The sequence below is a fragment of the Aeromonas sp. 603079 genome, assembly GCF_049172135.1.
Lineage (GTDB): Bacteria > Pseudomonadota > Gammaproteobacteria > Enterobacterales > Aeromonadaceae > Aeromonas > Aeromonas veronii.
The window spans coordinates 115,104-227,910 of the sequence record NZ_JAAKPX010000001.1 but is presented as its reverse complement, the minus strand read 5'-3'; the positions used below and the strand labels follow the sequence as shown (position 1 = coordinate 227,910).

The following is a 112,807-nucleotide window of genomic DNA, read 5'->3' as shown; positions in this document are numbered from 1 at the left end:
GTGCGTACCGGTCAGCTCGATGACGAGGATTGGGCGCGCCTCTCCTCCACCATGGGATTGCTGCTGGAGAAGGGCAAGATGTATATCGATGACGCCTCCGGCCTCACTCCGACCGATGTACGTTCCCGTGCCCGTCGGGTGGCACGCGAGCACGGTGGCCTATCCATGATCATGGTGGACTACCTGCAGCTGATGCGGGTGCCGGCGCTCTCTGACAACCGTACCCTGGAGATCGGCGAGATCTCCCGCTCCCTCAAGGCCTTGGCGAAAGAGCTGCAGTGCCCGGTGGTGGCGCTCTCCCAGTTGAACCGAAGCCTGGAACAGCGGGCCGACAAGCGCCCGGTCAACTCGGACCTTCGTGAATCGGGTTCCATCGAGCAGGATGCGGATTTGATCATGTTTATCTATCGTGATGAGGTTTATCACGATGACAGCCCGGACAAGGGGATTGCCGAGATCATTATCGGCAAGCAGCGTAACGGCCCCATCGGCCGGGTGCGCCTCACCTTCCAGGGTCAGTTCTCCCGGTTCGACAACTACGCCGGTCCGGCGTTTGACGACGATTATTGATAAGTAACAATCATGGCAATCCTGTGGTCAGGATTGCCACCACCGCTCTGACCCGCTTGCCATTCACTGCAAGGCAGCCCGTCAGAGCCTGTTTTCCCGGTTCGACAATTATGCCGGTCCGGCCTTCGACGACGATAAGTGAGTGGCGGTCTTCTGCCCGATGAGGGGGAGACCATTTGTGCCCTCGTAAGGGAAAACCATGAAAGCGGCTACTGCCCAAATCAACACTGCGGCCTTGCGCCACAACCTCGCCGTGGTCAAGCGCCACGCTCCCGCTTGCAAGATCATCGCTGTGGTCAAGGCCAACGCCTATGGCCACGGACTGCTGCCGGTCGCTCGCACCCTGGTGGATGCGGATGCCTATGCGGTGGCCCGTATCGAAGAGGCGCTGATGCTGCGCTCCTGCGCCGTGGTCAAACCCATCGTGCTGTTGGAGGGATTCTTCTCCGCCGACGATCTGCCGGTGCTGGCGGCCAACAACCTGCAGACGGCGGTTCACACCTGGGAGCAGCTCGAAGCGCTGGAGCAGGTTGAGCTGCCAGCGCCCGTGGTGGCCTGGCTCAAGCTCGACACCGGCATGCATCGCCTCGGGGTACGTGCCGACGAGATGCGCGCCTTTATCGAACGACTCGGCAAGTGCAAGAACGTGGTGCAGCCGTTCAACATCATGACCCACTTCAGCCGCTCCGATGAGCTGGAGCAGCCTACTACCCGCGAGCAGATCGACTTGTTCAGCAAGTTGACCGCACCGCTGGCGGGCGAGCGGGCCATGGCCAACTCGGCGGGCATTCTGGCCTGGCCAGACTCCCACTGCGACTGGGTTCGCCCCGGCGTCATCCTCTATGGCGTGTCGCCTTTCCCCAACACGGTGGCGGCCGATTACGACCTGCAGCCGGTGATGACCTTGAAGACCCAGCTGATTGCGGTGCGGGATCACAAGGCGGGCGAGCCGGTGGGCTATGGCGCCAACTGGGTGTCGGATCGCGATACCCGGCTCGGGGTGATCGCCATCGGCTACGGTGACGGTTATCCGCGCATGGCGCCCAATGGCACTTCCGTGCTGATCAACGGCCGCATCGTGCCGCTGGTGGGGCGTGTCTCCATGGATATGAGCACGGTAGATCTTGGGCCCGGCGCAACCGACAAGGCCGGTGACGAGGCGGTGCTGTGGGGCGAGGGGTTGCCGGTGGAGCGGGTGGCCGACGAGATTGGCACCATCCCCTACGAACTCATCACCAAACTCACCTCCCGCGTCTTTATGGAGTATGTCTGATGTGGCAGCAGTGCCTGCTGACGTTGAAGCCCCGTTCGCGGGGCTTTCATCTGGTGACTGACGAGCTGGTGGCCAAACTGCCGATGCTGGCGGATTACCGGCTCGGCATGGCCCACCTGCTACTGCAACACACCTCCGCCTCGCTCACCCTCAACGAGAATTGCGACCCCAGCGTGCGCAGCGATATGGAGGCTCATCTGCACCGGCTGGCGCCGGAGGATGCCCCCTACTATCGCCACACCTATGAGGGGGCGGATGACATGCCCGCTCACATCAAATCCTCCCTGCTCGGGGTGAGCCTGCTGCTGCCAGTTCGCGATGGTCAGTTGGCGCTCGGCACCTGGCAGGGGATCTGGCTTGGCGAACATCGCGTCGATGGTGGTGCCCGCAAGGTGCTGGTGACCCTGCAGGGTGAGTAATCAGGCTGCAACCAGCTGAAAGATGACGATAAAAAAGAGGGATGGCATTGAGCCATCCCTCTTTTTTCGTTTTTGCGGTTTCGCGAGCTATCCGCCTGCCAGTGGTGAAGCGCTCTTAGTAGCTCAGCCGACCTTGAAGGGGGTCAGCTCGGCCAGCGGGGCGGCATCCATAAAGGCTTGCGGCTCCTGGCCATGTTTGAAGATCTTGAAGTCCTGCTCGCGGGCGCTCCAGTACTCCAGACGCTCGCTGCCGTTTTCTCCGGTGATTTGCAGCAGACTCGCTTCGCGCAGGGCCACCACGTGCTCGCTCGGGTTGATGGCGCAGAACTCGGCCAGACGCTCGTCGCGGGTCTCGCCCATGTGGCCGCTGATACTGGCGTCCAGATAGTGCGGGTTGATCTGCAGCGGGAACAGGCCCAGTGCGGGCAGCACGGCGGCGCTGCAGACCGGCATGTCGTTGGTGGTACGGATGCTCGGGGTCGCCACGTTGCAACCGGCGCTCCAGCCCACATAGGGCACGCCCCGCTCGCGCACGGCACGCTGGATCGGCACGATCAGGCCGTTTTCGTGCAGCATCTGGTTGAGGCGCCAGGTGTTGCCGCCACTGATAAAGATGGCCTCGGCCTGATTGACGGCCGCGACCGGATCATCGAAGTGGTGAATGCTGATGGTCTCGATCCCGAGGCTCTCGGTAAGTTCGTTGGCGCGGGCATCCCAGTCGTTGCGGATCACCGCGTAGGGGATGAGCAGGATGCGCTTGACCTGTTTGCGCACGAGCAGGCTTTGAACCCGATCGCGGGCCCAGCCGAGCAGACCCGGAAATTCGTTGGCTTTACCATTGCTAAGCAGAAGCAGTTCCATCAAATCGTTCCTCAAAAAGTGAAAGCGGAGGAGGGAGGGCCACCGGATCCGCCGTGCGGCCGGATGGCAAGAGGAGGCATGCTACCACCATTGGCGAGGTGGTTCTGTGATCGCGAGGCCCATTCAACGGCTATGGAGGAGTTATGGATGGATAACTCAATGCCAACTGGTGGATTAATAAGCAGAGCTCAGTTCGCTGACCATCGCCAATAAAAGACCCCGCCGCAGCGGGGTCATGGCAGGGTTAGTCGAGTTTGAGATCGACCCAGACCATGCGGTGATCCGAACTGACTCCCTTGGCGATGCCGAGTTTCGCATCATAGACCAGGTGATAACCGGCCTCGAAGCTGGCAGGCCAGAAGACGCCGCTCTTGACCGCGTTGAGGTTGGCGGAGGGGATGACGTGATCCAGCTGTAGCACGCTGGAGTTGGTGATGCGTTCCGGGTTGGGGCGATTGAGGTTGCGTTTGCAGTCGGTCCCCTTGCTGACACACTCCGGACCCCCTTCGCTGACCGGGATCAGGGTGCCATTGGTGATGGCCTGATTCATCAGCGGGTTGTTTAGCAGATCCTGAATGGCGGTCAGGTCGCCGTCACCGGTGAGTGGATCGGCGTTGAGATCACCCGCGATAACAAACTTGGCGTTTTTGGCCAGCCCACCCTTGGTGCCCTTGTCATCGGTCATGTAGTTGAGCCCCTTGACGTAGTCGTTCCAGAAGGCGATCTCGGCGCGGTTGTGTTTGACGGTGTGGCGCGCCGCATTGGCAAAGATTGGCGGGGTCGGGTGGGAGATCAGGAAGTGGATCACCTCATCCCCCTTTTCGGTCTTGATCCGTACCGGCACATCGGCGTGGTTCTTGGAGGAGAGCGGGTACTGCTGCCAGGCTGCGTCTGAATACCAGGCATCACCACACTGGCGGCTGGCCGGGATCTTGACCTTGGGATTGTTGCAGTCATCGATGATGGGGTTCTGCTCGCCCGGCATATCCTTCCACTTGAAGTTCTGGAAGGTGCGGATCTGCTTGGTGTCGATGGGGTATTTGGACATCACCGCAAAGGCGTACTGGCCGTGGTAGTTGCCAAAGCCCCAGGCATCGTCGGGGCCGCTGTTAACCTTGCCATCCAGATTGAGGTCATAACCGCTCATCAGGCCGGTGTTGGTGGCGAAGTTCTGCATCACCGGATAGCTGATAGCCGTCACTTCGGCGTGCTGGGCGTGGGCCAGATAGTTGTCGTTGAAGGCTTTCAGATCGGCGGTGCTCTCGCCTTTGCCGTCGTTGTCGAACTCGTTGAGCAGGAACACATCCGGGCGGGTGCGCTGGATGATCTCCGCCACGTTGCGGATCTGCTGCACGTTCTTGGCTTTGGTTTCAGTGGCGCCGCTCAGGCTCCCTTCGGCGAGGCGGGCCAGCAGGGCATCCTGCTCGGTGCGGGTCAAGGCCAGCTCACCGGTCAGCATACCGGCGGCAGTGCGGTCAAAAGAGAGGTTGAAGGTGGCAAAACGAACCATGGGATCAGCTGCCTTTGAGTCGTTGTCGCTGTTGCAGCCAGCCAGCATCCCGAGGGAAATTGCGGCAGCCAGTAGGGTCTTGTTGATATTTTTCATTGTAATTATTCCGTAGCATCAATGAGTTATGCCTTCTGTGAGGCGGCGTCATTATAAGTAGACGGTGATGCTGCGGGGGTTTTGCCTGAGCAAAGTGTGAGGATATTCACACCACATATCTGGCGATGATGAATGTTAGCAGGGCGATATGGGGTGTGAAAAACCGGTTTATACGCTGCAGTTTCCGGGATGAATAACGCGCTTCCTGCCGTTACCGCACTCTGAATTTGTCACACTACCATCGGCAGGCCGCTCTCGGGGTGGTGGATCACCTGTGCCGGATAATCATAGAGACGGGCGATCAGCTCAGGGGTGAGCACTTCGGCAGGCGTGCCATCGGCCATCAGCTTGCCCCGCTCCAGCATCACCAGCCGATCGGCATAGCGCGCCGCCAGATTGAGGTCGTGCAGCACCACCAGCACAGCTGTATTGCGGCTGGCGAGGGCGCGCGCCATGGTGAGCAGCTGATGCTGGTATTTCAGATCCAGCGCCGAGGTGGGTTCGTCGAGCAGCAGCAAGCGGGGTTGCTCGGCCTGCTCGGTCGGGGAGGGGGCCTGCCAAATCTGCGCCAGCACCCGGGCAAACTGCACCCGCTGCCGCTCGCCGCCGGAGAGTCCGGGATAGAGCCGTTTGGCTAGATGCTCGACCCCGGCATGGGTCATGGCCGCCGCCACAATCTCGTCACGCCGCGCCGCCGGTTCACTGTGGGGCAAACGCCCCATGGCGACCACTTCTTCACAGAGAAAGGGGAAGTTGAGTGAGGAGCTTTGCGGCAATACCCCGAGTCGGTGGGCCAGCTGGCTGCTGTCCCACTGCTGGCGATCCGCGCCAAACAGGGTGATGGAACCCTCATATTCCAGCTCGCCGGTCAGGCACTTGAGCAGCGAGCTCTTGCCCGCCCCGTTGGGGCCGAGCAGCGCGGTGAGGGTGCCGCTCTCGAGGTCGAGATTGAGCCCATCCAGGATCTGGCGCTGGCCACGGCGCAGGCTGAGTCGGCTGCAGCTCAACAGGGGGGCGGAGAGTGAGGATGAGAGTGGTTGCATAACAGTCCGTATCACAGGGCGCGGCGGCCTTTTACCAGCAGCCAGATGAAGAAGGGGGCTCCGAGCAGGGCGGTGATGATGCCCACCGGCAGCTCGGCCGGGGCCAGCAGGGTGCGTGCCAGCATATCGGCCGCCAGCAGCAGGGCGGCGCCAAGCAGGGCCGAGAGCGGCAGCAACCTGACATGGTTGGGGCCCGCCAGCAGGCGCACCAGATGGGGCACCATCAGCCCGACGAAGCCGATCATCCCCGATACCGCCACCGCCACCCCGACGCCCGCTGCGGTGAGCAGGATCAGGCGACGTTTGAGGGATTGCACATTGACCCCAAGATGACGGGCCTCTCCTTCACCCAGCAGCAGGGCATTGAGGGGATTGGCATCGCGCATAAAGAGCCACAGCAGGGCCGCCAGGGTGAGCAGGGCCAGCGCCACATCGGCCGGTTTGCCTGCCGCCAGCGTTCCCATCTGCCACAGGCTCAGGTTGCGCAGCATCTGATCGTCCGCCAGATAGGTGAGCAGGCCGATCACCGCGCCGGAGAGCGCCGTGATGGCGACCCCGGCCAGCAGCATGACGGTGACCGAGGTGCCCCCTTCACGGGTGCCGAGCAGATAGACCAGGGTGGTGGTGAGCGCGCCGCCGAGAAAGGCGAGCAGCGGCAGCAGACCAACCCCGATGGTGGCTTGCAGCTGCTGGCCGAGGGGGGCAAGCAGCACGATAGCGAGTGCAGCCCCAAGCGCCGCACCGCCGGAGACACCTATGATGCCAGGGTCAGCCAGGGGGTTGCGAAACAGCCCCTGCATCACGGCGCCACATAGCCCGAGGATCCCCCCCACTGCGATGCAGAGCAGGGTACGAGGCAGGCGAATTTCCTGCACGATCAGCAGCTTGTGCGACTCTATCCCGCTCTCCTGCCCAGCAAACAGCGCCCGCAGACTCTCACCTAGGGTGAGGGTCATGGGGCCGGTTGCCAGCGAACCGAGCAGCAACAGCGCCAGTGCGGCCGTGGTGAAGGCCAGCAGCCAGGAGAGGGGCAAGCGCATCATGACCCCTGCTTGATCCACTGGGCGATCTGGTTCGCTTGTTGCAGGGAGTTGAGGCTCAGGCCCCCTTGCAGGGCGTGGCCGTCGATGGCGTGAATGGCGTTACGCTTGCCAGCCGGGGTGGCGGCCAGGGCGGGCACTTCTGCCAGCACCTTGGCCGGATCGGCATATTGCTGCCAGTCACGACCGCTGACCAGCACCAGATCGGGCTGCATCTCGATGAGGGATTCGGCGGATACCGGCTTGTAGTTGCGCAACTCGGCGACCGGATTGATACCGCCTGCCAGAGAAATCAGCGCGCTGGCGGTGGTGTCACCCCCGGCGATGCTGGTGGGTTGCCCCTTGTGCAGCAGCAGGAAGGCGACCTTGAGCGGTTTGTTCTGTTTGGCTTGCGCCGCCAGCTGATCGGTCTGAGCCTGGATCTCTGCCTTCAGGCGATCGCCAGCGGCTTTGTCGCCCAGCAGGCTGGCGAGGGTGTCGATACGCTGGTTGAGGTTGGCGAGGGTCGGCGCGGTATCCAGCACCTCCACCTTGACCCCGGCACGGCGCAGCTGATCCAGGGTCGGGGCCGGCCCCATCTCGTCACTGCCCACCAGTCGGGTGGGGGAGAGGCTCAGGATCCCTTCGGCGGCCAGCGCCCGGTGATAACCCACCTTGGGCAACCCTTTTGGCAAGGGGCTGCTGACATCGGTGGCGATCAGGCTCGATTCACCGCCAAGGGCCAGAATGAGTTCTGTGGTGGCCGGGCCGATACTGACGATACGCTCTTTCTGTCCGTCGGCGGCAACGGCAGAGAAGGGAGAGAGTGAACTGCAGAGCAGGGTGATGGCGAGGGCAAGACGACGGCCCATGCTAACCTCCGAAGGGGTGAATGAAACGGGTGTGCCGCCGAGAATATCAAGGCTTTGGAAAAAAAGCACTGATAATGATAGCAATTATCAATTGCATTGATTTCGGTGCTTTATTAGAGTAGCCGCCATGATAAACAGCGGGACAATATGGTCCCGCAGAGGGAGAAAACATGAGCATTGCACAACGCATTCACGCGCTGCTGGAGCAGGATCCCGGCGCTCATCCGTCCACCCTGGCGGCCCATCTTGCCATCAGCGAATGGGAGGTGGTTCGCCATCTGCCCGCCGAGCTGGTGACCCTGTTGCCCGCCGATCGCGCGCAAGGTCTGCTGGAAGATCTGGCCGACTGGGGCCCGGTGACCACCATCGTCGAATCAGAAGGATCCATCTTCGAGGTAAAAGCCCCCTTCCCGAAAGGCAAGGACGCACGCGGCTACTACAACCTGATGGGCCGCGACGGTGAGCTGCATGGTCACCTCAAGCTCGACAACGTGGCGGGGATTGCGCTGGTCAGCAAGCTGTTCATGGGCAAGGAGGGGCACTCCTTCCAGTTCTTCGGTCACTCTGGCCGCTGCATTTTCAAGGTCTATCTGGGTCGCGACGAGAAACGCCAGCTGCTGGCCGATCAGGTCACCCGTTTCATGGCGCTGCGCCACAACTCTCAAGAGGAAGTCAAAGCATGAGTGAACGTCAGGAGCGTCTGCAGAACCGCCTGCAACCGGAGATCCGCGAGTTTCGCGACAGCTGCCGCACCCTGCAGCTCGCCACCGTCGATGGCGAAGGTAATCCCAACGCCAGCTATGCCCCGTTCGTGCTGCAGGAAGATGGCTACTATGTGCTGATCTCCGAGATCGCCCGCCACGCCCGCAACCTGCAACAGGTGCCCCGGGTATCCCTGATGCTGATCGAGGATGAGAGCGGTGCCCGCGAGCTGTTTGCCCGCAAGCGCTTGACCTTCGATGCGGTGGCTGAAGTGGTGGCCCGAGACGACGCTCGCTGGAGCAAGGCGGTGGCGGCACTGGAAGGTCGTTTTGGCGAGATAATCAAGGGTCTCTCCAACCTCAAGGATTTCAAACTGTTCCGCCTCAAGCCGGAACAGGGGCTGTTCGTCAAGGGCTTCGGACAGGCGTTCGCGGTTTCCGGTGACGAGCTGGTGGATTTCGTCCATCTGGTGGAAGGGCACAAGCGCATCGACAACGGTGCCGAGCTCACCAGCCCGGCCGATGCGCCGGTCTGATAATCCCTGTCGACCACGACAGCCGTCATAACAAAACGGGCAGCCAATTGGCTGCCCGTTTTTATTGCGTTATCTCATCCGGCCTGTTCAATCCTGCCAGCTGGCCTTGTTGGGAAAAGCGCGACGATCGGCGTCGGTGGCCGTTTCGTTGCACTCTCCCCGCACCTTCCAGGAGGTCTGGCTCAGCACTATGTAGCCCTGGCGGCAATACTGCTTGGTCGCCAGGGTTTCGGTCAGCAGATTCTCCTGTAACGCCTCCCGCTGTTCCAGCAGCCGCTGGCTCTGGGCCGCCGAGAGGCCGCGCGGCAAGGTGTCGTTGGGCGCGGCTTCAAAGGTGAACCGCTTGCTCCCCTCCTCGTTGATGTGGGTCAGAAACAGGGGCTCCGGCCCGTCATACTTCTGCCCGGGCAAGCTGGAGCAGGCCGACAGTAGGGGAACAATCAACAACAGGGTGGCAGACAACAGGCGCACGACAGACTCCAGTGAGAAACGAGGCGAGGCTCGCAGATTAGCACGGCTGCAGGGCGGGTGTTACTGCCAGCAGCTCGTCGGTGGTGAGCAGGGTCACACTGCGCCCCTCCGGCAGGCTGAGGTGGCGCCACATCCAGTGATGGTGCTCGGTGATCTGGGCTGCGCTCAGATGGGGGCGATCGGCGGTGGTGTGACCATCGCTCAACACCAGCACCTCGTACCCATGGGAGGCGGCACTGCGCACCGTGGTGTCGACGCAAAAATCGGTGGCGCAGCCACAGAGAATGAGTCGATCGACCGGCTGCTCGGCCAGCAGGAAGGCAAGCTCGGTGTCGAGAAAGCTGTCACAGGCCGTTTTGCGCACCCGGCTCTCTCCCTTGGCCGGTTGCAGCGCACTGTGCAACTGCCAACCCGGGGTGCCGGGTTCCAGTTCGGTACCGGGGAGCGAGTCATGCTGGATATAGATGACCCGTCCCTGTTGCTGCCTGACATGGGCCGCAGCCCGATTGATATTGGCCAGCACTTGCTCCTGGCGGTAACGGGGCTCGTTGAACAAGCCTTGCTGCACATCGATGATCAGTAACACATCCATTTTCTTACCCGCCGTTTCCTTGAAGATTAGGGTTGCAGCCACTGGCTGCAGTCACGACTGCGGGATTGATGCAGCGCGCCCATATCTTGCTTCATCTCGTCACTGTTTTGCCAGCGCTTAGGCAGCGGCATGATGGTTACCTGCACATCGGCTGCGGGATCTGCAACAGAGGTCTCATCTGTGCGGGGCACCACCAGCGCCACCTTGAGGGCAGGATTGCGGCTGGCGATGCGACTGGCGAGTCCAAGCCCCCCCTCGACGTGGAAATTGCCGGCGATATGCATGATCTGCTGGCCCGGGTGCTTGGCGAGATAATCCACCATGCTCTCGGCCATGGTGTCATCCCAACTGGTCTGGGCGGCGAAGCGGCGGGCGTTGCTGTCGGCATCGCCGTGGTGCATGGAGGCCATAAATTTCTGGCGATAGGGGTCATCCCCCAGCGTCAGCTGGCGGGCCAGCTGGCTGCGACGTGTGGCTGGCAGTTTGTCGAGCCACTCAGCCCCCTCCTGACCGACACAGCTCACCAGGGGCTTGGGGGCGTTGGCGGCGATCACCGGCATCTGGTGAGCCTTGGCAAACTCCACCAGCGGGCGGTAGTCGCTAGGATAGTTGGGCCAGGCGTTGCCTTCGCGGATCAAGGCCGCTTCACCAATCTGGTTCGCCAGATAGGCATCCAGCGTCTTCTGATCGGCGCGGCTGAACTGCTCCATGGAGAGGGCCAATGGCCGCCCGTGCTGCTGACCTGCGGTGTAGAGCCCGCTCAACAGGCGCGATTGCAACAGATGCACGGCGGGATGGCTGTGCAGCTCACCCACCAGAATGATGTCGGCGTCGGCAATGCGCGCGATCGCCTGCTCCAGCGTCAGGTCTGCATCTCCCTCGCTGCTTAGCCGGTAGTCATAGAGCGTCTGCAACTGTGATGACACGGTTGGCTGGGTTGGGGTGGCACAGGCTGCCAGTAGCAGCGGCAGGGCGAGCAGGGGAAGTCGTCTAATCATGGGATCTCACGGCTGATATGCCCGGATGCCGGTGCATCTCGGGGGGCTAATAGAGAATAAGGGCAACACAGGGCGACAGTGTAAAACCAATTTGGTTCAAAACAAATGAGAATGATTTCGTTTCTTGTTGATCTTTGTCGAGAGCCGGGTAATATGCGGCCTGTTTGATAACAGTTCTCAATAAGGATTCGCTGTGACCCATCATAACGCACTCTCTCTGGTTGCCCTCGCCGTGGCGGCCGGTCTCTCCTCCCAGGTCTTTGCTGCCACCCAGAAGGCGGATGAAGTCGTGGTCGTCAGCGGCTCACGGATGGAGCAAAAACTGGAAGATGTCTCCGGCCCCATCTCGGTGATCACCGCCAAGCAGATTGAAGAGCAGGTCGTCACCAACGTCGCCGACCTGTTCCGCTACGAACCCGGTGTGACCGTGCTGGGCGGTCAGGGGGATGCGCAGACCTTCATCATCCGCGGCATGGGGGAAAACCGGGTCAAGGTGGTGCGCGACGGTGTGCGCCAGAACGATGCCTACAGCAAGGGCGGGGTTGGCCAGAGCTACTTCGATACCGACATGATCAAGCAGGTAGAAGTGGCCAAGGGGCCGGCGTCTGCCGCCTACGGCTCCGATGCGCTGGGTGGCGTGATTGCCATCACCACCAAGGATGCCAGCGACTTCCTCAAGGGCAAGGATAGTTATCTGGATGTGACCAGCGGTTACGCCTCCAGCAGCCACCAGAAGATGGCGGGCTTTACCGGCGCCCTGCGCACTGGTGAAGTGGAGAACCTGCTGCGCTACACCTGGCGCGATGGCGGTGTGACCCAGAATTTCGACTCCACCAAGAACGACTTCGATATCGGTACCCACGCCCTGCTGCTCAAGAGCAAGTGGAACCTCTCCGATGAGCAGTTCCTCAAGCTGACCGTTGACTACCTGACCGATGGCGAGGAGCCGGATGCGGTCAAGCTCAACAAGGTCGGTACCGGCACTGCCCGTGTCTTTGATCAGCCCATCACCGACAAGCAGACCGACAACCTCTCAGTGGTGCTGGATCACGGCATCGCGCTGAATCAAGGCTGGGCCGATCGGATGGATAGCAAGGTCTATTTCGCCCGCACCAAGCAGACGCTGGATCAGTACGCCTCATCCAAGTATCCAGTCAGCCCCGGCAACCCCTATGTGACCAAAAACTCGCTGGATCACAACGTGTTCGATCAGAAGAACATCGGCGCCCAGCTGCAGTTCCACAAGGCAGTCGCCAACCACCGCCTGGCTTGGGGGGCTGAATACGAGCACACCGACAACGAACGTACCCGTTACAAGGGGCCGACGACTCCCGGTGATTTTGTCGGCTACAACGAGCTGAGCTTCCCGGCTACCACCAGCGAGCGCAGCGCCCTGTGGGCCTTTGACGAGATCAAGTTTGGCGAGCGCTGGGTGCTGACCCCGGGTGCCCGTTATGACTACTACCGGATGACCCCGGACAACGATCCGGCCTATACCGGCGACAAGCTGCACAAGTTCTCCGAAGGGGAGTTGTCACCCAAGCTGGGCCTGGTGTTCAAGGCCCACGAGGCGGCCAACCTGTTCGCCCAGTACAGCCACGGTTTCAAGGCCCCCATGTATGACAGCGCCTTCTCCACTCTGAACCATCAGGCGTACGGCTATCGCATCGAGCCCAACCCGAACCTCAATCCGGAGAGCAGCGACGGCATCGATCTCGGCGTGCGTGGCAGCAGCAACGGCTTCAGCTATGAAGTAGCCAGCTTCTACAACAAGTTTGAAGACTTCATCGAGATGGTGGAAGTGGGCAAAGAGGGGCGCACCGCCGTCTACCAGTACCAGAACCTGAGCAAGGCGACCACCAAAGGGGTCGAAGCCAAGGCGGATTACTGGCTCAACGACATCGTCAATGTCTGGGGCAACCTCGCCTACATCGAAGGCAAGGATGGGGATGGCAACTACATCAACAGCCTGAGCCCGCTCAACGGCTCGGTCGGTGTGCGTCTGGAACAGGCCCAATGGAACTTCAACACCGCGCTGCGCTTTGCTGACGACATGGACAAAGTCCGTAAAGACAGCAAAGGCAACGATTACGTGAAGAGCGCAGGTTGGGGTGTGGTGGATATGTACGCTCAGTTCAACCCGATGAGCGATCTGCAGCTCAACGTCGGGGTCTTCAACCTGTTTGACAAGGAGTACACCAGCTACGAGCGCATCGCCGGTCGTGCCGAGGGCTCCGATAACAGCATGATGACCGAACCGGGCCGCAACCTGAGTGCACGGGTCAAATACGTATTCTAAAGAGCAAACAACAGACGCAGATGATCAAAGGGGCTTCGGCCCCTTTTTTGTCGCCGCCATGTTGTGACGATGGCGCAGAGCAGATGTTTGCCTAAAAAAAGAAACCCGCCGTGGGCGGGTGGAAGGATTGCAACACTAACCAGGAGGAGGTGTTATCAAGTAGACCCCGCCTATTCGGTAATAGTTCAATTTTATTGAAGTTTTTCGTTTTCTGCGCGGGGTTTCCATCGGGATCTGCGGGGGAGGATGGGTTATCATTCTGCTCCCGTCATCCGGTTGCAGAGGATCTATGCCCGCGTTTTCCTGGTTAGCGCTCTTTTTCGGCGCCTTCTATTTTGTCTACGGTGCTTACTTGCCGTTCTGGTCGCTCTGGCTGGAGGGGGTGGGCGTCAGCGCCGAGATGATTGGTCTCCTGCTGGGGGCTGGGATGGCGATCCGCTTTGCCGGCAACCTGATGGTGATGGGGCAGATCAAGGGGGCGGGCCATCTGCTGCCGGTTACCCGGTTGCTCTCCCTGCTCAGTCTGCTGGCGTTTCTCGGCTTCTATCTCAGCCATCACCTCTGGTGGTTGGTGGGTTTGACCCTGCTGGCGAACTTTATCTATCCGACCCTGATGCCGGTGGGGGAGGCGCTGGCAACCCGCATGGTGGTGCAGGCGCACCTCGATTACGGCAAGGTGCGGCTGTGCGGTTCGTTTGCCTTTATTGTCGCCTCGACGCTGGTGGGGGCACTGGTGGGCAACTTCGGCAGCGACTGGATTTTGCACACCATGGTGGCGGGGCTGGTGCTGATGCTGCTGCTCAGTTGGCTGCCGCTCTATCCGGCGCCACAGGATAGTCAGGGCGAGCGGGCCAAGGCGTCCTTGCTGGCAACCCTGCGCAGCGCACCGGTACGTCGTTTCTTGCTGCTGACCGCTCTGCTGCAGGGGAGCCACGCCGCCTATTACGGTTTCAGCGCCATCTACTGGAAGGCGCAAGGGTATAGCGGCACCATCATCGGCTATCTCTGGGCGCTCGGGGTGGTAGCCGAGATCTGCATGTTCGCCGCTGACAAGCGGTTCTTGCAGCGCTTTGGCGCCCAGAGCCTCTTTATCGCTGGTGCCATCGGTTGCGTGGTGCGCTGGGTATTGCTGGGGGCCTCGACCGAGTTGTGGGTGCTGGTGCTGGGGCAACTGCTCCACTCGGTCACCTTTGGCATGAGTCATCTCGGGGCTGTGCGTTTCATGACTCGCCAGCTGCCCGCCGAGCAGTTGATCCCGACTCAGGCGCTCTATGCGGCCCTTGGCCTCGGCATGACGGTGGCGGCCCTGATGGCGCTCTGCGGCGTGCTGTTCGAGCCTCTCGGCGGTGGCATCTTCTTCCTGATGGTGCTGGTGGTCTTGCCGGTCTTCTTCCTGCGGCTGCGCCCCTTTGCGCCGTCTGCGCAGGAGAGGGCTCCAGCCTGATATTTGTCTATTTCACCTAACAAAAGGGAGAGCCACGGCTCTCCCTTTTTCGTTAGTGCGGTTTGTGGCGCTACTGCTGCTCGCCAAGATAGAGGCGGCTGAGACGGCGCCAGGTATCCGAGCCGATGGTGCCGGCAAGCAGCTCATTGGATGCAGCATCAAAGCGGCCATCCGGCAGCCAGCCCAGTTGGGGCAGCAGTTGCGCCAGCGTCACGTCATTGTGCTGCAACTCCCGCTCCAGCGCTTCCCAGAAGGCGCTCCCCTTGACGTAAAAGAGCGGGTAGTAGGAGCGATCGCCCGCCAGCACCTCGCGAGCTGCCCGATAGAGGCCGCTCTCGCTATGGGGTAGCAGTTTGCCCCGCTCGGCCAGCTCGTTGACCGCCGTGACTTGATGCAGCCGAAAGCGGCGCAGCGCTTTGATGGCAAGGTATTCGGCGAGGCTCTCGTTGATCCAGGTGGGCTGTGGAGTTGCGCGGCGAGCGCTGAGGATATGTACCGCCTCGTGGGCCGAGGTGCGCAGCAGGCGCAAGGGGGCCTGTGGCGTCGGTTTGCCAGCCTCGGTGGGGTAGTTGGCGACAAACACCTGAACCCCGGCTGCGCCGCCAAGGGAGCGGGTCGCCACATCTCGCCCCAGCCACACCAGTTGCCACGGGTGAGTGGGCGGGGCCACGTCGAGCTGAAAGGCCAGATAGTCGATGATCTCATTCAGTTGTTGCTGCAAGGCCGGCAGATCGAGCTGGTTGGCGGTCTCGTCATGGCTCAGCACCAGCCGCGGATCCGGCTTGGTGACGGGCACAGTTTGCAGACCAAATGGCAGGATCAGCGGTGGCTGGTTGACATCCGGCAACGGTTGGCAGCTGCCATCCGGCAGACACACCTTCCCTTGGCGACTCCCCTGCTGGCGCACAAAGTTACCCCATTCGGTCAATAGCCACTGGTTGGGAGCGAACAGAAGCGACTGTTGGGCCGAGGCATCCGCACCCACTGTCGGAGCCGGTGTGAGCGTGATCTGCCAGCCAACCTCTTTGCAGGAGAAGGGCTGGTTGAGGGCAACCGGCTGGTTGTCTGCAAGGCAGACCAGCGCGGGGGAAACCGGCGTGGCACTGCCCGGCAACTGACGAGCGGGGAGCAGGGTAAAAGGGGGCTTGCCCTGCATGGTGAGGCGCACTTGCAGCACATTGGCGCTGGCGCCCCGCTCGATAAGATAGCGGGGGCCGCTCGCGTCATTGCCAGCGCAGGCCCACAGCGGCAGCAGCCACAGGGCAAACAGGATGATATGACGACTCATAAGGGGTTAGTGCTCCTGCTCGTAGCCCAGCAGATCGCCGGGCTGGCAATTGAGTTCACGGCAGATGGCCTCCAGAGTGGAGAAGCGCACCGCCTTGGCGTGGCCATTCTTGAGGATCGAGAGATTGGCCTCGGTGATGTCGATGCGCTGGGCCAGCTCGCGGGCGGTCATTTTGCGCTCGGCCAGCAGGGCATCGAGGCGGATGATAATGGGCATATGTTCCTCACACCGTCAGTTGCTGTTCATCGGCCAGCAGTTTGGCCTCGCGCATGACCAGTGCCAGCGCCGAGACGATCAATCCGGCCAGCAGCAACTGAAAGTTTGAGGAGCTGATATTGATGGTGCCGTGCAGTTCAGGGCCTTGCAGAGTGAGCGCTATATCCAGCAGTGGCGTGGTGATGATCTCGGCGATGAAACTGGCACACAGCAGCAGTCCGATCATTTTGTAACGACGGATCTGGTCGAAGGTGAACAGCATGGCGCATCGATAGCCACGAAACAGCTGGAGCAGTTGCCACAGGATGAGCATGAAAACTACATCAGGCAGCAGCATGACCAAGGTCGCCAGAAGGCGGGTACCCACATTGAGGGGGTAGTCGGCAATCGAGGGGGCCGTAGTGGTCACTACTGGTGAGGGCATGTTCAGTGGGACATTACTGAGTGTGGAACCGTCATTCACTGCCAGGGCATCGACCAGCTCCTGATGCAGATAGTCGTTGCCACCCAACAGGTGTGACCAGGCTCCCATGACGGTCATAAGTGGGGTGGCCACCAGTGCAAATAGCAGAACCCACTCGATCAGGCTGCTCATTCGTTCGAGCTTGTTGTGTTTCATCGTTTATCTCCAGATGGAATGTGACAGAAAGATTAGGGCCATGAACGGTGCTGTCAGCAGGGTCAGCAGCAGGCACCATTCGATCAGGTCGCTGATGTGTCCGAGCGTATGGTGTTTCATCGTTTCACCTCTTGCTTGAAAGAGAAAAAAGATGGAGCGTGCGCGCATGAAATTATTGTTTATCAATAAACAGATGCTAGTGTTTATCGTTTTGCGATATAGAGTCAAGGCTAAACTTATTGAAAAACGATAATTTCAATCTGTCCGAAGGGGATGACTTTTGGCTGCAGCCTCTCTAGACTGGCGAGGCTGTATACAAAAACTCAACATGGACAAGGAGTTATCGATGCACCAGGGATGGCTGCTGATCGGATTGTCGCTCACCTATCTGGGGCTGCTGTTTCTGATCGCCTTCGTGGCAGACAAGCACAAACGGCACCGTCTCAAGGGACAACCGCTGCTCTACAGCCTGTCGCTGGCAGTCTACTGCACCTCCTGGACCTTCTTCGGCACCGTGGGTCAGGCGAGTGAATCCCCCTGGTCGCCAGTGCCCATCTACCTCGGCCCCATGCTGGTCTTTCTGTTTGGCTGGCGGCTGCTGGCTCGCCTTATTCTGGTGGCCAAGCGCGAGCACATCACCTCCATCGCCGACTTTATTGCCGCCCGTTACGGCAAATCCCAGCGGCTCGCCATGGTGATCGCCCTCATCGCCATCATGGGGATCCTCCCCTATCTGGTGTTGCAGCTCAAAGCCATCGTCACCGGGCTGGATCTGCTGATGGTCAACAGCGGCGGCATCAGCCCGACCAGCAATACCAGCGAGCTGGCGCTCGGGGTCACTCTGCTGCTGGCGCTGTTCAGCATCCTGTTCGGTACCCGCCATCTCGATGCCACCGAGCACCACAGGGGGATGGTGGTGGCCATCGCTTTCGAGTCAGTCGTCAAATTGCTGGCCTTTATCGCGGTGGGGGGCTTCGCCCTCTGGCTGATCCTGAGCAAACCGGGCGAGGCTCACGAGCAGGTGACCCGCGACTTCTTTGCGCAGGTGGTGGCGGTGAGCCCCGGCAACCTGCTGGAGCTTGCCATCTATACGGTGCTGGCGATGTGCGCCGTCATCTGCCTGCCGCGCCAGTTTCATGTGACTGTGGTGGAGAACAATCAGGGGCAGGATCTGCACTGGGCGCGCTGGATCTTCCCGCTCTACCTGTTTGTGATGGGGCTCTTTATCTGGCCGCTGGCGCTGGCGGGCAAGCAGTGGGTGGGGGCCGACATGGCCTCCGACACCTATGTGATCAGTTTGCCGATGGCCCTCGGGTTCGATGGCATGGCGATGCTGGCGTTTCTCGGCGGCACCTCGGCGGCCACCGGTATGGTGATCGTCTGCACCATCGCACTGGCGATCATGGTGAGCAATGATCTGGTGCTGCCGGTGCTGCTGCGCCGCTTCTGGCGGCAGGGGCGCGATGAGCGGCTGGTACGGCTGCTGTTGCAGGTGCGCCGTGGCGCCATCCTGCTGATCTTGCTGGCGGCCTGGGGGCTCTACCTCTGGCTCGGCGATCTCACCAGCTTGTCGCGCATCGGCTATCTCTCCTTTGGCGCGGTGGCCCAGTTTGCGCCAGCCCTGCTGCTCGGTCTTTACTGGCGTCACGGCAATCGCAAGGGGGTCTATCTTGGGTTGAGCCTCGGGGTGAGCCTCTGGTTCGTCACCCTGCTGGTGGAGAGTGGCTTGCTGGCCGGTTCACCACTGGCCGAGCTGCTGGCGCCGCCGGACTGGCCTGCGTTTCGCGAGCTGAGTCTCGGGGCTTGGTGCATCTTCCTGAGCCTGCTCTTCAACCTGCTCGGCTATGTGGCAGGCTCGCTTCTGTCGCGCCCTGCGGTGAGCGAGCGGCTGCAGGCGGCCAACTTTGTCGGCAAGCCGAGCCGCGATACCGCCGCCCTCTATCAGGCGCGGGTCTCGGTCAAGGAGCTGGAGATGCTGGCGGCCCGCTTCGTCGGTTCGAGCCGGGTCAAGCGCGCCTTTGGTCGTTTCGCCGGTGAGCGGGGCGGCACCCTGGCGCCCCAGATGCAAGCATCGGCCGAGCTGATTGCACATACCGAGCGGCTGCTGGCGGGGGTGTTTGGTACCTCGTCGGCGCGGTTGGTGCTCGCCTCGGCCCTGCAGGGGCGCAACATGCAGCTCGAGGAGATCGCCACCATCGTCGATGAGGCCTCCGACGTGTTTCGCTTCAACCGCGGCCTGCTGCAGGGGGCGATTGAACATATCGGGCAGGGGATCTCGGTGGTGGACAGGGAGCTTCGGCTGGTGGCCTGGAACCGCCGCTACATCGAGCTGTTCCACTATCCGCCGGGGCTTATTCAGGCAGGGCGTCCTATTGAGGAGATCATCCGCTACAACGCCCAGCAGGGGCTCTGTGGCCCCGGTGATATCGAGGATCACGTGGCACGGCGGGTCGCTTTTATGAAGCGCGGCAGCGCCCATATCTCGGCGCGGGAGCGTCCGGACGGGCGGGTGATCGAGATGCAGGGCAACCCCATGCCCGCCGGTGGTTTTGTCATGACCTTTACCGACATCACGCCGTTTCGCGATGCGGAGCGGGTGCTGCGCGAAGCGAACGAACATCTGGAGGCACGGGTGGCCGAGCGCACCCGTGAGCTCTCCGAACTCAACCGCCAGCTGCTGTTGGTGAACCAGCAGGTGGAGCGGGCCAATCAATCCAAGAGCCGTTTTCTGGCGGCGGTCAGCCACGATCTGACCCAGCCCCTCAATGCCGCCAAGCTGTTTACCTCCTCCCTGCTGGAGATGTTGCCCGATGCTGGCGAGCAGGCCCGCATCGCCCGCCATATCGACGATGCGCTGGGGGCGACCGAGGATCTCATCACCGATCTGCTCGATATCTCGCGGCTCGAAGCGGGCAAGTTCAAGGCCAAGAAGCTCGACTTTGCCCTGCGCGATCTGCTCGACAACCTCAAGGCGGAGTTTGGCGTGCTGGCGCAGGCGGGGGGAATCCACTTCTCGGTGGTGGAGAGCAAGCATGCGGTGCATAGCGATGTGCGGCTGCTGCGCCGGGTGCTGCAGAACTTCCTGACCAATGCGTTTCGATACAACCCGGGCGGCCGGGTGCTGCTTGGTTGCCGCCGGATGGGGGAGAAGATCCGCATCGAGGTGTGGGATAACGGCCCCGGCATTCCGCAGGACAAGCAGGAGGCTATTTTTGACGAGTTCTCCCGTCTCGATCACTCCCGTACCGCCAAGGAGCAGGGGCTGGGTCTGGGGCTTGCCATCGCCCGCGGCATCTCGCAGGTGCTCGGTCATCAGCTCACATTGCAGAGCTGGCCGGGCAAGGGATCGGTCTTTGCGGTGACCCTCAATCTGGCGACCCGGCCGGTCACGGCCCATCATCTGGTGGCGCCGGTGGTGCGTGACAGCCAGCTGGAAGGTGTAACCGTGCTCTGTATCGACAACGAGCGGGACATTCTGACCGCCATGAGCACCCTGCTCGGCCGTTGGGGCTGTGAGGTGCGCTGCGCCGTCGATCTGGCCGAAGCCGAGGCGCTGGTGGCAGACGGGTTTGTGCCGAGACTGGTGCTCTCTGACTACCACCTCGACGACGGCAAGACCGGGTTGGAGGCGCTCGCTGCCCTGCAGCGGGTGTGTGGCGACGAGCTGGGAGGCATCATCATCAGCGCCGATCGCAAGAGCGAGTTGCAGGCGCAGATCCGCGAGCGGGGGTATGGCTACATCAGCAAACCGGTCAAACCACTCAAACTGCGGGCCCTGATGAACAGCCTGCTGCTGAGTTAAACAGGGGGAGATGTTTCTTATGGCTCCATAAGGGGCTCAATAAAACCGGCTACCTTGTCGCGGATCTTGGGCTGGGCCGCAGGGGTGGGATGAATACCATCGTTCATCATAAGTTCAGGGCGCAGCGCAATATCATCCATGAAGAAGGGCAGCAGGGGCAGATCGTTAGCCTGGGCCAACTCGGGAAAGATCTGTTCGAACTGGCGCAGATAGCGGGCACCGTAGTTGCGGGGCAGCTGGATTTGGGTCAACACCACACGGGTCTGCTGCTCCTTGGCGAGCGCGATCATGCTGGCCAGATTTTGGCGGGTAATGGTCGGTGCGAAGCCGCGCAGGCCATCGTTGCCCCCCAGTTCGATCAGCAGCCAGTCCGGCTTGTGCTCCTTCAGCAGAGCGGGCAGACGGGCCAGCGCCCCCTGGGTCGTTTCACCGCTGATGCTGGCATTGAGCAGGGTGTGTTTGCCCCCCTCCTCCTGCCATTTCTGGTTGAGCAGGGCAGGCCAGCTCTGCTCAGCCTGCATTTGATAGCCGGCGCTCAGACTGTCACCCAGCACCAGCAGGGTCTGGGCCTGAGCCGACGAGAGCAGGCTGCCGAGGCCAACAAACAAGGCAAATAGAATACGCACCATCAATTCAACTCCCGCTATGGATTGTCATCAAGGGATTGGAACAAAGGATACAGAGCATGAGTTCAACCCCCATTATTGTCGTCAAGGGCCTCGGCAAATCGGTTCGCCTCGGCCAGGAAAGCCTCACCATCCTTGAAGGGATCGATCTGCAAGTCAATAGTGGCGAGACGGTGGCTCTGGTCGGTGCCTCCGGCTCCGGCAAGTCCACCCTGCTGGGGCTGCTGGCCGGGCTCGATCTGCCGAGTCAGGGGGATATCGAAATCCTCGGCAAATCCCTGGGCGAGCTGGATGAGGAGGGGCGGGCCCGGTTGCGCGCCGAGCAGATCGGCTTTGTGTTCCAGTCGTTCCTGCTGCTCCCGACCATGACTGCGCTGGAGAATGTGATGCTGCCTGCCGAGCTGCGTGGCGAGCGCCACTGCGAGCCGAGGGCCCGCGAGCTGTTGGCGGCTGTCGGGCTTGGCGAGCGGTTGCACCATCTGCCGCCACGGCTCTCTGGCGGCGAGCAGCAGCGAGTGGCCATCGCTCGCGCCTTTATGACCCGTCCCAGCCTGCTGCTGGCAGACGAGCCGACCGGCAACCTCGACAGCAAGACCGGCGAGAAGGTGATCGAGCTGCTGTTTGAACTCAATCGCAAGCACGGCACCACGCTAGTGGTAGTGACCCATGATCATCAGCTGGCCGAGCGTTGCCAGCGGCAACTGGTCATGACGGCGGGCAGACTGGATCTCGAGGTGACCCATGATGTGGTGTAACGGGGTGAGCTGCGGATCAGGCGGGAGATGCAAGGGATGATGCAGTGGCGATTGGGATGGCGACTGCTGCGCCGGGAAGGTTTCAGCGGCGAGCTGCGCTGGTTTGTGCTGGCGCTGGCTCTGAGCGTGGCGTGTGTCTTGAGTGTGGCATTGGTGGCGGATCGGCTCGATGCCGGACTCAAGGCGTCGGGCCGCGACTTTATCGGGGCGGATCGGGTGCTGCGCACCGCCGCCGCCCTGCCGGATGGCTGGCTAGCCCGGGCTAAACAGGATGGCTTGGCGGTGCAGACCACCGTCAGCTTCAACAGCATGCTGTTTCACGGCGACGCCCTGCAGCTTGCCTCCATTCGGGCGGTGCCCGATGGTTTTCCCTTCTACGGCAAGCTCACTCTGGAACCTGCCCGCGCCCCGGTTCCCGGCGAGATCTGGCTCTCTGCCCGGGTGATGCAGCTGCTCAAGGCCAAAACGGGGGATGAACTGGAGGTGGGCAATACGGTGCTCAAGGTGGCAGGCCTGCTTGGTGAGGAGCCGGATCAGGGCTTCAGCCCCTTCCTGCTGGCGCCGCGGGCGCTGATCCACAGTGCCGATATCGAGGCGACCGGTGCCCTGCTACCCGGTAGCCGCCAGCAGTGGCGCTATCTGTTCAAGGGGCCGCGGGAATCGCTGGCCCGTTACGAGCAATGGTTGTTGCCGCAGTTGCAGGCCGGACATAAGTGGATCAAACCGGATGACAGCGAATCCCAAGTGGGCCGATCGCTGGCCAATGCCGAGCGTTTCTTCCGGCTTGCCTCGCTAAGCGGGGTGTTGCTGGGGGCGTTGGCGATGGGGATTGCGGTGCGCCACTTTGCCGAGCGCCAGACCAATATGGTGGCGCTGCTCAAAACCCTGGGGGCATCCCGTCGCTCGCTCTGGCAACTGATGGGAACCCTGCTGCTGTCGTTGACGCTGATCGGTGCGCTGCTGGGTCTGGTGGCGGGCACAGCCATGCAGTGGATCACCTTGCAGCTGCTGGGGGACCTGCTGCCGCCGGATCTGCCGCCCCCCTCCTGGCGTCCCTTTGCGCTGGGGGTGGCGGTGGCGCTCTTTATCACCCTGCTGCTCGCTTTTGTGCCCTTCTTGCGGCTGCTGAAGGTGCCGCCGCTGCGGGTATTGCGTCGGGAGCTGGAGGCGGGCATTCCCCCCTGGCTGGCCCTGCCGGTCGGCCTGTTCGGGCTGTTTGCGCTGGTCTGGGGCTTTACCGCCGATGTACGGCTGGCGCTGGGTCTGGTGGGTGGCATGGGCTTGCTGATGGGGCTGCTGGCCCTGCTGGCGGCGCTGATGTTGCGGCTGGGAGCAAGAGTGAGCGGGCCTCATGCCTTGCGGCTGGCGCTGGCCCACCTGTCGCGCGAGCGCAGCAGCGGCCTGTTTCAGCTGGCGGGCTTTGCGCTGGCGCTGATGCTGTTTGGCTTGCTCTGGGCGGCCCGGGTCGATCTGCTGGATGAGTTTTCGGCACGTCTTCCCGTCGATGCGCCCAACCGTTTTCTGGTCAATGTGGCCGAGAACGAGCGGGAGGGGATCCTGAGCGAGCTGGCGGCTGCCGGGGCCACCACTTCCGATTTCTATCCCATGGTGCGTGGCAGGCTGACCCATATCGCCGGTGAGGCGGTGGGCGAGGGGGCCAGCAGTGGCCGCGAGGGGGTCGATCGGGAGCTCAACTTCACTACCACGGCAACCCTGCCAATCGACAACAAGCTGGTGGCCGGGAAATGGCTCGCTGGGCCCGGCGAGGTGTCGGTGGATAGCGAGTTGGCCAAGCGACTCGATATCAAGCTGGGGGACATGCTCGCCTTTACCATCGAGGGGCGCAGCTTCGGCGCCAGGGTTACCAGTTTGCGCAGCATCAAGTGGGACAACATGCGGCCCAACTTCTACATGATCTTCTCCGAGGATCTGCTGGCACCCTTCTCCCGAACCTGGCTTGGCAGCTACCGGCTGCCCGAAGCGGGGCGCACTGCCGAGGTGGAGTTGATCCGCCGCCACCCCACGGTGAGTCTTATCGATGTGGATGACCTGATTGCGCGGCTCACTCAGGTATCAGAGCAGGTGAGTAGGGCGCTGGCGCTGATGCTGGGGCTGGTAACGGTGGCCGCGCTGCTGGTGCTGCTGACCCAGACTCAGGCCAGCATGGCCCAGCGTCGGCGCGAGCTGTTGCTGATGCGCACTCTGGGCGCCAGCAGCGATCTGCTCAGGAAGATGCTGCGCTGGGAGTTGGTGGCCAGTGGTGCGCTGGCGGGGCTCTGTGCCGCCATGGTGGTGGAGCTCTGCTCCTTTGGCCTGCAGTGGTGGTGGTTCGAGGGGCAGTGGCAGTTCCACTGGGCCATCTGGCTCGGCCTGCCGACGCTGGGGGCCATGCTGGTGACGCTGGCGGGGCAGGGGATGCAGCGTCAGCTGCTAGCTGGCACCCTGAGCGATCGGCTGCGGGGGCTGGGTCAGGGACTGTTGTAATCCTGCTAGCGCGAGCCGATGCGACCAAGTGCAATCGAGTATCCACAATAAACAAGCAGCCTGGCCATTGGTCGGGCTGCTTGCTATGCGAGGTGCTGACGAGCGGACGCTGTGAGCTGTTGTTAGTAGTTAGCGGGGCTCGCGCAGCAGATTGGCGAGGGCACTCGGCAGCTCGGGATAGCTGAAGTGGAAACCGGCCTGTTGTAGTCGTGCTGGTATCACCTTTTGTCCGGTCAGCAGCAGATCGGCCGCTTCACCCATCACCAGTTGCAGCAGGGGGGCGGGAACGAAGAAGAGGTGCGGTCGGTGCAGGGTCGCGGCCAGAGTCTCGCTGAACTCCCGGTTGCTGACCGGATGGGGGGCGGTTCCGTTGAAGATGCCGCTGCACTCTTCGTGCTCCAGTATGAACAGGATGGCGCGTACCAGATCCTGCACATGGATCCAGCTCATCATCTGGCTGCCCGACCCCATGGGGCCGCCGAGTCCGAGTCGGTATGGGGGGAGCATTTTGGGTAGCGCTCCCCCATCCATGCCGAGCACCAGCCCGATCCGCACGATACAGACCCGGGTCTGCTTGCTTTGTGCTTCCAGTGCCAGGGTCTCCCACTGTTGGCAGAGTTGGTGGGTGAACTCGTCGTTGGGAGAGCGGCACTGCTCGTCGAGGGTTTCGGTGCCCTGTCTGCCATACCAGCCGATGGCGGAGGCGTTGATCAGCACCTTGGGCGGCGTTGTGGAGAGCTTGATGAGATCAACCAGCTGCTCGGTCAGCAGCCAGCGGCTGTCGCAGAGCAGCTGTTTACGCGATTCGCTCCAGCGTCCGGCGGCGATGGGTTCACCCGCCAGATTGATCACTGCGTCCACGTCATTGAGGTCATCGAGCCGGTCAAGGTTATCCAATACCTTGATATCGTGACCGAGCAGGGAGTAGGCGCGGCTCCCCTGCCTGCTCAATACCACGACCTCGTGATTGACCTTGAGATGGGCAACCAGCTTGCGGCCGATAAAGCCGGTTCCTCCGGTAATCAGAATCTTCATCGTTGCACGCTCCTGCTGCCGTTTGCTCTACTCTAATGGCGTCGTCCTCCTTCAACAAGTGGACGAGTTTGACACGTTTTGTTCATTCGACTGATGTTAACTCTATCCTCTTCTTGCGACATATTGTTGAACAATAGTTTGAATTGATTGATTTTTGTCGGGTGGACATTTGTTGTTCAATCGCTATTATGGCGACCCTTTCGCCTGTCCACCGGGGCTGTCACCCACCATCCGAGCATCAAAGAGGCCGCCATGCCATTTCGTCGTTTGAAACTTCGCCAGCTTTACTCGAGGATTCTGGTGGCACTACTGATGGGGGGCGGGATCCTGCTGCTGGGGGTTGTTGCCGTTATCTGGCAGACAGTGACCGAGATAGAGCATGATTCCGATTCACGCTTGCAGCATGCCCGGATGATGTTTGATCGCTCCATCGGCCATGCCCGGCAAGCGGCCATCAATGTGGAGGGGATGCTTGGTCACCCCTGCAAGGAGGCGGCACAACTGCTGCGCGAACAGGTGGCCACTGTGCCTGATGTCCGCTCTGCCAATCTGACTATAGGAAATCGTATCTATTGCACCTCGCTCTATGGTGACTACGATGGCCCCTTCAACCCTGACAGTTATGTGGATGGCAGGCTGCAACTGCTGCCAGGCAATGAGGTCACACCGGATCGCCCCCTGATCGTGCTGCGCCACGAAACGGACAAGGGGAGTGTGCTGATCGGTGTGGATGGCTACTACCTGCGCAATACCCTGGAGATCTCCAGCAAGAACTCCCCGATGGCTCTGGTGGTGGGGCAGAGGGCACTGTTTGGCTCAGGTCAGTTCGGGGCGGCGCCCTCTCCGGCAGAAGAGGGTTATATTGCCCTCGCTTCGGCCGATTTCCCCTATCAGGTCGTCACCCGGATCACGGTGCATGATTACTTGAGCCACGCATGGCGCTACTCCAGAGATACCTTGATCCTCTCTCCACTGCTGGCGCTGCTGATTGGATTCGGCACCTTCAGGCTGATGGGGCGTAGCAGCTCACCAGCGGAGGAGCTCAAGCGGGCGTTGATCGAGGAGGAGTTTATCCCCTACCTGCAGCCGGTGGTCTCCGGTGAGGATGAGCAGTGGCGTGGCTGTGAGGTGCTGATGCGCTGGCAGCATCCCAAGCAGGGGATGATCTCGCCGGATCGCTTTATCCCGCTGGCGGAAGATAGCGGCCTGATCGTGCCCATGACCAGCCTGTTGATGGCCGAGGTGCGTGACCACTTCTCCCCTTATGCCCGCAAGCTGCCGGCAAAGTTTCATTTTTGCTTCAATATCAGCGCCAAGCACTTCCAGGATCTCGACCTGTTGGCTGACTGCAAGGCCTTTCTCGACGCGTTTAAGGACAATCCCGTTGATTTGGGGTTGGAGCTGACGGAGCGGGAGCTGCTGGTGGCTGATGAGACAACCGCCCGGATGTTTGCCGAGTTGCGCAAACTGGGCGTGTTGATCGCTATCGATGACTTTGGCACCGGTCACTCCAGTCTGACCTATCTGCAGCAGTTTCAGGTCGATGCAATCAAGATTGACCGGAGCTTTGTAGAGATGATCGGTACGGATGCACTCTCCAGCCATATCGTTGAAAACGTGATTGATCTGGCGAAGCGACTTGAATTGATCCTGATCGCGGAGGGGGTCGAGAAGCAGTCGCAGGCGGACTACCTGCGGGCTCGCCACGTTGACTATCTGCAAGGATATCGCTACGGCCGCCCCATTCCGATGAAGCAGTTTTGCAAGACCCTGTTTGGCTGAACGGGTGAATGGGGAGCATAAAAAAAACCAGCGAGCGCTCGCTGGTTTTTTGTTAATACGGTTTGGCTTGGGCGTTCAGAGCATCCGCTGGAGGGCGCGGGCCAGCCGCTTGACCCCCTCCTCGATGGTCGCCTCATCGACGCAGGAGAAGCTCAGGCGCAGGGTGTTCTTGATTTCGGGGCGTACATAGAAGGGGGCGCCGGGCACGAAGGCTACCTTCTCCTTGATCGCCTCATCAAACAGGGCCATGGCGCTGATGTGGGCTGGCAGAGTCAGCCAGAGGAACATGCCCCCTTCCGGTCGGGTGTAGCTGACGCCGGGCGGGCAGTGACGGGCCAGCGCAGCCTCCATGGCGGCACGCTGGCGGCCATAGACCTCTTTGATTTTCTCCAAGTGAGCGTCGAGGGAGTTGTCGGTCAGGAAGCGGTGCAGCACCTGCTGGCTGAAGGCGTTGCTGTGCAGATCGGTGGCCTGCTTGGCGATGGTCACCTTCTTGCGTAGCCACTCCGGCACCAGCATCCAGCCCAGACGGAAGGCGGGCACCACGGTTTTGGAAAACGAGCCGAGCAGCACGGTATTGTTTGGTGCCAGCTTGGCAATGGGGGGCAGATGCTCCCCTTCGAAGCGCAGCTCGCCGTAGGGATCATCTTCCACCATCAACAGCTCGTGGCGCACCAGTCGCTCGGCCAGTGCCTCGCGGTTGGCACGGTTGTAGGAGACACCGCTCGGGTTCTGGAAGTTGGGCACGCCGTAGAGCAGCTTGGCATTGGATCCGCTTGCCAGCAGCGCATCCAGCGCCGCCAGATCCAGACCCTCTTCTTCAAGGGTGATCGGCTTGAAGGTGGGTTGATAGACAGAGAAAGCCTGAATGGCGCCAAGGTAACCCGGCTCTTCGATGATGAGATCCTGACCCTCGTCGATCAGCACCTTGCCCAGCAGATCCAGCGCCTGCTGGGAGCCGCTGGTGATGAGGATGTTGTCCGGATTGACCTGCATGCCGTGGCGGGTCAGATAGCGGTCGGCAATATATTGGCGCAGCGGGGCGAAGCCTTCGGTCGCCGCATATTGCAGGGCGGCAGCCCCTTGCTCGCGTAGCACATCCTGACAGGCCTGATCGATCGCCTTGACCGGAAACAGGTGGGGATTGGGCAGGCCACCGGCGAAGGAGATGATCTCCGGATTGGCGGCAACTTTGAGGATTTCACGGATAAAGGAAGGTTCAACCTTCTCGAAGCGCTGGGCAAAAAACGGCTGCATAGACAATTCTCTCGGCATATGGGCGGTCGCTCCATTCGACCGCCAGGTTATCCGTTTGTATCAGATTTCAGAAATGAGGCAATGATTGTCACAAAAATCGCCAAAAAAGGGCAGGTTTGGCACCTGCCCGAATTTTACCTGCCCGTGTGGCTCCCATGAATTGAAATGAGTTAGGGCGATCTTGTTTTGTGGACAAGCAACTGACCTTACAAACCCGGTTCCTTGAGGAAGCGGATCATCAGGTCGGTGTTGGCGCCAAGTTGGCTTTCTACTCTGCCAGGGAATAGTTCCGCCATCTTGTCGAGGCGGTCGTACTGGGTGTGCCAGATTTTTCCCCACTGGGTTTCGCTGTCACGATCGCAGGCGCTCTTGGTGGTGGCGTCATAGCAGTCCCACAGCGCTGGATTGGTGCTTTGGGAGTAGCCGTCATAGCCATCAGCGCCGTTGATGGTGAAGTTGGTCGCTTCAACGTAGGCGATCGGCACCCCCAGGCAGGCAAAGGGAGCGTGATCTGACCAGCTGCCAGTCTCCCCTTCCGGATAACCGCTGTAGCTGGGATGAATGGCAAACGGGGTCGCAGTCTGTTTGGAGAGGGTAAGCAGGCGATCCCGCACCTTGGGATCGAAGCTGTAGCGGCTCGGATCTGTGCAGTTGTATTCGGCGACGTCCGAGTGGGCTGAGTGGACGTAGACGATGTCGCCCCCGGCGATGGTGTCGTAGTTCACCATCGCCAGCAGCTTGGCGACGGCGCTGCTGTCGAGGCTGGCGGCATAGGCTTTGGAGCCGTTGAGACCGTTCTCCTCCGCCCCGAAGAATGCAAAGCGAACCGTGTAGGGCAAGGTTTGTCCTTTAAGCGCCTCAGCCACTGCCAGCAGGGCTGCGACGCCAGCGCCGTTGTCGGTGGCTCCTTCAGAACCTTTCTTGTCGCCCGTACTGTCGTAGTGGGCGCCGATCAGGATCACCTTGTCACTTGTGCCCTTGAGCTCAGCGATCAGGTTTTGGGAGTTTTTACTGGCGCCGCTTTTGGTGTAGGTGAAGGGTTGGCGTTGCACATCGTAGCCCCAACCGGTCAGATGGTCCTGGATCCATGCCGCGGCACGAGTTTCTGCCTCTGTCCCCGTGGGGCGCGCGCCAATCCCTTCTGCGGTTGAGCTCAACTGCACCAGATACTCATAGGCCTGCTCGGCGGCAGCAGGGGTTTGTGAGTCATTTGTTGATGTGTCGCATCCCGCAAGCAAAGTGGTGATGGCAAACGCCAATGCTCTGTATTTCATACTGCAATCCTTTGTTGTGTATGGTTTTATTTGCGCAGGCAGCATGTACTCGACGCGTGACCGATTCTGTGAACGGGTCGGCATTTGTCAACTGTTGTCAATGAAATGGAGAGAGATGAGGGATTTGTTTCGCGAAACACTTGCGCCTTGGGCCTATCTTGGGATAATTCGCTCCCCTGTTTTCGCGGGTCGATGAAATGCCGAGCCGCGAGCGGTCCCGCTCGGGATCGAACACAAGATGTATTACCCAGATTGATGAAATAACGAGACCATTATGCCTGTGACCCAAGATGTATTTAACGAAGACGGCAAGTTCATGCGCAAGATCCGCAGCTTTGTCCGTCGCGAAGGCCGCCTGACCAAAGGGCAGGAGAAGGCCCTGGAAGAGCTCTGGCCGGTCATGGGCATCGATTTCGAGCCAAAGCAGCTCGATCTGGTCGCACTGTTTGGCCGCGAGGCACCTGTGGTGCTGGAGATCGGCTTTGGCATGGGCGCCTCTCTGGTGGAGATGGCCAAGAATGCCCCCGAGAAGAACTTCATCGGCATTGAAGTGCACTCCCCGGGCGTGGGCGCCTGTCTGGGTACCGCTCAGGAAGCGGGGGTCACCAATCTGAAGGTGATTTGCCACGATGCGGTCGAGGTGCTGGAGCACATGATCCCGAACGGTTCACTCTCCTGCCTGCAGCTCTTCTTCCCGGATCCCTGGCACAAGAGCCGTCACCACAAGCGCCGCATCGTACAGCCTGCGTTTGCCCAGGATATTCGCCAGAAGCTGGCCATCGGTGGCGTGTTCCACATGGCGACCGACTGGGAAAACTATGCCGAGCACATGCTGGAAGTGATGAGCGCCGCCGAGGGTTACGAGAATACCTCTGCCACCGGCAACTGGGTGCCTCGTCCGGACTGGCGTCCGCTGACCAAATTTGAACAACGTGGCCACCGTCTCGGCCACGGGGTTTGGGATCTGATTTTCAAGCGTGTCAGCTAAGCTGGCACGTCAACACACCTAGCGTATCAACTAACTTGAGGAGCTATCATGGCCAATCGTAGCCGCCGCCTGCGCAAGAAACTGCGCGTCGATGAATTCCAGGAAATGGGTTTCGACATCAGTTTCAACTTCCCGGTCGGCACTGCCGAAGAGACCATCGATGCGGTAGTCGATGCGATGATCGATGAGGTTGTTGAACCCCGTAAATTGGCTTTTGCCGGCTCCGGTCACCTGGCCTGGGAAGGGATGATCTGCACCCAGCAACTGGGCAAGTGTACCGAAGAAGACCGCGCTGCCGTCAAATCCTGGCTGGAAGGCAAGGGGATGGAAGCCGTGGTCGTTACCGAACTGTTCGACCTCTGGTACGGTGAACCGGCCTGATACAAGGCTGCCGCATCTGGCGCCTTGTTGTGGGTAACTGAAAAATCCCGCCGCTGGCGGGATTTTTGTCAGTGGGGATGGGATCTCCACCGCTGTTTTAGTCATGGAATCGCTTATTGCTTATGGTGTTGTCATCCGAATTACTGGCCAGCATCCTTGAAGAGGTGCGCCCGTTGCTGGGACAAGGCAAGGTGGCCGACTACATTCCGGCACTGGCTCAGGTACCGGCCGATCGGCTGGGTATCGCAGTCTGTACCGTCGAGGGGGAGCTGTTCACCGCCGGTGACGCTTTTGAACCCTTCTCCATTCAAAGTATCTCCAAGGCCCTGAGCCTGACCCTGGCACTCACTCTCTATCAGGAGGAGGAGATCTGGGCTCGGGTTGGCAAGGAGCCCTCCGGCCAGCCCTTCAACTCGCTGGTACAGCTCGAGTTCGAGCAGGGGATCCCCCGTAACCCCTTTATCAATGCCGGGGCGCTGGTGGTGAGCGATCTGCTGGAGACCCGCCTCACTGCGCCGCGTCAGCGTACCCTCGAGCTGGTGCGCCGTCTTTCCGGCAATCCGGCCATCATGGCGGATCAGGTGGTCGCCCGCTCCGAATATCAGCACTCTGCCCGCAACGCCGCCATCGCCTATCTGATGAAGGCCTATGGCAACTTCGAAAACGAAGTGGACAAGGTGCTGCAAAGCTACTTCAATGCCTGTGCCATCCGCATGAGCTGCGTCGATCTGGCGCGGGCATTCATCTATCTGGCCAACCGTGGTGTGCCACTGGGCGAGAGCGTGCCACTGCTGCCAGCTCGCACCACCAAGCAGGTCAACGCCCTGCTCGCCACCTGCGGCCTCTATGATGAGGCGGGCGATTTTGCCTATCGGGTCGGCATGCCGGGCAAATCGGGTGTCGGCGGCGGTATCATCGCCCTGATCCCGGGCGAGCTCTGCGTCTGTGTCTGGTCGCCCGAGCTCAACAAAGCCGGCAACTCGCTGGCGGGCACGGCGGCGCTGGAGCAGCTGGCCGAGCGGCTGGGTCGCTCCATTTTTTAACCTTGTTCACTATGAATCGAGAAATCACCATGAAACGACATCTTCGCTTCCTGCAGGCCGCGTTGGCGACCTTACTGCTCTGGTGTGCCCTGCCCGCCGTGGCAGGGGAGTTGCCACCGTTCTCGCTGGCCGATGCCAAGGCCAAACAGGCTGTCATCCTGGATACCCGCGCCAGCTACTTCTATCAGGGGTGGCCGATGGAAGGGGAGAAGCAGGGCGGCCATGTGGCGGGCGCCGAGAACCTCTCAGCCGAGTGGAAATACAGCGATGAAGAGTGGCCAAAGGCGCTCGAGATCAAGGGACTGAAGGCCGATCGTCCGGTTGCCCTCTACGGTGCGTCCCGCGAAGTGGCCGAGGTGGCCCGTCTGCTGCGCAAGCAGGGGATCAAGCAGCTGTTCGAGCTGCAAGGGTGGCAAGCCGCACCGCGCGAGTCGCTGGCACGCTGGCAGCAGCTGGTCTATCCGCGCTGGTTGGCGGATCTGCAAGAGGGCAAGCCAGTTGCCGCGGCGCCCAAGGGCGACTGGAAGCTGTTTGAAGTGGATTGGGGTTCACCCAAGGCCTACCTCATCAGCCACATCCCGGGGGCCGGTTATATCGATACCAACAGCCTCGAAGAGGAGCCGCTGTGGAACAAGGTCTCTGACGAAGCGCTCAAGAAGCTGCTGCTGGATAACGGCATCCGTCACGACACCACAGTGATCCTTTACGGTCGCAACACCATGGCGGCCGCCCGTGCCGCGCACCTGATGATGTATGCGGGGGTGGAAGATGTACGCCTGCTGGACGGTGGTCTGGATGCCTGGTTTATCCAGCACCTGCGCACCGAAACCGGTCTGCCCAACAAATATGAGCCGGTGAAGGAGTTTGGCGTGGCCATTCCCGCTCACCCCGAGTACTACACCACGTTAAGTCAGGCAAAAGAGCTGCTCAAGAAGCCCGATAGCGCACTGGTCAGCGTGCGTACCTGGGACGAGTTTGTCGGCAACACCTCAGGTTACAGCTACATCAAGCCGAAGGGCGATATTCCGGGGGCCAAGTGGGGTCACGGTGGGGTGGATGCCAACAGCATGAGCGACTTCCACAACCCGGACGGCACCATGAAGCCGGCCCGCGAGATCCTCGCCATGTGGGAGCAGTGGAATATCGAGCCAACTCAGCAGGCCGCATTCTACTGCGGTACCGGCTGGCGCGCCTCCGAGGCCTTCTTCTACGCCTGGCTGATGGACTGGAAACGGATCAGCGTCTACGACGGCGGTTGGTATGAGTGGAGTTCCGATCCCAAGAACCCGACCGTGACCGGTGAGCGCCAGCCCGCCAAGTCATGATTGCGCTCTTGCGCTTCAAAGAAGAGGCCGGACAGATGTCCGGCCTTTTTGTATCCGCTCGGGCCTGCGCCAGCCTGCCACTACACTTTGCTGGTGGCTATCAGGTCGATGGAAGGAGTGACTGATGAGACGGATATGGACAGGCCTGCTGGTGGCAGGCGTACTGACACAGGGGGTAATGGCTGCCGAACGGGCTCGTTATCTGGTGCAACTCAAGCCGGGGGCGGAGGCCGCTGTGCTGGCCCAAAGCAAAGGGATGGGGGGCGAGCTGGCCCTGCAACTGCCCGAGCAGCATGCGCTGGCGCTCTGGTTGCCAGCTGCTGCAGCGACAGCGCTGGCGCGCAACCCCAACGTGCTGTGGGTGGAGCCGGATGCCAAGCGTTATGCCAGTGCCGAGACCCTGCCTTATGGCATTCCCATGGTACAGGCGCCACAACTGAGCGATGGTATGGCCGGAGAGGTGCTGGTGTGTATCATTGACTCTGGCTATAGCGGCAATCACCCGGATCTGCCCCATGGGGCGCAGGTGCAGGGTAGTGACAACGCAGGTACAGGCAGCTGGAGTAGTGACGAAAACGGTCACGGCACCCACGTGGCAGGCACCATAGCCGCCATTGGGGGGAACGACATGGGCGTGGTCGGTGTCTTGCCGAATCAGAGTGTCCCGCTGCACATCATCAAGGTGTTTGGCGCCAACGGCTGGGCCTATACCTCCAACCTGGTGGGGGCTCTCAATGCCTGCAAGCAGGGGATGAGCAGTCGTGGCTTTACTCGCATGGTCATCAACATGAGCCTAGGGGGCAATGTGCCCAGCAAGACGGAAGAGCAGGCATTCAATCAGGCTTACAGCCAGAATGTGTTGAGTGTGGCGGCGGCGGGCAATGCGGGCAACACCAGCAAGTCCTATCCCGCCTCTTACAGCAGTGTGGTGAGCGTGGCTGCTATCGATGGCAGCAAGCAGTTGGCTTATTTCTCGCAACGCAACGATCAGGTGGAGCTGGCGGCCCCCGGTGTTGCTGTGCTGTCGACCGTGCCGAGTGGTTACGCCAGCTACAGCGGTACCTCGATGGCGACCCCTCATGTGGTCGGGGTCGCCACCCTGGCCTGGTCACAGCGGCTGGAGTGCAGCAATGATCAACTGCGCCAGACCCTGCGCAGCAGCGCCCAGGATCTGGGGGCTGTCGGACGGGACAACAGCTATGGCTATGGTCTGGTGCAGGCCAGAGTCGCGGCAGATCGGCTGGCACTTGGCTGTGGTTCCGGTACCGGTAGCAGTGGCAAACCGGGTGGTCGCAAGTAACTGATTTTTGATGGTGATCTCACTTTATTGTGCAAGTTTCCGACTGCCTGCCGGATTGGAGTAGGCTGGATATGACACCCTCGTGGTGAGGGTGAAAGGAGAAGAGTGCGCCTATGAAAAAACTGATGATGATCCTGGTGTGCGCCCTGGGGCTGGTAGCATGCAGCTCCCAATACATCATGAGCACCAAGGATGGCAAGATGATCACCACAGAGAGCAAGCCCAAGCTGGACGAGAGTACCGGTATGTATCGCTATTACGATCATGAAGGGCGTGAGGTGATGATTAATAAAGAAGATGTGACCCAGATCATGGAGCGTTGAGCGCTCATATGCAGTCAGGGCCGCAATATGCGGCCCTTCACATTTTTACCGGCAAATTCCTTCATTTTCTCAGGCAATCGCCCCTCTTTCGCCGCAAATGCGCGTTCGGGTACAGCTTCCGTTATGGTTCGGTCCGTATTATTGCACTCCGTTTTTTATTGGAGGTGTTATGTCCCTGATGTCTATCTGGAATTCCCGTTTTTCCGCGCGCACCCTGCTGGGTGGTGTCTTGCTGGTGGTGGCGTCAGCCAGCCATGCTGGCGATGATCAGTTCACGCTGGGGCGGACTATTTTGCTGGGGGCCGGTGATCATGGTGCGACAATTCCTTTGGTGATTTGCCGTCAGACCAAATATATCAAGGTGAAGGCGGAACGTGATTTGACCCTGGATCGGGTGGTGGTGACCTATGGTGGTGATCGTACCAAAACCATTCGCTTCGATCGGGAGATGAGCAGTGATAAAGAGACCGAGTGGAAATCACTGGGTTCGCGTCGTTGTGTGAAAAAGATCGAAGTGTACGGTAATTCAGAGCGCAGCAAAGCGGGCGTAAAAGTATTCGGCCGTAAATAATCGATGCATTTTGTCTGCACGAACAGATGAGCTAAAAATAATGGCGAGCCGTGGCTCGCCATTATTTTTTATGGTCGGCTTTGCTATTTTTTCGGCCGAAATGGCTTGATGACAGTTTCATCGCACTCGAGATACGGCCCTTCCATCAAATCGATGCAGTAGGGGATGGCGGGGAATACTGCATCCAGACACTCGCGGATCGATTTGGGCTTGCCCGGCAGATTGACGATCAGGGTGTCGTCGCGCAGTCCGGCTGTCTGGCGCGACAGAATGGCGGTCGGCACAAACTTGAGGGATTCGGCCCGCATCAGCTCGCCAAAGCCCGGCATCATGCGATCACACACCGCTTCGGTCGCTTCCGGCGTGACATCCCGCTTGGCCGGGCCGGTGCCGCCTGTGGTGACGATGAGACAACACTGCTCTTCATCCGCCAGCCGGATCAGGGTCGCTTCAATCTGATCCTGTTCATCGGGGATCACCTGATAGACAGGTTCCCACTCCGAGGTCAGATAGGCGTTCAGGGTGTCGATGATGGCCTTGCCGGAGAGGTCTTCATAGATGCCCGCGCTGGCGCGATCGCTGACGGTGACGATACCGATTTTTGCCTTGCTCATGGTCTGCTCTTGAATGTCCGATAAAAGTGGCAATTAAAATAACATAATCAGTGAGATATGTTAAATCGTCGGAAGGAGCTACTGGTCATTTTATGGATGATAAAGAGTCGAATGAAGCAAAATAAGGCCACCCGGATTTTTATTTGCAATAAAAAACAGAAAATCACAACCTAAAATGTATAAGTGTTTTATCTCGCCTGAATTAAAAACAATCGCTTGTTTCCAAACACAATTAAAATAGATAGACACCCTCGTAGTGACCATTGTCCGGTTTAGTCCCCAGTGGATGGATTGAACCCTTTTTAGCCGCGTCGTATATACAGATTTATATGGCTGGGACGTGATGGTGTGGTACCGCAGTGTGTTGCCAGCAATAGTCGCCAAGGAGGGCATATGGAGTTGCCTGATTTTGACACCCTGAAGGAGTTGGCCGCGAGAGAGCCTTCCCGGCTGGATGCGATCCTGGAGCAGCAGATCGACCAGTTGATGGCCCGAGCTCGCCCCGATCAGCAGCGCCGTCTGCGCGGGTTGCAGTTCAAGATTGATGGTCAGCGCCGTCTGGCGAAAAACAATCTTGATAGCTGTATCCGGATTACCAACATGATGCGGGAATCTTTTTATCTGATGCGCAGCGAAATGAGCCAGTTCAGAGAAGAGGGGGACCCTCCGCCTGAAAGCGATGGCAGTGGTAAAATAATCCGTCTGGCGGACTATCGACGTCGTAAATAATCTGCAATAACCCCCTTGAATGATATTTCAGCCAAATCGGTGAGGCCATAATAAAGGGGATTCCTGGCGACCTGATTGTTATGGTTTTTAATGTTAGTCGTAATGTATTTGTGATGTAATTTCTTTTCTCCTTCTTGTAATAACTAATTAGTCAGGTTGTGATAGGGGTGGATGAATAACAGTAAAAGTTAGGCTAATATGGCCGAAATTTTTATTGCTACGACTCGAAGGGATTATGAGAAGTATCACACCAAGACGGGTGCTGTCGCGGGAGCAACAGACAGAGATCACCCGCATTATCGTCAAGGTGGGTCAGATGTTGGCCCAGTTCGGGGCGGAGAGCCGGATCATCGAGCAGACCACGGTGCGGTTGGGGATGGCGCTGGGGCTGGAGAGTGTCGAGATGGCCATCTCTTCCAGTGCCATCGTGCTCACCAGCCTCTATCAGGGGGGCTGTGTTACCACTACCCGGCGGGTGCGCGAACATGGCATCAATATGCAGGTGGTGTGCGAGATCCAGCGGATCTGCATCATGGCGGAAAAAGAGCTGATCGGTGCCCGTGAAGTGCGCCAGCGCCTCGAAGCCATCGTCCCTTTCCACTATCACCCCTGGTTGGTGGTCCCCATGGTGGGGCTCTCCTGTGGTGCCTTTAGCCTGCTGTTTGGCGGAGACTGGCCCATCTTCCTGGTGACCTGCTTCTCATCTGCCGTGGCGATGCGGGTGCGCCAGCTGATGGCTCGCCATCACCACAGCCCGCTCATCAACTTTGCCGCCACCGGCTTTATTGCCACCTTGCTCTCCTCCAGCGCCACCTTCTTCAACTGGGGTGACCAGCCCTATCTCGCCATGGCGGCCAGCGTGCTGCTGCTGGTGCCGGGCTTTCCGCTGATCAATGCGGTCTCCGACATGGTGAAGGGCTACTTCAACATGGGGCTGGCCCGCTGGGGGACTGCGACCCTGCTGACCATCAGCGCCGCCATAGGTATCATTTTGGCCATGTCGGTCACCGGGATCTGGGGGTGGAAGGTATGAAGGCTGTCGACTCTGTATCGGCCAGCGGGAACGGGGTTGCCCTGCTCACCATCAGCGCACGGATCAATACCGGCATCATTCTCGCCATGTCGGTCACGGGGATCTGGGGGTGGAAAGTATGATGAATTTGCTCTGGCTACTGGCCAAGGATGCCTTCTGGTCCTCCATCCCGGCGGTGGGGTTTGCCATGCTGTTCAACGTGCCACCACGGATGCTGAAGTATTGTGCCATGGGCGGTGCGCTGGCTCACAGCCTGCGTACCCTGCTGATCCACTATGGCATGCCCATCGAGTGGGCGACGCTGGCGGCGGCGACCACGGTCGGCTTTGTCTGCGTCTACTGGTCGCGCCGTCTGCTGGCACCGCGTCCGGTGTTCAGCGTTGCCTCCATCATTCCGATGATCCCGGGCAGTTATGCGTTCAAAACCATGATTGCGGTGGTAGAGCTCAACATCAACGGCGTGACCATGGAGTTGATTCAGAGTGCGGTGGAGAACGGCCTCAAGGCGCTCTTTATCGTCGGTGCCCTCAGTTTCGGTTTGGCGATCCCCTCTCTGGTCGTGTACCGTAACCGCCCCATAATCTGACAGACGGTGAGAGGCCCCATGAAGATTTCCATGATTGCCGCCATGGCCCACGACAGGGTGATCGGCAAGGACAACCAGATGCCCTGGCATCTGCCTGCCGATCTGGCCCACTTCAAGCGTGTCACCCTCGGTAAACCGGTATTGATGGGGCGCAAAACCTTCGAATCCATCGGTCGACCGCTACCCGGACGGCGCAATCTGGTGATCAGCCGCAATCCCGACTATCAGGCTGAGGGCATTGAGGTGGTGGGCTCCGTCGAGGCGGCGCTGGCGCTGTTGGCAGGCAGCTCGGTGGAGGAGTTGATGGTGATCGGTGGTGGTCATCTCTATGCCGAGATGTTGCCGAGCGCGGATTGTCTCTACCTGACCCGCATCGATCTGGCGGTGGAGGGGGATACCCGCTTCCCCGCTTTTGACGATGGCCAGTGGCAACGGATTGAGTGCGAGAGCCATCCTGCCGATGAGAAGAACCCGCATCCCTATAGCTTCGAGACCTGGCAGCGCCGCTGACGGACGAATGCTAATGGGCAAATAACAACAAGGGCATCTTCGGATGCCCTTGTTGTTCTGTTGGGTTTTCAAGACGGAATTAGATGCCTGAGCCGTCGTTCTCGCCATTTTCCTCGTGCAAACCGCATTCGCGCTTGAGGCCGAAGAAGCGGGTCTGCTCCTCGCTCATGCCCGGCTCCCACTTGGCGGTGGTGTGGACATCGCCCACCGAGAGATAACCCTGCTCCCACAGCGGGTGGTAGGGGAGGTCGAACTCTTTGAAGTAGTAGAAGACATCCTTGTTGCTCCAGTCGATCACCGGCAGGAACTTGAAGCGGCCGCGCTGGATGCCCAGCACCGGCAGCTTGCCACGGCTGCCAGACTGCTCCCGGCGCAGGCCGGAGAACCAAGTCTGGGCCCCCAGCTCACGCAGGGCGCGGTCCATCGGCTCCACCTTGTTGAGCTGGTTGTAGCGGGTGATCCCCTCCACGCCCTGCTCCCACAAGAGGCCAAATCGCGCCTCCTGCCAGGCTGGGCTGAGCTCGGCCCGGTAGATCTTCAGGTTGAGCGCGAGGCGCTCGGTCAGCTCGTCGATGAAACGGTAGGTTTCGGGGAACAGATAACCGGTATCGGTCAGCACCACGGGCACGTCGGCCCGCTCGCGGCTTACCAGATGGAGCATCAGCGCCGCCTGAATGCCGAAACTGGATGAGAGCACATGCTCCCCCGGCAGATTGGCCAGGGCCCAGCGCACCCGCTCGGGGGCACTCATGGTATCCAGCTCCCGGTTGAGGGGCGCGAGTGCCTCGACTTGCTCCTCACGGCCGAGGGCCAGCAGCGCCTGCAGGTCAAGGCGGCCATCTTCAGTGACATTAAGCGGCTGATTAAGCGGCATAGAAGTCCCTCGCGGAGTCGATGACCGGGGCTATGATGCCGGCGCGAATGACGAAGTCACCGAAGCACTCGCCAGCGTGGCGATCTTTGGCCCAGCGGCCGATAAGCACGTCGAGTTCGGCCAAAATCTGCGGCTCGGTGATGTTCTCCTGATAGAGGCGCGGAATGCGGGTCCCCTCCAGATTGCCCCCCAGATGGAGGTTGTAGCGGCCGGGCGCCTTGCCCACCAGACCCACTTCCGCCAGCATGGCGCGGCCGCAGCCGTTGGGGCAGCCGGTGACCCGGAAGATGATGGCGTCATCCGCCAGCCCATGCTTGGTGAGCAAGCCCTCGATGTCGGTGACAAACGCTGGCAGCATGCGCTCCGCCTCGGCCATCGCCAGCGGGCAGGTGGGCAGGGCCACACAAGCCATGGACTGCTTGCGCTGCTCGCTCACGCCGTCATCCAGCAGGCCGTACTGGCGCGCCAGCCCCTCGATGCGGGCCTTCTCGCTGGCAGGTACCCCGGCGATGATCAGGTTCTGGTTGGCGGTCAGGCGAAAATCCCCCTGATGCACCTTGGCGATCTCCAGCATGCCGGTTTTGAGCGGCTTGCCCGGGAAGTCCAGCAGGCGGCCATTCTCGATAAACAGGGTGAGGTGGTGCTTGCCGTCGATCCCCTCGACCCAACCGAAGCGATCGCCCCGGCTGGTGAACTCATAGGGGCGAACCGGCCCGAACTGGATGCCGGCGCGGCTCTCCACCTCGGCCTTGAAGGCCTCGACACCGACGCGCTCGAGGGTGTACTTGGTCTTGGCGTTCTTGCGGTTGACCCGGTTGCCCCAGTCGCGCTGGGTGCTGACCACGGCGGCCGCCACCTCCAGCACGTGGGAGAGCGGAATAAAGCCAAAGTCGCTCGCCTTGCGCGGGTAGGTGCTGGTGTCGCCGTGGGTCATGGCGAGGCCCCCGCCCACCAGCACGTTGAAGCCAACCAGCTTGCCATGCTCGGCAATGGCCACGAAGTTGAGATCGTTGGCGTGGATATCCACGTCGTTGTGAGGCGGGATCACCACAGTGGTCTTGAACTTGCGCGGCAGGTAGTTGGAACCCAGGATCGGCTCTTCGTCACCCCCCAGCTTCTCGCCGTCCAGCCAGATCTCCACGTAGGCGTGGGTCTTGGGCAGCAGGTGCTCGGAGATCTTCTTGGCCCACTCGTAGGCCTCCTGATGCAGCTCGGACTCCACCGGGTTGCTGGTGCAGAGCACGTTGCGGTTTACATCGCCTGCGGTGGCGATGGAGTCGATGCCGGTGCTGTTGAGGGTCTGGTGCATCAGCTTGATGTCGCGCTTCAATACCCCGTGGAACTGGAAGGTCTGTCGGGTGGTAAGGCGGATGCTGCCGTACAGGCTGTGCTCTTCGGCGAACTTGTCGATGATTTGCCACTGGGCCGGGGTGATGATCCCACCCGGCAGGCGGGCACGCAGCATGACGTTGTGCAGCGGCTCCAGCTTCTGGGCGGCGCGCTCCGGGCGGATGTCGCGGTCATCCTGCTGGTACATGCCGTGAAAGCGGATCAGCTGGAAGTTGTCGCCGTTAAAGCCGCCGGTGAGCGGGTCCTGCAGATCTTGCTCTATGGTGCCGCGCAGGAAGTTGCTCTCGCGCTTGAGGCGCTCGTTGTCGGCCAGCGGCCCTTCGACCGGTCCCGCTTTTGGGTGAGAAAGAGGTTGTTTGCTCATCAATAGACATCCCTTTGATAACGTTTGGCACGACGCAATTCGCTCAAATACTCTTCTGCTTCCTCACGGCTCTTGTGGCCGTGTTCGGCAATCACTTCCAGCAGGGCCTCCTGCACATCCTTGGCCATCTGGTTGGCGTCACCACACACATAGAAGTGAGCACCTGCTTCCAGCCACTGATAGAGCTCAAGCCCGGCCTCGCGCAGGCGGTCCTGCACATAGATCTTGTTGGCCTGATCCCGGCTGAAGGCCAGGGAGATCTTCGACAGCAGCCCCGATTTCACATAACGCTGCCACTCCACCTGATAGAGGAAATCCTGGGTAAAGTGGGGGTTGCCGAAGAAGAGCCAGTTCTTGCCTTCCGCGCCCTGAGCTTCCCGCTCCTGCATAAAGGCGCGGAACGGGGCGATGCCGGTGCCTGGGCCCACCATGATGACGGGTGTGTCGGGATTGGCGGGCAGGCGGAAGTTGTCGTTGTGCTCCACGAATACCCGCACCTCGCCATCCTCAATCAGCCGATCCGCCAGATAGGAGGAGGCGGCGCCAGAGCGCACAGTGCCATCTTCCTGCGGGTAACGTACCACACCGACGGTCAGGTGCACCTCCTCTTCCACTTCGCTCTGGGCGGAGGCGATGGAGTAGAGGCGCGGGGTGAGGGGGCGCAGCAGGCCAACCAGCTGCTCGGCCGTGAGGGCGGTCGGGAAGCGTTTCAGCACATCCACCACCTGAGCGGAGGCCACCAGTGCATTGACCTGGGCCTTGTCACCGGCCAAGTCTTTCAGCGCCGCGTTGTCCGATATGTCAGCGAGTCCTGTGATAAAGCCGCCGTGCAGCCGGGTCAGTTCGAAGTGACTGGTCAGGGCGGCGCGCAAGGTGCCGTGGGCCGTGGCTTCATCACCAGAGAGGCCGGTCAGGGCCAGCACTTCGCCCACAAGTTCGGCGTCATTGTCGAACCAGACACCGAGGGCATCTCCCGGCTGATAGGTGAGGCCGGAGTCGGTCAGATTGATCTCGATATGGCGGATATCCTTGGTGGAATCCCGGCCGGTGATCTTCTGATTGACCGACAGGCGGGCAGGGAAGGGATTCTCCTTGCTGTACTGGCTGTGGCCAACCGCCTGCTGCACAGCGCTTGTCACGCTGCTGCTGGCCGTACCGGCGGAGAGGGTCGCGGCAATGGCATTGAGTGCCTGTTCGCTCCAGCTCTTGGCGGCATCCTGATAATCCACATCGAGGCTGGCGAGCTCATAAATGCGCTCGGCTCCAGCGCTGGCGAGGAAGTTGTCAAAATCTTTGCCGGTTTGGCAGAAAAATTCGTAGGAGCTGTCACCCAGCCCCAGCACCGCGAACTTGAGGCCGTCCAGCTTGCCGATCTTGCCTTTTTTAAGCTGCTCGAACAGGTCGACGGCGCTCTCCGGCGGTTCACCCTCCCCGTAAGTGCTCACTACCACCAGCAGGTGGCTCTCTTTCTTGAGCTGCTTGGGTTTGTAGTCGGCCATCGATGCGAGGGTGACCGGTAGACCGCGGGCCTCGGCCTGCGCTTTGATGGCACTGGCTACACCTTTGGCGTTGCCGGTCTGGGAGCCGTAGAGAATGGTCAGGCTGCCGCTGGGCGCCGCGACTTCTGCGCCGGCGGTCGCAACGGGCTGGACGCCCGCTTGGGAGAGGCCGTAGAGATATCCGCTCACCCAGGCCAGTTGCTGGGTATTGAGGGTCGAGAGTACCTGACCCAGCTGACGTTGCTGCTCGTCAGAGAGAGGGGAGAGGTTGAATGGGGAATCCTTCAATTGCATCACACGCGTCTTCCATGGTCTGATTTTTGGCCAGATTAAAGGGCGTGTTGTCTAACAACAAAGAATAAAAATATCTTCTTTATTCCATTATTGAATTTATAAAGTGATTTGGTGGTAAAGGAGATAGAAAAACGCCCCGCAGTCGCGGGGCGTTTTTATGGGCTATCACGCTCGGGATTGACCCAAGGGATTTAGCTGGCTTCTGTGGGCCTTACTTCTGCGGACGCAGGGCAGGGAACAGAATAACGTCACGGATGGTGTGGCTGTTGGTGAACAGCATGACCAGACGGTCGATACCGATACCCTGACCGGCCGTTGGCGGCAGGCCGTGTTCCAGTGCGGTGACGAAGTCTGCGTCGTAGAACATGGCTTCGTCGTCGCCAGCTTCTTTCTGATCAACCTGATCCTGGAAGCGCTTGGCCTGATCTTCTGCATCGTTCAGCTCGGAGAAGCCGTTGGCCAGCTCGCGGCCACCGATGAAGAATTCGAAGCGGTCGGTTACATCCGGGTTCACGTCGTTGCGGCGGGCCAGCGGAGATACGGCAGCCGGGTACTCGGTGATAAAGGTCGGTTGCAGCAGCATGTGCTCCACGGTCTCTTCGAAGATCGCGGTGATCACGTGGCCCAGCTCCCAACCCTTCATCAGCTCGATGTGCAGACGCTTGGCAACGGCCTTGGCGCTCTCGAGGGTAGCCAGATCGTCCAGGGTTACATCCGGGTTGAACTTCAGGATGGACTCAACCATGGTGAGGCGCTGGAACGGCTGACCGAAATCGATGGTCAGGCCCTCTTCGCCCTCTTTGGCGTAACGGATCTTGGTGTCGCCCAGAATGTCCTGCGCCAGGGTGCGCAGCAGCTCTTCGGTCAGGTCCATCAGATCGATGTAGTCGGCGTAGGCCATGTAGAACTCGATCATGGTGAACTCGGGGTTGTGACGAACCGAGATACCTTCGTTACGGAAGTTGCGGTTGATCTCGTAGACACGCTCGAAGCCACCGACCACCAGACGCTTCAGATAGAGCTCCGGAGCGATACGCAGGTACATGTCGATGTCCAGCGCATTGTGGTGAGTGACGAACGGACGCGCGGAGGCACCACCCGGGATGACTTGCATCATCGGGGTTTCCACTTCCATGAAGCGCTTTTCGTTGAAGAACTTGCGGATACCGGCAACCACCTGGGTGCGGATCATGAAGGTCTTGCGGGACTCTTCGTTGGCGATCAGATCCAGGTAGCGCTGGCGGCAGCGGGCTTCCTGGTCGGTCAGGCCTTTGTGCTTCTCGGGCAGCGGACGCAGTGCCTTGGTCAGCAGGCGGATATCGGAAACGTGAACGGAGAGCTCACCGGTCTGGGTCTTGAACAGGGTACCTTCGACACCCACGATGTCGCCCAGATCCCACTTCTTGAACTGCTCGTTGTAGAAACCTTCCGGCAGGTCGTCACGGGTGACGTAGACCTGGATCTTGCCGGCCATGTCCTGCAGGGTGGCGAAAGAAGCCTTGCCCATGATCCGGCGGGTCATGATGCGACCGGCAATCTTCACCCGTTTACCCAGGCTCGTCAGCTCCTCGGCGCTTTTGTCGTCGAACTCTGCGTGCAGATCGCCAGAGAGGCTGTCGCGACGGAAGTCGTTGGGGAAAGGATTACCCTGGGCGCGCAGGGCGGCCAGCTTGGAACGACGCTCGGTCATCTCGTTGTTGAGTTCGAGAGTTTGGTCGACTTCCGGAGTGATGGTTTGTTCAGACATGGTGATTCCTGCTTGTTTACAGACCTGATTTCAGGCTGGCTTCGATAAACTTGTCCAAGTCACCGTCGAGCACCGATTGGGTATTACGGGTTTCGACGCCGGTGCGCAGATCCTTGATACGGGAGTCATCCAGCACATAGGAACGGATCTGGCTGCCCCAACCGATATCAGACTTGGTCTCTTCCAGGGCTTGTTTCTCAGCGTTCTGCTTCTGAATTTCCAGCTCGTAGAGCTTGGCTTTCAGCTGCTTCATACACTGGTCTTTGTTTTTGTGCTGGGAACGGTCGTTCTGGCACTGTACCACGACACCGGTCGGAACGTGGGTAATACGTACCGCGGATTCGGTTCGGTTAACGTGCTGACCACCGGCACCGGAGGCACGGTAGACGTCGATCCGCAGATCCGCCGGGTTGATCTCGATATCGATATCGTCGTCGATCTCGGGGTAGACGAACACAGAACAGAAGGAGGTGTGACGGCGGCCACCGGAATCGAACGGAGACTTGCGAACCAGACGGTGTACGCCGGTTTCGGTACGCAGCCAGCCGAATGCATATTCGCCGGTGAACTTGATGGTGGCGGATTTGATACCAGCCACGTCGCCTTCGGAGCATTCAATCAGCTCGGGCTTGTAGCCGTGGGCATCGCCCCAGCGCAGGTACATGCGCAGCACCATGTTGGCCCAATCCTGCGCTTCGGTACCACCGGAGCCGGATTGAATATCGATATAGCAGTCGGAGCCGTCGTGCTGACCGGAGAACATGCGGCGGAACTCGAGGTCCACCAGCTTGGCTTCCAGTTGCTCGGATTCGGCGATGGCTTCGTTGAAGGTCTCTTCGTCTTCTCCTTCCACGGCCAGGCTCACCAGCATCTCGACGTCATCCACGCCCTGGGTCAGGGTGTCGATGGTGCCGACCACGTTTTCCAGCGCGACGCGCTCTTTGCCCAGCGCCTGTGCGCGCTCGGGTTCATTCCATACGTCCGGCTGTTCCAGCTCGGCGTTGACCTCTTCTAGACGCTCTTTCTTGGCGTCATAGTCAAAGGTACCCCCTAAGAAGCTCGGTCCGCTCAGACAGCTCCTTAAGTTTATTTAATACGGGATTAACTTCGAACATCGTGAAAACTCTCAGGGTCGATGTGATTTAAAAACGGGATATTCTAGCCAATTGTGGAAGGAATAAACAGGGTTGCCTTGGCTTGTGCGGCTCATGCCGTCAATTTCTGGTGCACTTTTCTCCACCTCGGTAGAAAATATCGCCCGCCGACCCATTTTCAGGTTCAGTTTTGGCCATTCGGGTCGCTAATGACTACGTGTAGTGTTGTGCAATTTAGGGAAAAACCCGCTCCTCACCTCAATAAGAAGAACACATGATGAAAAACCTGTCACTCAAGCAGAAGATACTGTTGTCAGTGGTGATCGCCCTTTCGCTGGTGATCTCGTTGCTCTCCTGGCAGAGCTATAGCAGCCAGAAGAGTCTGTTGCTGCAAGGCAGCCAGGAGCAGTTGCAGCGGTTGGGCACCCAGCAGGCCGAGCGTGTCAGCGACTGGCTCGCCGCCCGTCGCGACGTCATTCAGGCGCTTGGCAACAAGGCCGGTGTCGACCCCCTCAATGCCTTGCAACAGGCACAAGTTTCCGGCCGTTTCCAGCTCACCTATTTCGGTGAGAGCAGCGGCAAGATGAATGACTCCGATCCCTCCATCAACCGCGATGGCTACGACCCGCGCTCCCGTGGCTGGTATCAGGAAGCAATGGGCAAGGGCGGCCTGATTGTCACCAAGCCCTATCTCGACGTGGCTTACAACATCATGGTGGTGACCCTGGCCCAGCCGGTTTCTGGCGGGGTAGTCGGTGGTGACCTCTCCATCGCCTCGCTGGTGGAGGACGTCACCAAGATGAAGCTGCCGGCCGATGGTTTTGCCATCATGATGCACAAAGACGGCACCATCATCGCCTACAAGGATGCCGCCAAGGCGATGAAACCGGCCACCGAGATCGACAATGATCTGACCAACGCGCTGATCGAGCAGAGCAAGGCCAGCAACGGTCTGGTGGCGGCCTACTTCGACAACGAAGGACGTGACAAGCTGCTGTGGGCGGTCGATATCCCCGACACCGACTGGGAACTCGTGTTGGTGCTGGACAAGGCCGCGCTGGAAGCGCCGCTCTCCTCCCTGCTGATGACCCAGCTGGGCATGGCGCTGCTGGTGCTGGTGGGCAGTATCCTCGCTATCTCCTGGCTGGTCAGCATGCTGCTGGGCCCGCTCAGCAAGGTCTCCCAGGCACTGGCACGCATTGCCGATGGTAACGGCGATCTGACCCAGCGCATCAAGATCGATGCCAACGATGAAGTGGGTCAGCTGGCGAACAGCTTCAACCGCTTCGTCGGCAGCCAGCACCAGCTGATCGGTAATATCCGCCAGCTGGCCAACGAGCTGAACGCCGATGCCGAGCGCAGTCTGGTGACCAACCAGGCCGCGGTGGACGAGCTGCAGCGTCAGCAGCAGGAGGTGACCATGGTCGCCACTGCGGTCACCGAGATGGCGAGCGCCACCATGGAGATCGCCGGCAACGCCGAGAACACCGCCGCCGCTGCCCAGCAATCTGCCCAGAGCAGTGAGCAGGGCAAGATGCTGGTCAACAAGACCCGCCAGTCCATCAATGGTCTGGCTGAAGAGGTGGGGCAGGCGACCGAGGTGATCGGCGAGCTGAGCCGTCACGCGCAGGCGATCACCAGCATTCTCTCCACCATTCAGGGGATTGCCGAGCAGACCAACCTGCTGGCGTTGAACGCGGCCATCGAAGCGGCCCGTGCTGGTGAGCAGGGTCGTGGTTTTGCGGTGGTGGCTGACGAGGTGCGGGTGCTGTCTCGCCGTACTCAGGACTCCACCCAGCAGATCCAGTCCACCATCGAGACCCTGCAACAGACCACCGCCCGCGCGGTGAGCCTGATGCAGACCAGTCAGGGGCTGGCGGACAACAGCGTGCAGGATGCGGATCAGGCGGTGCGCGCACTGGAAGAGATCACCAGTGCCATCTCCCTCATCTCCGACATGGCGGGCCAGATCGCCACTGCCGCTGAGGAGCAGACCCAGGTGACCGGCGAGATCACCCAGAACACCACCGCCATCAAGGATGTGAGTGACGAGATCACCGCCGCCGCCATGCGCGATCTGGATCAGGCCCAGAGTCTCAAGGGACGGGCAGCTGACCTTAACCAGCAGGTGTCGACCTTTATCCTGTAAGGTGCAACTCTCGGCCTGTTCCGGCTGAGATAAAAAAGCCCCGCCCTCTGTCGAGTGCGGGGCTTTTTGTTGTTCGGGGAAGTGCGGGATATAGGGATTCCGGGTTGCTCGCGGGTCACCCTGGTGGCGGATACGAGCCCCGGCTCTGCCTGCGTCACCTGGCGAGTCGATAACAAACAAAGAGCCCACCGAAAGGTGGGCTCTGATCATATACGTCTGACGGAAAGGGAATTACAGGAATGGCATCGCCATAAACAGCTTGATCACCATGGCGTTGATGATGTCGATAAAGAAGGCGCCCACCATGGGCACCACCAGAAACGCCAGGTGGGAGGGACCGAAGCGCTGGGTGATGGCCTGCATGTTGGCGATGGCGGTCGGGGTGGCCCCGAGGCCAAAGCCGCAGTGACCTGCCGCCAGCACGGCTGCATCATAGTTGCTGCCCATGACCCGGAAGGTGACGAAGATGGCGTAGAGCGCCATTGCCACGGTCTGGGCGGCCAGCAGAATGAAGATGGGCAGGGCCAGGCTGGCCAGATCCCACAATTTCAGGCTCATCAGTGCCATGGCGAGGAACAGCGACAGGCTGACGTTGCCCAGCAGGGAGACCTCGCGATCGCTCACCTCATGCCAGTTCAGCAGGGTCAGGACGTTGCGCAGCAGCACGCCGACAAACAGCACGCAGACAAAGATCGGCAGCTCGAAGGCGCCCCCTTTGAGAGAGGCTGAGAGCAGCTCGCCACCCTTGAGGCTGATGGCTATCAATGCCAGCGTTTCGATAACGCTGAAAGTGGTGAGGGGGCGCTCCATATCTGGCATTTCGAAGCCCTGGGGGGCCTCATCCTGATTGTGCTCCTCACCGGGCACCTGCACTTTCTTCACCAGATAGCGAGCCACCGGGCCACCGATCAGGCCGCCCAGCACCAGACCGAAGGTGGCGCAGGCGATGGCGAGTTCGGCAGCGGATTGCACGCCGTATTTCTCGGAGAAGGTGGCACTCCAGGCCGCCCCGGTGCCGTGGCCGCCGGAGAGAGTGATGGAGCCGGCCAGCAGCCCCATATGGGGATCCAGACCGAGCAGGGTCGCCAGACCGACACCCAGACTGTTCTGCACCAGCAGCAGGCCGGTGACCACCATCAGGAAGGTAACCACCGCCTTGCCGCCGCGTTTCAGGCTGGCGAGATCGGCGGAGAGACCGATGGAGGCGAAGAAGGCCAGCATCAGCGGGGTTTGCAGGCTGGTATCAAATTGCAGCTCCATCTGCAGGGTGGAGCGCAGCAGCAGCAGTACCAGCGCGACCACCAGGCCGCCGGCTACCGGTTTGGGGATGTTGAAGGTACGCAGCAGCCCGACTCGGGTAACCAACACCCGGCCAAGCAGCAATACCAGAGTGGCAGCGACCAGCGTTGCGTAGGAATCAAGTTGTAACATTCAGTACTCCCATGTTGATTGGCTGTGTCTTTCATAGCAAAAGACTTACAGATTCAGCCGGGATGAAAACAGTGTGGCTCATGCGCCAACAAAGAAGGGGAAACATCTCCCCGCCCCAGGAAAGATGGGGCTTGTGCGGGCCTGAAATGCTCAGGCATCCAGATGAGATTTTAGTAAAATCCGGCGGATTGTAGCAAAAAGCATCGTTTAATTCCATCTTTGTCGTATTAATGCTCGTTTTAGTGGTTTATTGTGACATTTAGCACTATGTAGGTAGAGGGCAGAAAAGCCGAAAAGGGTGCATGGAACGGCTGTCATTTGGGGCGCCAGTCTCTATAATTCGCCGGTTTCCGCTGCACGCAGAGGCGCTGGCGGGCGTTGACATTGTGGTTCACCCCGACATGGTTCATGTTCCGGCGGTGTTCACTTCATCAAGAGGAGAGGGTGTGAAGAAGTCTATCTACATTGCCTACACAGGCGGCACCATTGGGATGCAGCGTTCCGATCACGGCTACGTGCCGATGGCGGGCTTTATGGAAGACTGTCTGGCGCGGATGCCCGAGTTCCACCGCCCCGAGATGCCGGATTACCATATCCACGAATATGCGCCCCTCATCGACTCCTCCGACATGACCCCGGCGGATTGGCAGCGCATCGCCGAGGATATTCGCGACAACTACGAGAAATACGATGGTTTCGTGATCCTGCACGGCACCGACACCATGTCGTTCACCGCCTCGGCGCTCTCCTTCATGCTGGAAGATCTGCACAAGCCGGTCATCATCACCGGCTCCCAGATCCCGTTGGCCGAGTTGCGCTCCGACGGTCAGCAGAATCTGCTCAACGCCCTCTATATCGCGGCCAACTACCCGATCCACGAGGTGACGCTGTTCTTCAACAACCAGCTCTATCGCGGCAACCGCAGCAAGAAGGTGCATGCAGACGGCTTCCACGCCTTCGACTCCCCCAACTATCCGCCGCTGCTCAATGCCGGGATCGCCATCTCGCTGGAGGCGGGCGAGCTGGGCGTGCCCTCCGAGCGGCCGCTGGTGCTGCACGACATCACCCCCCAGCCCATCGGCGTGGTGACCCTCTATCCGGGGATCTCCAGCGAGGTGATCGCCAACATCCTGCAACAGCCGGTGAAGGCGCTGATCCTGCTGTCATTCGGGGTCGGCAATGCGCCGCAAAACCCGGCCATGCTGGCGCTGCTCTCCGAGGCTTCGGCCCGCGGCGTCATCATCGTCAACCTGAGCCAGTGCCTGCACGGCAAGGTCAATATGGGGGGCTATGCCACCGGCAACGCCCTGTCGCGGGCTGGGGTGATCTCGGGCTTTGACATGACCGCTGAAGCTGCACTCACCAAGCTGCACTTCCTGCTGAGCCAAGACTTGCCATCCCACCGCATTCGCGAGCTGATGCAGCAGTCCCTGCGCGGGGAGCTGACTCCCTAAGCGATGCGGCCCTCACCCTAACCCTCTCCCGGCGGGAGAGGGGATAGCTCGAGGTGCGGTTGGCCGCAAGGCTTGCCATGAAGAGCGTTGGCAGGTGGCCCGTTCACTGTTCGCAGGTGCGAGCCTGCTCCCTTCTCCCCCTGGCGGGAGAAGGGTTGGGGATGAGGGGGATGAGGGGGATGAGTCACCCGGCATCGATAGGAAAAAAGAGGGGAGCCATCATGGCTCCCCTCTCTGTTGTGGCCGCCACGAGCGGCCTGCCGGGTCAGGCTCAGTGGTTGAGGTCGACCCGCACTATCTCTTCCTCATCGCGATACTGACGCTTGAGCTCGCTCTTGCTCTTCATCACAATCTCGCCGTCACGGCCGATGTTCATATGCTCCGGGTTGTCGAGATGCATCGCCTGCCAGGCCATCACGGCTTGCAGGGAGGTGGCCTTCTGCTCGTCGGTCAGGGGCTTGCCATCGGGCCACTTGCCCAGCTCGACTGCGGTCTTGAGCCGCTCGTACACCTCTGCGGGCATCTGCCTGATTGCTTGCAAAAACTCACCCTGTTGAAACGACATCCGGCCTCTCCTTGAACTATTGAGCCATAAACTGCGGGATATGACGGGTCATGCAGGTAGACTCTATCGGTCTATGCAGGCAGATCCTGGCGGACTACGCCAGCCATCTGCTCCATCACCCGCACTACCTGACAACTGTACCCGAACTCGTTGTCATACCATACGTAGAGCACACAGTGATCCCCCTCGGCGATGGTCGCCTGGGAGTCGACGATGCCCGCATAGCGGGAACCCACCATGTCGGAGGAGACCAGTTCGGTGCTGGCGCTGAAGTCGATCTGGCGATGGAGCTCCGAGCTTAGCGCAATCTGCTGCAGATAGGCGTTGAGGCTCTCCCGATCGGTGGCCTGCTCCAGCGACAGGTTGATGATGGCCAGCGAGACATTGGGTGTGGGCACCCGGATGGCGTTGCCGGTCAGCTTGCCCTTGAGTTCCGGCAGCGCCTTGGTCACCGCCTTGGCGGCGCCGGTGCTGGTCATCACCATATTGAGGGCCGCGCTGCGACCGCGCCGCTCCCCCTTGTGATAGTTGTCGATGAGGTTCTGATCGTTGGTGTAGGAGTGGACCGTCTCCACGTGGCCGTGGCGGATGCCGTACTGCTCCTGCATCACCTTGAGCACCGGGGTGATGGCGTTGGTGGTGCAGGAGGCGGCGGAGATGATCTTGTCATCCGGGCCTATCACCTCATGGTTGACCCCGAACACCACGTTCTTCATCTCCCCCTTGCCGGGGGCGGTCAGCAGCACCTTGCCAGCACCGCGCGCTTTCAGGTGCTCGGAGAGGCCAGCCTCATCGCGCCAGACCCCGGTGTTGTCGACGATCAGCGCATCGTGAATGCCGTAAGCTGTGTAGTCGATGTCAGCCGGGCTATTGGCGTAGATCACCTGAATGAAGGTGCCGTTGGCGATGATGGCGCTGCGCTCCACATCCACCTCGATGGAGCCATTGAAGGGACCGTGTACCGAGTCGCGGCGCAGCAGGCTGGCGCGTTTTTCCAGATCCCCGTCGCGACCACCGCGTACCACGATGGCGCGCAGGCGCAGCGGATTGGCGGCGCCGGTACGCTCGATCAGCAGGCGGGCCAGCAGGCGGCCGATACGGCCAAAGCCGTAGAGCACCACGTCGGTCGGCTGCGGCATCTGGTTGCGGCCAAGGGCCGGTGCCAGTCGCGCTTGCAGATAGTCCTCGATCCCCGCCTCATCCTGATGATCCTGCCAGTAGCCGACTGCCAGCTTGCCAAGGTCTACCTCGGCAGCGGTGGGTTTGAGGGCAACGATGGCCTGAAGCAGGGGGAAGCTTTGCTGGATGGGGAGGGGAGCGCCCTGGTGGCGGCGGACGACCCGGTGGGCCTTGAGGATATCGATGGTGGAGGCGTTTTGCAGTGGGCGGCCGTAGAGGGTGATCTCGACCCCTTGTTGTCGGTAGAGGCGACCAATCAAGGGTTGCATGGCTTCGGCGAGCTCCTGGCTCTCCTGCCACGCTTGCAAGTAGTGCTCGTGGGTCATTGACCAGATCCTTTATTTCACGTTGTTGGTGTAAATAGAAAATTCGTCGAATGCAGATCAGTGTAGGGGTCTATATTTCGTTATATTATTCTGCAATCGCGGCCTTATATGGCGCGCGCATTGTAATGGATATGTAACCGGTTTGCTAGCCGGTGGTGGCCGACAGAGGCTTCAGTTGTTACCAACCCGCGTTACCAACAAGATGTGAATCATGGCCAATTTCCCCCTGCGACAGACCTTCATCATGCTTTCAGTCGGCCTTGCCGTAGCTGGCTGCAATGACGATCGGATCCACAATATCTGCAGCAACCATGCCGAGCTCTGTCAGGATCTGGTGGACGATGGCTGGTGTCGCTACGAGCGTACCGATGTGATCCGCAGCCGCTTCTATCTCAAGGAGGAGGGAACGGATCGGCGCAAGTACGAGCTGATGCGCAACCTTGAGCGCTATCTTAAGTGTGCCGAGCGCTCTACCAACATCGAGTATAAGAATGCCCGCGAGCAGAAGAGCCCACGGGTGGAGGGGATGCTGGCGGCTGGCGAACAGTTGGCCCAGCTCGATGTGGCCACCCGCAACTCGCAGGATCCCTACTTGCTGCTCTGGCACTGGACCAACAACACCAACGAGCTGGCCCGTCAGCAGTTTATGGCGCTGGAAGGTAACAAGGTGCTCGACGAACCGGAACTTCAGCTGGCCCTTGGCGGAGCCTACGCCAAGAGCGATCCCGAGAAAGCTATTTCCATCATGCATCACGGCCTCTCCCTCTATCGGGAAGGTGACAAGATAAACAGCCGCCTGCTCACCTCCCTCAGCACCCTCTATATGGGCCAGAAGCAGTACGGGCTGGCCTATCTGTGGGGCAAGGTGAGTGAGTCTTTTCAGGATGCGCCAGAGGTCTCTGCCAGGCGTTTTGGTATTTATCACACCCTGAGCAAAACAGATCAGGATGCCTACGACGTGCGAGCGGCTGAAATAGTCGATCAACTGAAACATGGCAGCTATCGGCACTGAGGCTCTGATGATTGCACTATCCCCGGCCAGCTGCTGGCCCGCACCTTTTTCCCTCTCGTTTGTCCATGGCGAGGTGATCACCGATGGCCATACCCTGGAACGCCTTACGGTACGTGCCGTAGTACTCCGTGGCGACGAGTTGCTGCTGGTCCACTCCCGGGTCAACGGTGATCTGATGTTTCCTGGCGGCGGCGTTGAAGCGGGGGAAAACCACCATGTGGCGCTGGCCCGCGAGCTGAAGGAGGAGTGCGGTGCCGAGTTGCTGGAAGTAGGGACCCTGCTTGGCGAGACCCGGGAATACCGCGCCGCCCGCGAGCCGGGGTTCGATGCCTACTGCATCCGCTCGCTGTACTACTTGTGCCGGATTGGTGATCAACTGGTGGAGCCACAGCCACAGCCCTACGAGATCCGCCTTGGCTTCGTGCCCGGCTGGTTTGGCCTCGACGAAGCGCTGCAGACCAACAAGACCCAGCTGGCGGGGCCCTGTCCCCAGTGGACGGCGCGAGAGACCCGGGTGTTGGCCCAGTTGCAACGCTGGCATCAGCAGGGGGTCTTCGACCACGGCTGATGAGTAGATCAAGCTGCAACGGTCAGTGACACCAACAGAAAGAGCGCCAATAGGCGCTCTTTTTCATTGCGAGGGTGGCGGTTACTGGCCGCTCTATCGTGCGAGGTTACTTGACCTCTTCGCCCTTGGCTTGCAGATCCGCGTGATAGGAGGAGCGCACGAAAGGACCGCAGGCGGCGTGGGTAAAGCCCAGCTCCATGGCGACATCTTTCAGCTCGTCAAACTCTGCTGGCGGCACGTAGCGCTTGACCGGCAGGTGGTGGCGGCTTGGCTGCAGATACTGACCCAGGGTCAGCATGTTGACGCCGTGAGCGCGTAGATCCTTGAGCACCTCGACGATCTCTTCGTTGGTCTCGCCAAGGCCCATCATCAGACCGGACTTGGTCGGTACATGGGGGTGCATCTCCTTGATACGGCGCAGCAGCTCCAGCGACCACTTGTAGTCGGCACCCGGGCGAGCGACGCGATACATGCGCGGCGCAGTTTCCAGGTTGTGGTTGAATACGTCCGGCGGCGTTTCGCGGAACACCTCAAGGGCCTGCTCCATCCGGCCACGGAAGTCCGGGGTCAGGATCTCGATGCGGGTCTGCGGGCTGTGCTCGCGGATCTCGCGGATGCAGTCGGCGAAGTGCTGGGCACCGCCGTCGCGCAGATCGTCGCGGTCCACCGAGGTGATCACCACATACTTGAGGTTCATCTCCTTGATGGTGAGCGCCAGCTTCTTCGGTTCTTCCGGATCGAGTGCCAGCGGGCGGCCGTGGGCCACGTCGCAGAAGGGGCAGCGACGGGTGCAGATCGCGCCCATGATCATGAAGGTGGCCGTGCCGTGGTTGAAACACTCCGCCAGGTTGGGGCAGGAAGCCTCTTCACAGACCGAGTGCAGCTTGTTCTTGCGCAAGGTGCTCTTGATGTGTTCGATCTTCTGGCTGGAAGGGGGGAGTTTGATCCGCATCCAGTCCGGCTTGCGAAGGATTTCTTCGTTGGGATCCGGCATGAATTTCACCGGGATCAGGGCCATCTTGTCGCCATCGCGCAGCTTGACGCCCGGCTCCATACGAACGGGTTTGCTCATGATTCACTCTCGGTGTTTGTTATTGTCTGATAGCCAATCAGGCTGGCCAGTTCGGCCACCAGAATGGATTGCGCCTCGGCCACGCTCTGCGGGCCGCCCAGGGCGCTGGTCTGGGTCATGGCCATGCCCGCATAGCCGCACGGATTGATGTGCAGGAAGGGGGTCATGTCCATGTTGATGTTGAGGGCCAGCCCGTGGAACGAGCAACCCTTGCGGATGCGCAGTCCCAGCGAGGCAAGTTTGGCCTCCATGCCAAGGTCATTTTTCACATAGACCCCGGGGGCATCTGCCTTGGCATAGGCCTGGATATTGCTTTTGGCCAGGGTGTTGATGATGGCTGTTTCCAGCGCGGTCACCAGCTCGCGCACCGAGAATTTGCAGCGGCGGACATCCACCAGGACGTAGAGCACCAGCTGGCCCGGGCCGTGATAGGTCACCTGACCGCCGCGATCGCTCTGCACCACCGGGATATTGCCCGGATTGAGCAGGTGTTCGGCCTTGCCGGCCTGGCCCTGGGTGTAGACGGGGTCATGTTCGACCACCCAGAACTCGTCCGGGGTGTCGCTGGTGCGGTTGTCGGTGAAGGCTTTCATGGCGTCCCATACCGGCTGGTAGGGGCGGCGACCCAGCTGCCTGACTATCAGGCTGTGCTGAGCGGGGATCTGGGATGACATGGTGTCCTCGTGGCGTGCTGCGGCCAAAAACAGTCGCCCCGCAGAACGGGGCGAGAGAGAAATTACAGTACGTATTTCACCAGCTCGATCTTGCCAAGCGCAGTGTACATCGCTTCGATGTGCTCTTTGCTCTGGGCAGTCACGGTCACGCGAACCGAGTGATAGTTGCCCTTGGAGCTGGGCTGGACGGTCGGGCTGTAGGTGCCCGGAGCATGCTGCTGCAGCACTTCAACCACCATATCCGGCAACGCAGGATCCGCGATGCCGAGTACCTTGAACGGGAATTTGCAGGGAAACTCCAGCAGTTCATCAAACTTGGTATTCATTTACTCACCTTTTTCGTCATCAGCATGATGACTTCATCTTGGATGGCTAGTGGCCGATGGCCCTTGGAGGCCGCCATTTCAAGTCTGTATGGGTGCGGCTAAACCCTATATGGGCGCCGCACACTCCGGGATCAAGGCCGGGAGCGGTCAGACAAGGATGGAAGTGCTGCTTTTTACCACAAATCAGGGTAAGGCGGAACCTGCAGTTTACAGGGTTATTCACTGCCATTGTCCGGCGCAGACAGCAGCGGCGCCTGTTGGCGCCGCTGTTTGGTGAGGATTGTGCGTCGGATTACTTGAACCAGCTGGTGACCAGCAGTACCAGGTAGTCCCACAGACGGCTCATTAAGCCACCTTCCTGCACCTCTTCCAGAGCGACCAGCGGTACCTGCTTGATCTCTTTGTCACCCTGCTTCAGGAACACGGTACCAACGCGTTGACCCTTGGCCAACGGGGCTTTCAGCTCGCTGTCGAGCTGGAAGTCTGCCTTGAGGTTGTTGCCCTGACCGCGGGTGACCAGCACGGAGACATCCTTGTCGACGCCCAGTTTCACTTCAGATTTGTCGCCCATCCAGATCTTCTGGGTGACCAGCTCGGTGCCTGCCTTGTACGGAGTCAGGCTCTGGAAGAAGCGGAAGCCGTAGGTGAGCAGTTTCTTGCTCTCGGCGGCGCGGGAGGCTTCGCTGCTGGCGCCCAGTACCACGGCGATCAGGCGCATGCCTTCGTTGTTGGTGGCAGAGGAGACCAGGTTATAGCCGACCTGGCTGACGTGGCCGGTCTTGATGCCATCCACTTGCAGGGATTGATCCCACAGCAGGCGGTTGCGGTTGTGCTGGGTGATACCGTTGAAGACGAAGGATTTCTGGGAGTAGATCTTGTACTCCTCCGGCTGATCATGGATCAGTGCCTGACCCAGGCGGGCCATATCACGGGCTGTACTGTAGTGACCCTCTTCATCCAGACCGTGGGGGTTCTTGAACTGGGTGTCCTTCATGCCGAGCTTGGCGGCCCAGGCATTCATCAGGCTGGCGAAGGAGTCGGTACTGCCGGCCAGATGTTCGGCCATGGCGACGCAGGCATCGTTGCCGGACTGGATGATGATGCCCTTGTTCAGGTCATCGACAGAGACCTGCTTGCCCACCTCGATAAACATCTTGGAGGAGTCTGAGTAGTTCTTGGACCAGGCGTTCTGGCTGATGGTCACCATGTCGGTGCCCTTGATGTTCCCCTTGTGCAGCTCGTCGCCAACGATGTAGGAGGTCATCATCTTGGTCAGGCTGGCAGGGGGCAGACGCTCGTCGGCGTTCTGCTCGGCCAGCACCTGACCGGAGTAGTAGTCGATCAGGATATGGGCCTTGGCGGAGATCTCCGGCGCGGCGGGAACCACCACTGGGTTGGCGTTCGGCGTGGGTGTCGGCACCGGCGTATTGGCCTGAGCGGTTACGCTGATCAGTGAGGCCAGAAGAACTGAACGGGCAAATTTGGACATCTTGAAATTCCTGCGAGCCAGATGGGGATAAAATGCGGGCCTAACTATACCAGATGCGCCCGCAGGTTATAGTCCGACATGGCGATCATGACTGGTTTTTTATCCATCAATCCCTGCCATCACGCCATAAAGCGACGTGATGGCGGGGCCGGGAGATTGGTCACCGCCGCTGTCAGAGGAGGGATCAGGGCACGATAAAGGCCTGTTCCAGTCCCCCTTGCCGTACTTTTTCCAGCAGTGCGGCTTGTTTATCCGCCTCCACCGGGCCGATCAAGACCCGGAAGATGGCGCCATGGGCTTCAATCCGGTAGGGCACACCATGGCGCTGGGTCATCACCTTGCCCATCGCCTCGGCCCGATCCCGGGAGCCGCTGGCCAGTACCTGGATCATCTTGCCATCACCGCTGCTGGCAGGAGCTGCGGTCTTGGCGGGAGCTGGCTTGACAGGTGCCGCTTTGGCGGGCGTGGTCGCGGGCGCCTTGACGGGAGCGGGTTCGGCGGCGGGGGTCGCCATCGCCAGGGCGGTCGGTTCACCCAGGAAGCCATCTTGCGCCACTGTGTTGGATGCCGTTGCTGGCGGGGTGGTCGGGGTCATCTCGATGGGCTTCATCGGTTCCATGATCACCATCTGGTCCGGGGTGTCGTTGATCAGCTCCAGTCGAACGCGAGCTGTGCCGCTATCGACCATCTCCAGCTGCTTGGCCGCTGCGTAGGAGAGGTCGATCAGGCGCGGGCTGTTGAATGGACCGCGATCGTTGACCCGCACTATGGTCTCCAGCCCGTTGTCCAGATTGGTGACCCTCACATAGCTCGGGATGGGCAGGTTGCGGTGGGCGGCGCTGAACAGCTTGCTGTCCAGCACATCGCCGTTGGCGGTCTTCTGGCCGTCCAGATCCGGCGACAGCCAGCTGGCGGTGCCCTCTTCGCTGTAGTGTTTGATGTCGCGCCACACCTCGTGCTTCTGCTTGCCGATCCAGTAGTCCCGGTTGCCGCTCGCGCTCAGGGGCTCGGGGCGCGGAATGGCGCCGGTGGCTTGCGGGATCTCGATAACGGGTGGCTTGTTGACCGGTGCTTGCGGCTTTACGGGGGCGCTCTGTTCCGGCTGGCTGCTACAGGCGGCCAGCAACAAGCTCAGGCTGAGCGGGAGGAGTTTGTGACGAAGATGCATACGCTTCCTGAATGGCTTGGCTAAGTTGATACACCGCCATCGCATAGAGTGGGCTGCGATTGTAACGGGTGATCACATAAAAGTTATGCCGTGCGACCCAGTATTCCGGTCCATCGGCTTGGGCAAACTCCAGCAACTTGACCGGCGTCTGTGGGGCCAGCGGCGTGGCGAGCTCAATCCCTGCCGCCGCCAGTTCTGACCACTGTTGTGTTAACTCGGGCTCAGGCCTGAGTAGAGGTTCGACTGCCATCAACCCGATCTGGGCCGGTTCCACCACGGATTCGCCCCAGCGCCACTGGTGGCTGGCAAAATAGTTGGCCACGCTGCCGATGGCATCGACCGGGTTGGCAAACAGATCCCGCTTGCCATCCCCGTCAAAGTCGACGGCGTAGTGGCGGTAGCTGGAGGGCATGAACTGCCCCATCCCCATGGCGCCGGCATAGGAGCCCTTGAGGGCATCGAGTTGCCACCCTTCCTCTTTGGCCAGCACCACCAGCTGGGCAAACTCCTTGGCAAAGAAGTCCGCCCGCTCCGGGTAGTGAAATCCAAGGGTGTAGAGGCTATCGAGCACCGGATGGCGGCCCATCTGGCGACCGTAGAAGGTCTCGACCCCTATGATGGCCACGATGAGCGAGGCGGGCACCCGATAGGTCAGCTCCGCGCGGGCCAGCGTCTCGGCATGTTGTTGCCAGAACTGCTGGCCATCACGGATCCGATCCGGGGTAACAAACAGCGGCCGGTAGCGATGCCAGGGCTTGGCCTCCCACGGCTTGCTGATGGTGTCGAGCACCTCCTGCCGTAATTGGGCTCGGGCGACGGCCGCTTGCAGCTCCGCCAGCGGCACCTGCTGCTGGTCGGCGAGCAGGGCCAACCGATCCGGCGCCACGGCGGCGGTCGCCATCGTGGTGGCGAGCGAGAGCAGCAATCCGACCCGTCTCATCAGGCGAGCAGTCTTCTATGAGTCTGGATGGACATCAGTATGCCAAAGCCGGCCATCAGGGTCACCATGGAGGTGCCGCCATAGCTCACCAGCGGCAGGGGAACCCCCACCACCGGCAGGATGCCGCTCACCATGCCCATGTTGACGAACACATAGACGAAGAAAGTGAGAGTGATGGCGCCGCCCAGCAGTCGCTCGAAGCTGTTCTGGGCCTGCATCGAGATAAACAGACAGCGGCTGATGACGTAGAGGTAGAGCACCAGCAGCAGGGCAACCCCCACCAGACCAAACTCCTCGCTAAATACCGCGAAGATGAAGTCGGTGTGGCGCTCTGGCAAGAACTCCAGCTGGGACTGGGTCCCTTGCAGCCACCCCTTGCCGAAGACGCCACCGGAGCCGATGGCAATCTTGGACTGGATGATGTGGTAGCCGCGGCCGAGCGGGTCTTTCTCCGGGTCGAGCAGCATCAGCACCCGCTGGCGCTGGTAGTCGTGCATCAGGAAGAACCAGAGCACCGGCATAAAGGCCAGCATCAGTAGAACCGCCAAGCCGATCAGCCACCAGCTGAGCCCCGCCAGAAAGATCACGAAGAAGCCGGAGGCGGCCACCAGAATGGAGGTGCCAAGGTCCGGCTGGGCGGCGATCAGCAGGGTGGGCAGCAGCACCATGATGAGGGCGATCACCACATGGCTGAACTTGGGTGGCAGCGAGTGGCGACTGAGCCAGGCCGCCACCATGATCGGCATGGAAAGCTTCATCACCTCGGAGGGCTGGAACTTCATAAAGCCCAGATCGAGCCAGCGCTGGGCCCCCTTGCCGATGTGGCCAAACACGTCCACCGCAATCAGCATCAGCACCACCACGGCGAACAGCGGCACCGACCAGCGGGCGTAGAGGGAGGGGGGCAGCTGGGCCAGGCCGATCATTAGGGCAAAGGCGAGACCGCCGCGCACCAGCTGGCGCACGATGGAGTCCATATCCTGACCGGAGGCGGAGTAGAGCACCACCATGGAGAGGGTCATCACGGCCAGCAGACCGAGCAGCAGGGGCAAGTCGATATGCAGCTTGTACCAGATGCTCTGCTGGCGGGCAGAATTACTCATTGGGAGCGACCTCACTCGGTTGGGACGGCTTTTCCGGTGCCGGTGGCAGTTGCGGATCAGGGGGCAGCAGATAGGCATCCAGCATCTGGCGTGCAATGGGCGATGCAGCCCGGCCACCACCACCACCAATGGAGTTTTCCAGTACCAGAGCTACCACCGCTTTGGGTGCCTCGAAGGGGGCATAAGCAACGAACAAAGCGTTATCGCGATGCTCTGCCTTGACCGTCTTGATGTTGTAAACCTGATTTTCCTTCAAACCGACTACCTGGGCTGTGCCCGATTTGCCGCCTGAGGAGTAAGGCGCCTTGGCAAACGAGTGACGGCCACTGCCTTCACTGCCATGGTTGACTCGCCACATCCCATCCTGCGCCACTTTCCAGAAGCTGTCGTTCTTGAGCTTGAGGGCGATATTGGGGTTGATGGGGGCATCGACTACCCCCGCCTGGGAGGCTGTGCTCTTGAGCAGGTGCGGGGTGACGTCGTGACCATTCTGGGTCAGGATGCTGATCGCCTTGGCCAGTTGGAGCGGGGTGGCGCTCCAGTAGCCCTGACCGATACCGACCGAGATGGTGTCACCCTGATACCAGGGCTGGCGCCAACGGGCCATTTTCCAGTCACGGGACGGCATGACACCCTTGGTCTCTTCATAGAGATCGACCCCGGTGTACTGACCGAAGCCGAACTTGGTCATATAGCTGTGGATCTTGTCGATGCCGACCCGATAGGCGAGATCGTAGAAGTAGGTATCTGCCGAGACCTCGATGGCGCGATAGACGTCGAGCCAGCCATGACCCCAGCGGCGCCAGTCGCGAAACTTCTTGGTGGTACCGGGAATGGAGAAGCTCGGGCCGCCGAAATAGCGGTAGCCCGGGGTGATGGCCCCCTCGTTGAGACCCATGATGGACATCATGGGCTTGACGGTGGAGGCAGGGGCATAAATGCCCTGAGTGGTGCGGTTCACCAGCGGCCGTGCCGGATCGTTGAGCAGTGCCGAGTAGTTGGCGCTGGATATGCCTGTCACGAACAGGTTGGGGTCATAACTCGGGCTCGACTCCAGCGCCAGGATGGCACCGGTTTTCGGGTTCATCATCACGATGGCACCACGCTGGCCGGCCAGCAGTTGCTGGGCCTTGAGCTGCATCCGGACGTCGATATTGAGGTAGATATCCTTGCCCGGAACCGGAGGCTGGAACTTGAGGGTGCGGACAATCCGGCCGCGGTTGTTGACCTCGACCTCCTGATAACCCGCCACCCCGTGCAGCTCATCCTCGTAATACTTCTCCACCCCCTGCTTGCCGATATCCTTGGTGGCGGCATAGTTGGCGAGTTTGTCCTCTTTTTCGAGACGCTCCACGTCGCGGGTGTTGATCTTGGCCACATAACCCAGCGCATGGGTCAGGGTGTCGCCAAACGGGTAGTAGCGCTTGAGGTAAGCCTCGATACTGGCTCCCGGATAGTTGTGCTGGTTGACCGAGAAGAGTGCCACCTGATATTCGGTCAGCTTTTCGTAGAGAGGGACCGGCTTGAAGCGACGTTGGCGTTTCACCTCGGTCAGAAACTTCTCTTTGGTGCCTTCCGGCAGACCCAGCAGGGTGATCAGCTGATCAGCGGTTTTTTCAAGATCCCTAGTCTCTTCCGGGACGATTTCCAGACTGTAGACAGGGCGGTTCTCCGCCAGCAGCACGCCGTTGGTGTCGTAGATGAGACCCCGGGGTGGCGCCACCGGCACTACCCGGATGCGGTTGGAGTTGGAACGCGTCTGGTAGGTGTCGTAGGACTCGACCTGCAGATAATAGAGATTGCCCAGCAGCACCAGCATCAGCACGACGATGCCGATGTAGGCTACCAGGGTGCGCCGGAAGAACAGATTGCCCTCGGCACTGTGATCGCGCATCTCGATGCGTTGTTTCAGCATGCCTTTACCTCGGGTTTGTGGGGGGCAATAACAGCAGGAGCGGCATGGTTCACTCTCTGTGATAAGGGTGATTGGTCGTTATGCTCCAGGCACGGTAGAGGCTCTCTGCCACCAGCACCCGCACCAGCGGATGGGGCAGGGTGAGCGGTGACAGTGACCAGCTCTGTTCGGCTGCAGCCTTGCACTCGGGGGACAAGCCTTCCGGCCCGCCTACCAGCAGCGCGACATCGCGGCCATCGAGTTTCCACGCCTCCAGCTGGGTAGCCAACTGCTCCGTGGTCCAGGGCTTGCCCGGAATGTCGAGGGTGACGATGCGCGAGCGCCCCGCAGCCGCCAGCATGGCTTCCCCTTCCTTCTGCAGGATGCGCGGAATGTCGGCATTTTTGCCCCGTTTGCCTGCGCCAATCTCGACGAGTTCAAATGGCATGTCTTTGGGGAAGCGGCGACGATACTCTTCGAAGCCATGCTCTACCCAGGCGGGCATCTTGGTGCCCACCGCAATCAACTGGATCTTCATGGTCGTTACACTTGTGCTCTTATTGCGTATTCATTTGAGCGGCACCGCTCCACAGCTTTTCCAGTTGGTAGAAGTCACGATGTTCATCCTGCATCACATGCACGATCACCGAGCCCATATCTACCAGCACCCATTCACCGCTCAGTTGTCCTTCCACGCTCAGCAGATCCAGACCCGCGTGGCGGGCTTCGCTGGCCAGATGGTGGGCAATGGCGCTGACGTGACGACTGGAGTTGCCGGAACAGATGATCATGGTGTCAGTAATGCTGGATTTGCCGCGTACATCGAGGGTGATGATGTCGCGGCCTTTCATGTCATCGATCTTGTCGATGATAAAGGCATGCAATTCTTGGCCTTGCAATGAGTCTCTCCTGTATTCCGGCGCGCAGCGTTTGCGTCAGGGCGGCGGATTATATCATGGTCACTCCCGTTTCCCATCGGGTGAGGCGGGATTACGACAGAGGCTAGCGGCGGTTGGCGCGGTAGAGCCCCTGTTGATCAATATAGTGCGCAACCGACTCGGGCAAGAGGTAGCGGGTGTCTTGTCCCGCATCCAGCAAGGCCCGCAGTCGGGTGGCTGACAGTTCGATGGGCTGGTTGTCCGCCAGCCAGATATGGCCGGACAGACGCAGATGCAGCGCGTTGGCATCCGTGGTGTGCTGGCGCGCCAGCAACTGCGCCACCTCGGCCGGATAATCCGGTTGCCAGCCCGGCCGTACGCTCACCACCAGATGGGCATAGTCGAGCAGCTCCTGCCAGCGGTGCCAGCTTGGCAGGCTCAGCAGGGAATCCATCCCCATCAGAAAACAGAGCGGCGTATCGGGCAGTTCATGACGCAGCTCGATCAGGGTATCGATGGTGTAAGAGGGCTTGTCCCGTCTCAGCTCCCGCTCATCTACCACAAAGTGGTGGTTCTCCGCCGCCGCCAGTTTGACCATGGCAAGGCGCTGTTCGCTGGAGCAGAACGGATTGTCACGGTGGGGCGGGATATGGTTCGGGATCAGCCGCATTTCGGCCAGCCCGAGGGCATCGCGCGCCTCGATGGCCGGGCGAAGATGACCGATATGGATAGGGTCGAAGGTGCCGCCAAGCAAACCGACAGGCGCCTTCAGCATGGCGCACTCTCCATCACCAGCGGCAGCGGGGTGCCATCACGAAAGCCGAGGGCAATGGTCTGCAGCATCAGCCACGCCTGTTCGGTATCGAAGCGGCGCTGGGCATCGTCCAGTTGCGCCATCAGCTGCCATAGTTGTTGCAACTTGGCGAAGGGGAGACGAGTCAGCGCCTGTTGAATGAGCTGCTGGCGGCTCTGCCAGATGCGCAGGCGGCTGAAGTGCTCCCCCAGCGGCTGGCCGTTGCGCATCGCCAGCGACAGTTCGGTCAGCTGCTCCAGCTCGCGGCAGAGGGTCCAGGCCAGCATCCCCGGCTCGGTGCCTTCGGCCCGCAGAGCTGCCAGAATGCGCTGGGCCCGGTTCACCTTCCCCTCCAGCAGGGTATCGACCAGCTGGAACGGGGTGAAGTGGGCGTGGCGGATAATGGTCTCTTGCAGATAGGTGACGCTGATGGGCTGGGGCGGCGAGAGCAGGGTCAGCTTCTCGATCTCCTGACTGGCGGCCAGCAGGTTGCCCTCGTAGGAGTGGCACATGAAGTTGATGGCATCCGGCAGCGCCTTGAGGCCGAAACGCGCAAAACGGGCACTCATCCAGCGCGGAAAGAACTTGGGTTCCGGATGGTTGACCGGCACATAGGTGCCAATCTGGTAGAGCTTGTCGAACCAGGCTGCTTTCATCTGGGTCTGGTTGAGGCGACCGCCGCTCAGCACCAGCAGCAGGTCGGGATGAAGCTGCTTGCCAATTTCGCTGATGCGGGCGGCCAGATCCTTGTCCACCTTGGCGGGCAGCTCCAGCTCGATGATCTGGCGGGCGGAGAAGAGGCTCATGGCCTGACAGGCATCGTAGACCTGATTCCAGTCCAGCCCCTGTTCCACCACGAAGGTGTGGCGCTCATCGAAACCCTGCTTGCGGGCGACCTGACGGATGGCATCGATGGCCTCCAGTCGCAGCAGGGGCTCGTCGCCAAAAACGAGATAGCAGGGCCGAAGCCCTGCTTTGAGGTGGTCACCAAATTGTTCCGGGTAGACTCTCATCAAAATACTCGCATCAGAAGCTGACCTGGCTCAACTGCCGGATCACCTGATTGGCCGCTTGCTCCTGCATCTCGCGGTTGAGCTGCTCCTGCTCACGGGAGGAGGCGAGCGCGGCATCCGGCTTGTTGAGGAAGCTGCGGTTGAAGTTGATGGGGAAGACTTGGGTCGGCTTGCCGGGGGCCGAGATGGTGAACTGGGTAGTGAAGCCCAGCACATATTCGGTGTCCGTCCCCAGCGCGTTGACCGAGGCGACCTGACTGGTGCTGCCTATGCCGCCCAGAGTGAGCACCGGAATACCCTCCTTGTCGGCCAGAGTTACGCCAGAGGCCTTCAGGCGGGTGGTGACCATCCGGTAGAAGTCGCTCTTGTTGTCGCCCACGACCTTCATGGTCATCAGCTCGGCCGGAATGCCGGTGCCGCGCATGTGAAAACCGCAGCCTTGCAGCAGCAGACCAGCCAGCACGATGGCCATCCAGCGGGTGAAGATGGTGCCCATAGAAAATCCTCTTTGCATTAAGGGAAAGCGGCGGGCGCAGGGCCCGCCGTTATCATCCGTTTGCTGTCACAGATTGGCAATGATCAGTTGGCAGCCGATCAGTTAGCGACAATATTGAGCAGCTTGCCAGGTACATAGATCACCTTGCGCACGGTCAGACCGTCGGTGAACTTCTGTACCGAGGCATCAGCCATCGCCAGCTTCTCGACGTCGGCCTGGCTGATCTCGGCCGGCACGGTCAGCTTGCCGCGCATCTTGCCGTTGATCTGTACCACCACCAGCTTCTCGGTCTCGACCATGGCCGCTTCATCGGCCACCGGCCAGGCTGCGTGATCGATGTCGTCGCCCTTGCCCAGCATCTTCCACAGCTCGAAGCCGATGTGCGGAGTGATGGGGTAGAGCATGACTACCACAGCTTCCAGCGCTTCCTGCATCAGGGCGCGGTCCTGCTCGTCGTTGCCCAGCTTGGCCAGATTGTTCATCAGCTCCATGATGGCTGCGATGGCGGTGTTGAAGGTCTGACGGCGACCCACGTCATCACTCACCTTGGCGATGGTCTTGTGCAGTTCACGGCGTACCGCTTTCTGCTCGTTGGTGAGAGCCGCTACATCCAGTGCGGCAACGGCGCCACCGGAAACGTGTTCGAAGGTGACGCGCCACAGGCGACGCAGGAAGCGCTGGGCACCCTCTACGCCGGAGTCGGACCACTCCAGCGTCATTTCTGCCGGAGAGGCGAACATCATGAACAGACGGACGGTATCGGCGCCGTAACGCTCGACCATCAGCTGCGGGTCGATGCCGTTGTTCTTGGACTTGGACATCTTGGTCATGCCGGAGTGCATTACCTCACGGCCTTCGTTGTCGATGGCCTTGGTGATGCGACCCTTCTCGTCACGCTCTACCTTGACGTCGGTCGGGCTGACCCAGACGTTGCCGCCCTTCTCGTCTTTGTAGTAGAAAGCATCGGCCAGCACCATGCCCTGGCAGAGCAGGCGCTTGAACGGCTCGTCGCTGTTGACCAGACCCGCGTCACGCAGCAGCTTGTGGAAGAAGCGGGCGTAGAGCAGGTGCATACAGGCGTGCTCGATACCGCCGATGTACTGATCCACCGGCAGCCAGTGGTTGGCAGCAGCCGGATCCAGCATGCCCTTGTCGTAGTCCGGGGAGCAGTAGCGCGCGTAGTACCAGGAGGACTCCATAAAGGTGTCGAAGGTATCGGTCTCGCGGAACGCTTCCTGACCGTTGTAAGTGGTCTTGGCCCACTCGGCGTCAGCCTTGATCGGGCTCTGGATACCGTCCATCACCACGTCTTCCGGCAGCAGTACCGGCAGCTGGTCTTCCGGCGTCGGCACCACGGAGCCGTCAGCCAGGGTCAGCATCGGGATGGGGGCACCCCAGTAACGCTGACGGGAGACACCCCAGTCACGCAGACGGTAGTTGACGGTGCGCTTGCCCTTGCCGAGCCCTTCCAGCTTGCTGGCGATGGCATCGAAGGCACCCTGGAAGTCGAGACCGTCAAACTCGCCGGAGTTGAACAGCACGCCCTTCTCGGTGTAAGCCGCTTCGCTCACGTCGACGTCGCCATCAACCGGCTTGATCACCGCCTTGATGTCGAGTCCATATTTGGTGGCGAATTCGAAGTCACGCTGATCGTGGGCCGGAACCGCCATTACGGCGCCGGTGCCGTAGTTCATCAGCACGAAGTTGGCGACCCAGACCGGTACCTTGCGGCCATCCAGCGGGTGAATGGCATAGAGGCCGGTGGCCATGCCCTTCTTCTCCATGGTGGCCAGTTCTGCTTCGGCTACCTTGGTGTTCTTGCACTCTTCGATAAAGGCGGCCAGCTCCGGATTGTTCTGGGCTGCTTGCAGCGCCAGCGGGTGACCGGCGGCGATACCGACATAGGTGACGCCCATGAAGGTGTCCGGGCGGGTGGTGTAGACCTCCAGCTGCTCAGCCTGACCCTCGATAGCGAAGCTGATGTTGACCCCTTCGGAGCGGCCAATCCAGTTGCGCTGCATGGTCTTGACCATCTCCGGCCAACCTTCCAGATTGTCGATGTCGCTGAGCAGCTCTTCGGCGTAGTCGGTGATCTTGATGAACCACTGGGGGATCTCTTTCTGCTCCACCGGGGTGTCACAGCGCCAGCAGCAGTTGTCGACCACCTGCTCGTTGGCCAGTACGGTCATGTCGTTCGGGCACCAGTTTACGGAGGAGGTCTTTTTGTAGACCAGACCCTTCTCGTAGAGCTTGGTGAAGAACCACTGCTCCCAGCGGTAGTAATCCGGTTTGCAGGTGGCGACTTCACGATCCCAGTCATAACCCAGACCCAGCATCTTCAGCTGGTTCTTCATGTATTCGATGTTTTCGTAGGTCCAGGGCGCCGGTGCGGTATTGTTTTTGATCGCGGCGTTCTCGGCCGGCAGACCGAATGCATCCCAACCTATGGGTTGCAGCACGTTCTTGCCATTGAGGCGTTGATAACGGGAGATCACATCACCTATGGTGTAGTTACGAACGTGCCCCATGTGTAGTCGACCAGACGGATAGGGGAACATGGACAGGCAGTAGAACTTCTCCTTGTCTACCTTCTCCACGGCCTTGAAGGTTTTCTTGGCATCCCAGTGCTTTTGCACTGCTGGTTCGATTGATTGGGGAACGTATTGCTCTTGCATTGGTGACATCCGGATCTGTGAAATGAATAGATAAATCAGCTGGGAAATCGCAATAGAATACCCATATCCTGCGGCGGCAACAACCGCCAGCGTCCCTTGGGCCTTAAGCCGGGCCAGATCAGGGTTTAGTAGAGGAGTTAGAGCCATGGACAAACGTCAAAAAGGGTACGAAGCCTTCATTACCGAGCTGCAAAAACAGTGGCAAGAGACTGAAGAGTTCCAGGGGGAGCGCCTCAACCGGATGATTGCCAAGGTGCAGGCCTATCTGGAGGCGGCCAGCGACCTGACTCAGGACGAGCTGGCGCTCATCGCCGAGTACGTGAAGCGGGATCTGGGCAACTATGACGAGGGGCGCCATGACGATAGTGCGCAGTTGGAAGAGTCTGCCTTTATGTTGGCCCTCAAAGACACCGCCTGGTCCTGGCTGGCGGATGTGACCGACCGCGCCCAGGTGGAGTGGCGCGAGCTGGCTGACGAGCTGGAGCATAAGGGGGTCTATGAGGCGGGCGACTGGGTGGGGCTCGGGGTCATGGTGTGCGACCAGTGTGGCTGGCGCCATACCGTGCTGCACCCACAACAGCTCGATACCTGTCCCGAATGTGGTTGCGCCGAGTATCATCGCGAGCCGCTCTCGCCCTGAGTCAGGCCTCAAGGCGGACGAGATAACGAGAAAAAGGCGCCATCAGGCGCCTTTTTCTTACTTGCAGGTTTCGTTGGGGCGTTTACTTGCCCGCGACGGAGAGTCCGCCAAAACGGATAAGCGGGGAGTAGAAGCCCTTGCCGTCGTTGTGGTGCAGGGTATCGCCGACCGCTTCCAGCTCGCCCAGCAGACGGTAGAAGTTGCCTGCTACCGTGATGCCGCGCACCGGCTGCAGTCGCACCCCATCGCGGCAGAGGAAGCCCGACGCGCCAAAGGAGAAGTCACCGCTCACCGCATCGGCACCCGAATGCAGACCGTCCAGCTTGACCAGCTCCAGATAGTCGCCGCTCTGCACCTCCGCTTCACAGTGAGGGCCCGCGCCAAACACCAGATGGCGAGCGGTCACATCGAGGGCGCTGCGGGCACCGCGGGCGGCCGAGCCGTTGCTGGCCACACCAAAGTGGCGGGCGGTGGCGCTGTTATGGAGCAGGGTCTTCAGCTCCCCTTCGCCAATCAGCAGCAGATCCGAGCTGGCCGCCCCCTCGCCATCAAACGCCTTGATGTTCATGCCGCCCGGCATATAGACCCTGCTCTCCAGAGTGAGCCAGCGTGACGCCACGCTCTGGCCGACCTTGCTGCGCCAGGGGTTGATCCCCTGCTGGGCCCACTTGCCCGACAGCACGCCCTGAAAGCAGCCAAACAGGCTGGCAAAGCAGTTGGTGCTGAAGATGACGCTGTAGCGACCGCTCGGCACCGCTTCACCGGGCAGCAGTCCATCGGCGATGGCGTAGATCTGCTCGATGAGTCGCTGGCTATCCAGCTCGTCGAAGCGACGGCCATACTGCCCCTGCGAGTGCATCGACTGGCGGCCATCCCGTTCCACCAGCGCCGAGGTGTAGCAGCCGACGCTAAACTCGCCGTGCTGGCAGAGGGTGCCCTGACTGTTGGCGAGCCAGAGCTGGCTCTCCCCTTCAAAGAAGCTGTTGTAGGGGGCGCCGCTCACATCGGGCATGGCCAGCATGTCAGATTCGAGGCGCAGGGCCAGGGCGATCTTCTCCTCAACCGGCGTGGTATCGGGCTGGTTGATTTCGGCGCAATCTGTGGTGATCCGGCTATTGGCCACCGAGATGCGCTGATCCGGATCCACCTTGGCAAAGCGGCTGGCATCGAGCGCATCTTGCAGCATTGCATCCAGCGCCAGCTCATCGAGGGATTCCGAGTAGGCGATGCCGACCCGACCCTCTTTGATCAGGCGAATGCCGAGCTGCTGGCTGCTGGTGACCTTGTATTCACCCAGCTCGCCCTTGTCTGCCTTGAGGGAGAAGGCCTTCTCCTGATTGGCGATGATGTCTGCCTCGGCGTTGAGGTCGGCCACCTTGTCGAGCAGGCGGGTGAGCAGTTGGTTCATGTCGAGCTGGCTCATCAGGCGTTCCCTCCCACCAGAATATTGTCCACTTTCAGCGCCGGCTGGCCCACCGAGGTGGGCACCGAGCCCGAGACCGAGCCGCACATACCGGCGGCCAGTGCCAGGTTGCGGCCCACCATGGAGATCTCTTTCAGCACCTGCGGGCCGGTGCCGATCAGGGTGGCAGACTTGAGCGGCTTGGTGATTTTGCCGTGCTCGATGAGGTAGGCCTCCTGCACATTGAAGTTGAACTCGCCGGTGCCGGGCTGTACCGAGCCGCCCCCCATCTTCTTGGCGTAGATGCCGTGCTCTACCGTGGCCAACATGTCGTCGAGGCTGTGGTGGCCCGGCTCGATATAGGTGTTGCGCATGCGCGAGGTGGGGGCGTACTTGTAGGATTCGCGCCGCCCGGAGCCGGTGCGTGCGTAGCCTGTTTTGAGGGCACCCATTCTGTCCACCAGAAAGCCGGTCAGTACCCCGTCCTTGATGAGCTGGGTATGCTGGGTAGCCATCCCCTCGTCATCGACGTTGATGGAGCCCCAGGCGTTGCTCTGCAAGCCTTCATCCACCGCATTGACCACCGGATTGGCGATAAGCTGGCCCATCTTGTCGTGGAACACCGATGCCTTCTTGGCCACTGAGGTGGTCTCCAGCAGATGACCGCACGCCTCGTGGAAGATGACGCCGCCAAATCCGTTCTCCATGATGACCGGCAGGGTGCCGCTCGGGCAGGGAGCCGCGCCCAGTTTCACCAGTGCCTGACGGGTGGCGGTGAGCGCCAGCTCGCGCGGATCGATGCGATCGGCATGCTCCCACCCCATCAGGGCGCCGGGGGCCTCGTAACCGACGCTCTGCTCGCTCCCTTCCATGGCGATGGTCTGGGCCATGATGCGGTTGTAGTGGCGGCGATCGGCTACTTGCACTCCTTCGCTGTTGAAGATTTCCACCTCCTGCTCCCAGCCCAGCACGTTGCCGGAGAACTGGCTCACCTTGTCGCTCTCGGAGCGGGCCGCTGCATCCATGGCGTGCAGATAGGCGATCTTCTGCTCCAGCAGCTTGTCTGCCGACAGGGGCAGCGCCACCGGGTTGCGATCGCTCAGGCGGGTGAAATCGAAGGCGGTGGCGGTCACCACGGGGTCGCGGCGGTCTTTGGCCGCCAGCAGGGTGACAATGCGCAGCAGCTCGTCGCGGCTGGCCAGATTGGTGTAGCCGTAGAGCACCTTGTGGCCGTAACAGAGGCGCACGCCGATACCGAAATCGAGGCCGCCGCTGATGTTCTCTATCTGGCTGGAGAGCAGGCTGAGCTGGCTGCGGCGCTTGCGCTCCACAAACAGCTCGGCAAAATCGGCACCCAGCGCCAGCGCGTGATCGAGCACGTCACGGGCGATGGCGGGGGCCAACAGGGAGAATGGAGTCATAGAATATCCTTTTCTGGTCTGTCCGTTTGCTTCCGACATCCGGCTCTGATTGTTATGGGATGTCGAGTCCATTGTTGCAGACCAGCACAAAAAAGTCGCTATAGCGTCATGCGATGATACCGATTGAGAAAATCGGTGCGATAACTGCGCCCGGCGGCCAGGGCCAGGCGCTCAGGGTCGTTTTGCCAAAACGTGGGAAAGGTCAGAGCAGGGCGTGGATTTCGCTCAGGATCTGCTCGACCCACTGCTCGATGCGCGGATCGGTCTGGTCATATTGGTTGGCATCGTCCAGCGCCAGCCCGACGAAGTGACGGCCATCGTCGATCAGTGCCTTGGAGGCATCGAATTCGTACCCTTCGTTGGGCCAGTAGCCCACCAGCTTGACCCCTTTTGGCACCAGCTGATCGTGCAGCATGCCGAGGGCGTCCTGGAACCATTCGCCATAACCGAGCTGATCGCCGAGGCCAAACAGGGCCACGATGCGTCCCTCCAGATGGAGATCGGCGATATCTTCCCAGCGGGACTCCCAGTCCTCCTGCAGTTCGCCAAAATCCCAAGTGGATATGCCGAGGATCAGGATCTCGTAATCCTCCATCCGGCGCAGGGAGACATCCTTGATATTGTGAATATCCACCAGCTCGGGGCCGATGAGGGCGCGGATCTTCTCGGCAGCCATCTCGGTGTAGCAGGTGGTGGAACCGTAAAACAGACCAATCTTCATCGCTCTACTCTCTGTTGGCGCTTTCTCGCTTGCTTTTGGCGCGTTCTCGCATGCTCGTGTGGGCTGCGCCATGTTGGCAACACGATGGGTAACGTAAGGGGAGGGCGCCAGTCTAGCAGATTGCCATTCGACCTTCACCGCCCGGCAAGGTGCGTGGCAAACGTGCCTTATCTTTCCAATGAAAGTGCCTTGTCTTTCCAAGGAGTTGGCGCGTTACAATGGGCCATCGATCCCCTGATTGCAGCGCACCATGAGCAAACCCGACCCCCATCCCCTGATTGAACCCTTTCTCGACGCCCTCTGGCTGGAGCGGGGATTGTCTGACAACACGGTCAGCTCCTATCGCAGCGATCTGGAGAAGTTCTCCCTCTGGCTCGACGAGCAGGGGAGCTCGCTGCTGCTGGCGGGGATGGACGAGATCCAGCACTACCTCGCCTGGCGGGTCGATCACCAGTTTGCGGCCAGCAGCACCGCCCGCTTCCTGTCGGCCCTGCGCCGTTTCTATCAGTATCTCAACCGTGAGAAGCTGCGCAGCGATGATCCGACCGTGCTGCTGGAGGGGCCCAAGCTGCCGAAAAAACTCCCCTCAGATTTAAGCGAAACGGAGGTGGATGCGTTGCTGAGTGCGCCGCTGGTGGATGACCCGCTGGAGTTGCGGGACAAGGCAATGCTGGAGCTGCTCTACGCCACCGGGCTGCGGGTTTCCGAGCTGGTGGGGCTCACCGCCGAGCATATCAGCCTGCGGCAGGGCTTGGTGCGGGTTATTGGCAAGGGTAACAAGGAGCGGTTGGTGCCGATGGGCGAGGAGGCGATGCACTGGCTGGAGCGTTACTACCGCGAGGCCCGCACCCTGCTGCTGGGGGGCACCAGCTCGGATGTGGTGTTTCCCTCCAAGCAGGCCCGTATGATGACCCGCCAGACCTTCTGGCATCGCATCAAACTCTATTCCCTGCGGGCCGGGATTAATGGCGAGCTCTCCCCCCATACCTTGCGCCACGCCTTTGCCACCCATCTGCTCAACCACGGCGCCGACCTGCGAGTGGTACAGATGCTGCTGGGCCATGCGGATCTCTCCACTACCCAGATCTACACCCATGTGGCCAACGAGCGACTCAAGGCGCTGCACGGGGAGCATCACCCCAGAGCTTGAGTGGCTGTCCTCCCAAAAACAAAAAACCGCCAGCAGGCGGTTTTTTTATCTCTACACGACAGGAGATGGCGCTTATTTCCCTTGCTGGGATTTCAGCAGATCACGGATCTCGGTCAGCAGCTCCTGATCCTTGGTCGGGCCTGCCGGAGCGGCGGCTTCTTCTTCCTGCTTTTTCTTGAGGGTGTTGATGGCCTTCAGTCCCATAAAGATGGCAAAAGAGATGATCAGAAAGTCGATGATGGTCTGAATGAACTTGCCATAGGCGATGACCACGGCGGGTGTTGCACCTTCAGCGGCCTTCAGGGTGACCGCCAGGTCGCTGAAGTCCACGCCGCCCAGGATCAGGCCGATGGGCGGCATGATCACGTCACCGACAAAAGAGGAGACAATTTTGCCGAAGGCGGCACCAATGATGATACCGACCGCCATATCGATGACGTTGCCGCGGGCGGCAAAGGCTTTGAACTCTTGAATCAGACTCATTATTTCCTCCGAAATTAAACAAGATAGCGCGTTGATTACCCTTGCCAAAGGGCGAACTCTTGTCAGGAAAAACAGAGGCTAAGCCGCGTTGTTCCTGTCGTCCTGACTAGCTTGCGGGCGTTATGAGTCCTTGGCAATCGGGGGGAACCTTTTTTTTGGTACAAAGTGATATTAATTTTTTGATAAGTAGCTGATTGAATGATGAGCTGTGCTGCTGTAGTTTGCTGGGTCGATTCATTCATACCGCGTGAGTAAACAAGTGAAGTATTTACTACTGGGAATGATGCTTTTGTGCACATTTGCTGCCAGAGCGGGGATGGATACCCAAACCTTGAAACAGACCATTACCGCCCGGTTAGGGGTCTCTGTTTATCTGGTGGAACAGACCCCCATTCCCGGGCTCTATATGCTGGGCACTTCGCAAGGGGTGCTCTACAGCGATGCCAAGGGGAACTATGTGGTGCAGGGGGTCATGCTGGATATGACTCATAACATGAAGAATCTCACCATCTCGGGCATGCGCGAGCAGCGTCGACTGGGCTTGTCCCAGGTGACCCATACACCGGTCGTTCTCCAGGCCAGTAATGAGCGTCATCGGGTTGCGCTCTTTTTCGGTGAGCAGGATGCCGCTCGTCGCCAGCTGTCCGGCACGCTGCAACATCTGCAGGCGTCCGGGGTCAGTGTCGAGCTCTACCCCGTGATTGAACATGCAGGACAGGCTTCCCACTGGTGCAAGGATCCCCTGCTACAGAATGATCCCTTCAAAGCCTATTTGCCTCAAAAGGAATGTAGTGAGACCCTTATCGAGAATATTGGCCTGAGCCAGTGGTTGGGGGTCAAGGTACTGCCTGCCTGGGTCTCCTCTGATGGAGATCTGGTAAGGGGCTACCAGAGCCCGGAACAACTGCTCAAGATACTGGATCACATTGATGCCCCTGCAAATCCGTCGTCGTCCGCGAGTTGATGATTCCCATCTCCCCGCCACCCTGCACCCCCTGCTTCGTCAAATCTTCGCCAGCCGTGGCGTAGAGGATCCCGCTCTGCTCGAGCGCAGCGCCAGCCAGTTGCTGCCTCCCCAGCGCCTCTATGGGATGGAGCGTGCGGTGCCGCTGCTGGCGGAGGCGCTGACGGCGCAAAAACGGATCCTTATCGTCGGCGACTTCGACTGCGACGGCGCCACCAGCTCGGCCCTGTGCGTGCTGGCCCTGCGCGCCATGGGGGGGCGCCATATCGATTTTCTGGTGCCCAACCGCTTCGAGTTCGGTTATGGCCTCACCCCCGAGATCGTCGAGCTGGCGGTGGCCCGCGGCGCCGAGTTCCTGATCACGGTGGATAACGGCATCTCCAGCATCGCCGGGGTGGCGGCGGCCAAGGCGGCCGGGATGCATGTACTGGTTACCGATCACCATTTGCCGGGTCAGGAGCTACCTGATGCCGATGCCATCGTCAACCCGAATCAGCGCGGTTGCGATTTTCCCTCCAAGTCCCTGGCCGGGGTGGGGGTGGCCTTCTATCTGATGGCGGCCCTCAACACCCATCTGCGTCAGCTTGGCTGGTACGAACGGCAAGGGCTACGCGCCCCCAATGTGGCGGATTACCTCGATCTGGTGGCCCTCGGCACGGTCGCCGACGTGGTGGCCCTCGATGGCAACAACCGCATCCTGGTCCATCAGGGGTTGCAGCGGATCCGGGCCGGGCGCTGTCGCCCCGGCATTCAGGCGCTGGTGGATGTGTCGGGCCGCGATGGTCGTCGCCTCACTGCCTCCGACCTTGGTTTTGCACTGGGGCCACGCCTCAATGCGGTAGGGCGCCTCGATGACATGTCCCTCGGGGTCGCCTGTCTGCTTTGCGATGATCTCAAGCTGGCGCGCCAGCTTGCGGCCGAGATGGACAGCCTCAATCAGGAGCGCAAGGAGATCGAGCAGGGGATGCAGCAGGAGGCCCTCGCTACCCTGGAGCAGATCCGGTTTCACGATGGCGAGGTGCCGTCGGGCATAGTGCTGCACCGCAACGAGTGGCATCAGGGGGTGGTGGGGCTGGTGGCCTCCAAGGTGAAGGAGAAGTACTACCGCCCGGTCATCGCGTTTGCCGAGAGCAGCGAGAGCGAGCTCAAGGGCTCTGGCCGCTCCATCCCCGGGGTGCATCTGCGCGATGCGCTGGAACTGCTCGACACCCGCCACCCGGGGCTGATGGGCAAGTTTGGCGGCCACGCCATGGCGGCGGGGCTGACCCTGCCCAAGGCCAATATCGAAGCGTTCGGGCGGGCCTTTGAGGCGGTCATCAGCGAGCTGGTGACGCCGGAGCTCTTGACCGGGGTGCTGCTCACCGATGGCGAGCTGCTGCCGGACGAGCTCACTCTCGAGTTGGCGGAGCTTATTCGCGCCTCCGGCCCCTGGGGTCAGGCCTTCCCCGAGCCGCTGTTTGACGGCGAATTCGTGCTGGTGCAGCAGCGGCTGGTGGGGGAGAAGCACCTCAAGATGATGCTGACTACCGATTCTGGCCACGCGGTGGATGCCATCGCCTTCGGCGTCGATCTCAAGCGCTGGCCCGATGCCTCGGTCAAGCGGGTGCGGCTTGTCTACCGGCTTGACGTCAACGAGTGGCGCGGCAACCGCAGTGTGCAGCTGCTGGTGGAGCATCTGGAGGCGGCCGGTCTCTGAGCAGGTAGCATTGCTGCTCTGATCGCTGACAACGGCCACCCTCGGGTGGCCGTTTTACTGTGGGCCCGGGGGTGACTCTACCGCCTTGTTATGTTGGTATTTAATTGCTGGCTTTCTTAGAAAGAGGGTTTTTAGTATCGTTTTACGTCAGTTAGTACGGTTTCAAATTCAAGAAAAAGAGGCGTTGTGATACATTCATCCCCGCATCATTTTGTTGTTTGAACGGGACTGACTCTTTGCTGCCTTTTGGCCGACTATCGACCTGGGCGATGGTCCTCGCTATCGCCAGCCTGCTGTGGTTTGCCGCTTTCGCTGCGGTAGGGGTCACTGCAACACCTCATCAGGCGTCGGTCAGGCAGAAGGTCTCGATGCAGTTGCATGAGCAATCCGATCCGGGATTGGTCAACAGTGTCGGCCTTCCTCCTGCCTCCCAGTGGCGACTCGGCTTCGAGCTGGGGCGGCGACTCGAAGGGGCCACTCATTCCGAGCGCTATCAGATGGTGCTGGCCTGGTTCCAGCACGATATCCTCGGCCTGCTCTGCGGTCTGCTACTGGTTCTCCCTCTTCTCTATGTCAGGCAGCTCCCCGTCTACTTCGGTTATTTGCACCGACGGCTGCTGCGCTGTCGCCACCTGCAATATCGTTTCTGTCACGGCGACTAGCTCACCCGGCTGGCGGACGCTCATCCACGTTTTCACACGGATTTAACGCTCCCGATTGACTGACGGGGCAGGCTGACACCTGCAGCCTGCGCTCTATCGTCCGGTGCTGCGTCCGCGCTTTCTGTTGTTTCGTCCATGCTGCTGGCCATCGGCCAGAGGCAGACTTTCTCTTTGCGCAAACACCTGGTGAGCACACCCTATGGACTACTACCTCAACCTGTTTATTCACTCAATCTTTGTCGAGAACCTCGCCCTGGCATTCTTTCTGGGGATGTGTACCTTTCTGGCCGTCTCGAAGAACATCAACACCGCCTTTGGCCTTGGTATGACGATCTTGGTGGTGATGGTGATCGCCATTCCCCTCAACAACTTGATTTACCGCCATATCTTGCGGGCAGGCAGCACCTTTTTCGGCGAATTCGATCTGGGATTTCTCGATTACATCATCTACATCGGGGTGTTGGCGGCGCTGGTGCAGGTGATGGAGATGGTGCTCGACAAGTACGTTCCGGCGCTCTATCAGGCACTCGGCATCTATCTGCCGCTGTTGACGGTGCACTGCGCCATCTTTGGCGGGGTGATGTTTATGGCGCAGCGGGATTACGATTTCATCGAGTCGCTGGTCTACAGCGCTGGCTCGGGGCTTGGCTGGCTGCTGGCCATTGTCGCCATGGCCGGACTGCGCCAGAAGCTGAAGTACGCCGATGTCCCCGAGGGGCTGCGGGGCATCGGCATCACCTTTATCGTGGCGGGGCTGATGTCCCTCGGCTTTATGTCCTTCTCAGGCATATCGCTTTGATTGGAGATGAAAAAAACGAGGCGCCTGCGGGCGCCTCGTTGTTTATCAGGGGTTGCGGATGGCCATTACAGCTCGCGGGCCCAGGGGTGAGCCTTGGGACGCAGGGCCAGCGCCAGACCCAGCAGCAGTACGGTCAGACCGTAGAGAGGCCAGCTGCCAAAGCGCAGGTAGGGGGTCTCGCCGTGGGCGGGACGCACTTCGCTGCGCAGCACGCCCGCTTCAAACTGCGGGATCTGGCCGATGATGCTGCCGTCGATTTCGGTAACGATGGTGATGCCGGTGTTGGTGTCCCGCAGCAGCGGACGAGCCAGCTCCAGCGCGCGCATCCGGGCGATCTCCATATGCTGCCAGGGGCCAATGCTGGTGCCGAACCAGGCATCGTTGGAGACGGTCAGCAGGAAGTCGGTATCGGCATTGACGTTGCGGCGCACCTCCTCCGGGAAGATGATCTCGTAGCAGATGGCGGCGGCGAACTTGAGCCCCTTGGCGATCAGGTTTGGCTGCACTTCGTCACCCCGGCTGAAGGAGGACATCGGCAGGTTGAAGAAGGGGGCGATGGGGCGCAGCAGATCTTCAAACGGCACGAACTCGCCGATGGGCAGCAGGTGGTACTTGTTGTAGCGGTTGGAGTGGTTGTAGAAGTAGGACTCCTTGCCATCCGCATCCTGCACCCCCATGCCGAGCACGGTATTGTAGAAGCGCTGTTGCTGCTCGTCGTAGTGAATAATCCCAGCCAGCAGGCCGGTATCGTTCACCTTCATCGCCTTGTCCAGATTCTCCAGATAGGGGCCCATCGCCTTCTCGATGGCCGGGATCGCCGACTCCGGCCAGATGATGATGTCAGCATCCTGATTCTCGCGGCTCAAGTCCTGATAGGTGCGCACCGTGGGGGCCAGCGCCTCCGGATCCCACTTGAGGGACTGGGCGATATTGCCCTGCACCAGTGCCACCTTGACCGGTTCGCCACGGGTCACCCAGTTGAGTTGCATCAGGCCGTGAGCACCGGCAACCAGCAGGGCGGGCACCGCCAGCCAGAGCGGGGAGCGGGATTTCCACACCTGCCAGATGGCGGAGGCAGAGAGCAACAGGGCGAGGGTGATGCCCTGCACCCCAAGGATTGGGGCGAAGCCCCTGAGCGGGCCGTCGATCTGGCTGTAGCCAAACCAGAGCCAGGGGAAGCCGGTCATTACCCAGCCACGCAGCCAGTCCGCCAGCAGCCAGAGTGTCGGGAAGGCGAGCAGCCAGCGGCTCCAGTGACGGCCGCCAAAGAAGCGGGCAAAGACCCAGCAGGCGAGCGTCGGGTAGAGCGCCAGATAGGCGGAGAGCCCGGCCAGCAGTACGAAGGCCATCGGCAGCGGGATGCCGCCAAATTCAGTCATGCTGACGTGGATCCACCATAGCCCCGGCAAAAAGAGTCCCATGGCGTAGCCAAAGCCACGCCAGGCGGCCTGCTTTGGCGTGGCTTTGTCCAGCAGGGCGTAGAGGCCCAGCAGGGAGGGGATCACCAGCGGCCAGTAGCCAAAGGGAGAGAAAGCCAATATAGCGATGGCACCACTGGCCAGTGCGCCGAGGCTCAACAGGATTTTGGACGTAACGGGGGATAATCTCACGGGCGATGGTGCTCGTCTTGGTCTGAAACTGGGTCGAATGGCCGGTATCTTAACCTGTAAGCGGGGCAACGGCGAGCCTCGATGCCGGTGGCAGAGAGCACAACGCCCCGAGGTCGGGGCGTTGTTTCACACATTGAGCGGATCTGCTTATTGCGGCTCGGATTGCGCCGCCGCGTGGTGCTCGGGGATCTTCACCTGCAACTGCTGCAGACGACGCCGGTCGGCATGCATCACCTTGAACAGGTAGCCGTCCAGCTCGATCTCCTCGCCCTTCTTGGGCAGATGACTGAAGGCGTGCATCACCAGACCACCCACAGTATCCACCTCTTCATCGCTGAACTGGGTGCCGAAGAAGTCGTTGAAATCCTCGATCTCGGTAAGGGCACTAACCGAGAAGACCCGTTTGCTGATGCGGCGGATCTCGTCCGGCTCATCCTCGATGTCATCGAATTCGTCATCTATCTCGCCGACGATAAGCTCGAGAATGTCTTCAATGGTCACCAGACCGGAGACGCCACCAAATTCGTCGACCACGATGGCCATGTGGTAGCGCTCTTCACGGAACTCCTTGAGCAGACGGTCAACCCGTTTGCTTTCCGGCACGATCACCGTGGGGCGCAAGATTTTCTCGAGCTGCAGCGGCTCGCTGGCGTGATGGCCGCCAAACCCGAAGGGGAGCAGATCCTTGGCGAGCAGAATGCCCTCCACATGATCCTTGTCCTCGTTGATCACCGGGAAGCGGGAGTGGCCGGACTCGATGATCACCGGCAGGATTGCATCTACCGGTTGGGACTTCTCGATGGTCACCATCTGGGAGCGGGGGATCATGATATCGCGCACGCGAAGATCGGCGATCTCCAGCACCCCCTCGATCATGTCCTTGGTGTCCTGATCGATGAGGTCGCGCTCTTCGGCATCGGCTATCACGTCTACCAAATCATTGCGGTCTTTTGGCTCGCCCTGGAAGAGTTGGCTGAGCTTGTCGAGCCAGGTTTTCTTCGGCGAGCCGGTACTAGGGTGATCGTCGGTCATTTTCTCTCTTGGTTACTCGTATGAACACACTTGAAATAGTTCGGGTTATATAAGGATGGCCATCTGCTGTTTCAAGACGATGACCATCCGGTTCTTTACTCTTCGTCGTTCAGATAAGGATCGGCAAAACCTAGCTCCTGCATGATGTAGCGTTCCAGCTGCTCCATCTCTTCGGCTTCCTCATCCTCGATATGGTCATAACCTAGCAGATGCAGACTGCCGTGCACAACCATGTGGGCCCAGTGGGCCATCAGGTGCTTGTTCTGCTCCTCGGCCTCGCGCTCTACCACCTGACGGCAGATCACCAGATCGCCGAGCAGCGGCAGCTCCAGACCGGGTGGCGCCTCGAACGGGAAGGAGAGCACGTTGGTGGGCTTGTCCTTGCCGCGATAGGTGAGGTTGAGTTCGTTGCTCTCCGCCTCGTCGACGATGCGCACCGTCACTTCTGCCTCCTGCTGGAAGCCGAGAATGGTGCCATCGAGCCAGCCTTGCAGCTGGGCTTCGGTGGGCAGGCCGTCAGTGCTGGCGCTGGCCAGCTGCAGATCCAGGGTTACGCTCATTGCTCGCTCTCTTTGCTGGCGTTTGTTTGGCCGGCCACCTTCTCGGCGGCCTGTTTGGCGTCGAACGCCTCATAGGCCTGCACGATGCGGGCCACCACCGGGTGGCGCACCACGTCTTTGGACTCGAAGAAGTTGAATGACAGACCATCGACCCCTTGCAGCACTTCCAGCGCGTGGCGCAGGCCGGATTTGGCGTTGCGCGGCAGGTCTACCTGGGTGATGTCGCCGGTGACCACCGCCTTGGAGTTGAAGCCGATCCGGGTGAGGAACATCTTCATCTGCTCGGTGGTGGTGTTCTGGGCCTCATCGAGAATGATAAAGGCGTCATTGAGGGTTCTTCCGCGCATATAGGCGAGCGGCGCCACTTCGATGATGTTGCGCTCCATCAGCTTCTCGACCCGCTCAAAACCCAGCATCTCGAACAGGGCGTCGTAGAGCGGGCGCAGGTAAGGATCCACCTTCTGGGAGAGATCGCCAGGCAGGAAGCCCAGCTTCTCGCCCGCTTCCACTGCCGGACGGGTTAGCAGAATGCGGCGGATCTCCTGACGCTCCAGCGCATCCACAGCCGCCGCCACCGCCAGATAGGTCTTGCCGGTACCGGCCGGGCCTATGCCGAAGCAGATGTCGTGGCGCACGATATTGGCGATGTACTGGGCCTGATTGGGGCTACGTGGCTTGATGAGACCGCGCTTGGTCTTGACCGTCACCTCCTTGCCATAAGGGATGGAGGGGGCCGGTTCGTCATCCTGCTCCAGCACCCGCGACTCCAGAATGGCCAGATGAACCATGTCGGGGGTGATGTCGGTTACCTTGCCACCCTTGAGGGGCTGGGTTTCCACATAGAGGTGCTTGATGATGACGGCGGCGGCATCCAGCTGGGCCGGTTTGCCCACCAGCTGGAAGTGGCTGTCACGGTAGCTGATCTCGACGCCGAGGCGGCGCTCCAGCTGCTTGATGTTGTCATCGAAGGGGCCGCACAGGCTGGCAAGGCGCTGGTTGTCGGCGGGCTCCAGATGCAGATTCAGGGTCGAGATATGTCGGCTCAAAATATCCTCGTCTCAAGGCGCTCCCCATCCGCTGGGCGAATGGGGAGGAGGGGATTAATGGGGTGTGAAGGCGGCCACGCCCAGCTCGTCCGGCACGTTATCCGGGCGACGGGCCAGGATTTCGCTCGGGGCGGTGGCGATCCGCAGGTTCATCTCGCTCTCGCCGCGGATGAACTTGCCGCGCAGGGAGTTGGGACGTACCTCGGTGATCTCCACGTCGGCAAAGCCGCCGATCAGGGTGTGCTGGCCTTCGAAGTTGACCACCCGGTTGTTCTCGGTGCGACCGCACAGCTGCATCGGGTCGAGCTTGGAGGGCCCTTCCACCAGAATGCGCTGGGTGGTGCCCAGCATGGAGCGACCAATCTGCATCGCCTGGTTGTTGATGACGTGCTGCAGGCGGGCCAGACGGGCTTTTTTCACTTCCATATCGACATCGTCGGGCATGTCGGCGGCCGGGGTGCCCGGGCGCGGGCTGAAGATGAAGCTGAAGCTCATATCGAAACCCACATCCTCAATCAGCTTCATGGTCGCTTCAAAGTCTTCGTCCGTCTCATTCGGGAAGCCAACGATGAAGTCGGAGCTGATGGTGATGTCGGGACGGGCGGCACGCAGGCGACGGATCTTGGATTTGTACTCCAGGATGGTGTGCGGGCGCTTCATCATGGTCAGAATACGGTCGGAGCCGCTCTGCACCGGCAGGTGCAGGAAGCTGACCACTTCCGGGGTGTCTTTGTAGACTTCGATGATGTCGTCGGTGAACTCGATCGGGTGGCTGGTGGTGTAGCGAATGCGATCGATACCGTCGATGGCGGCTACCAGACGCAGCAACTCGGCGAAAGTGCAGATGCCGCCATCAAAGGTCGGGCCGCGGTAAGCGTTGACGTTCTGACCGAGCAGGTTCACTTCGCGCACGCCCTGCTGGGCGAGCTGGGCGATTTCGTAGAGCACGTCGTCCAGCGGTCGGCTCACCTCTTCACCGCGGGTGTAGGGCACCACGCAGTAAGTACAGTATTTGGAGCAGCCTTCCATGATGGAGACGAACGCGGTAGCCCCTTCGGCGCGCGGTTCGGGCAGGCTGTCGAATTTTTCGATCTCGGGGAAGGCGATATCAACCTGGGCACCACGGCCCTCTTGCACTTCCTTGATCATGGCGGGCAGGCGATGCAGGGTCTGCGGGCCGAACACGATATCCACATAGGGAGCGCGCTGGCGAATCGCATCGCCCTCCTGAGAGGCAACGCAGCCACCCACGCCGATCACCAGACCGGGCTTTTTGGCCTTGAGCTTTTTCCAGCGTCCCAGCTGGTGGAACACCTTCTCCTGCGCTTTTTCGCGGATGGAGCAGGTATTGAGCAGCAAGACATCTGCCTCTTCGGGCTCTTCGGTAAGGGTGTAGCCATTGCTGGCATCCAACAGGTCGGCCATTTTGGACGAGTCATACTCGTTCATCTGGCAACCCCAGGTTTTAATGTGAAGTTTCTTGCTCATTGCTTCTCTTGACTTGTTTTGAAATCGGCATGGTCAAAGGACCGCGCATTTTACTCCGCAATCTGGATACTGCCTAGCTAATATCCAGCTGGCAATGGTGCTCACCCGATACCTGTTGCCAGCAAGCTCAATAAGCTTTCTCCTTGATTTGACGCAGCAATTCCCCGTTTGTCTCACTGTTTATCAGCCGCCCTTGCGCTATCATGCAGCCATCCGGTTCACGTCCGGGCGCTGTCGCCGGACGCACCCTTTCAGGAATAAATGTATGGAACAGTGTGATATCGCCATCGTCGGCGCCGGCATGGTGGGCGCCGCCACCGCCTGTCTGCTGGCGGCTCAGGGCCTCTCGGTGCGGGTCATCGAGACCCAACTGCCGGAGCATTACGCGCCGGAGCAGCCGCTGGATCTGCGGGTCTCCGCCATCAGTCAGGCCTCGGTGGCGCTGCTGGAGCAGGCCGGTGCCTGGCACCATCTGCAGCAGATGCGGCTCTGCCCCTACCGTCGGCTGGAGACCTGGGAGCTGGACGGTTTTGCCACCCGCTTCAATTCCGCCGATCTCGGTCTGCCCCAGCTCGGCTACATCATCGAAAACCGGTTGGTGCAGCTCGCCCTGCTCAAGCGGATGGAAGATTTTCCCACCATCCAGACCCACACCCCAGCGGCTGTGACCAGCCTGCGCCAGAGTGCAGATGAAGCTGTGCTGACTCTGGATGATGGCACCGAGCTGGCCGCACGCTGGGTGCTGGCCTGCGACGGTGCCGAATCCCACACCCGCAAGCTGGCGGGTATCGGCGTATCGCGCTTCGAGTACCGCCAGCACTGCATGCTGATCAATATCGACACCGACTTTGCGCAGGAAGATATCACCTGGCAGCAGTTCACCTCGAGCGGCCCGCGCGCCTTCCTGCCACTACCAGGCCAGCACGGCTCTCTGGTGTGGTATGACAGCCCGGCCCGGATCCGGGCGCTGGCGGCCATGAGCAACGAAGGGCTTGCCGCCGAAGTGCGCCGCCACTTCCCGAGTCGGCTCGGCGGGTTCACAGTGACGGCTAAGGGGAGCTTCCCGCTGGTGCGCCGCCACGCCAACGACTATCACGCCGGTCGGGTGGTGCTGCTTGGCGATGCTGCCCACACCATCAACCCGCTGGCGGGGCAGGGTGTCAACCTCGGCTTCAAGGATGTGGCCTGCTGGACTGATCTGCTGCAAGGAGCTGGCGCCGACTGGCATCAGCTGGCGTTGGCCGAGCGTTACGAGCGGCGCCGTCGTCCCGACAACCTGCTGATGCAGTCGGGGATGGATCTCTTCTATGGGGTGTTCAGCAACGAAATTGGCCCGCTCAAGCTGGCTCGCAATCTGGCCCTCAATCTGGCGGACAAGGCAGGCCCGCTCAAGGAGATGGCGCTGCGATATGCACTGGGGCTGGTTTGACAGATAGAAACCAGATAGCACGGGCTGAATGCGCTATGGAGCAAAGGTGATGAACAAGGCACTGCTGGTGATCGATTTTATCAACGATATTGCCCACCCCGACGGGCGCATTGCCGCCTCCGCAGCCCATGTGCTGGAGCAGGATGCCATCGCGCATGCCAATCAGGCGCTGGCCCATGCCCGCGCCAACGGCTGGCTGGTAGTGCTGATCAAGGTGGGCTTTGACGGCGGCTATCAGCTGCAGCCCAAGGGGTCTCCCATGTTTGGTCGCGCTCACCAGTTGGGGGCGCTCTCCTTGGCTGACAGCGGCACCGACTTTCATCCGGATCTGGATGTGCAGCCCGGCGATCTGGTGCTGACCAAGCCCAGGGTCAGCTCCTTCTATGGCACGGCGCTGGAGCCTGCGCTGCGGGCCAATCACATCGACCACCTCTATCTGTGCGGGGTGAGCACCAGCTGGGCCATTCAGGCGGCAGCGCGGGATGGTCACGATCGCGACTACGCCATCACCATTCTGGATGATGCCTGCGCCGCCGCAGATGCCACCGAGCATCACACCTCGCTGCGGATGCTGGGTCGCATCGCCGAGATCATCAAGGTGTCCCAGCTGGCTTGATCCTTAACGCAGGCTGCGCCCGATCACCGTGTTGAGATTGACTCTGCAGATCCCTGTTGGGCCGCTGCGCTTTTGGGCAACATGATTGTCGGGCAAGATAGTGCTCACATGGATAACAACAAGGATGGACAGATGCGTTATCAGGGACGGATCGCGAGCTGGAACGAGGCGCGCGGCTTTGGATTTATTACGCCGGAGCAAAATGGCGCCGAGCAGGCAATCAATGGAGCACGCAGTGCAGGGCTGTTTGTGCATGTTACGGCGCTGCAATCAGATGGCCGAGTGCCAGAGCCGGGGGAGCGTGTCACCTATCTGATCGGCAGTGGCCAAGATGGCAAACCGAGGGCGTTACAGGTCTTTTTCCCCGATCGCCCGCTCACGTTGGCGGGTGTTGTGCCGTCGGTCGCACCATCAGCAGCAAGATCAGCCGCATCATCGGCGGCGCCTGCATTTCGGGCGGCAAGTCAGCCGCCAAGACCCACTTCTACCAGAGAGCGGAGTAACCCCTATCGACGTCTCAAGAGCAGCTGGAGTGGTAAATTGCTCCCCCTGTTGCTGCTCGTCGGCCTCTTTTCCATCTATTCCCGCTTCTTTGCCAATTTGTCGCCCGCATCGCCAGTTACTCAAGAGGAGGTTAGTTCCATCTTCAGTACGCCACAGGCAGCGACCTTTACTCGCCAGTGTGATGGTCGGCAGCATTGCTCCCAGATGACCTCCTGCGAGGAGGCAACCTGGTTTTTACAAAACTGCCCTGGTACCAAGATGGATGGGGAAGGAGATGGCATCCCCTGTGAAGATCAGTGGTGTGTTAATTGAAATGCTTTGATTCACAAAGGCCCGATTAATTCATCTCGATTGCTGAGCGCTATCTTCTCCTGGTTCCGTCTGCGGGAGTTTTTGGCTGGGTCAGCGATCGATTGTGGCTGGGTGCGGTGCGGGATGGGGATCGAGGACCAGCTGCACGAAGCGATCGCGGATCGGGTCGGCAAAGGCGGGGTTCCACACCAGACTTATCTCCCACTCGGAACAGGGGCCAAAGAGGGGATAGAGGGTGACGTCCGGGCCCGCGATAAAGCTGACGCTGTGCGGCAGGATGGCATTACCTATGCCTGCCGCAACCAATGCCACCAGAGTCTGAATATCCTCTGCCTCTTGAACCATGCCGGTCAGCCGGTTGGCGCCGAGAAACCCGGCGATCTGCCGGGTTAGGCCGGGACAACGGTAGCCCACCATCTGCAACAGGGGTTGACTGGTCAGTGCCTGCTGGACGTCAAACGATGACGGATCTGGCTGGGTCATCCGGGTTGGCACCGCCAGTACCAGCCGGTCGGTCAGCAGCCGATGCTCCTGCAACAGCGGAGTCTCTGGCCGACGCATAAAACCAAGTTGCAACTGGCCGGAGAGCAGCTGCTCCTGCTGGATCGCGGAGGGCATATCCTGCAGATGGACCATCACGTCCGTGACCTGCTGTTTGAAGCGGGCCACCAGCGCAGGGGCCAGCGCGAAACTCGACAGGCCAAAGCCAATCTTGAGCCGACCGGCCACGCCACTCGCCACTGCCAGCGCGTGACGTTCAAACTCCCTGCCGTGTTTGACCAGTGCGCTTGCCTGAGTGAGCAGCTGGGCGCCGAGCGCCGTCAGCTCGGCACCATGGCGGCCCCGCTTGAACAGGGTGCAGCCCAGCGTCTGCTCCAGCCCCTGGATCTGCTTGGTGAGGGCCGGTTGGGTGATAAAGAGGCGGCTGGCCGCTTCCCGGTAGTTGGCGGTCTCGGCCAGCGTCACAAACGCCTGCAGTTGCCTCAAGTCGAATTTCATTCCAATTGGTTATCCAACGTGGCGATTTATTGATTATAAATTATCTAATCGCCTTGTTCTAATGGCTCGGCAAGGGGGGAATCGCCCTCCTCTGAACCGGAACAAGGAGCCATATCATGTCTACCCAGCGCTATCTCTTTTTGATCAAGGGCACCCTGGTGCTGGCCCAGCCATTGGCGGCCCCGGAGACTGGGGAGCTGCTCGCCAGCCTGCTGCAACAGGGTTTTGTGGTCGGCCCCTTGCAAGTGTGGGCTGGCAGTGCCGAGCAGGCGCTGACCTGTTACGAGCGGGCAGCCCAGCAGCAGGCCTTTGCCGATGCACTTTCTGGCGCTGCCCTCGAGCCTGCCGGTGATCCGGCATGAGTTCCGCCACGCACTCACTCACCCTGTCGGTATCCGCCCTGCTGTTCGATATGGATGGCACCCTGGTCTGCTCGACCGGCGATGTGGAGCAGGTATGGCGGCTCTGGTGTCGTGAACATCTGCTCGATCCCGAGCCGGTGTTGGCGATGTGTCACGGTATGCGTTCGCGCGAGGTGATCCGGTCGCTGGCTCCGCAACTGGATGTGGAGCGAGAGGTCGCGCGGCTTGATGAGTTGGAGATGCTGCATACCGGCGGCGACGCCATCGCAGGAGCTGGCGAGTTGCTGCGCCACCTGCCGCCACAGCATTGGGCCATCGTGACCTCCGCTGGTGAGCGGGTTGCCCGCCATCGCCTGAATTGTGCCGGTTTGCCGCTGCCGGCCGTGTTGGTGGGAGCCGAAGCGGTGATCAATGGCAAACCCGATCCCGAGCCCTATCTGCTGGGCGCTGTACGGCTTGGCGTGCTACCCGCTCGCTGTCTGGTATTTGAGGATGCCCCGGCCGGTATTGAGAGCGCCCTGCGTGCAGGCTGCGCCGTGGTACAGGTGGGGGGCGATGCACCGCTCAACCCTGCGGTGGTGGCGGTGATCCGCGACTGGCGCGAGGTGAGAGTGGTGTCAGGGAAAGGCGAGTCCTTGCTGGTGATGCTGTCGATGCAGGGCGCCAACCAAGAATGACGGCACGAGAGCTCTGGGAGTTGAATTAGGGGGCTGAGCCTGATGGCTGGCGGTCAGTTACTCAGGCTCATGTGGCTCTTGGTCGCAAAAGTTATAGACGATCCCCACCGATTATCTTCCGGGCGTTTACATGCAGTGGGTTCACTTTCAACCGGAGGTAAAAAACCGTCTGCAGGCGACCGGATTGATCGCCTGCAGATGGAGCTGGTTTAGCTGAACAGCAGGTAGGAGAGGGTCATGCAGCAGATGATGCCCGAGATGATGGGCACCGAGGTGCGCTTGATGATCTCGATGGGATTGCTGCCGGTGATCGAGGCGATGACGATGATCACCGCGGCGACCGGCGACATGGATCGGATCAGGTTGGCAGTGAGCTGCATCGGCAGGGCCACCGCGACACTGTTGACGCCGACCTTCTCAGTGATCTCGGGAATGATGTTGATAAAGGAGTAGAAGACTGCCAGCCCACTGCCGCTGATAAAGCCGATCAGCGCCGCCGTACCGGAGAAGAAGAACATCAAGATGGAGCCGACGCCGTCGATGTGTTTCACGCTATCGACCAGGGTATCGATGATGCCGATGGCTTTCAGTCCCTCCACCAGCATGCTGGCCGCTACTATGAGCGAGACCACCTGAGCCAGACCCGTCCCCATGCCGGTGAAGAAGATGGCGAACTCCTTGCTGGTCTCCTTGATATTGCCTTTGCGCAAGAGTTCTACCCCTATGGTGAGCAGCAGGCAGACGAAGGTGATCTCCACCAGCCCTAGGGAGATATGGGTGAAGCAGATGCCGAACAGCAGTACCAGCACCAGCGGCAGTACAGGGAAGAGGCCGTAGTAGGCGGGTGGCAAGCCGGTGGGCACGGCGAGCGATTCCTCTTTTTCCTCCAGTCCGCTGCGCGACTGCTGCCGCTTGTCCATCGCCTTCTGCCAGAAGTAGTGCACCACTGCCATCAACGCCAGTGTCGGCAGCGAGATGGGGGCGTGGTAGGAGACGATGTACTCCACCAGCGGGATGCCCAGCTTCTGGGCGGCCAGCACGTTATCGGCCCCCAGCGGGCTGGGCATGATGGTGGCAGTGGTGGCAATGACGGCCCCCGCGGTGAGGGAGGACATGTTCGATGCCTTCAGTACCGGATAGAGGGTCGCCATCAGCAACACTGCCAGACTGGCAGCGCTTGGCACCACCAGCGAGAGCAGATTGCCCAAGAGGAAAATCACCGGCACCAGCAGGTAGGGGGAGCGGATGCGACTCAAGGGGCGGGTCAGCAGCATCACGGTGACGTCGTTGGCGCCGATGTGGCTCATGTAGCTGGAGAAGCCGAACAGCACCATTATGGTGAGGCCGACATTGCCCATCTGGCTGATGAAGATCTGCTTGATCTGGACGAAGGGATCAAGCCAGCTGAGGCCGCTGCTCTGCGCCGCAGGCAGCAGGGGGTGACCCAGTCCGACGGCGGCAAACATCAGCAGCAGCCCGGCGCCAAACAGCACTATCTTGGCATCGTAGTTTTTGGCGATGAGATAGCCGCAGATGACCAGGATCAGGGTGCTGACAATTATTTCCAGCATGTTTCCAACACTCTCTTCTTGATGTGAATGGGCCAGCGGGCTGGCGGTTCGGGATCAGATGGCGCGGGCAAGGGTCTCCATGCACCAGGCCCTGAATCCGGGCACGTCGATATCGAGACACACCTCGGCGTTGGGCGGGCGTTTGAGCCGGTTGTTGATATCCACCGAGGTGGTGCCGAGGGTGTGCTCACCCCGGGTCTCGATGGCCACATGGCAGGCCCGGGTGATAAAGAGATCGGGGCGCACCAGATAGGCAATGGCGCAGAGATCGTGCATCTTGAGCCCGGTCTGCATACTGCCGCCGCGATAGTGGCCGAACAGGGCGTGGAGCATGGCGCCGGTGCGGTTGAGGGCGGGCAGCGCCGCAATCATCTCGCCGGTCAGGGTGGCCCGGCTGGTGACATCGAGTCCGCACATCACGATGGGCAGACCGCTGCTGAAGACGATGTGAGCCGCCTCCGGATCCACGTAGATATTGAACTCGGCATTGGGGGTGTGGTTGCCCCGACCGGCCGAGCCGCCCATCAACACGATCCGCGCGATCTTCTCCCGACACTCGGGGTGCAGGGTGAGCAGCAGGGCGATATTGGTCAGCGGCCCGATGGGCACCAGCGTCATGGATTGTTCGCTGGCGAGCAGGGTGGCCTTCATGGCTTCGACGGCATGCTCCGGTATCGGCTGTTGCCCGGGTTCGGCAAACTCGTAACCATCGAGGCCGGAGTGGCCGTGGATATGGCTGGCATTGTCGAGGGGGCGCACGAGGGGCTGGCTGGCCCCCTGTGCCACCGGCACCTCTTTGCCGAAAAAGTGCAGCAGGCGCAGGGCGTTGCGGGTGGTCTTGCTGACATCGACGTTGCCGGCGACCGTGGTGATGAGCGCCAGCTCGATCCCGGGGTGAAACAGGGCGGCGGCGATGGCAACGGCATCGTCGATGCCGGGGTCGGTATCCAGAATAATGGCGACAGGGTTCACGCTGTTCTCCTCGAGGTTAATCGGCTTGGCTGGCATCGTGGGGCCAGCAGCAGATAAAGGGGTCGACAATCTCGCGGGTCAGGCCATCGGTGAGGCCGAGATCGGTCAGATGGGGCCCCGCATTGCAGGCAAGGCAGGTTCCCTCGATGGCCTTGAAGACACGGTAGGGGGGCTCCCACTCCACCACCTTGCCGCTCACTTCGCGCAGAGCGTGGAAGCTGGCGGCCAGCTCGCTGGCCGGCAGGTCGGAGAGCATGCCGGCGATGGGCATGGCAACGTGGGCCAGCACCTCACCCTGCTGGACGACCGCCATGCCGCCCCCGCTGGTGATCAGAGTGTTGGCGGCCAGCATCATCTCTTGCGGGTCGCGCCCCAGCACCACCAGATTGTGGGAGTCGTGGGAGTAGCTGGTGGCGATGGCCCCTTGCAGCTCGCCCCACCCCTCCAGCAGCGCCAGCCGGGTGCCCGCCTGATGGCGGCCATGGCGGTGTTGCACCGAGATGAGGCTAAATCCCGCAGGCACGATGACCCGACCATCCCGAACCTCAACCTCGGTTTCACTCCACTGGGTGAAGCGAGCCCCCTTGATGGTCTTGAAGCGGGCCCGACCCGCAGTCAGCCCGGGTACCCGGATGATGAACTCCTCCTGCGTGCGCAGGGGGATCTGCATGGTATCGCGCGGCGCCTGACAACCGGCGACATGCTCGGAGGGTTTGAGAATGGCGCCATGGCGGGCGACCCGCTGACCACCGCTGTAGACCCAGAGCGGGTTGAGATCGGTGAGGTTGTCGAACACCACCAGGTCGGCGCAGCGGCCGGCAGCAACCAGCCCCAGATCGTTGCGCTGCAGCCGGATGGCGGCATTGAGGGTGGCCATCCGCAGCACGTCGGGCACCGCCAGCCCCAGCTCTGCCAGCAGCTTGACCAGCGCAATCATGCCCCCTTTCTCCAGCAGCATGTCGGGCGGCACATCGTCGGTACAGAGGGTGATTTGGGAGGAGAGGTGGGGCAGCTGTTTCAGCGCAGCGACGATCTCCGGCAGCAGGTAGGGGTGGGAGCCGCGCAGCTGGAGGGTGAGCCCGGCCCGCAATTTTTCCAGCGCATCGGCAGCCGAGGTGAGTTCGTGATCCGAGCTGACCCCGGCGGCGAGATAGGCTTGCAGCCGGTGACCAGTGAGGCCCCGGGCGTGTCCCTCAATCAGGGCATTGCGTTGCAAACCGGCGTGCAGAATGCCGGTCATCCGCTCGCTGCCGCCCAGCACCCCCTGCATGTCCATCACCTCGGCGATCCCCGCCACCTCCGGCCACTCCAGCATGGTGGCCATCTCGGGGCCGTGGAAGTCGGCGCCCGACATCTCGAGACCCGGCGTCGAGGGAACGCTGGAGGGGGCGGCGCAGATGACCCGCAGCGGCAGATTGCGGCTGGCGTCGATGGCGTAGCGCACCCCCGCCAGCCCGAGTACATTGGCCAGTTCGTGGGGATCCCAGAAGATGGTGGTGGTGCCCTGTGCGACCACCACATCGGCGTAGCGCTCCGGCGTCAGGTGGGAGCTCTCCACATGGACATGGCTGTCGATAAGACCGGGCGAGAGATAGGCGCCGGCCAGATCGTGGGTCTCGCGTGCCTGCTGGAAGGAGCCGACCGGATGGACGCTGGCGATCAGCGGGCCGACCAGCCCCACGTCGACGGGGCGGATCTCGCCGGTCACCATGTCGATCAGGTTGGCGTTGGTCAGCAGCAGATCGAAGGGGGCTTCGCCGAGGGCAGCCTGCACGACGCGGCGGCGCAAGTTGAGGGATGCATCTTGTTCACACATGAAGGAGATGGCCTGACAAGGGGAATAATGGGCCCACTTTAGGGAGGGGATTGGTCCGTGCATAGCGCAAAGAATTTATAACTGGATAAGAAAGGGTTATGCTGCTGCAAACGTTTTTCTCCGGTTGTCGATTTCATGTCCGAACCTTGGCGCCGTCTGCCTGCGCTCTCTCTGAAGCAGATCCAGTATTTTGTCACGCTGGCCCAGCTGCGCCACTTCACCGAAACGGCCAATCAGATGGCCATCAGCCAGCCCGCCCTGAGCAGTGCCCTGCGCCAGATTGAATCTGTACTAGGCGGCAAACTGTTTCACCGCACCGCGCAGGCGGTCACCCTGACCGAACAGGGGGAGGCGATCCTGCCCCACGCCAAGGGGCTGCTCAATGTGGCCCACGCCGCTTTTGCCGATATGCAGCAGGTGATGGTCGAAGGGGGCGATGGCACCCTGCGCATCGGTCTGATCCCGTCGGCCTGCACCCTGATGTTTCCGCTGGCGGCCGCCCGTCTGCAGCAGCAGTTTCCGGGCTTGCTGGTCGAGTTTCAGGATCACACCAACGACGGTCTGTTGCAGGCGCTGGCCGAGGGGTCTCTGGATGCGGGGATTGGCGTGCTGGATGGCGAGTTGCCCGACTCGCTGGAGGTGACGCCGCTGCTGGACGATGCGCTGGTGGCGGTGATCAACCGGCAGGATCCGCTGGCAGGGGAAGAGGCCATCAGCTGGCATGAGCTGACCCGCCGCGACATCGCCCTTTTTGCCAGAGGCAACGTCAGCCGGCAGGTCAACGGACTGGCCCAGAGCCAGTTGCCCGGGCTCAAGCCCAGATACACCACAGATTATGTCGAGACGCTTTACGGCTTGGTGCGCTCAGGGTTGGCAGTTGCTATCCTGCCCGGACTCTATGCCGCGAACCTGCGCGATCCCCAGCTGAAAGTCGTGGCGCTGCACGAGCCAGTGCTGAGTCGAACCCTGGCGCTGATGTGGGCGAAAGGACTCTCCCGATCAACTCGCATCGACGAAGGGCGAGCCCTGCTGCGCGCCACCATTATCGAACAGCTAAGTAGTCAGCACGGCTGAGGCTGGCACGAGGTGAAGGTGGAACCTGGAGAGACATCCCTGCTGGTGACGCTGCCCGCCTGAGCTGTGGTGCGAGTGCGTGACGACCGCAGATTGCGGTATGAACCATCGCTATCCGAACTCTTGATGTCGCAATAAAAACGCCCCCGAGATGCGGGGGCGTTTTGCTATCTGGCCGTTATTTGAAAACGCGGAAACGGGTGGCATCGTCGATGAAGGTCTTGTCGGCGGCCGGTTGCTGGATGCTGCCAAAGGGCATCTGGGCACGCAGCAGCCAGCTGGCTGGCAGGTTCCACTCCTTGCGTACCGCCTCGTCGATGAGGGGGTTGTAGTGTTGCAGGGAGGCGCCGATCTTCTCCTGGGCCAGGGTGGTCCAGACCGCAAACTGGGCGATGCCGGTGGCATGTTCCGACCAGATGGGGAAGTTGTCTGCATAGAGGGCAAACTTTTGCTGCAGATCCTTGATGACGTCGGTGTCTTCGAAGAACAGCACAGTGCCGAAACCTGCGCGGAAGCTGCCATCCACCTTGGCCTCACTCTGGGCGTAGGCCTCCGGCGGCACGATCTTTTTCAGCTCGGCTTTGACGATATCCCACAGCTTATGGTGCTGGGCGCCAAACAGGATGACGGCGCGGGAGCTCTGGGAATTGAAGGAGGAGGGGCTGTGCCTGATGGCATCCTGGATCAGGGCCGTCAGTTGTTCCGGTGTATGGGACACCTGGCTGCCCAGGGCATAGATGGTACGACGTGCTTTGATCTGTTCGATAAACGGACTGCTCATAACATCTCCTTGTTCTGCTTGGCGTTGCAGCCGGTGATGGACGGTTTGTCCAGCGCCGGCCGCGTCAGGTATAGACTATAACACCCGCAATGCAGAGCGGGGTTAACCCGGAGTAACTAGCGTTTTTCCTGTCAGTTGATATTCGTTTGCGAACCTTGATGTTTTGTTAGTATTGGAAATGTCATTAAAGGGGCGTTGAAGTGATATTAATCAATGATTCACTCTCCTTTCTCTCGCACAATCCCGCTATGTTTTCCCCTGTTCGGATGTCATGTGAGCCGCTCGTATCTCAACAAGCGTTACTATGTGCTGGCCCCCCTCTCCGCACTGCTTGGCTTGTTGATCCTGATCGTGACTATCATCATGGCCATTGCCAGCTATCTGCGGGATATCGACATGACGGTATCCGGCTTCGGTCACATGGCTTCCTCCGTTGAGGCGTCCTTGATCCACGAGATGGTGAAGGTCAATGAGCGGCAACTGGCAGTGCTGGAGGGCTCCCTAGACAAGGAGAAGATAGCCCGCGGCGAGCCGGCCGACTCTCCCATCTGGGCTATTGCCCATCAGATCAAGCCCGGCAACCACTATATCTACTTTTACAACCTGAAAGCGGATCGCATCGACAGTTACCCGGAGTGGCTCGCGCCCCCAGGTTATAAGGCAGCGCTGCGCCCCTGGTATCAGGTGACCGCCATGCCGGGCGACGAGCCCGTCTGGTTTGGCCCCTACCCTGAATACAATACTCAGGAGCTGATTCTCAGCCTGATCAAACGGGTGAGGGATGAGCAGGGGCAGTTGCTGGGTCTGCTGATGGTTGACATGTCATTCGACTCGCTGCAGCAGGCGCTGCAGCGCACGGTCGGTAGTAATCAGGCGGCACTCTATCTGACCTTGCGTGACACTGATCAGCTGGTAGTGGGCAGCAATATGGATCTGCTGGCGGCCAACACCATCAAGCAGCATCAGAATCAGCAGTGGCTCGGCCTGGATGTGCTGTGGCATGGGACGTATATCAAGCGCGAGCTGGCGGATATTGGTTGGGATCTCAACATCTATCTGCCGCCAGTACTGTTTCGTGACAGCCTCTACGATGCGTTGCAGATGGTGGTTTTTCCACTGCTCTCTCTGTTTGCCATCTGGTGTTGCAGCCTGAGTCTGCTGGTGCGGATCTTCCGCCAGGAGCAGGAGCTGGTGTCGGGCTCATTGACCGGCATCGTGCGCGATCTGGAGCGTTCAGCGCCTGTCAGTGAGCCCAAGACCTGGTTCGTGAGGCGTAGCCTGAACGAGATCGATCAGGTCAGGGCCAGTTTTCTCAAGGGGCAGGATGCGCTGTTGCGGGATCCCCTGACCGGTATCATGAACCGACGAGCCTTCGAGCAGCACAAGGCGGCACTGGAGCAGAGGGGGGCGTGCTTCTGGCTGCTGCTGTTTGATGTCGATCACTTCAAGGGGATCAACGACAGCCAGGGCCATGCCTTCGGCGATCAGGTGCTGTGTCGGGTGGCCAACTGTCTTGCTGATGTGCTGGGGGTGAGTACGGTTTACCGGATAGGTGGGGATGAATTTGCCGCTCTGCTGCAACAGCCACAGGATGAGTTGGCGGAGAAACTCGGTTGTCTGCTTGAACTGGTGCGTCAGCAACAGTGGCGTGAACACCATGGGCCGATCACCCTGAGTGCCGGCGGCGCCTGCCATTCTCCTGCCGCCGGCCCTATCTTCGAGCGGGCTGATGCTGCCCTCTACCGCAGCAAGGAGGCTGGCCGGAACTGCTGGCATCTGGCTGAAGGGGTGGCAGGGGCCCTTGACTGACAGCTTTTGTCCCAGCGCGCTGACTATTCGACAGGACGCGGCTGCCAGGTTATCGGTCACTTTGTCGTGACTGTCTGGTTCAATGTTAATTTTCACGTTTTAATTCAATAGGTTGATTCTACTCTTCCTGTGTTGGCTGTGACTGTACTGCCATTGACTGTCGCATCCCTGTTTTCTGCTGGCTGGCGAACCTGATAGCTCTTTGTATAGTGCTGCTGATTATTAATCAGGTTTGACAGGAGTATCCATGGATATGAGTACGCGTGGCATCGGTGCTCTGGCTCTGTTGGGGGCGTCATTGCTGGGCAGCACTGCGGCCCACGGTTCGGAAACTCTCAACACCATTCTTGGTGGCGGGGCGGGCGGGGTGGCGGGCTCCATGATCGGCAAGGAGTTGGGGGGAGATACCGGTGCGCTGGTAGGTGCGGCCATTGGCGGCGCAGCCGGTGGTGCGGCGACGGCCAACAAGGGCAACAAGAATGAAGCGGCCCTTGGCGGCGCGGTGGGGGCGCTGGGTGGTGCCGCCATCGGAAAGAGTGTCGGTGGCGATACCGGTCAGCTGATCGGCGCCGGGGTCGGCGGGGCGAGTGGTTCGGCCATCGGTGCCAAGAGCGGCGATGGCCACAAGAGCCAGGATCGCTATTACGATGATGACGATGATCATCACCATCACAAGCACCACAAGAAGTACAAAAAGCATAAGAAGCACAGATGGCACGACGACGATTGATGTGCGCTGAGTGAGTGCGAAAGATGCAAAACGGGGCCTGTTGGCCCCGTTGTGCATTGTGTGGTGACTCGCTCGTGCGGTTACACCAGCCGGTGCTGGCGGCGACCGGCGGCAAAGGCGTTGATGTTGTCGATCAGCTGGTCGGCCAGTCGCTGCATCGACTCTTCGCTGGCCCAGGCCACATGGGGGGTCAGAATGAAGTGAGGGTATTGCAGCGCCTTCATCAGGGGATGGTCGGTGGGCGGGGGTTCGACGCTCGCTACATCGAAACCGGCGCCACCTAGGCGGCCGTTGGCCAGCGCTTGCAGCAGCGCCTCCTCATCCACCAGCCCACCGCGGCCGACGTTGATCAGCAGGGCGCCCGGTTTCATCAGATCCAGCTCCCGCTCGCCAATCAGGTTGCGGGTGTAGGGGGTGAGCGGGCAGTGCAGGCTGATGACGTCCGAACTTTGCAGCAACTCGTCGAGGGGCAAGCGATCCTCGTCGTGACTGGCGCCGACCTGGCTCTGGGCGTAACGCACTGTCATCCCCATCCCTTTGGCCCGCTCGCCGAGCGCCTGTCCGAGCGTCCCTTTGCCGATGATGCCAAGCTGTTTGCCGTGCAGATCCATGATGTTGTGGTCGAAGAAGCAGAACTGGCCGCTCTGTTGCCAGCGCCCCTCCAGCAGCGACTGGCGCCAGCAGAAGAGGTTGCGCGACAGGGCCAGCATCAGCGCCATGGCGTGCTCTGGCACCGAGGGGCCCGAGTAGTTGCGGATATTGCACACCCCAACGTTGGCGGCGCGGCACGCTTCCAGATCCACGTTGTCGCTGCCGGTTGCGGCCAGGGCGATGAGTTTGAGCTCCGGCAGCTGGGCCAGTTCGGCGGCGCCGATCCGTACTTTGTTGATGATGGCGATGCTGGCATCTTTGAGCCGTTCCACCACCTGTTCCGGGGTAGTACTTGGATAGCTCTGCCAGTGGTGGGGGAAGTCGGGGTGATGCAGGGTGATGCCCGCATCCAGGGTATCGCTGTCGAGAAACACAATCTGCTGCATGAGCCTTCCTGCCATTGTTCAGGTTCGAGAGGCCATGATGCCAAAGAGGATGCAGTTAGGGCCAGCCTGCCGCTGTGTCATGGCTGGGCTTTATCCGGCAGATGTGAGCTTGCGCGCTTTATTGCGCCACGCTAGCGGCCGGTTTAGAGCCAGCCCAGATGGTTGAGCCAGCCCTGAATGCGGGTGGGGGTCTCCTCCAGCTCAATCAGGGCGTAGGGGCGATAGTTGAGCTTGTTGCTGCGCCGGCTCTCGCTTTTGCGGGCCTCGGCGGCCAGCAGTGGCCAGCGACCGCCATCCTCCTGATAGAGGTCCAGAGTGGGGATGGCCGCCTGAGCCACCTGTTTGGCCAGGGTCTGGTTGCTCTGCTGGTTAGGGAAAAAACCATCGAGCAGCACCAGCGCGTCGGGGGCGGGCAACTGTTCGCTGGCGATGAGGTTGGCAGTCCAGGCGGCGCCGGTACCTTGCGCCAGGATCAGCTTGAAGCCCCCCTCCTGCAACTTGGCATCCGCCAGCTTGCTGATCCGCTCGGCAAACTGCTTGCGAAACTCATCGCTGTTTTTCGCTTTTTTCTCGGTGGCTGGGTCCAGTTCGGTCTGCTGGGGAGAGGGGAGCAGAAGCAGGGTATCAAAACCCAGTCGGCCGAGGGCGCGAGTCAGTTGCCAGAGCTGGCCGCTGCGCTGCCAGTCGGGCAGTAAAATGGCGAGCCCCAGATAGTTTTCACTGTCGTGTTTGGCGAACAGCACCGTCTGTTTGTCGATCTGGGTGGCATCGGGTAGCCCTTTCCAGTCGCTCGCTTGCCAATGGTCGAGGGGCAGTGGCTCGGCAACGGGGGGGGCGACCTCGCTCGCCTCTGCCCCATGGCCAGCCAGCAAGGTCAATAACAGCAGTGATAAGGATAATCTGGCCATAGTGTGCTCCCCCGATTATCTGGGTTAGCGGCTGCGGCGGGATTTTCTGAAGGCGGGCGGTGTGATGGCAACTTGGAGGCAATAAAAAAGCGAGCCGGTGGCTCGCTTTTTTGCAATCAATTCAAAGCGGTCAATTAGTTGACGCGACGCTTGAATTCGCCGGTGCGGGTATCGATTTCGATCTTGTCACCGATCTCTACGAAAGCGGCAACAGCCAGCTCGTAGGTAGTGCCTTTCAGACGGGCAGGCTTGGTCACTTTACCGGAGGTGTCGCCACGGGCAGCCGGTTCGGTGTACTCAACTTCGCGCACGATGGTGGTCGGCAGTTCTACGGAGATGGCTTTCTCGTTGTAGAAAGTCACTTCACACAGATCTTCCATGCCGTCTACCAGGTAGTTCAGCACGTCACCCAGGTTGTCTTTCTCTACGTCGTACTGGTTGTACTCGGTGTCCATAAAGACATACAGGGGATCGGAGAAGTAGGAGTAGGTGCACTCTTTACGTTCCAGCTGAACTACGTCCAGCTTGTCGTCGGCCTTGAAGACGGTCTCGGTAGCGCTGCCGTTCAGCAGGCCCTTCAGCTTCATTTTGACCACGGCGGAGTTACGGCCGGATTTGTTGAATTCAGCCTTCTGAACCACCATCGGCTCGGTGCCGATCATGACTACGTTACCAGCGCGGATTTCCTGTGCGGTTTTCATGTAAAAAATTCCTGTTCGTGAAACGGACGGATAAAAACTGCCAGATTATATACGGCTTTCTAAAAATTTCACCAACCGTGTGACGAGATCCCCATCCCGGAGCAACTTCTTTGACCAGCTTCGCCCATGTTGCTGCCAAATGGCGCTATATCGGGGCCATTGGGCCCAAAGTTCGCCGCAATCTTCGCCACAGTTGAGGGCCAGATTAAAGCGGTGCAGCCATTGAGCGCACTCGGCGGGCAGATCGGATAAGTAGTGGTCAAGGAACTGCTCCAGCTTGACCAGATGGGCTTCCTCCTCCTGTTGGTAGATATGCCAGAGGAAAGGACGAGCGGCCCACTGGGCCCGAACGAAGGAGTCCTCCCCACGCACCAGATTGAGATCGCAGCTCCAGAGCAGTCGATCGTAACCGGCCTGATCGGTCATCGGCAGCAGCTTGATGGTGAGGTTGCCCGAGTGGAGCAGATCCCCCGCTTTGGCTGCAGGGATGGCATCAGTCAGACCGGCACCGGTGAGCACATCGTTGAGAGAGCGCCCCAGCGGCAGCAGTAGGGTGACGGGCGTGGCGCTATGGCACCAGCTCTCGACCAGGCTTTGCAGTGCATCGCTCTCGTAGGTAAAGAGGCTGACCCGCAGCTCGTGCTCTTGTTTTGGCGGCAAACCAAGGCTGGCCCAGTAGGCGGTAAGTCCCGCATCATCTTGCTGCCACTGTTCCCGTTCGGTGATGAGGTCGCGTTCGCACAAAAGGCCGCCGGTTTTAGCGGTAAAGCCCGGGAAGAAGAAGTATTTGTTGAGGCTTTTATTGCCAACCCGCTGGGGCGAGGCGAGGCCGTGGCAATCCTCGACCCAGCTCTCCGCCGAGAGGTACTCCAGATTGATCCAGCAGGGGGGCTTGGGTTGGCTCGCCATCAGTTCGGCCATTCGTTCAATGAAGGGGGCGGGCAACTCGCAGGCAAAGGCCTCGATCACCACCTTGGCCGGTGCCATGTCGCTCGGCAGGGTCTCATGCCAGTGCTGGATATAGATGCCTTCGACCCACTGGCCATCCTGCGCCGGGTCGAGCCCGGGGCAGATGCGGGCGAAACTTGCCAGATCGTCCACCCAGAGTCGCACCTGAACCTCATCGCCATGTGCCGCAATATTCCCCTCCCGTTTTAGCTGGCGGGCGAGTCGCCAGGTGACACCGATGTCGCCGAAGTTATCGACGACGCAACAGAAGATATCCCAGTCAAACGGGGGCAGGTGAGTGGTCATGGCTCGGGATCCCAGATGCAAAAAAACCGGTGCGCAGGGTAGCACACCGGTTGACTGGCTTCTAACCGTCAGCGCGTGACGGTCGCTGCGGCAGCTTACTCCTTGCCGTAGACGTTGTTCTCTTGCTCGCGAACCCGGATGAAGGTGGTGCGCTTGGTCAACTCTTTCAGTTGGCTGGCTCCGACGTAGGTACAGGTGGAGCGCACGCCGCCCAGAATGTCGCGCACGGCGTTCTCGACCGGGCCGCGGTAGGGCAGCAGCACGGTTTTACCCTCGGAGGCTCGGTACTCGGCGACGCCACCGGCGTGCTTGTCCATGGCGCTGGAGGAGCTCATGCCGTAGAACTTCATGAAGGGTTCGCCGTCTACATCGACGATCTCGCCACCGCACTCTTCGTGGGCTGCCAGCATGCCACCCAGCATCACGAAGTCGGCGCCGCCGCCGAAGGCTTTGGCGACGTCGCCCGGGCAGGTGCAGCCGCCGTCACCGACGATCTGGCCGCCGAGGCCGTGGGCCGCGTCGGCACACTCGATGATGGCGGAGAGCTGCGGGTAGCCGACGCCTGTCTTGACGCGAGTGGTACAGACCGAGCCCGGGCCGATACCGACCTTGACGATGTCGGCGCCGGAGAGGATCAGCTCTTCGACCATCTCGCCGGTCACTACGTTGCCCGCCAGAATGACGTGGTTGGGGCAGGCTTCACGAATCTTGCGTACGAACTCGACGAAGTGTTCGGAGTAGCCGTTGGCCACATCGACACAGATGAAGCGCAGCGCTTCGGACATGGCGAGGATCTGGCGGGTCTTGGCGAAATCTTCAGCCGAGGTGCCGGTGGAGACCATCACATGGCCCAGCAGCGCCGGGTCGGTCTCGTTGACGAAAGCTTGCCACTGCTCAAGGCTGTAGTGCTTGTGTACCGCGGTCATCATCTCGAAACCGGCCAGCGTGCGCGCCATGGCGAAGCTGCCGACGGTATCCATGTTGGCGGCGATGACGGGTACGCCTTGCCATTGGGTCTGAGTATGTTTGAAGGTGAACTGACGGGTCAGGCTTACTTGGGAACGGCTCTTGAGAGTAGAGCGCTTGGGGCGGAACAGGACATCCTTGAAACCGAGCTTCAAGTCTTCTTCGATACGCATTACAAATTCCTTATTGAGCCTTGTTGAAAGTCACTTTTGCAGTGGCAAATTTTCGGCAGGCGCAAAAAAACCGGTGGTTTTCAGGCCCTCCGGTTTACAACAGTGTAGGCAAAAATCCCTTCAGAACAAGACTGATAACTTGTAAATCCTTGTGGTAGCCTTTGGCGTCACAACCTGAGGTTAACCACCAGTTTCATCCAGCACCGTTCGGTGCCTTGCTCTCCTACGATATTCCCGCCCGCTTGGGCCGCCGTTCGGCCACTCTTTGTCCTCTCTCTCCTGACCCGCCAGATATTATCCAAGTAGCTGAAATAAATCGGATTGACCCACAATGGGACTGTGGTAGATCTGGGCGCAGGATTGACAAGGCAGGGCAGTAAAATGGGCAAGATGATGGTGGGGATCACCCTGATGCTGGCACTGTGTGGCAGTGCGCTGGCTGAGACCCCGGCCAGCTATGGCTGGATCGAGAAGGGGCTTATTTTGCCTACCGGCGTGGCGGTGAAGATGAAACTCGACACCGGGGCGCTCACCTCTTCCCTCGATGCACGCTCCATCACCAGATTCAAACGGGATGGCAAGCCCTGGGTGCGCTTCATGCTGGTGGTAACTGATGCCGACAGCGGCAAGCTGGTCAAACAGCAGTTCGAGCGGCGGGTCGAGCGCAGCGTGACGGTGCGCGGGGCGGGCGGCATGGAGCAGCGGCCAACGGTGACCATGTCCATCTGTCTGGGGGACAAGGTGTATGAGGAGTGGTTTACCCTGCGGGATCGCAGCAAGATGATCTATCCGGTGCTGCTGGGCCGACGTCTGCTGGCGGAGCTGGGCCCGGTGGATGCCAGTCGAACCTTTACCGTGCAGCCAGATTGTCATTGAAAGTAAAGAGCCCGCATCGCGGGCTCTTTACTTATCGCTTATCTTGCCGGCGGGAGCGGGAGTAACACGCTCACCTCCAGCCCCCCTTCCGGCCGGTTGTGGACATCGAGGTCGGCGCCGTGCAGTTGGGCGATGCGTGAGACGATGGCCATGCCGAGCCCCACGCCATCCCCCTGCTGGGGATTGACCCGAAAGAAGCGTTCATACAGCCGGGGCAAGGCACTGGCGGGAATGCCGGGGCCGTTGTCGCTCACATCCACCCTCACCCGGTTGCCCTCTCGCAGTACCCGCACCCTGATCTCGCCCTCTGGCTGGGTGTAGCGCAGTGCATTGTCGATGAGATTACTGAACAGCAGGTCGAGCAGGGTGGCCTGCCCCATCACCAGCTGCGGCAATTCACACTCCAGCGACAGCTGCTGATCCTTCTTGAGCGCGATGGGTGCCAGGGTCGCGAGGGTGCCTTGCAGCAGGTGACCCACCTCCAGTTCGGTCAATACCAGCCCCTGCTGGTTGTCGATGCGGGCCTGGGTCAGTAGTTGCCGGATCAGCCGATCGCTGCGATCGAGGGCCTGCAGCATCTTGTGCAGGGATTGCTGGCGGCTCACTTCATCTTCGGCAGCCAGGGCATTTTCACTGTGGATCCGCAGTACCGCCAGCGGGGTGCGCAGCTCGTGGGCCGCCTCGTTGGTGAACTGCTTCTCCCGCTCTATGGTCTCCGCCAGCGCCTGCATCAGCCGGTTGATCTCGTTGGTGAGGGGGGTCAGCTCCTGCGCGCTTATCTTGAGGCTGAGCGGGCTCAGGTTGGCGGGGTGACGTTCGCTGATGGCCTGGGCCAGCTGGCGCAGGGGGGCCAGCCCGCGGGTGATGAGCCACCAGAGCAGGGCCAGCAGGAAGGGGAGAGTGATCAGCAGCGGCAGCATGGTGAGGGTTGCCATCTTGCTGGCCAGTTCGCTGCGCTCGTCGTCCCGCTCGGCTACAACCAGCCAGGTCTGCTCCTGCTGGTTGTAGAGAGTGAAGGTGCGCCACTGGTGGTTATCTTTTTCGACCGTGTCAAAGCCGATGGCCAGGGTGACCAGCGGCTGCTCCGGGGCGCTGGGGGCGCGCAGTAGCAGGCCGCCCTTTTCATCGAGCAGCTGGAAGTAGAGATTGCGTTCGAACTCGTGGCCGTAGGGGGTGATCTCCCGATCCTCGCCGGTCAGGTTGAGGCTGGGGTCTTTTTGCCACTCATCGGGATTTTGCGCCTCCCACTCCTGATAGACGGTGCCGTTGGCGGGCAGTTGCCCCTGCTGGGCCATGTAGCGGGCCAGCAGCTGGTTGGTGATGCGCGCCGACTGGGCTAGGCGGGCATCAAACAGCTCCTCCATTTCGTGGCTCGCCTCCATGTAGCCGATAAAGGCGCTGATGGTGAGACTCAGGCTTACCAGTGTCAGGATACCGGTGAGCAGAAAGCGGCGAATGGAGCGCGGGCGTTTCATCGTGCGGGTGTCCGGCTTGGCTGTTCGAGCTGGGGAATGATGTAGCCGACCCCGCGAATATTGCGGATGAGGTCGCTGTAGAACTTCTTGCGCAGATGGTGGATATGCACCTCTACCGCGTTGCTCTCGGCCCCTTCATCCCAGCCGTAGAGGCTCTGTTGCAGCTGATCCTTGCTCAGCACCCGGCCGCTCTGGCTGATCAGCTCCTGCAGCAACTTGTATTCGTGGGGGGTGAGTTTGACCGCCTCCCCCTGATAGGTGACCTGCTGGGATTCGGGATAGATAAGGATGTCGCCATACTCCAGTACCGCCTGAGCCTGCCCCTTGCTGCGGCGAACCAGGGCGCGCAGGCGTGCGTTGAGCTCCTGCAGGGCGAAGGGCTTGACCATGTAGTCGTCGGAGCCAGCATCGAGGCCAACCACCCGATCGTCCAGCGCATCGCGGGCGGTGAGGATCAGCACCGGCAGCTGGTGTCCTTCACGCCGCAACTTGCGCAGCAGGCTGAGGCCGTCGATGTCGGGCAGGTTGAGATCGAGGATCAGGGCGGCGAACTCGTCGCTCTTGAGGGCTGCCAGAGCGGGCAACCCCTGTTGCAGCCAGTCCACCGTGTAGCCGCTATGGCGCAGTGCATCCTGCATACCATCCCCCAGCATCACATCATCTTCCACCAGCAGGATCCGCATTCTTTTCTCCCTTGGTTTGTTGGGTGTGGCGATCTGGCTCAGCGCCAGGGCGTGCCGTGGCATAAACAACCCTGCCCACCAGTATGCAAGCTGGTGGGCAGAGTTTAAATAGTTCTTTGATCCATCAGGGTTTTATAGCTTGGCCAGCCGATCGCGGATCTCCATTCTGCGCCCTTCGTCGGCCACTTCGCGACCCGGGCGGGCTGGGGCGACCAGCGCCTTGTCGAGATAGGTTTTGGCCTCGGCTTTGCGACCCTGATCCAGCAGGAAGTCGCCATAGAAGAAGTTGGGGTCGATGCCATCCGGATTGATGGCCAGCGCCTGCTTGAGCAGCTGCTCTGCCTTTTCGTCATCGCCAAAACCGACCGGCCAGCCGGGCACCTGATAGTAGAGGGAGCCCAGGCTGGTATAGGCGGAGCCGTCCAGCGCCTTGGGATCCTGTTTGAGTGCCAGCTCCAGCTTGGCTTTGGCCTCTTTCACCAGACCCAGTGCCCCCAGCCCCCCTTTGGCCCCCGCCCAGGTGCTCTTGACGATGGCCGACCAGATCAGCAGATCGGCGCGAAAAGGCTCCTTGGCGCTGGCCGCTTCGGCCTGGGTGCTCAGGGTTTCGAGGCAGCTCTCTTTCGCCTTGCCGGTCTGTTGATACTGGCAGACGGCCCACTGTTGCTGGATGGGGACGAGGGCATCACCCGCGGCCATGACCGAGGAGGATCCCAGCAGGATGGCGATGGCACAAGAGGTCACTGATTGACGGAAAAAGTTCATATTAATGCTCCTTCTTGGTCGGGATCGGGCGGGACAAGTCTGGTTGTGGCGCGCTGTTGGCGCCAGCATCAGCCGTCCCTGGCTGAAGATGACGGGCATAACGTTTGATGATCGGCAGCTGTCTGGCCAGCGCCTTGTCGACAATGCCGGGCAGCAGGGCATTGAGCCGCACGAACAGTTTTTCCGGCCAGCCGAGCCAGCTGCGGCGGGTTTCGTTGCACAGGGCGATGACCGCCTCTTCGGCCACCTCCTGCGGGCTGTCGGTCTGGGTGCCGAGCGCCGCATTCATCTCGTAGGCGGCCTCGGAGTTGAGTTTGGTGCGGGTGGCGCGTGGGGCAAAATGCAGCACCTTGATGCCGCTCCCCTCCAGCTCCCGTCCCAGCGCTTCGCTAAAGCCGCGCAGGGCAAATTTGCTGGCGCAGTAGACGCTGTAACCGGGGTAGCCAATGCTGCCCAGGCTCGACCCCATGTTCATGATGATCCCCGGCTTGCGCAATCTGGGCAGCAGGGCGCGGGTGAGCTGGATTGGCGCCTCGATATTGAGCAGCAGCTGGCGCTCCACCTGCTCGAAGCTCTGATCTTCCAGCCAGGCAAACTGGTTGCAGCCAGCGTTGTTGATCAGGATGTCGAGTCCATTCTCCAGCGCCGGGTGTTGCAGCAGCTTGGCTCGCTCCTGTGCAGAGCCGAGGTCGGCGAGCACCACCTGATGGCGCTCGGGATGCGGCAGTGACTTGCACAGCCGTTCCAGCACAGGAGCACGGCGACCATGCAGCAGCAGGTGGGCCCCCTGGGCCGCCAACTCCTGCGCGAGCTCTTCACCTATGCCACCGCTGGCGCCGGTGAGCAGCACGAGTTTCCCTTCAAGGTTCATGGTGTGGGTTCCCTTTTTGCTGTCTGCTGCCAACTTATACAGTGGCTGTGAGGTTGTAGAGCATCTCGCCATAGAGACGATAAACCACCTTGGCCCCGTGAATGATGGCGGCTTGATCCGCCGGGCTCTCGACCCGATCCATCAGGGATTCAAAGAACTTGAGGTGCTCCTGATCCAGGGCGCCGTGGGAGCTCAGGTAGCTCATCGCCTGGGGTGGCAGGCCGAGGCCCTTTTTCAGCTGGTCGGCGACGGTGAGGGCGATGGCCACGCTGGTGCCTTCCAGCACCTGTACCATGCCGAAGAAGCCCATGGGGTTGCCGCGCTGGATCTGGTCGTAGAGGAAGGCGACCATCAGCTCGATGGACAGCCCGGGCTGGCCGTGGCGCACCGCCTCGGCATCACCGCCACAGGCGCGGATATCGCTTAAGATCCACTCCTGATGGCCATACTCCTCGTCGATGTATTCGGCAATGGCGCCGCGCACCCACTCGTACTCCTGACCCAGCTTGCCGCCGGTGGCCATCAGGAGCGGAACTGTGTGGCGCACGTGGTAGTAGGCCTGCGCCAGAAAGGCGAGATAGGTGTCACGGCTGATATCGCCACGGCGACAGGCTTCGATAATGGGGGCGTTGAACAGATGCTCACGCTCACTGGCAGTGGCTTGTTGCAGAGTCTGGTAGAAGCTCATGACGATTCTCCTGTAAGGCATTGGCTGATTTGCCGGGAAAAGTGTTGGTAAATCTCGTTGCGACGGGGGCGCCCGTTGGCGGTCAGCAGCCCGGGATGTTGATCCAGCGCCACCGGCAACCAGTGGTGCAGCCGGGCATAATCGGGCAGCCGCTGGTTCAGACCGGCGATCTGGTGGGGCAGATCCGCCTCTTTGCCCGGCAGGGGCTGGATCAGCGCCACGTTGGCAGGCTGGCCATCGCCAAACACCACGATGCGGGCGATGGCGGGGCAGAGCTGGGCCTCGGCTTCCACCCACTCGGGGGAGAAGTTGCGGCCAAAGGCGGTGATCTGGACATTCTTCTTGCGCCCGGTGATATGGAGGTAGCCCTCATCATCGAGATGACCCAGATCGCCTGTGGCGATCTGCATGGCAGAAGGTTCGCCAGTGGCGATCTGTTCGGGAGTCGGTTCGTTGCTGCCGAGATAGCCCAGCATGGCACTGCCGCTCACCATAATTTCGCCGTCGCTGGCGATGGTGACCTGACAGTGGGGCAGGGGGCGGCCGACGCTGCCGGGCTTGTCAGCATCCGGGCTGTTGAGCGCCACCACGGAGCCACACTCCGAGAGGCCATATCCCTCATACACCGGCAGGCCGAGCTGGCGGGCATGTTTGATCAGGTCGGGGGCCACCTTGCCGCCACCGACGGCAATAAAGCGCAGGCTCTTGAGCTGTTGGGCCAGCGTTGGGGTGCTGATGCAGAGCGCCAGTAGCAGGCGCAGCAGTTCGGGCACCAGCACCAGACTGTGGGTCGACCAGCGCAGCAGGGCCTCCCCCAGCATGGCTGGATTGAGCGAACTGGAACCGGTGAAACCGAGCTCCCCGAGGGACGGAATGCGGCTGCAGGCGCCGGTCAGCAGCGGTACATAGAGGCCGGTGATGTTCTCAAGCAGGGTCGCCAGCGGCAGCAGGGTGAGGTGTTTTTCCACCTTGGCTGGCGCGACCCGCTCGGCCAGCGCATGGCTTACCGCCATCATCTGGGTCAGTAACAGGCAGACGCCCTTGGGCTGGCCCGTGGTGCCGGAGGTGTAGGTGATCTTGGCAGTGCCCTTGGGAAGCGCCGGTCGATTGGCCGGGATATAGCGCCAGAGCGGCAGCTCGCCGGTGATCAGCGAGAGCGGCTCGGCGGCATGCCACCCCTGATGATATGGCCCCACCAGCGCATCGGCGCCGCTGCTCTCCAGCAACCAGGCCTGCTGGGCCTGACTGAAGAAGTGGGGCACCGGAATGACCACGATACCGGCACGGGTGCAAGCGAGATCCAGCAGCGCCCAGGGCAGGCCGTTGTCCAGTTGCAGCGCCAGACGGCTGATGTCGAGCTGTTGCAGCTGGCTGGCCAGACGCTGGATCTGTTGCCACAGGGTCTGGTAATCGAGACGCTGCTGGCTGCTCAGCAGCGCAGGGGATTGCGGATCCTCGTGGGCATGTTTGGCGATGGCGTCGAACAGGCTCATTGGGCGCACCTTTTTTGATGGGTCTGGTTATCACTGCTCTTGCTGGTCTCGTCAAACAGGGTCGGCATGGGGGCCAGCAGATTGAGCAGCAGGCTGCGCTGGGCGAGCACCTCGCGCCCCTGATTGATGTCACCCACCATCACCTTGGGTTGGCAGCGGTAGTACTCACCCCAGGCATCGGCGTCGGCTCCCACCTGATGGGCCTGTGCGGGGGCCAGCTCCACCGGATTGAGTTGCAGGCGGGCAAAGCTGTTGCGCAGCTTGGCTGTGCCGGTAAAGACCACGTAGTCGAGGGCGTTTTCACATAGCAGACGACACAGGGCCGCGAACATCAGGCGGGCATTGCCCGGTTCGCTGCAGGCCAGATTGCCCACTTCGATAATGCGGTTGCGTGCCGGATAGACTCCGAGGCGGGTATTGATGGCGGCCTCGATGGGTTGCTCCAGATACTGTTCCAGATAGAGAGGCCCCTCACTGGCATGATTGAGACCACAGGCACCGACCAGCGTCCCGTCCGCCCGATAGAGCCCCAGCAGACAGGGGAGGAAATGGGGGATGCGGGCGTTGAACTCGAGGGTATAGGCTGCCTGGATATAGGTTTGCAGCGCCATGACCTGCTGCGGGGACTTGGCTAGCAGCAATCGGTAGGGGGCCTGGATCTCGATGGTCATGGGTGACTCCTTCTCTTGCGATGGTTTGAGAGTAAAAGGGCAAACTTAAGAAACCCTTAAGGAGCAAAAAAAGTTGTCAGCGAGGCAGCGGGCAGGCAATCTGCGCCGCTGTTATCCAACAGGAAGCCCCCAAGAGGAACCGCCATGTCATCCACCGTCAGCTGCCCCCTGTGTGCCAGCCATCGCAGTTATCCCCTGCCGGTGGCGGGCAAGCGCTATCATCGCTGCCTGGCGTGCGAGCTGGTCTGGCTGGATGAGGCGGATCATCTGGATGAGGCGGCGGAGAAGGCGGTCTATGACGGTCACGACAATCGGGTGGATGATCCCCGTTATCGCACCTTTCTGATGCGGGCATTTGGCGAGGTACTGAGTCGGGTGCCAACCCCTGCCTGCGGCCTCGATTTTGGCTGCGGTCCTGGCCCAGCGCTGGTGGCGATGGGGCGTGAGGCGGGTTACCAGATGGCGGGGTATGACAAGTTCTACGCCGATTTTCCCGAGTTGCTGACGCGTCAGTATGACTTCATCACCAGTACCGAGGTGATCGAGCATATCGCCGAGCCGCGCACGGTGCTGGCGCAGTTGTGGGATTGCCTCAAGCCCGGTGGCCTGCTGGTGCTGCAGACCCAGCGGGTGCTCAGTGACGAGCGGTTTAAAAACTGGCGCTATCGCCACGACCCGACCCACATCGTCTTCTTTGCCGAGGCATCGTTTCAGGTGTTGGCCGCTCGCTGGCAGGCCGAACTCAGTTTCCCCCACGCCGATGTGGCGGTATTGCAAAAAGGCACGCCCTGAGGCGTGCCTTCGTCTGTTACTCGTCGGATTCTTGCCCGGCGCTACTCCTTGTAGCCCTTGTCCTGCCACTGGTAGTACATCAGGGCAGATTTGACGCCGATTGACTTGAACGGCTCTGGCGGCAGCCACATCGGCAGCGTCTGCTCCGCGTGGTTGAACCAGGGATGCTCCTTGCCCTGATAGAGGCTGGCCACGATGTCGCCAAACAGGAAGGAGAGGTTGATGCCGTGGCCGTTGTAGCCGAGAGCGTAGTAGATGTTCTTGTGATCCCCCATTACCCCCACCGCTTCGGTGCTGTCGCCGGTCATGCCGAGCACCCCGTCCCATACCTGCTCATACTTGATCCCCTTGAGGGCCGGATAGAGGGTCACCAGCTCGGTCATCATCATTTCGCTGACCCGGTTAAGATCGCCCTTGTAGTTGAGGCCGTCGTTGAAGACGTACTCGGCATTGCCG

General features: G+C 60.6%; 108 protein-coding genes (2 of these 108 only partly in view). 43 read left to right on the top strand and 65 right to left on the bottom strand.

Annotated features, from left to right (window positions below; genetic code table 11):
* From dnaB to G5287_RS01005, 3 genes are all read left to right on the top strand, one after another.
* Positions 1-570 carry the final stretch of a replicative DNA helicase gene (gene dnaB / locus G5287_RS01015; RefSeq protein WP_026035132.1) on the top strand. It extends 825 nt beyond the left edge of the window, so 570 of the gene's 1,395 nt are visible here — the last part of the coding sequence; the start codon falls outside the window, past its left edge; its stop codon occupies positions 568-570.
* A gap of 199 nt (positions 571-769) precedes the next feature.
* A complete protein-coding gene (gene alr, locus G5287_RS01010; protein WP_421172142.1) occupies positions 770-1,843 on the top strand; it encodes an alanine racemase in 1,074 nt (357 codons plus the stop codon).
* Entirely contained in the window at positions 1,843-2,262 is a 420-nt protein-coding gene (locus G5287_RS01005) for a secondary thiamine-phosphate synthase enzyme YjbQ (RefSeq protein WP_040067976.1), read from the top strand. The genes alr and G5287_RS01005 overlap by 1 nt, the downstream gene beginning before the upstream one ends.
* 123 nt (positions 2,263-2,385) lie before the next feature.
* Here G5287_RS01005 and pepE read toward each other — a convergent pair whose 3' ends face one another.
* The 5 genes from pepE to G5287_RS00980 form a co-directional block, all read right to left on the bottom strand.
* Positions 2,386-3,123 (bottom strand): dipeptidase PepE, encoded by a 738-nt coding sequence (pepE, locus tag G5287_RS01000; RefSeq protein WP_421230643.1) that lies wholly within the window; start codon positions 3,121-3,123, stop codon positions 2,386-2,388.
* 244 nt (positions 3,124-3,367) lie between these two features.
* Entirely contained in the window at positions 3,368-4,729 is a 1,362-nt protein-coding gene (locus tag G5287_RS00995; protein WP_227342039.1) for an endonuclease/exonuclease/phosphatase family protein, read from the bottom strand.
* Positions 4,730-4,959: 230 nt separating this feature from the next.
* Positions 4,960-5,772 carry a heme ABC transporter ATP-binding protein gene (locus tag G5287_RS00990; protein ID WP_075115017.1) on the bottom strand — a complete coding sequence of 271 codons (813 nt, stop codon included), beginning with the start codon at positions 5,770-5,772 and terminating at the stop codon, positions 4,960-4,962.
* Between the two features lie 11 nt (positions 5,773-5,783).
* Complete coding sequence (locus G5287_RS00985; protein ID WP_202001567.1) at positions 5,784-6,815, bottom strand: FecCD family ABC transporter permease; 1,032 nt, start codon at positions 6,813-6,815, stop codon at positions 5,784-5,786.
* Positions 6,812-7,663, bottom strand: a complete 852-nt coding sequence (locus G5287_RS00980; protein WP_040066746.1) for a heme/hemin ABC transporter substrate-binding protein — start codon at positions 7,661-7,663, stop codon at positions 6,812-6,814. Before G5287_RS00980 ends, G5287_RS00985 begins: the two co-directional genes overlap by 4 nt.
* Positions 7,664-7,833: 170 nt before the next feature.
* Here G5287_RS00980 and hutX point away from each other — a divergent pair, with 170 nt between their 5' ends.
* Together hutX and hutZ are read left to right on the top strand one after the other, a co-directional pair.
* Positions 7,834-8,346 (top strand): heme utilization cystosolic carrier protein HutX, encoded by a 513-nt coding sequence (gene hutX / locus G5287_RS00975; protein WP_421230642.1) that lies wholly within the window; start codon positions 7,834-7,836, stop codon positions 8,344-8,346.
* Positions 8,343-8,900 (top strand): heme utilization protein HutZ, encoded by a 558-nt coding sequence (gene hutZ / locus G5287_RS00970; RefSeq protein ID WP_005335257.1) that lies wholly within the window; start codon positions 8,343-8,345, stop codon positions 8,898-8,900. The genes hutX and hutZ overlap by 4 nt, the downstream gene beginning before the upstream one ends.
* Positions 8,901-8,987: 87 nt before the next feature.
* Here the strand turns inward: hutZ and G5287_RS00965 are convergent, their stop codons facing one another.
* From G5287_RS00965 to G5287_RS00955, 3 genes are read right to left on the bottom strand one after another with little or no spacing between them, the layout of a single operon-like run.
* Complete coding sequence (locus G5287_RS00965) at positions 8,988-9,371, bottom strand: hypothetical protein (RefSeq protein ID WP_005335256.1); 384 nt, start codon at positions 9,369-9,371, stop codon at positions 8,988-8,990.
* 37 nt (positions 9,372-9,408) lie between these two features.
* Entirely contained in the window at positions 9,409-9,963 is a 555-nt protein-coding gene (locus G5287_RS00960) for a cysteine hydrolase family protein (protein ID WP_421230641.1), read from the bottom strand.
* 26 nt (positions 9,964-9,989) lie between these two features.
* The gene (locus tag G5287_RS00955) at positions 9,990-10,961 is read right to left on the bottom strand and encodes a ChaN family lipoprotein (protein ID WP_421230640.1); all 972 of its coding nucleotides are present in this window, start codon (positions 10,959-10,961) and stop codon (positions 9,990-9,992) included.
* A 193-nt stretch (positions 10,962-11,154) separates the two neighbouring features.
* Between G5287_RS00955 and G5287_RS00950 the strand changes: the two genes are divergently transcribed.
* Together G5287_RS00950 and G5287_RS00945 are read left to right on the top strand one after the other, a co-directional pair.
* Entirely contained in the window at positions 11,155-13,260 is a 2,106-nt protein-coding gene (locus G5287_RS00950) for a TonB-dependent hemoglobin/transferrin/lactoferrin family receptor (protein WP_159158318.1), read from the top strand.
* A gap of 289 nt (positions 13,261-13,549) precedes the next feature.
* On the top strand, positions 13,550-14,704 hold the full coding sequence (locus G5287_RS00945; RefSeq protein ID WP_421230639.1) for a 3-phenylpropionate MFS transporter: 1,155 nt from the start codon (positions 13,550-13,552) through the stop codon (positions 14,702-14,704).
* Positions 14,705-14,774: 70 nt separating this feature from the next.
* Here G5287_RS00945 and G5287_RS00940 read toward each other — a convergent pair whose 3' ends face one another.
* The 3 genes from G5287_RS00940 to G5287_RS00930 are packed head-to-tail and all read right to left on the bottom strand — an operon-like array spanning position 14,775 to position 16,827.
* Complete coding sequence (locus tag G5287_RS00940; protein ID WP_421230638.1) at positions 14,775-15,992, bottom strand: hypothetical protein; 1,218 nt, start codon at positions 15,990-15,992, stop codon at positions 14,775-14,777.
* Between the two features lie 6 nt (positions 15,993-15,998).
* Entirely contained in the window at positions 15,999-16,208 is a 210-nt protein-coding gene (locus G5287_RS00935) for a helix-turn-helix domain-containing protein (protein ID WP_201949611.1), read from the bottom strand.
* Positions 16,209-16,215: 7 nt separating this feature from the next.
* Positions 16,216-16,827 (bottom strand): DUF2975 domain-containing protein, encoded by a 612-nt coding sequence (locus tag G5287_RS00930; RefSeq protein ID WP_266134370.1) that lies wholly within the window; start codon positions 16,825-16,827, stop codon positions 16,216-16,218.
* Between the two features lie 346 nt (positions 16,828-17,173).
* Here G5287_RS00930 and G5287_RS00925 point away from each other — a divergent pair, with 346 nt between their 5' ends.
* Complete coding sequence (locus G5287_RS00925; RefSeq protein WP_421230637.1) at positions 17,174-20,629, top strand: NahK/ErcS family hybrid sensor histidine kinase/response regulator; 3,456 nt, start codon at positions 17,174-17,176, stop codon at positions 20,627-20,629.
* Between the two features lie 17 nt (positions 20,630-20,646).
* On the opposite strand, the gene G5287_RS00920 is transcribed toward G5287_RS00925, so the two are convergent.
* On the bottom strand, positions 20,647-21,258 hold the full coding sequence (locus G5287_RS00920) for an arylesterase (protein ID WP_227342045.1): 612 nt from the start codon (positions 21,256-21,258) through the stop codon (positions 20,647-20,649).
* A 56-nt stretch (positions 21,259-21,314) separates the two neighbouring features.
* Here G5287_RS00920 and G5287_RS00915 point away from each other — a divergent pair, with 56 nt between their 5' ends.
* Together G5287_RS00915 and G5287_RS00910 are read left to right on the top strand one after the other, a co-directional pair.
* Positions 21,315-22,010, top strand: a complete 696-nt coding sequence (locus G5287_RS00915; RefSeq protein ID WP_266134368.1) for an ABC transporter ATP-binding protein — start codon at positions 21,315-21,317, stop codon at positions 22,008-22,010.
* A gap of 36 nt (positions 22,011-22,046) precedes the next feature.
* A complete protein-coding gene (locus tag G5287_RS00910; RefSeq protein WP_266134367.1) occupies positions 22,047-24,494 on the top strand; it encodes an ABC transporter permease in 2,448 nt (815 codons plus the stop codon).
* A 129-nt stretch (positions 24,495-24,623) separates the two neighbouring features.
* On the opposite strand, the gene G5287_RS00905 is transcribed toward G5287_RS00910, so the two are convergent.
* Positions 24,624-25,529, bottom strand: a complete 906-nt coding sequence (locus tag G5287_RS00905; RefSeq protein WP_266134366.1) for a TIGR01777 family oxidoreductase — start codon at positions 25,527-25,529, stop codon at positions 24,624-24,626.
* A 252-nt stretch (positions 25,530-25,781) separates the two neighbouring features.
* Here G5287_RS00905 and G5287_RS00900 point away from each other — a divergent pair, with 252 nt between their 5' ends.
* Positions 25,782-27,311: a cyclic diguanylate phosphodiesterase gene (locus G5287_RS00900; RefSeq protein ID WP_266134365.1), complete on the top strand. Its 1,530-nt coding sequence runs from the start codon at positions 25,782-25,784 to the stop codon at positions 27,309-27,311.
* Positions 27,312-27,386: 75 nt separating this feature from the next.
* Here the strand turns inward: G5287_RS00900 and G5287_RS00895 are convergent, their stop codons facing one another.
* Positions 27,387-28,568 (bottom strand): PLP-dependent aminotransferase family protein, encoded by a 1,182-nt coding sequence (locus tag G5287_RS00895; RefSeq protein WP_144714308.1) that lies wholly within the window; start codon positions 28,566-28,568, stop codon positions 27,387-27,389.
* A 206-nt stretch (positions 28,569-28,774) separates the two neighbouring features.
* The gene (locus tag G5287_RS00890) at positions 28,775-29,842 is read right to left on the bottom strand and encodes a M28 family metallopeptidase (protein ID WP_266134364.1); all 1,068 of its coding nucleotides are present in this window, start codon (positions 29,840-29,842) and stop codon (positions 28,775-28,777) included.
* A 274-nt stretch (positions 29,843-30,116) separates the two neighbouring features.
* On the opposite strand from G5287_RS00890, the gene trmB reads away from it, so the two are divergent.
* The 7 genes from trmB (at position 30,117) to G5287_RS00855 (ending at position 35,773) form a co-directional block, all read left to right on the top strand.
* The gene (gene trmB, locus G5287_RS00885) at positions 30,117-30,830 is read left to right on the top strand and encodes a tRNA (guanosine(46)-N7)-methyltransferase TrmB (RefSeq protein ID WP_005335228.1); all 714 of its coding nucleotides are present in this window, start codon (positions 30,117-30,119) and stop codon (positions 30,828-30,830) included.
* Between the two features lie 48 nt (positions 30,831-30,878).
* Positions 30,879-31,211: a YggL family protein gene (locus tag G5287_RS00880; protein ID WP_005348158.1), complete on the top strand. Its 333-nt coding sequence runs from the start codon at positions 30,879-30,881 to the stop codon at positions 31,209-31,211.
* A gap of 122 nt (positions 31,212-31,333) precedes the next feature.
* Positions 31,334-32,254, top strand: a complete 921-nt coding sequence (glsB, locus tag G5287_RS00875; RefSeq protein ID WP_421172131.1) for a glutaminase B — start codon at positions 31,334-31,336, stop codon at positions 32,252-32,254.
* 29 nt (positions 32,255-32,283) lie between these two features.
* Positions 32,284-33,579 (top strand): sulfurtransferase, encoded by a 1,296-nt coding sequence (locus G5287_RS00870; RefSeq protein ID WP_421172130.1) that lies wholly within the window; start codon positions 32,284-32,286, stop codon positions 33,577-33,579.
* 124 nt (positions 33,580-33,703) lie between these two features.
* Positions 33,704-34,879, top strand: coding sequence for a S8 family peptidase (locus G5287_RS00865; RefSeq protein WP_421208820.1), 1,176 nt, complete (start codon positions 33,704-33,706; stop codon positions 34,877-34,879).
* 113 nt (positions 34,880-34,992) lie between these two features.
* The gene (locus G5287_RS00860) at positions 34,993-35,202 is read left to right on the top strand and encodes a YgdI/YgdR family lipoprotein (protein WP_129503426.1); all 210 of its coding nucleotides are present in this window, start codon (positions 34,993-34,995) and stop codon (positions 35,200-35,202) included.
* Positions 35,203-35,371: 169 nt separating this feature from the next.
* On the top strand, positions 35,372-35,773 hold the full coding sequence (locus tag G5287_RS00855) for a DUF2541 family protein (protein ID WP_129503427.1): 402 nt from the start codon (positions 35,372-35,374) through the stop codon (positions 35,771-35,773).
* Between the two features lie 83 nt (positions 35,774-35,856).
* Here G5287_RS00855 and mog read toward each other — a convergent pair whose 3' ends face one another.
* Positions 35,857-36,387, bottom strand: coding sequence for a molybdopterin adenylyltransferase (gene mog / locus G5287_RS00850; protein ID WP_005354170.1), 531 nt, complete (start codon positions 36,385-36,387; stop codon positions 35,857-35,859).
* Between the two features lie 393 nt (positions 36,388-36,780).
* Between mog and G5287_RS00845 the strand changes: the two genes are divergently transcribed.
* The 5 genes from G5287_RS00845 to folA all read left to right on the top strand — a co-directional run bounded on the left by G5287_RS00845 (position 36,781) and on the right by folA (position 39,245).
* Complete coding sequence (locus tag G5287_RS00845; RefSeq protein WP_421230636.1) at positions 36,781-37,116, top strand: DUF3135 domain-containing protein; 336 nt, start codon at positions 36,781-36,783, stop codon at positions 37,114-37,116.
* A 235-nt stretch (positions 37,117-37,351) separates the two neighbouring features.
* Entirely contained in the window at positions 37,352-38,149 is a 798-nt protein-coding gene (locus G5287_RS00840) for a threonine/serine exporter family protein (protein ID WP_005348133.1), read from the top strand.
* Positions 38,146-38,271 carry a hypothetical protein gene (locus tag G5287_RS00835; RefSeq protein ID WP_005335209.1) on the top strand — a complete coding sequence of 42 codons (126 nt, stop codon included), beginning with the start codon at positions 38,146-38,148 and terminating at the stop codon, positions 38,269-38,271. Before G5287_RS00840 ends, G5287_RS00835 begins: the two co-directional genes overlap by 4 nt.
* On the top strand, positions 38,268-38,735 hold the full coding sequence (locus tag G5287_RS00830; RefSeq protein ID WP_421230635.1) for a threonine/serine exporter family protein: 468 nt from the start codon (positions 38,268-38,270) through the stop codon (positions 38,733-38,735). Before G5287_RS00835 ends, G5287_RS00830 begins: the two co-directional genes overlap by 4 nt.
* A gap of 18 nt (positions 38,736-38,753) precedes the next feature.
* A complete protein-coding gene (gene folA / locus G5287_RS00825) occupies positions 38,754-39,245 on the top strand; it encodes a type 3 dihydrofolate reductase (protein ID WP_113739659.1) in 492 nt (163 codons plus the stop codon).
* Between the two features lie 79 nt (positions 39,246-39,324).
* On the opposite strand, the gene G5287_RS00820 is transcribed toward folA, so the two are convergent.
* The 5 genes from G5287_RS00820 to prfB form a co-directional block, all read right to left on the bottom strand.
* Positions 39,325-40,119, bottom strand: a complete 795-nt coding sequence (locus G5287_RS00820) for a phosphoadenylyl-sulfate reductase (RefSeq protein WP_115521878.1) — start codon at positions 40,117-40,119, stop codon at positions 39,325-39,327.
* Positions 40,109-41,833, bottom strand: a complete 1,725-nt coding sequence (gene cysI, locus G5287_RS00815) for an assimilatory sulfite reductase (NADPH) hemoprotein subunit (protein WP_421172127.1) — start codon at positions 41,831-41,833, stop codon at positions 40,109-40,111. Before cysI ends, G5287_RS00820 begins: the two co-directional genes overlap by 11 nt.
* Positions 41,833-43,626, bottom strand: coding sequence for an assimilatory sulfite reductase (NADPH) flavoprotein subunit (locus G5287_RS00810; protein ID WP_421230634.1), 1,794 nt, complete (start codon positions 43,624-43,626; stop codon positions 41,833-41,835). The genes cysI and G5287_RS00810 overlap by 1 nt, the downstream gene beginning before the upstream one ends.
* A 211-nt stretch (positions 43,627-43,837) precedes the next feature.
* Positions 43,838-45,373, bottom strand: a complete 1,536-nt coding sequence (gene lysS / locus G5287_RS00805; protein WP_005335201.1) for a lysine--tRNA ligase — start codon at positions 45,371-45,373, stop codon at positions 43,838-43,840.
* 16 nt (positions 45,374-45,389) lie between these two features.
* Positions 45,390-46,488 (bottom strand): peptide chain release factor 2 gene (gene prfB / locus G5287_RS00800; RefSeq protein WP_100645262.1). Its coding sequence is split into 2 segments (ribosomal slippage): positions 45,390-46,412 and positions 46,414-46,488, totalling 1,098 coding nucleotides; the frame shifts between segments, so codons are not numbered across the junction.
* A gap of 256 nt (positions 46,489-46,744) precedes the next feature.
* On the opposite strand from prfB, the gene G5287_RS00795 reads away from it, so the two are divergent.
* Entirely contained in the window at positions 46,745-48,616 is a 1,872-nt protein-coding gene (locus tag G5287_RS00795; RefSeq protein ID WP_201946356.1) for a methyl-accepting chemotaxis protein, read from the top strand.
* A gap of 231 nt (positions 48,617-48,847) precedes the next feature.
* On the opposite strand, the gene gltS is transcribed toward G5287_RS00795, so the two are convergent.
* On the bottom strand, positions 48,848-50,047 hold the full coding sequence (gene gltS / locus G5287_RS00790; RefSeq protein ID WP_108614086.1) for a sodium/glutamate symporter: 1,200 nt from the start codon (positions 50,045-50,047) through the stop codon (positions 48,848-48,850).
* Between the two features lie 446 nt (positions 50,048-50,493).
* Here gltS and ansA point away from each other — a divergent pair, with 446 nt between their 5' ends.
* Complete coding sequence (gene ansA, locus G5287_RS00785; protein WP_005335195.1) at positions 50,494-51,501, top strand: asparaginase; 1,008 nt, start codon at positions 50,494-50,496, stop codon at positions 51,499-51,501.
* A gap of 271 nt (positions 51,502-51,772) precedes the next feature.
* On the opposite strand, the gene G5287_RS00780 is transcribed toward ansA, so the two are convergent.
* The gene (locus G5287_RS00780; RefSeq protein ID WP_011707127.1) at positions 51,773-52,066 is read right to left on the bottom strand and encodes a YeaC family protein; all 294 of its coding nucleotides are present in this window, start codon (positions 52,064-52,066) and stop codon (positions 51,773-51,775) included.
* 71 nt (positions 52,067-52,137) lie between these two features.
* Positions 52,138-53,571: a glyceraldehyde-3-phosphate dehydrogenase gene (locus G5287_RS00775; RefSeq protein WP_227342059.1), complete on the bottom strand. Its 1,434-nt coding sequence runs from the start codon at positions 53,569-53,571 to the stop codon at positions 52,138-52,140.
* A 211-nt stretch (positions 53,572-53,782) separates the two neighbouring features.
* Between G5287_RS00775 and G5287_RS00770 the strand changes: the two genes are divergently transcribed.
* Both G5287_RS00770 and G5287_RS00765 read left to right on the top strand, forming a co-directional pair.
* A complete protein-coding gene (locus tag G5287_RS00770; protein WP_227342060.1) occupies positions 53,783-54,583 on the top strand; it encodes a DUF2989 domain-containing protein in 801 nt (266 codons plus the stop codon).
* Positions 54,584-54,590: 7 nt separating this feature from the next.
* Complete coding sequence (locus G5287_RS00765) at positions 54,591-55,151, top strand: NUDIX domain-containing protein (RefSeq protein ID WP_227342061.1); 561 nt, start codon at positions 54,591-54,593, stop codon at positions 55,149-55,151.
* Between the two features lie 106 nt (positions 55,152-55,257).
* On the opposite strand, the gene lipA is transcribed toward G5287_RS00765, so the two are convergent.
* The 14 genes from lipA to leuS all read right to left on the bottom strand — a co-directional run bounded on the left by lipA (position 55,258) and on the right by leuS (position 69,672).
* Positions 55,258-56,223, bottom strand: a complete 966-nt coding sequence (gene lipA / locus G5287_RS00760) for a lipoyl synthase (protein ID WP_139740976.1) — start codon at positions 56,221-56,223, stop codon at positions 55,258-55,260.
* Positions 56,220-56,897 carry a lipoyl(octanoyl) transferase LipB gene (lipB, locus tag G5287_RS00755; RefSeq protein ID WP_216953013.1) on the bottom strand — a complete coding sequence of 226 codons (678 nt, stop codon included), beginning with the start codon at positions 56,895-56,897 and terminating at the stop codon, positions 56,220-56,222. Before lipB ends, lipA begins: the two co-directional genes overlap by 4 nt.
* A gap of 62 nt (positions 56,898-56,959) precedes the next feature.
* Positions 56,960-57,223, bottom strand: a complete 264-nt coding sequence (ybeD, locus tag G5287_RS00750) for a DUF493 family protein YbeD (protein ID WP_005348100.1) — start codon at positions 57,221-57,223, stop codon at positions 56,960-56,962.
* A gap of 292 nt (positions 57,224-57,515) precedes the next feature.
* A complete protein-coding gene (locus tag G5287_RS00745) occupies positions 57,516-58,712 on the bottom strand; it encodes a D-alanyl-D-alanine carboxypeptidase family protein (RefSeq protein WP_216953014.1) in 1,197 nt (398 codons plus the stop codon).
* 184 nt (positions 58,713-58,896) lie between these two features.
* Positions 58,897-59,880: a septal ring lytic transglycosylase RlpA family protein gene (locus G5287_RS00740; protein WP_421230633.1), complete on the bottom strand. Its 984-nt coding sequence runs from the start codon at positions 59,878-59,880 to the stop codon at positions 58,897-58,899.
* The gene (gene mltB, locus G5287_RS00735) at positions 59,822-60,820 is read right to left on the bottom strand and encodes a lytic murein transglycosylase B (protein ID WP_421230632.1); all 999 of its coding nucleotides are present in this window, start codon (positions 60,818-60,820) and stop codon (positions 59,822-59,824) included. Before mltB ends, G5287_RS00740 begins: the two co-directional genes overlap by 59 nt.
* Positions 60,820-61,923: a rod shape-determining protein RodA gene (gene rodA, locus G5287_RS00730; protein ID WP_005335170.1), complete on the bottom strand. Its 1,104-nt coding sequence runs from the start codon at positions 61,921-61,923 to the stop codon at positions 60,820-60,822. The genes mltB and rodA overlap by 1 nt, the downstream gene beginning before the upstream one ends.
* The gene (gene mrdA, locus G5287_RS00725; protein WP_421172120.1) at positions 61,916-63,838 is read right to left on the bottom strand and encodes a penicillin-binding protein 2; all 1,923 of its coding nucleotides are present in this window, start codon (positions 63,836-63,838) and stop codon (positions 61,916-61,918) included. The genes rodA and mrdA overlap by 8 nt, the downstream gene beginning before the upstream one ends.
* Positions 63,839-63,887: 49 nt before the next feature.
* The gene (gene rlmH / locus G5287_RS00720) at positions 63,888-64,355 is read right to left on the bottom strand and encodes a 23S rRNA (pseudouridine(1915)-N(3))-methyltransferase RlmH (RefSeq protein ID WP_005335166.1); all 468 of its coding nucleotides are present in this window, start codon (positions 64,353-64,355) and stop codon (positions 63,888-63,890) included.
* A gap of 19 nt (positions 64,356-64,374) precedes the next feature.
* Positions 64,375-64,716, bottom strand: a complete 342-nt coding sequence (gene rsfS / locus G5287_RS00715; protein ID WP_005335165.1) for a ribosome silencing factor — start codon at positions 64,714-64,716, stop codon at positions 64,375-64,377.
* Between the two features lie 103 nt (positions 64,717-64,819).
* Complete coding sequence (nadD, locus tag G5287_RS00710) at positions 64,820-65,470, bottom strand: nicotinate-nucleotide adenylyltransferase (RefSeq protein ID WP_421230631.1); 651 nt, start codon at positions 65,468-65,470, stop codon at positions 64,820-64,822.
* A complete protein-coding gene (gene holA / locus G5287_RS00705) occupies positions 65,464-66,501 on the bottom strand; it encodes a DNA polymerase III subunit delta (RefSeq protein ID WP_204380128.1) in 1,038 nt (345 codons plus the stop codon). The genes nadD and holA overlap by 7 nt, the downstream gene beginning before the upstream one ends.
* Positions 66,502-66,514: 13 nt before the next feature.
* Positions 66,515-66,997: an LPS assembly lipoprotein LptE gene (gene lptE, locus G5287_RS00700; protein ID WP_227342068.1), complete on the bottom strand. Its 483-nt coding sequence runs from the start codon at positions 66,995-66,997 to the stop codon at positions 66,515-66,517.
* Positions 66,998-67,095: 98 nt separating this feature from the next.
* Positions 67,096-69,672, bottom strand: a complete 2,577-nt coding sequence (gene leuS, locus G5287_RS00695) for a leucine--tRNA ligase (RefSeq protein ID WP_421230630.1) — start codon at positions 69,670-69,672, stop codon at positions 67,096-67,098.
* A gap of 145 nt (positions 69,673-69,817) precedes the next feature.
* Between leuS and G5287_RS00690 the strand changes: the two genes are divergently transcribed.
* Positions 69,818-70,312, top strand: coding sequence for a zinc ribbon-containing protein (locus G5287_RS00690; protein WP_421230629.1), 495 nt, complete (start codon positions 69,818-69,820; stop codon positions 70,310-70,312).
* A gap of 82 nt (positions 70,313-70,394) precedes the next feature.
* On the opposite strand, the gene G5287_RS00685 is transcribed toward G5287_RS00690, so the two are convergent.
* The 3 genes from G5287_RS00685 to fldB all read right to left on the bottom strand — a co-directional run bounded on the left by G5287_RS00685 (position 70,395) and on the right by fldB (position 73,856).
* Positions 70,395-71,735 carry a TldD/PmbA family protein gene (locus G5287_RS00685; RefSeq protein WP_421230628.1) on the bottom strand — a complete coding sequence of 447 codons (1,341 nt, stop codon included), beginning with the start codon at positions 71,733-71,735 and terminating at the stop codon, positions 70,395-70,397.
* Positions 71,735-73,135 carry a TldD/PmbA family protein gene (locus G5287_RS00680; RefSeq protein WP_216953022.1) on the bottom strand — a complete coding sequence of 467 codons (1,401 nt, stop codon included), beginning with the start codon at positions 73,133-73,135 and terminating at the stop codon, positions 71,735-71,737. The genes G5287_RS00685 and G5287_RS00680 overlap by 1 nt, the downstream gene beginning before the upstream one ends.
* 202 nt (positions 73,136-73,337) lie before the next feature.
* A complete protein-coding gene (gene fldB / locus G5287_RS00675; protein WP_005335151.1) occupies positions 73,338-73,856 on the bottom strand; it encodes a flavodoxin FldB in 519 nt (172 codons plus the stop codon).
* Between the two features lie 250 nt (positions 73,857-74,106).
* Here fldB and xerD point away from each other — a divergent pair, with 250 nt between their 5' ends.
* Positions 74,107-75,006, top strand: coding sequence for a site-specific tyrosine recombinase XerD (gene xerD / locus G5287_RS00670; protein ID WP_216953023.1), 900 nt, complete (start codon positions 74,107-74,109; stop codon positions 75,004-75,006).
* A gap of 72 nt (positions 75,007-75,078) precedes the next feature.
* Here xerD and mscL read toward each other — a convergent pair whose 3' ends face one another.
* Entirely contained in the window at positions 75,079-75,489 is a 411-nt protein-coding gene (mscL, locus tag G5287_RS00665) for a large-conductance mechanosensitive channel protein MscL (protein WP_047438040.1), read from the bottom strand.
* A 316-nt stretch (positions 75,490-75,805) separates the two neighbouring features.
* On the opposite strand from mscL, the gene G5287_RS00660 reads away from it, so the two are divergent.
* The 4 genes from G5287_RS00660 to nqrE all read left to right on the top strand — a co-directional run bounded on the left by G5287_RS00660 (position 75,806) and on the right by nqrE (position 79,610).
* Positions 75,806-76,453, top strand: a complete 648-nt coding sequence (locus G5287_RS00660; protein ID WP_216953024.1) for a disulfide isomerase DsbC N-terminal domain-containing protein — start codon at positions 75,806-75,808, stop codon at positions 76,451-76,453.
* Complete coding sequence (recJ, locus tag G5287_RS00655) at positions 76,419-78,149, top strand: single-stranded-DNA-specific exonuclease RecJ (protein WP_227342070.1); 1,731 nt, start codon at positions 76,419-76,421, stop codon at positions 78,147-78,149. The genes G5287_RS00660 and recJ overlap by 35 nt, the downstream gene beginning before the upstream one ends.
* A gap of 269 nt (positions 78,150-78,418) precedes the next feature.
* Positions 78,419-78,811 carry a hypothetical protein gene (locus G5287_RS00650; RefSeq protein ID WP_421202807.1) on the top strand — a complete coding sequence of 131 codons (393 nt, stop codon included), beginning with the start codon at positions 78,419-78,421 and terminating at the stop codon, positions 78,809-78,811.
* Between the two features lie 199 nt (positions 78,812-79,010).
* The gene (gene nqrE / locus G5287_RS00645; protein ID WP_227342072.1) at positions 79,011-79,610 is read left to right on the top strand and encodes an NADH:ubiquinone reductase (Na(+)-transporting) subunit E; all 600 of its coding nucleotides are present in this window, start codon (positions 79,011-79,013) and stop codon (positions 79,608-79,610) included.
* 65 nt (positions 79,611-79,675) lie between these two features.
* On the opposite strand, the gene lnt is transcribed toward nqrE, so the two are convergent.
* The 5 genes from lnt to miaB all read right to left on the bottom strand — a co-directional run bounded on the left by lnt (position 79,676) and on the right by miaB (position 85,346).
* A complete protein-coding gene (gene lnt, locus G5287_RS00640; RefSeq protein WP_421230627.1) occupies positions 79,676-81,220 on the bottom strand; it encodes an apolipoprotein N-acyltransferase in 1,545 nt (514 codons plus the stop codon).
* A 147-nt stretch (positions 81,221-81,367) separates the two neighbouring features.
* Positions 81,368-82,252, bottom strand: coding sequence for a CNNM family magnesium/cobalt transport protein CorC (gene corC / locus G5287_RS00635; RefSeq protein ID WP_203118663.1), 885 nt, complete (start codon positions 82,250-82,252; stop codon positions 81,368-81,370).
* 95 nt (positions 82,253-82,347) lie between these two features.
* Positions 82,348-82,812: an rRNA maturation RNase YbeY gene (ybeY, locus tag G5287_RS00630; RefSeq protein WP_421230626.1), complete on the bottom strand. Its 465-nt coding sequence runs from the start codon at positions 82,810-82,812 to the stop codon at positions 82,348-82,350.
* Positions 82,809-83,858, bottom strand: a complete 1,050-nt coding sequence (locus tag G5287_RS00625; protein WP_421230625.1) for a PhoH family protein — start codon at positions 83,856-83,858, stop codon at positions 82,809-82,811. The genes ybeY and G5287_RS00625 overlap by 4 nt, the downstream gene beginning before the upstream one ends.
* A 54-nt stretch (positions 83,859-83,912) precedes the next feature.
* Positions 83,913-85,346, bottom strand: coding sequence for a tRNA (N6-isopentenyl adenosine(37)-C2)-methylthiotransferase MiaB (miaB, locus tag G5287_RS00620; protein WP_421230624.1), 1,434 nt, complete (start codon positions 85,344-85,346; stop codon positions 83,913-83,915).
* A 265-nt stretch (positions 85,347-85,611) separates the two neighbouring features.
* On the opposite strand from miaB, the gene G5287_RS00615 reads away from it, so the two are divergent.
* The 3 genes from G5287_RS00615 to G5287_RS00605 all read left to right on the top strand — a co-directional run bounded on the left by G5287_RS00615 (position 85,612) and on the right by G5287_RS00605 (position 88,207).
* On the top strand, positions 85,612-86,775 hold the full coding sequence (locus G5287_RS00615; protein WP_421230623.1) for an FAD-dependent oxidoreductase: 1,164 nt from the start codon (positions 85,612-85,614) through the stop codon (positions 86,773-86,775).
* Between the two features lie 49 nt (positions 86,776-86,824).
* Positions 86,825-87,391, top strand: a complete 567-nt coding sequence (locus G5287_RS00610; protein WP_204383909.1) for a cysteine hydrolase family protein — start codon at positions 86,825-86,827, stop codon at positions 87,389-87,391.
* A 132-nt stretch (positions 87,392-87,523) separates the two neighbouring features.
* A complete protein-coding gene (locus tag G5287_RS00605; RefSeq protein ID WP_227343001.1) occupies positions 87,524-88,207 on the top strand; it encodes a cold shock domain-containing protein in 684 nt (227 codons plus the stop codon).
* A 90-nt stretch (positions 88,208-88,297) separates the two neighbouring features.
* On the opposite strand, the gene G5287_RS00600 is transcribed toward G5287_RS00605, so the two are convergent.
* Positions 88,298-89,206 (bottom strand): LysR family transcriptional regulator, encoded by a 909-nt coding sequence (locus G5287_RS00600; protein WP_421230622.1) that lies wholly within the window; start codon positions 89,204-89,206, stop codon positions 88,298-88,300.
* 116 nt (positions 89,207-89,322) lie between these two features.
* Here G5287_RS00600 and G5287_RS00595 point away from each other — a divergent pair, with 116 nt between their 5' ends.
* Positions 89,323-89,568: a hypothetical protein gene (locus G5287_RS00595; RefSeq protein ID WP_421230621.1), complete on the top strand. Its 246-nt coding sequence runs from the start codon at positions 89,323-89,325 to the stop codon at positions 89,566-89,568.
* Complete coding sequence (locus tag G5287_RS00590; protein ID WP_421230620.1) at positions 89,565-90,245, top strand: HAD-IA family hydrolase; 681 nt, start codon at positions 89,565-89,567, stop codon at positions 90,243-90,245. The genes G5287_RS00595 and G5287_RS00590 overlap by 4 nt, the downstream gene beginning before the upstream one ends.
* 209 nt (positions 90,246-90,454) lie before the next feature.
* On the opposite strand, the gene dcuC is transcribed toward G5287_RS00590, so the two are convergent.
* Genes dcuC through G5287_RS00575 form a run of 3 tightly spaced genes read right to left on the bottom strand, consistent with a single transcriptional unit; the run spans position 90,455 to position 94,604 of the window.
* Entirely contained in the window at positions 90,455-91,816 is a 1,362-nt protein-coding gene (dcuC, locus tag G5287_RS00585; protein WP_227342077.1) for a C4-dicarboxylate transporter DcuC, read from the bottom strand.
* Between the two features lie 54 nt (positions 91,817-91,870).
* The gene (rihC, locus tag G5287_RS00580; protein WP_421230619.1) at positions 91,871-92,788 is read right to left on the bottom strand and encodes a ribonucleoside hydrolase RihC; all 918 of its coding nucleotides are present in this window, start codon (positions 92,786-92,788) and stop codon (positions 91,871-91,873) included.
* 16 nt (positions 92,789-92,804) lie between these two features.
* Complete coding sequence (locus tag G5287_RS00575; RefSeq protein WP_421230618.1) at positions 92,805-94,604, bottom strand: adenine deaminase; 1,800 nt, start codon at positions 94,602-94,604, stop codon at positions 92,805-92,807.
* A gap of 135 nt (positions 94,605-94,739) precedes the next feature.
* Between G5287_RS00575 and G5287_RS00570 the strand changes: the two genes are divergently transcribed.
* On the top strand, positions 94,740-95,678 hold the full coding sequence (locus G5287_RS00570) for a LysR family transcriptional regulator (protein ID WP_421230617.1): 939 nt from the start codon (positions 94,740-94,742) through the stop codon (positions 95,676-95,678).
* Positions 95,679-95,856: 178 nt separating this feature from the next.
* Here G5287_RS00570 and G5287_RS00565 read toward each other — a convergent pair whose 3' ends face one another.
* Entirely contained in the window at positions 95,857-96,459 is a 603-nt protein-coding gene (locus G5287_RS00565) for a nitroreductase family protein (protein ID WP_421230616.1), read from the bottom strand.
* A gap of 273 nt (positions 96,460-96,732) precedes the next feature.
* On the opposite strand from G5287_RS00565, the gene G5287_RS00560 reads away from it, so the two are divergent.
* Together G5287_RS00560 and G5287_RS00555 are read left to right on the top strand one after the other, a co-directional pair.
* Positions 96,733-98,268, top strand: a complete 1,536-nt coding sequence (locus tag G5287_RS00560) for a sensor domain-containing diguanylate cyclase (RefSeq protein WP_216978190.1) — start codon at positions 96,733-96,735, stop codon at positions 98,266-98,268.
* Positions 98,269-98,515: 247 nt separating this feature from the next.
* The gene (locus tag G5287_RS00555) at positions 98,516-98,998 is read left to right on the top strand and encodes a YMGG-like glycine zipper-containing protein (protein WP_421230615.1); all 483 of its coding nucleotides are present in this window, start codon (positions 98,516-98,518) and stop codon (positions 98,996-98,998) included.
* 80 nt (positions 98,999-99,078) lie between these two features.
* Here the strand turns inward: G5287_RS00555 and G5287_RS00550 are convergent, their stop codons facing one another.
* The 5 genes from G5287_RS00550 to G5287_RS00530 form a co-directional block, all read right to left on the bottom strand.
* Entirely contained in the window at positions 99,079-100,035 is a 957-nt protein-coding gene (locus G5287_RS00550) for a D-2-hydroxyacid dehydrogenase (protein ID WP_421230614.1), read from the bottom strand.
* Positions 100,036-100,178: 143 nt separating this feature from the next.
* On the bottom strand, positions 100,179-100,943 hold the full coding sequence (locus tag G5287_RS00545) for a DUF3530 family protein (RefSeq protein WP_227342082.1): 765 nt from the start codon (positions 100,941-100,943) through the stop codon (positions 100,179-100,181).
* 134 nt (positions 100,944-101,077) lie between these two features.
* A complete protein-coding gene (gene efp / locus G5287_RS00540) occupies positions 101,078-101,644 on the bottom strand; it encodes an elongation factor P (RefSeq protein WP_005335100.1) in 567 nt (188 codons plus the stop codon).
* Positions 101,645-101,689: 45 nt separating this feature from the next.
* Positions 101,690-102,898: an elongation factor P maturation arginine rhamnosyltransferase EarP gene (earP, locus tag G5287_RS00535; RefSeq protein ID WP_227342083.1), complete on the bottom strand. Its 1,209-nt coding sequence runs from the start codon at positions 102,896-102,898 to the stop codon at positions 101,690-101,692.
* A 95-nt stretch (positions 102,899-102,993) separates the two neighbouring features.
* A complete protein-coding gene (locus G5287_RS00530) occupies positions 102,994-104,037 on the bottom strand; it encodes a GMP reductase (RefSeq protein ID WP_005348017.1) in 1,044 nt (347 codons plus the stop codon).
* A gap of 381 nt (positions 104,038-104,418) precedes the next feature.
* Between G5287_RS00530 and G5287_RS00525 the strand changes: the two genes are divergently transcribed.
* Complete coding sequence (locus G5287_RS00525) at positions 104,419-104,913, top strand: ATP-dependent zinc protease (protein WP_202001782.1); 495 nt, start codon at positions 104,419-104,421, stop codon at positions 104,911-104,913.
* A gap of 38 nt (positions 104,914-104,951) precedes the next feature.
* Here the strand turns inward: G5287_RS00525 and G5287_RS00520 are convergent, their stop codons facing one another.
* From G5287_RS00520 to G5287_RS00490, 7 genes are all read right to left on the bottom strand, one after another.
* On the bottom strand, positions 104,952-106,388 hold the full coding sequence (locus G5287_RS00520; protein ID WP_202001785.1) for an ATP-binding protein: 1,437 nt from the start codon (positions 106,386-106,388) through the stop codon (positions 104,952-104,954).
* Positions 106,385-107,071 (bottom strand): response regulator, encoded by a 687-nt coding sequence (locus G5287_RS00515; protein WP_005335091.1) that lies wholly within the window; start codon positions 107,069-107,071, stop codon positions 106,385-106,387. The genes G5287_RS00520 and G5287_RS00515 overlap by 4 nt, the downstream gene beginning before the upstream one ends.
* A 132-nt stretch (positions 107,072-107,203) precedes the next feature.
* Positions 107,204-107,836 (bottom strand): tetratricopeptide repeat protein, encoded by a 633-nt coding sequence (locus G5287_RS00510; RefSeq protein WP_421202795.1) that lies wholly within the window; start codon positions 107,834-107,836, stop codon positions 107,204-107,206.
* A gap of 1 nt (position 107,837) precedes the next feature.
* Complete coding sequence (locus tag G5287_RS00505) at positions 107,838-108,707, bottom strand: SDR family oxidoreductase (RefSeq protein WP_421230613.1); 870 nt, start codon at positions 108,705-108,707, stop codon at positions 107,838-107,840.
* A gap of 34 nt (positions 108,708-108,741) precedes the next feature.
* Positions 108,742-109,395, bottom strand: a complete 654-nt coding sequence (locus G5287_RS00500; protein ID WP_421230612.1) for a TenA family transcriptional regulator — start codon at positions 109,393-109,395, stop codon at positions 108,742-108,744.
* Positions 109,392-110,888: an AMP-dependent synthetase/ligase gene (locus G5287_RS00495; RefSeq protein ID WP_421230611.1), complete on the bottom strand. Its 1,497-nt coding sequence runs from the start codon at positions 110,886-110,888 to the stop codon at positions 109,392-109,394. The genes G5287_RS00500 and G5287_RS00495 overlap by 4 nt, the downstream gene beginning before the upstream one ends.
* Positions 110,885-111,559 (bottom strand): thermostable hemolysin, encoded by a 675-nt coding sequence (locus G5287_RS00490; protein ID WP_139463518.1) that lies wholly within the window; start codon positions 111,557-111,559, stop codon positions 110,885-110,887. Before G5287_RS00490 ends, G5287_RS00495 begins: the two co-directional genes overlap by 4 nt.
* 144 nt (positions 111,560-111,703) lie before the next feature.
* On the opposite strand from G5287_RS00490, the gene G5287_RS00485 reads away from it, so the two are divergent.
* Positions 111,704-112,351, top strand: coding sequence for a class I SAM-dependent methyltransferase (locus G5287_RS00485; protein WP_368152268.1), 648 nt, complete (start codon positions 111,704-111,706; stop codon positions 112,349-112,351).
* 41 nt (positions 112,352-112,392) lie between these two features.
* On the opposite strand, the gene G5287_RS00480 is transcribed toward G5287_RS00485, so the two are convergent.
* On the bottom strand, positions 112,393-112,807 hold the final stretch of the coding sequence (locus tag G5287_RS00480; protein WP_421230610.1) for an NAD(P)/FAD-dependent oxidoreductase. 974 nt of this gene lie beyond the right edge of the window; 415 of the gene's 1,389 nt are visible here — the last part of the coding sequence; its start codon lies off the right edge, out of view; its stop codon occupies positions 112,393-112,395.

Excerpts from the sequence above, each read along its gene's own strand:
- alr (WP_421172142.1), top strand. The coding sequence starts at position 770 with ATGAAAGCGGCTACTGCCCAAATCAACACTGCGGCCTTGCGCCACAAC.
- G5287_RS01005 (WP_040067976.1), top strand. The coding sequence starts at position 1,843 with ATGTGGCAGCAGTGCCTGCTGACGTTGAAGCCCCGTTCGCGGGGCTTT.
- pepE (WP_421230643.1), bottom strand. The coding sequence starts at position 3,123 with ATGGAACTGCTTCTGCTTAGCAATGGTAAAGCCAACGAATTTCCGGGT.
- G5287_RS00995 (WP_227342039.1), bottom strand. The coding sequence starts at position 4,729 with ATGAAAAATATCAACAAGACCCTACTGGCTGCCGCAATTTCCCTCGGG.
- G5287_RS00990 (WP_075115017.1), bottom strand. The coding sequence starts at position 5,772 with ATGCAACCACTCTCATCCTCACTCTCCGCCCCCCTGTTGAGCTGCAGC.
- G5287_RS00985 (WP_202001567.1), bottom strand. The coding sequence starts at position 6,815 with ATGATGCGCTTGCCCCTCTCCTGGCTGCTGGCCTTCACCACGGCCGCA.
- G5287_RS00980 (WP_040066746.1), bottom strand. The coding sequence starts at position 7,663 with ATGGGCCGTCGTCTTGCCCTCGCCATCACCCTGCTCTGCAGTTCACTC.
- hutX (WP_421230642.1), top strand. The coding sequence starts at position 7,834 with ATGAGCATTGCACAACGCATTCACGCGCTGCTGGAGCAGGATCCCGGC.
- hutZ (WP_005335257.1), top strand. The coding sequence starts at position 8,343 with ATGAGTGAACGTCAGGAGCGTCTGCAGAACCGCCTGCAACCGGAGATC.
- G5287_RS00960 (WP_421230641.1), bottom strand. The coding sequence starts at position 9,963 with ATGGATGTGTTACTGATCATCGATGTGCAGCAAGGCTTGTTCAACGAG.
- G5287_RS00955 (WP_421230640.1), bottom strand. The coding sequence starts at position 10,961 with ATGATTAGACGACTTCCCCTGCTCGCCCTGCCGCTGCTACTGGCAGCC.
- G5287_RS00945 (WP_421230639.1), top strand. The coding sequence starts at position 13,550 with ATGCCCGCGTTTTCCTGGTTAGCGCTCTTTTTCGGCGCCTTCTATTTT.
- G5287_RS00940 (WP_421230638.1), bottom strand. The coding sequence starts at position 15,992 with ATGAGTCGTCATATCATCCTGTTTGCCCTGTGGCTGCTGCCGCTGTGG.
- G5287_RS00935 (WP_201949611.1), bottom strand. The coding sequence starts at position 16,208 with ATGCCCATTATCATCCGCCTCGATGCCCTGCTGGCCGAGCGCAAAATG.
- G5287_RS00930 (WP_266134370.1), bottom strand. The coding sequence starts at position 16,827 with ATGAAACACAACAAGCTCGAACGAATGAGCAGCCTGATCGAGTGGGTT.
- G5287_RS00925 (WP_421230637.1), top strand. The coding sequence starts at position 17,174 with ATGCACCAGGGATGGCTGCTGATCGGATTGTCGCTCACCTATCTGGGG.
- G5287_RS00920 (WP_227342045.1), bottom strand. The coding sequence starts at position 21,258 with ATGGTGCGTATTCTATTTGCCTTGTTTGTTGGCCTCGGCAGCCTGCTC.
- G5287_RS00915 (WP_266134368.1), top strand. The coding sequence starts at position 21,315 with ATGAGTTCAACCCCCATTATTGTCGTCAAGGGCCTCGGCAAATCGGTT.
- G5287_RS00910 (WP_266134367.1), top strand. The coding sequence starts at position 22,047 with ATGATGCAGTGGCGATTGGGATGGCGACTGCTGCGCCGGGAAGGTTTC.
- G5287_RS00905 (WP_266134366.1), bottom strand. The coding sequence starts at position 25,529 with ATGAAGATTCTGATTACCGGAGGAACCGGCTTTATCGGCCGCAAGCTG.
- G5287_RS00900 (WP_266134365.1), top strand. The coding sequence starts at position 25,782 with ATGCCATTTCGTCGTTTGAAACTTCGCCAGCTTTACTCGAGGATTCTG.
- G5287_RS00895 (WP_144714308.1), bottom strand. The coding sequence starts at position 28,568 with ATGCAGCCGTTTTTTGCCCAGCGCTTCGAGAAGGTTGAACCTTCCTTT.
- G5287_RS00890 (WP_266134364.1), bottom strand. The coding sequence starts at position 29,842 with ATGAAATACAGAGCATTGGCGTTTGCCATCACCACTTTGCTTGCGGGA.
- trmB (WP_005335228.1), top strand. The coding sequence starts at position 30,117 with ATGCCTGTGACCCAAGATGTATTTAACGAAGACGGCAAGTTCATGCGC.
- G5287_RS00880 (WP_005348158.1), top strand. The coding sequence starts at position 30,879 with ATGGCCAATCGTAGCCGCCGCCTGCGCAAGAAACTGCGCGTCGATGAA.
- glsB (WP_421172131.1), top strand. The coding sequence starts at position 31,334 with ATGGTGTTGTCATCCGAATTACTGGCCAGCATCCTTGAAGAGGTGCGC.
- G5287_RS00870 (WP_421172130.1), top strand. The coding sequence starts at position 32,284 with ATGAAACGACATCTTCGCTTCCTGCAGGCCGCGTTGGCGACCTTACTG.
- G5287_RS00865 (WP_421208820.1), top strand. The coding sequence starts at position 33,704 with ATGAGACGGATATGGACAGGCCTGCTGGTGGCAGGCGTACTGACACAG.
- G5287_RS00860 (WP_129503426.1), top strand. The coding sequence starts at position 34,993 with ATGAAAAAACTGATGATGATCCTGGTGTGCGCCCTGGGGCTGGTAGCA.
- G5287_RS00855 (WP_129503427.1), top strand. The coding sequence starts at position 35,372 with ATGTCCCTGATGTCTATCTGGAATTCCCGTTTTTCCGCGCGCACCCTG.
- mog (WP_005354170.1), bottom strand. The coding sequence starts at position 36,387 with ATGAGCAAGGCAAAAATCGGTATCGTCACCGTCAGCGATCGCGCCAGC.
- G5287_RS00845 (WP_421230636.1), top strand. The coding sequence starts at position 36,781 with ATGGAGTTGCCTGATTTTGACACCCTGAAGGAGTTGGCCGCGAGAGAG.
- G5287_RS00840 (WP_005348133.1), top strand. The coding sequence starts at position 37,352 with ATGAGAAGTATCACACCAAGACGGGTGCTGTCGCGGGAGCAACAGACA.
- G5287_RS00835 (WP_005335209.1), top strand. The coding sequence starts at position 38,146 with ATGAAGGCTGTCGACTCTGTATCGGCCAGCGGGAACGGGGTTGCCCTG.
- G5287_RS00830 (WP_421230635.1), top strand. The coding sequence starts at position 38,268 with ATGATGAATTTGCTCTGGCTACTGGCCAAGGATGCCTTCTGGTCCTCC.
- folA (WP_113739659.1), top strand. The coding sequence starts at position 38,754 with ATGAAGATTTCCATGATTGCCGCCATGGCCCACGACAGGGTGATCGGC.
- G5287_RS00820 (WP_115521878.1), bottom strand. The coding sequence starts at position 40,119 with ATGCCGCTTAATCAGCCGCTTAATGTCACTGAAGATGGCCGCCTTGAC.
- cysI (WP_421172127.1), bottom strand. The coding sequence starts at position 41,833 with ATGAGCAAACAACCTCTTTCTCACCCAAAAGCGGGACCGGTCGAAGGG.
- G5287_RS00810 (WP_421230634.1), bottom strand. The coding sequence starts at position 43,626 with ATGCAATTGAAGGATTCCCCATTCAACCTCTCCCCTCTCTCTGACGAG.
- lysS (WP_005335201.1), bottom strand. The coding sequence starts at position 45,373 with ATGTCTGAACAAACCATCACTCCGGAAGTCGACCAAACTCTCGAACTC.
- G5287_RS00795 (WP_201946356.1), top strand. The coding sequence starts at position 46,745 with ATGAAAAACCTGTCACTCAAGCAGAAGATACTGTTGTCAGTGGTGATC.
- gltS (WP_108614086.1), bottom strand. The coding sequence starts at position 50,047 with ATGTTACAACTTGATTCCTACGCAACGCTGGTCGCTGCCACTCTGGTA.
- G5287_RS00780 (WP_011707127.1), bottom strand. The coding sequence starts at position 52,066 with ATGTCGTTTCAACAGGGTGAGTTTTTGCAAGCAATCAGGCAGATGCCC.
- G5287_RS00775 (WP_227342059.1), bottom strand. The coding sequence starts at position 53,571 with ATGACCCACGAGCACTACTTGCAAGCGTGGCAGGAGAGCCAGGAGCTC.
- G5287_RS00770 (WP_227342060.1), top strand. The coding sequence starts at position 53,783 with ATGGCCAATTTCCCCCTGCGACAGACCTTCATCATGCTTTCAGTCGGC.
- G5287_RS00765 (WP_227342061.1), top strand. The coding sequence starts at position 54,591 with ATGATTGCACTATCCCCGGCCAGCTGCTGGCCCGCACCTTTTTCCCTC.
- lipA (WP_139740976.1), bottom strand. The coding sequence starts at position 56,223 with ATGAGCAAACCCGTTCGTATGGAGCCGGGCGTCAAGCTGCGCGATGGC.
- lipB (WP_216953013.1), bottom strand. The coding sequence starts at position 56,897 with ATGTCATCCCAGATCCCCGCTCAGCACAGCCTGATAGTCAGGCAGCTG.
- ybeD (WP_005348100.1), bottom strand. The coding sequence starts at position 57,223 with ATGAATACCAAGTTTGATGAACTGCTGGAGTTTCCCTGCAAATTCCCG.
- G5287_RS00745 (WP_216953014.1), bottom strand. The coding sequence starts at position 58,712 with ATGTCCAAATTTGCCCGTTCAGTTCTTCTGGCCTCACTGATCAGCGTA.
- G5287_RS00740 (WP_421230633.1), bottom strand. The coding sequence starts at position 59,880 with ATGCATCTTCGTCACAAACTCCTCCCGCTCAGCCTGAGCTTGTTGCTG.
- mltB (WP_421230632.1), bottom strand. The coding sequence starts at position 60,820 with ATGAGACGGGTCGGATTGCTGCTCTCGCTCGCCACCACGATGGCGACC.
- rodA (WP_005335170.1), bottom strand. The coding sequence starts at position 61,923 with ATGAGTAATTCTGCCCGCCAGCAGAGCATCTGGTACAAGCTGCATATC.
- mrdA (WP_421172120.1), bottom strand. The coding sequence starts at position 63,838 with ATGCTGAAACAACGCATCGAGATGCGCGATCACAGTGCCGAGGGCAAT.
- rlmH (WP_005335166.1), bottom strand. The coding sequence starts at position 64,355 with ATGAAGATCCAGTTGATTGCGGTGGGCACCAAGATGCCCGCCTGGGTA.
- nadD (WP_421230631.1), bottom strand. The coding sequence starts at position 65,470 with ATGCTGAAGGCGCCTGTCGGTTTGCTTGGCGGCACCTTCGACCCTATC.
- holA (WP_204380128.1), bottom strand. The coding sequence starts at position 66,501 with ATGAGAGTCTACCCGGAACAATTTGGTGACCACCTCAAAGCAGGGCTT.
- lptE (WP_227342068.1), bottom strand. The coding sequence starts at position 66,997 with ATGGGCACCATCTTCACCCGCTGGATGGCCATCGTGCTGGCTGGTCTG.
- leuS (WP_421230630.1), bottom strand. The coding sequence starts at position 69,672 with ATGCAAGAGCAATACGTTCCCCAATCAATCGAACCAGCAGTGCAAAAG.
- G5287_RS00690 (WP_421230629.1), top strand. The coding sequence starts at position 69,818 with ATGGACAAACGTCAAAAAGGGTACGAAGCCTTCATTACCGAGCTGCAA.
- G5287_RS00685 (WP_421230628.1), bottom strand. The coding sequence starts at position 71,735 with ATGAGCCAGCTCGACATGAACCAACTGCTCACCCGCCTGCTCGACAAG.
- G5287_RS00680 (WP_216953022.1), bottom strand. The coding sequence starts at position 73,135 with ATGACTCCATTCTCCCTGTTGGCCCCCGCCATCGCCCGTGACGTGCTC.
- fldB (WP_005335151.1), bottom strand. The coding sequence starts at position 73,856 with ATGAAGATTGGTCTGTTTTACGGTTCCACCACCTGCTACACCGAGATG.
- xerD (WP_216953023.1), top strand. The coding sequence starts at position 74,107 with ATGAGCAAACCCGACCCCCATCCCCTGATTGAACCCTTTCTCGACGCC.
- mscL (WP_047438040.1), bottom strand. The coding sequence starts at position 75,489 with ATGAGTCTGATTCAAGAGTTCAAAGCCTTTGCCGCCCGCGGCAACGTC.
- G5287_RS00660 (WP_216953024.1), top strand. The coding sequence starts at position 75,806 with ATGGATACCCAAACCTTGAAACAGACCATTACCGCCCGGTTAGGGGTC.
- recJ (WP_227342070.1), top strand. The coding sequence starts at position 76,419 with ATGCCCCTGCAAATCCGTCGTCGTCCGCGAGTTGATGATTCCCATCTC.
- G5287_RS00650 (WP_421202807.1), top strand. The coding sequence starts at position 78,419 with ATGGTCCTCGCTATCGCCAGCCTGCTGTGGTTTGCCGCTTTCGCTGCG.
- nqrE (WP_227342072.1), top strand. The coding sequence starts at position 79,011 with ATGGACTACTACCTCAACCTGTTTATTCACTCAATCTTTGTCGAGAAC.
- corC (WP_203118663.1), bottom strand. The coding sequence starts at position 82,252 with ATGACCGACGATCACCCTAGTACCGGCTCGCCGAAGAAAACCTGGCTC.
- ybeY (WP_421230626.1), bottom strand. The coding sequence starts at position 82,812 with ATGAGCGTAACCCTGGATCTGCAGCTGGCCAGCGCCAGCACTGACGGC.
- miaB (WP_421230624.1), bottom strand. The coding sequence starts at position 85,346 with ATGAGCAAGAAACTTCACATTAAAACCTGGGGTTGCCAGATGAACGAG.
- G5287_RS00615 (WP_421230623.1), top strand. The coding sequence starts at position 85,612 with ATGGAACAGTGTGATATCGCCATCGTCGGCGCCGGCATGGTGGGCGCC.
- G5287_RS00610 (WP_204383909.1), top strand. The coding sequence starts at position 86,825 with ATGAACAAGGCACTGCTGGTGATCGATTTTATCAACGATATTGCCCAC.
- G5287_RS00605 (WP_227343001.1), top strand. The coding sequence starts at position 87,524 with ATGCGTTATCAGGGACGGATCGCGAGCTGGAACGAGGCGCGCGGCTTT.
- G5287_RS00600 (WP_421230622.1), bottom strand. The coding sequence starts at position 89,206 with ATGAAATTCGACTTGAGGCAACTGCAGGCGTTTGTGACGCTGGCCGAG.
- G5287_RS00595 (WP_421230621.1), top strand. The coding sequence starts at position 89,323 with ATGTCTACCCAGCGCTATCTCTTTTTGATCAAGGGCACCCTGGTGCTG.
- G5287_RS00590 (WP_421230620.1), top strand. The coding sequence starts at position 89,565 with ATGAGTTCCGCCACGCACTCACTCACCCTGTCGGTATCCGCCCTGCTG.
- dcuC (WP_227342077.1), bottom strand. The coding sequence starts at position 91,816 with ATGCTGGAAATAATTGTCAGCACCCTGATCCTGGTCATCTGCGGCTAT.
- G5287_RS00575 (WP_421230618.1), bottom strand. The coding sequence starts at position 94,604 with ATGTGTGAACAAGATGCATCCCTCAACTTGCGCCGCCGCGTCGTGCAG.
- G5287_RS00570 (WP_421230617.1), top strand. The coding sequence starts at position 94,740 with ATGTCCGAACCTTGGCGCCGTCTGCCTGCGCTCTCTCTGAAGCAGATC.
- G5287_RS00565 (WP_421230616.1), bottom strand. The coding sequence starts at position 96,459 with ATGAGCAGTCCGTTTATCGAACAGATCAAAGCACGTCGTACCATCTAT.
- G5287_RS00555 (WP_421230615.1), top strand. The coding sequence starts at position 98,516 with ATGGATATGAGTACGCGTGGCATCGGTGCTCTGGCTCTGTTGGGGGCG.
- G5287_RS00550 (WP_421230614.1), bottom strand. The coding sequence starts at position 100,035 with ATGCAGCAGATTGTGTTTCTCGACAGCGATACCCTGGATGCGGGCATC.
- G5287_RS00545 (WP_227342082.1), bottom strand. The coding sequence starts at position 100,943 with ATGGCCAGATTATCCTTATCACTGCTGTTATTGACCTTGCTGGCTGGC.
- efp (WP_005335100.1), bottom strand. The coding sequence starts at position 101,644 with ATGAAAACCGCACAGGAAATCCGCGCTGGTAACGTAGTCATGATCGGC.
- earP (WP_227342083.1), bottom strand. The coding sequence starts at position 102,898 with ATGACCACTCACCTGCCCCCGTTTGACTGGGATATCTTCTGTTGCGTC.
- G5287_RS00530 (WP_005348017.1), bottom strand. The coding sequence starts at position 104,037 with ATGCGTATCGAAGAAGACTTGAAGCTCGGTTTCAAGGATGTCCTGTTC.
- G5287_RS00525 (WP_202001782.1), top strand. The coding sequence starts at position 104,419 with ATGGGCAAGATGATGGTGGGGATCACCCTGATGCTGGCACTGTGTGGC.
- G5287_RS00520 (WP_202001785.1), bottom strand. The coding sequence starts at position 106,388 with ATGAAACGCCCGCGCTCCATTCGCCGCTTTCTGCTCACCGGTATCCTG.
- G5287_RS00515 (WP_005335091.1), bottom strand. The coding sequence starts at position 107,071 with ATGCGGATCCTGCTGGTGGAAGATGATGTGATGCTGGGGGATGGTATG.
- G5287_RS00510 (WP_421202795.1), bottom strand. The coding sequence starts at position 107,836 with ATGAACTTTTTCCGTCAATCAGTGACCTCTTGTGCCATCGCCATCCTG.
- G5287_RS00505 (WP_421230613.1), bottom strand. The coding sequence starts at position 108,707 with ATGAACCTTGAAGGGAAACTCGTGCTGCTCACCGGCGCCAGCGGTGGC.
- G5287_RS00500 (WP_421230612.1), bottom strand. The coding sequence starts at position 109,395 with ATGAGCTTCTACCAGACTCTGCAACAAGCCACTGCCAGTGAGCGTGAG.
- G5287_RS00495 (WP_421230611.1), bottom strand. The coding sequence starts at position 110,888 with ATGAGCCTGTTCGACGCCATCGCCAAACATGCCCACGAGGATCCGCAA.
- G5287_RS00490 (WP_139463518.1), bottom strand. The coding sequence starts at position 111,559 with ATGACCATCGAGATCCAGGCCCCCTACCGATTGCTGCTAGCCAAGTCC.
- G5287_RS00485 (WP_368152268.1), top strand. The coding sequence starts at position 111,704 with ATGTCATCCACCGTCAGCTGCCCCCTGTGTGCCAGCCATCGCAGTTAT.